The organism is Bradyrhizobium sp. HKCCYLRH2060, assembly GCF_051168135.1.
Classification (GTDB): Bacteria; Pseudomonadota; Alphaproteobacteria; order Rhizobiales; family Xanthobacteraceae; genus Bradyrhizobium.
In genome coordinates this window covers 1-113,143 of record NZ_JBNPUK010000013.1, presented here as the reverse complement: position 1 = coordinate 113,143, position 113,143 = coordinate 1, and the positions used below count along the sequence as shown (strand labels likewise).

The 113,143-nt window shown below is 65.6% G+C and carries 105 protein-coding genes, 1 tRNA gene and 1 riboswitch (1 of these 107 cut by a window edge); of the genes, 49 read left to right on the top strand and 57 right to left on the bottom strand.

From position 1 onward, the window contains the following. The 15 genes from ACQR10_RS24085 to ACQR10_RS24015 all read right to left on the bottom strand — a co-directional run. Positions 1-172, bottom strand: the 5' portion of a protein-coding gene (locus ACQR10_RS24085; RefSeq protein WP_434912096.1) for an MmoB/DmpM family protein. The gene continues 128 nt to the left of window position 1, outside the view; only the first 172 of its 300 coding nucleotides appear in the window; it begins with the start codon at positions 170-172; its stop codon lies off the left edge, out of view. 9 nt (positions 173-181) lie between these two features. Beyond that, positions 182-562, bottom strand: coding sequence for a Rieske 2Fe-2S domain-containing protein (locus ACQR10_RS24080; protein ID WP_316181163.1), 381 nt, complete (start codon positions 560-562; stop codon positions 182-184). Then, the gene (locus tag ACQR10_RS24075; protein ID WP_316181165.1) at positions 555-800 is read right to left on the bottom strand and encodes a toluene-4-monooxygenase system B family protein; all 246 of its coding nucleotides are present in this window, start codon (positions 798-800) and stop codon (positions 555-557) included. Before ACQR10_RS24075 ends, ACQR10_RS24080 begins: the two co-directional genes overlap by 8 nt. Before the next feature lie 100 nt (positions 801-900). Further along, the gene (locus ACQR10_RS24070; protein ID WP_316181166.1) at positions 901-2,385 is read right to left on the bottom strand and encodes an aromatic/alkene/methane monooxygenase hydroxylase/oxygenase subunit alpha; all 1,485 of its coding nucleotides are present in this window, start codon (positions 2,383-2,385) and stop codon (positions 901-903) included. Positions 2,386-2,811: 426 nt separating this feature from the next. Then, positions 2,812-3,135, bottom strand: coding sequence for a 2Fe-2S iron-sulfur cluster-binding protein (locus ACQR10_RS24065; RefSeq protein WP_315804573.1), 324 nt, complete (start codon positions 3,133-3,135; stop codon positions 2,812-2,814). Positions 3,136-3,149: 14 nt separating this feature from the next. Next, entirely contained in the window at positions 3,150-3,911 is a 762-nt protein-coding gene (locus ACQR10_RS24060; RefSeq protein WP_316218018.1) for an SDR family NAD(P)-dependent oxidoreductase, read from the bottom strand. Continuing rightward, positions 3,908-4,522 (bottom strand): HD domain-containing protein, encoded by a 615-nt coding sequence (locus tag ACQR10_RS24055; RefSeq protein WP_315804571.1) that lies wholly within the window; start codon positions 4,520-4,522, stop codon positions 3,908-3,910. Before ACQR10_RS24055 ends, ACQR10_RS24060 begins: the two co-directional genes overlap by 4 nt. Next, positions 4,522-5,967, bottom strand: a complete 1,446-nt coding sequence (locus ACQR10_RS24050; protein WP_316218017.1) for an aldehyde dehydrogenase family protein — start codon at positions 5,965-5,967, stop codon at positions 4,522-4,524. Before ACQR10_RS24050 ends, ACQR10_RS24055 begins: the two co-directional genes overlap by 1 nt. A gap of 15 nt (positions 5,968-5,982) precedes the next feature. Continuing rightward, complete coding sequence (locus ACQR10_RS24045; protein WP_316218016.1) at positions 5,983-6,585, bottom strand: HD domain-containing protein; 603 nt, start codon at positions 6,583-6,585, stop codon at positions 5,983-5,985. Positions 6,586-6,639: 54 nt separating this feature from the next. Continuing rightward, positions 6,640-8,448 carry a PEP-utilizing enzyme gene (locus ACQR10_RS24040; protein WP_316218015.1) on the bottom strand — a complete coding sequence of 603 codons (1,809 nt, stop codon included), beginning with the start codon at positions 8,446-8,448 and terminating at the stop codon, positions 6,640-6,642. 42 nt (positions 8,449-8,490) lie between these two features. Continuing rightward, on the bottom strand, positions 8,491-9,570 hold the full coding sequence (locus ACQR10_RS24035; protein WP_316218014.1) for a PEP/pyruvate-binding domain-containing protein: 1,080 nt from the start codon (positions 9,568-9,570) through the stop codon (positions 8,491-8,493). Between the two features lie 82 nt (positions 9,571-9,652). Continuing rightward, entirely contained in the window at positions 9,653-10,909 is a 1,257-nt protein-coding gene (locus ACQR10_RS24030; RefSeq protein ID WP_316218013.1) for a cytochrome P450, read from the bottom strand. Positions 10,910-11,105: 196 nt separating this feature from the next. Next, complete coding sequence (locus tag ACQR10_RS24025; RefSeq protein WP_315804565.1) at positions 11,106-12,605, bottom strand: AfsR/SARP family transcriptional regulator; 1,500 nt, start codon at positions 12,603-12,605, stop codon at positions 11,106-11,108. 299 nt (positions 12,606-12,904) lie between these two features. Further along, the gene (locus ACQR10_RS24020; RefSeq protein WP_315804564.1) at positions 12,905-13,348 is read right to left on the bottom strand and encodes a hypothetical protein; all 444 of its coding nucleotides are present in this window, start codon (positions 13,346-13,348) and stop codon (positions 12,905-12,907) included. 611 nt (positions 13,349-13,959) lie between these two features. Further along, positions 13,960-15,627, bottom strand: a complete 1,668-nt coding sequence (locus ACQR10_RS24015; RefSeq protein ID WP_316218012.1) for a hypothetical protein — start codon at positions 15,625-15,627, stop codon at positions 13,960-13,962. Between the two features lie 228 nt (positions 15,628-15,855). Here ACQR10_RS24015 and ACQR10_RS24010 point away from each other — a divergent pair, with 228 nt between their 5' ends. From ACQR10_RS24010 to ACQR10_RS24000, 3 genes are all read left to right on the top strand, one after another. Then, the gene (locus tag ACQR10_RS24010) at positions 15,856-16,986 is read left to right on the top strand and encodes a phosphatase PAP2 family protein (protein WP_316218011.1); all 1,131 of its coding nucleotides are present in this window, start codon (positions 15,856-15,858) and stop codon (positions 16,984-16,986) included. Then, positions 16,983-19,085, top strand: coding sequence for a S8 family serine peptidase (locus tag ACQR10_RS24005; protein WP_316218010.1), 2,103 nt, complete (start codon positions 16,983-16,985; stop codon positions 19,083-19,085). The genes ACQR10_RS24010 and ACQR10_RS24005 overlap by 4 nt, the downstream gene beginning before the upstream one ends. Before the next feature lie 272 nt (positions 19,086-19,357). Then, positions 19,358-21,367: a PatA/PatG family cyanobactin maturation protease gene (locus tag ACQR10_RS24000; protein ID WP_316218009.1), complete on the top strand. Its 2,010-nt coding sequence runs from the start codon at positions 19,358-19,360 to the stop codon at positions 21,365-21,367. A 1,091-nt stretch (positions 21,368-22,458) separates the two neighbouring features. Here the strand turns inward: ACQR10_RS24000 and ACQR10_RS23995 are convergent. Then, positions 22,459-22,543 (bottom strand) — tRNA-Leu (locus tag ACQR10_RS23995). A gap of 173 nt (positions 22,544-22,716) precedes the next feature. On the opposite strand from ACQR10_RS23995, the gene ACQR10_RS23990 reads away from it, so the two are divergent. Further along, positions 22,717-23,250: a disulfide bond formation protein B gene (locus ACQR10_RS23990; protein WP_315804559.1), complete on the top strand. Its 534-nt coding sequence runs from the start codon at positions 22,717-22,719 to the stop codon at positions 23,248-23,250. On the opposite strand, the gene ACQR10_RS23985 is transcribed toward ACQR10_RS23990, so the two are convergent. Next, positions 23,247-24,332, bottom strand: a complete 1,086-nt coding sequence (locus tag ACQR10_RS23985; RefSeq protein WP_316218008.1) for an AbrB family transcriptional regulator — start codon at positions 24,330-24,332, stop codon at positions 23,247-23,249. The genes ACQR10_RS23990 and ACQR10_RS23985 overlap by 4 nt on opposite strands. Positions 24,333-24,415: 83 nt before the next feature. Beyond that, on the bottom strand, positions 24,416-24,727 hold the full coding sequence (locus ACQR10_RS23980) for a PsiF family protein (RefSeq protein WP_316218007.1): 312 nt from the start codon (positions 24,725-24,727) through the stop codon (positions 24,416-24,418). 190 nt (positions 24,728-24,917) lie between these two features. On the opposite strand from ACQR10_RS23980, the gene ACQR10_RS23975 reads away from it, so the two are divergent. The 3 genes from ACQR10_RS23975 to ACQR10_RS23965 all read left to right on the top strand — a co-directional run bounded on the left by ACQR10_RS23975 (position 24,918) and on the right by ACQR10_RS23965 (position 27,067). After that, entirely contained in the window at positions 24,918-25,412 is a 495-nt protein-coding gene (locus ACQR10_RS23975; protein ID WP_316218005.1) for a hypothetical protein, read from the top strand. A 201-nt stretch (positions 25,413-25,613) separates the two neighbouring features. Further along, positions 25,614-26,399 carry a sulfite exporter TauE/SafE family protein gene (locus ACQR10_RS23970; protein ID WP_316218004.1) on the top strand — a complete coding sequence of 262 codons (786 nt, stop codon included), beginning with the start codon at positions 25,614-25,616 and terminating at the stop codon, positions 26,397-26,399. Between the two features lie 5 nt (positions 26,400-26,404). Further along, entirely contained in the window at positions 26,405-27,067 is a 663-nt protein-coding gene (locus tag ACQR10_RS23965) for a DsbA family protein (protein ID WP_316218003.1), read from the top strand. A gap of 75 nt (positions 27,068-27,142) precedes the next feature. On the opposite strand, the gene ACQR10_RS23960 is transcribed toward ACQR10_RS23965, so the two are convergent. From ACQR10_RS23960 to ACQR10_RS23945, 4 genes are all read right to left on the bottom strand, one after another. Beyond that, positions 27,143-27,349 (bottom strand): hypothetical protein, encoded by a 207-nt coding sequence (locus ACQR10_RS23960; protein ID WP_315804553.1) that lies wholly within the window; start codon positions 27,347-27,349, stop codon positions 27,143-27,145. 91 nt (positions 27,350-27,440) lie between these two features. Further along, positions 27,441-28,262 (bottom strand): hypothetical protein, encoded by an 822-nt coding sequence (locus ACQR10_RS23955; protein WP_316218002.1) that lies wholly within the window; start codon positions 28,260-28,262, stop codon positions 27,441-27,443. Between the two features lie 4 nt (positions 28,263-28,266). Further along, positions 28,267-29,631 carry a hypothetical protein gene (locus ACQR10_RS23950; protein ID WP_410051450.1) on the bottom strand — a complete coding sequence of 455 codons (1,365 nt, stop codon included), beginning with the start codon at positions 29,629-29,631 and terminating at the stop codon, positions 28,267-28,269. A 138-nt stretch (positions 29,632-29,769) separates the two neighbouring features. Next, positions 29,770-30,837: a phospholipase gene (locus tag ACQR10_RS23945; protein ID WP_316181212.1), complete on the bottom strand. Its 1,068-nt coding sequence runs from the start codon at positions 30,835-30,837 to the stop codon at positions 29,770-29,772. A 352-nt stretch (positions 30,838-31,189) separates the two neighbouring features. On the opposite strand from ACQR10_RS23945, the gene ACQR10_RS23940 reads away from it, so the two are divergent. Further along, a complete protein-coding gene (locus ACQR10_RS23940) occupies positions 31,190-33,121 on the top strand; it encodes a calcium-binding protein (protein WP_316181213.1) in 1,932 nt (643 codons plus the stop codon). Between the two features lie 19 nt (positions 33,122-33,140). On the opposite strand, the gene ACQR10_RS23935 is transcribed toward ACQR10_RS23940, so the two are convergent. From ACQR10_RS23935 to ACQR10_RS23910, 6 genes are all read right to left on the bottom strand, one after another. Beyond that, positions 33,141-34,112, bottom strand: a complete 972-nt coding sequence (locus ACQR10_RS23935; protein ID WP_315804549.1) for a S1C family serine protease — start codon at positions 34,110-34,112, stop codon at positions 33,141-33,143. A gap of 158 nt (positions 34,113-34,270) precedes the next feature. After that, a complete protein-coding gene (locus ACQR10_RS23930; protein ID WP_315804548.1) occupies positions 34,271-34,576 on the bottom strand; it encodes a hypothetical protein in 306 nt (101 codons plus the stop codon). Further along, entirely contained in the window at positions 34,560-35,663 is a 1,104-nt protein-coding gene (locus tag ACQR10_RS23925; RefSeq protein ID WP_316181214.1) for a hypothetical protein, read from the bottom strand. The genes ACQR10_RS23930 and ACQR10_RS23925 overlap by 17 nt, the downstream gene beginning before the upstream one ends. Continuing rightward, the gene (locus ACQR10_RS23920) at positions 35,660-36,103 is read right to left on the bottom strand and encodes a DUF4383 domain-containing protein (RefSeq protein ID WP_315804546.1); all 444 of its coding nucleotides are present in this window, start codon (positions 36,101-36,103) and stop codon (positions 35,660-35,662) included. The genes ACQR10_RS23925 and ACQR10_RS23920 overlap by 4 nt, the downstream gene beginning before the upstream one ends. Beyond that, positions 36,100-37,545, bottom strand: a complete 1,446-nt coding sequence (locus ACQR10_RS23915; RefSeq protein ID WP_315804545.1) for an FAD-binding oxidoreductase — start codon at positions 37,543-37,545, stop codon at positions 36,100-36,102. The genes ACQR10_RS23920 and ACQR10_RS23915 overlap by 4 nt, the downstream gene beginning before the upstream one ends. A 69-nt stretch (positions 37,546-37,614) precedes the next feature. Further along, positions 37,615-39,132, bottom strand: coding sequence for an AMP-binding protein (locus ACQR10_RS23910; RefSeq protein ID WP_316181216.1), 1,518 nt, complete (start codon positions 39,130-39,132; stop codon positions 37,615-37,617). Between the two features lie 355 nt (positions 39,133-39,487). Between ACQR10_RS23910 and ACQR10_RS23905 the strand changes: the two genes are divergently transcribed. Further along, the gene (locus tag ACQR10_RS23905; protein WP_315804543.1) at positions 39,488-39,892 is read left to right on the top strand and encodes a four-helix bundle copper-binding protein; all 405 of its coding nucleotides are present in this window, start codon (positions 39,488-39,490) and stop codon (positions 39,890-39,892) included. Positions 39,893-40,030: 138 nt separating this feature from the next. Here the strand turns inward: ACQR10_RS23905 and ACQR10_RS23900 are convergent, their stop codons facing one another. Further along, positions 40,031-40,201 carry a Flp family type IVb pilin gene (locus tag ACQR10_RS23900; RefSeq protein WP_315736183.1) on the bottom strand — a complete coding sequence of 57 codons (171 nt, stop codon included), beginning with the start codon at positions 40,199-40,201 and terminating at the stop codon, positions 40,031-40,033. 160 nt (positions 40,202-40,361) lie between these two features. Further along, a complete protein-coding gene (locus tag ACQR10_RS23895; protein WP_316218000.1) occupies positions 40,362-41,909 on the bottom strand; it encodes a winged helix-turn-helix domain-containing protein in 1,548 nt (515 codons plus the stop codon). Positions 41,910-42,055: 146 nt separating this feature from the next. Between ACQR10_RS23895 and ACQR10_RS23890 the strand changes: the two genes are divergently transcribed. Beyond that, positions 42,056-43,105 carry an alpha/beta fold hydrolase gene (locus ACQR10_RS23890; protein ID WP_316217999.1) on the top strand — a complete coding sequence of 350 codons (1,050 nt, stop codon included), beginning with the start codon at positions 42,056-42,058 and terminating at the stop codon, positions 43,103-43,105. Between the two features lie 11 nt (positions 43,106-43,116). Here the strand turns inward: ACQR10_RS23890 and ACQR10_RS23885 are convergent, their stop codons facing one another. Next, complete coding sequence (locus ACQR10_RS23885) at positions 43,117-43,689, bottom strand: GNAT family N-acetyltransferase (protein ID WP_316217998.1); 573 nt, start codon at positions 43,687-43,689, stop codon at positions 43,117-43,119. Between the two features lie 325 nt (positions 43,690-44,014). Here ACQR10_RS23885 and ACQR10_RS23880 point away from each other — a divergent pair, with 325 nt between their 5' ends. Continuing rightward, on the top strand, positions 44,015-45,529 hold the full coding sequence (locus ACQR10_RS23880) for a hypothetical protein (protein ID WP_316217997.1): 1,515 nt from the start codon (positions 44,015-44,017) through the stop codon (positions 45,527-45,529). Between the two features lie 245 nt (positions 45,530-45,774). Continuing rightward, positions 45,775-47,340: a hypothetical protein gene (locus tag ACQR10_RS23875; protein WP_315804538.1), complete on the top strand. Its 1,566-nt coding sequence runs from the start codon at positions 45,775-45,777 to the stop codon at positions 47,338-47,340. Positions 47,341-47,359: 19 nt separating this feature from the next. On the opposite strand, the gene ACQR10_RS23870 is transcribed toward ACQR10_RS23875, so the two are convergent. The 4 genes from ACQR10_RS23870 to ACQR10_RS23855 form a co-directional block, all read right to left on the bottom strand. Continuing rightward, the gene (locus tag ACQR10_RS23870; protein WP_316217996.1) at positions 47,360-48,619 is read right to left on the bottom strand and encodes an Hsp70 family protein; all 1,260 of its coding nucleotides are present in this window, start codon (positions 48,617-48,619) and stop codon (positions 47,360-47,362) included. A gap of 171 nt (positions 48,620-48,790) precedes the next feature. Next, positions 48,791-49,414: a peptide chain release factor H gene (prfH, locus tag ACQR10_RS23865; RefSeq protein WP_315805668.1), complete on the bottom strand. Its 624-nt coding sequence runs from the start codon at positions 49,412-49,414 to the stop codon at positions 48,791-48,793. Next, positions 49,411-50,550 (bottom strand): RNA ligase RtcB family protein, encoded by a 1,140-nt coding sequence (locus ACQR10_RS23860; RefSeq protein WP_316217995.1) that lies wholly within the window; start codon positions 50,548-50,550, stop codon positions 49,411-49,413. The genes prfH and ACQR10_RS23860 overlap by 4 nt, the downstream gene beginning before the upstream one ends. Before the next feature lie 479 nt (positions 50,551-51,029). Next, positions 51,030-52,013, bottom strand: a complete 984-nt coding sequence (locus ACQR10_RS23855) for a phosphotransferase enzyme family protein (protein WP_316217994.1) — start codon at positions 52,011-52,013, stop codon at positions 51,030-51,032. Between the two features lie 846 nt (positions 52,014-52,859). Between ACQR10_RS23855 and ACQR10_RS23850 the strand changes: the two genes are divergently transcribed. Both ACQR10_RS23850 and ACQR10_RS23845 read left to right on the top strand, forming a co-directional pair. Beyond that, entirely contained in the window at positions 52,860-54,089 is a 1,230-nt protein-coding gene (locus ACQR10_RS23850) for an APC family permease (protein WP_315805671.1), read from the top strand. Between the two features lie 25 nt (positions 54,090-54,114). Next, positions 54,115-55,392 (top strand): MgtC/SapB family protein, encoded by a 1,278-nt coding sequence (locus tag ACQR10_RS23845; RefSeq protein ID WP_410051449.1) that lies wholly within the window; start codon positions 54,115-54,117, stop codon positions 55,390-55,392. An 11-nt stretch (positions 55,393-55,403) separates the two neighbouring features. Here ACQR10_RS23845 and ACQR10_RS23840 read toward each other — a convergent pair whose 3' ends face one another. The 5 genes from ACQR10_RS23840 to ACQR10_RS23820 all read right to left on the bottom strand — a co-directional run bounded on the left by ACQR10_RS23840 (position 55,404) and on the right by ACQR10_RS23820 (position 61,299). Continuing rightward, positions 55,404-57,365 (bottom strand): putative bifunctional diguanylate cyclase/phosphodiesterase, encoded by a 1,962-nt coding sequence (locus ACQR10_RS23840; RefSeq protein WP_316217992.1) that lies wholly within the window; start codon positions 57,363-57,365, stop codon positions 55,404-55,406. A gap of 240 nt (positions 57,366-57,605) precedes the next feature. Beyond that, positions 57,606-58,163, bottom strand: coding sequence for an HNH endonuclease (locus ACQR10_RS23835; protein WP_042340571.1), 558 nt, complete (start codon positions 58,161-58,163; stop codon positions 57,606-57,608). A 232-nt stretch (positions 58,164-58,395) separates the two neighbouring features. After that, entirely contained in the window at positions 58,396-59,370 is a 975-nt protein-coding gene (locus tag ACQR10_RS23830; RefSeq protein ID WP_434912095.1) for a peptidyl-alpha-hydroxyglycine alpha-amidating lyase family protein, read from the bottom strand. Positions 59,371-59,445: 75 nt separating this feature from the next. Continuing rightward, entirely contained in the window at positions 59,446-60,537 is a 1,092-nt protein-coding gene (locus ACQR10_RS23825) for a DUF2855 family protein (RefSeq protein ID WP_434912094.1), read from the bottom strand. Between the two features lie 108 nt (positions 60,538-60,645). Further along, entirely contained in the window at positions 60,646-61,299 is a 654-nt protein-coding gene (locus ACQR10_RS23820; RefSeq protein ID WP_434912093.1) for a DNA-3-methyladenine glycosylase family protein, read from the bottom strand. 121 nt (positions 61,300-61,420) lie between these two features. Here ACQR10_RS23820 and gluQRS point away from each other — a divergent pair, with 121 nt between their 5' ends. Beyond that, positions 61,421-62,290 carry a tRNA glutamyl-Q(34) synthetase GluQRS gene (gene gluQRS / locus ACQR10_RS23815; RefSeq protein ID WP_434912092.1) on the top strand — a complete coding sequence of 290 codons (870 nt, stop codon included), beginning with the start codon at positions 61,421-61,423 and terminating at the stop codon, positions 62,288-62,290. 572 nt (positions 62,291-62,862) lie between these two features. Next, positions 62,863-64,005 (top strand): ATP-binding protein, encoded by a 1,143-nt coding sequence (locus ACQR10_RS23810; RefSeq protein WP_409998000.1) that lies wholly within the window; start codon positions 62,863-62,865, stop codon positions 64,003-64,005. Here the strand turns inward: ACQR10_RS23810 and ACQR10_RS23805 are convergent. After that, complete coding sequence (locus ACQR10_RS23805; protein ID WP_316217986.1) at positions 63,932-64,825, bottom strand: YihY/virulence factor BrkB family protein; 894 nt, start codon at positions 64,823-64,825, stop codon at positions 63,932-63,934. The genes ACQR10_RS23810 and ACQR10_RS23805 overlap by 74 nt on opposite strands. 130 nt (positions 64,826-64,955) lie before the next feature. On the opposite strand from ACQR10_RS23805, the gene ACQR10_RS23800 reads away from it, so the two are divergent. From ACQR10_RS23800 to ACQR10_RS23775, 6 genes are all read left to right on the top strand, one after another. Then, the gene (locus ACQR10_RS23800; protein ID WP_015664263.1) at positions 64,956-65,150 is read left to right on the top strand and encodes a twin transmembrane helix small protein; all 195 of its coding nucleotides are present in this window, start codon (positions 64,956-64,958) and stop codon (positions 65,148-65,150) included. Between the two features lie 45 nt (positions 65,151-65,195). Further along, positions 65,196-65,768, top strand: coding sequence for a cob(I)yrinic acid a,c-diamide adenosyltransferase (locus ACQR10_RS23795; RefSeq protein WP_315805679.1), 573 nt, complete (start codon positions 65,196-65,198; stop codon positions 65,766-65,768). A gap of 117 nt (positions 65,769-65,885) precedes the next feature. After that, positions 65,886-66,635, top strand: coding sequence for an electron transfer flavoprotein subunit beta/FixA family protein (locus tag ACQR10_RS23790; RefSeq protein WP_316237108.1), 750 nt, complete (start codon positions 65,886-65,888; stop codon positions 66,633-66,635). After that, positions 66,635-67,579 carry an electron transfer flavoprotein subunit alpha/FixB family protein gene (locus ACQR10_RS23785; protein WP_434912091.1) on the top strand — a complete coding sequence of 315 codons (945 nt, stop codon included), beginning with the start codon at positions 66,635-66,637 and terminating at the stop codon, positions 67,577-67,579. Before ACQR10_RS23790 ends, ACQR10_RS23785 begins: the two co-directional genes overlap by 1 nt. Before the next feature lie 99 nt (positions 67,580-67,678). After that, positions 67,679-68,557: a 3-hydroxybutyryl-CoA dehydrogenase gene (locus ACQR10_RS23780; protein ID WP_315718147.1), complete on the top strand. Its 879-nt coding sequence runs from the start codon at positions 67,679-67,681 to the stop codon at positions 68,555-68,557. A gap of 79 nt (positions 68,558-68,636) precedes the next feature. Then, complete coding sequence (locus ACQR10_RS23775) at positions 68,637-68,834, top strand: putative motility protein (protein ID WP_315718145.1); 198 nt, start codon at positions 68,637-68,639, stop codon at positions 68,832-68,834. Positions 68,835-69,023: 189 nt separating this feature from the next. On the opposite strand, the gene tlpA is transcribed toward ACQR10_RS23775, so the two are convergent. Then, a complete protein-coding gene (tlpA, locus tag ACQR10_RS23770; RefSeq protein WP_316218836.1) occupies positions 69,024-69,713 on the bottom strand; it encodes a thiol:disulfide interchange protein TlpA in 690 nt (229 codons plus the stop codon). A 98-nt stretch (positions 69,714-69,811) separates the two neighbouring features. Between tlpA and argH the strand changes: the two genes are divergently transcribed. The 10 genes from argH (at position 69,812) to ACQR10_RS23720 (ending at position 78,902) form a co-directional block, all read left to right on the top strand. After that, complete coding sequence (gene argH / locus ACQR10_RS23765) at positions 69,812-71,203, top strand: argininosuccinate lyase (RefSeq protein WP_316218838.1); 1,392 nt, start codon at positions 69,812-69,814, stop codon at positions 71,201-71,203. A gap of 96 nt (positions 71,204-71,299) precedes the next feature. Next, positions 71,300-71,593, top strand: a complete 294-nt coding sequence (gene lptM / locus ACQR10_RS23760; RefSeq protein WP_316181243.1) for an LPS translocon maturation chaperone LptM — start codon at positions 71,300-71,302, stop codon at positions 71,591-71,593. Between the two features lie 302 nt (positions 71,594-71,895). Then, a complete protein-coding gene (gene lysA, locus ACQR10_RS23755) occupies positions 71,896-73,161 on the top strand; it encodes a diaminopimelate decarboxylase (RefSeq protein ID WP_316218839.1) in 1,266 nt (421 codons plus the stop codon). Positions 73,162-73,436: 275 nt separating this feature from the next. Continuing rightward, positions 73,437-73,733, top strand: a complete 297-nt coding sequence (locus ACQR10_RS23750) for a type II toxin-antitoxin system RelE/ParE family toxin (RefSeq protein WP_316218840.1) — start codon at positions 73,437-73,439, stop codon at positions 73,731-73,733. Positions 73,734-73,735: 2 nt separating this feature from the next. Continuing rightward, a complete protein-coding gene (locus ACQR10_RS23745) occupies positions 73,736-74,059 on the top strand; it encodes an addiction module antidote protein (protein ID WP_316218841.1) in 324 nt (107 codons plus the stop codon). Between the two features lie 135 nt (positions 74,060-74,194). Next, entirely contained in the window at positions 74,195-74,488 is a 294-nt protein-coding gene (locus ACQR10_RS23740; RefSeq protein WP_315805689.1) for a hypothetical protein, read from the top strand. Positions 74,489-74,538: 50 nt separating this feature from the next. Continuing rightward, on the top strand, positions 74,539-75,513 hold the full coding sequence (argC, locus tag ACQR10_RS23735) for an N-acetyl-gamma-glutamyl-phosphate reductase (RefSeq protein WP_316218843.1): 975 nt from the start codon (positions 74,539-74,541) through the stop codon (positions 75,511-75,513). 81 nt (positions 75,514-75,594) lie between these two features. Next, positions 75,595-75,996, top strand: coding sequence for a hypothetical protein (locus ACQR10_RS23730; RefSeq protein WP_316218844.1), 402 nt, complete (start codon positions 75,595-75,597; stop codon positions 75,994-75,996). A gap of 248 nt (positions 75,997-76,244) precedes the next feature. Then, on the top strand, positions 76,245-76,598 hold the full coding sequence (locus ACQR10_RS23725; protein ID WP_316218845.1) for a hypothetical protein: 354 nt from the start codon (positions 76,245-76,247) through the stop codon (positions 76,596-76,598). Between the two features lie 81 nt (positions 76,599-76,679). Further along, entirely contained in the window at positions 76,680-78,902 is a 2,223-nt protein-coding gene (locus ACQR10_RS23720; RefSeq protein ID WP_316218846.1) for an SEC-C metal-binding domain-containing protein, read from the top strand. On the opposite strand, the gene ACQR10_RS23715 is transcribed toward ACQR10_RS23720, so the two are convergent. Beyond that, positions 78,880-79,338, bottom strand: coding sequence for a DUF1902 domain-containing protein (locus ACQR10_RS23715; protein ID WP_316218847.1), 459 nt, complete (start codon positions 79,336-79,338; stop codon positions 78,880-78,882). The two genes, ACQR10_RS23720 and ACQR10_RS23715, sit on opposite strands and share 23 nt — an antisense overlap. Positions 79,339-80,170: 832 nt before the next feature. On the opposite strand from ACQR10_RS23715, the gene ACQR10_RS23710 reads away from it, so the two are divergent. Beyond that, entirely contained in the window at positions 80,171-82,786 is a 2,616-nt protein-coding gene (locus tag ACQR10_RS23710; protein ID WP_316218848.1) for a TIGR02302 family protein, read from the top strand. Between the two features lie 19 nt (positions 82,787-82,805). Here ACQR10_RS23710 and ACQR10_RS23705 read toward each other — a convergent pair whose 3' ends face one another. Next, complete coding sequence (locus tag ACQR10_RS23705; RefSeq protein WP_316218849.1) at positions 82,806-83,648, bottom strand: MurR/RpiR family transcriptional regulator; 843 nt, start codon at positions 83,646-83,648, stop codon at positions 82,806-82,808. A 199-nt stretch (positions 83,649-83,847) separates the two neighbouring features. Here ACQR10_RS23705 and ACQR10_RS23700 point away from each other — a divergent pair, with 199 nt between their 5' ends. Continuing rightward, complete coding sequence (locus ACQR10_RS23700; RefSeq protein ID WP_315805695.1) at positions 83,848-86,196, top strand: phosphocholine-specific phospholipase C; 2,349 nt, start codon at positions 83,848-83,850, stop codon at positions 86,194-86,196. Between the two features lie 57 nt (positions 86,197-86,253). Here ACQR10_RS23700 and ACQR10_RS23695 read toward each other — a convergent pair whose 3' ends face one another. Both ACQR10_RS23695 and greA read right to left on the bottom strand, forming a co-directional pair. Further along, complete coding sequence (locus tag ACQR10_RS23695; protein WP_316218851.1) at positions 86,254-86,718, bottom strand: metallophosphoesterase family protein; 465 nt, start codon at positions 86,716-86,718, stop codon at positions 86,254-86,256. Positions 86,719-86,747: 29 nt separating this feature from the next. Next, the gene (gene greA / locus ACQR10_RS23690; RefSeq protein ID WP_316218852.1) at positions 86,748-87,230 is read right to left on the bottom strand and encodes a transcription elongation factor GreA; all 483 of its coding nucleotides are present in this window, start codon (positions 87,228-87,230) and stop codon (positions 86,748-86,750) included. 219 nt (positions 87,231-87,449) lie between these two features. Between greA and ACQR10_RS23685 the strand changes: the two genes are divergently transcribed. The 7 genes from ACQR10_RS23685 (at position 87,450) to ACQR10_RS23655 (ending at position 93,966) form a co-directional block, all read left to right on the top strand. After that, positions 87,450-88,265 (top strand): IclR family transcriptional regulator, encoded by an 816-nt coding sequence (locus ACQR10_RS23685; protein WP_315805698.1) that lies wholly within the window; start codon positions 87,450-87,452, stop codon positions 88,263-88,265. A gap of 25 nt (positions 88,266-88,290) precedes the next feature. Continuing rightward, on the top strand, positions 88,291-89,235 hold the full coding sequence (locus ACQR10_RS23680; protein ID WP_315805699.1) for a dihydrodipicolinate synthase family protein: 945 nt from the start codon (positions 88,291-88,293) through the stop codon (positions 89,233-89,235). Positions 89,236-89,306: 71 nt separating this feature from the next. Further along, positions 89,307-90,134, top strand: coding sequence for an ABC transporter ATP-binding protein (locus tag ACQR10_RS23675; RefSeq protein WP_316218853.1), 828 nt, complete (start codon positions 89,307-89,309; stop codon positions 90,132-90,134). Beyond that, on the top strand, positions 90,127-90,966 hold the full coding sequence (locus tag ACQR10_RS23670) for an ABC transporter permease (RefSeq protein WP_316218854.1): 840 nt from the start codon (positions 90,127-90,129) through the stop codon (positions 90,964-90,966). The genes ACQR10_RS23675 and ACQR10_RS23670 overlap by 8 nt, the downstream gene beginning before the upstream one ends. Positions 90,967-90,987: 21 nt before the next feature. Then, positions 90,988-92,058 carry an ABC transporter substrate-binding protein gene (locus ACQR10_RS23665; protein ID WP_316218855.1) on the top strand — a complete coding sequence of 357 codons (1,071 nt, stop codon included), beginning with the start codon at positions 90,988-90,990 and terminating at the stop codon, positions 92,056-92,058. After that, positions 92,055-92,762 (top strand): SDR family NAD(P)-dependent oxidoreductase, encoded by a 708-nt coding sequence (locus ACQR10_RS23660; RefSeq protein WP_316218856.1) that lies wholly within the window; start codon positions 92,055-92,057, stop codon positions 92,760-92,762. The genes ACQR10_RS23665 and ACQR10_RS23660 overlap by 4 nt, the downstream gene beginning before the upstream one ends. Positions 92,763-92,796: 34 nt before the next feature. Beyond that, positions 92,797-93,966, top strand: a complete 1,170-nt coding sequence (locus ACQR10_RS23655) for a mandelate racemase/muconate lactonizing enzyme family protein (RefSeq protein ID WP_434881701.1) — start codon at positions 92,797-92,799, stop codon at positions 93,964-93,966. 108 nt (positions 93,967-94,074) lie between these two features. Here ACQR10_RS23655 and ACQR10_RS23650 read toward each other — a convergent pair whose 3' ends face one another. The 5 genes from ACQR10_RS23650 to ACQR10_RS23630 all read right to left on the bottom strand — a co-directional run bounded on the left by ACQR10_RS23650 (position 94,075) and on the right by ACQR10_RS23630 (position 98,910). Continuing rightward, a complete protein-coding gene (locus ACQR10_RS23650; protein WP_316218858.1) occupies positions 94,075-95,403 on the bottom strand; it encodes an LLM class flavin-dependent oxidoreductase in 1,329 nt (442 codons plus the stop codon). A gap of 61 nt (positions 95,404-95,464) precedes the next feature. Then, positions 95,465-95,755, bottom strand: a complete 291-nt coding sequence (locus tag ACQR10_RS23645) for a hypothetical protein (protein WP_315805706.1) — start codon at positions 95,753-95,755, stop codon at positions 95,465-95,467. 61 nt (positions 95,756-95,816) lie between these two features. Then, complete coding sequence (locus tag ACQR10_RS23640) at positions 95,817-97,307, bottom strand: sodium:solute symporter family transporter (RefSeq protein WP_316218859.1); 1,491 nt, start codon at positions 97,305-97,307, stop codon at positions 95,817-95,819. A 17-nt stretch (positions 97,308-97,324) separates the two neighbouring features. Next, entirely contained in the window at positions 97,325-97,837 is a 513-nt protein-coding gene (locus ACQR10_RS23635) for a flavin reductase family protein (RefSeq protein ID WP_316218860.1), read from the bottom strand. Then, on the bottom strand, positions 97,834-98,910 hold the full coding sequence (locus tag ACQR10_RS23630; RefSeq protein WP_316218861.1) for an LLM class flavin-dependent oxidoreductase: 1,077 nt from the start codon (positions 98,908-98,910) through the stop codon (positions 97,834-97,836). The genes ACQR10_RS23635 and ACQR10_RS23630 overlap by 4 nt, the downstream gene beginning before the upstream one ends. Positions 98,911-99,366: 456 nt before the next feature. On the opposite strand from ACQR10_RS23630, the gene ACQR10_RS23625 reads away from it, so the two are divergent. Beyond that, a complete protein-coding gene (locus ACQR10_RS23625) occupies positions 99,367-100,236 on the top strand; it encodes a LysR family transcriptional regulator (RefSeq protein WP_315805710.1) in 870 nt (289 codons plus the stop codon). An 835-nt stretch (positions 100,237-101,071) separates the two neighbouring features. Here the strand turns inward: ACQR10_RS23625 and ACQR10_RS23620 are convergent. Then, positions 101,072-101,452, bottom strand: a complete 381-nt coding sequence (locus ACQR10_RS23620; RefSeq protein WP_315805711.1) for a response regulator — start codon at positions 101,450-101,452, stop codon at positions 101,072-101,074. Between the two features lie 54 nt (positions 101,453-101,506). Beyond that, positions 101,507-102,364, bottom strand: a complete 858-nt coding sequence (locus ACQR10_RS23615; RefSeq protein WP_316218862.1) for an MJ0042-type zinc finger domain-containing protein — start codon at positions 102,362-102,364, stop codon at positions 101,507-101,509. Between the two features lie 214 nt (positions 102,365-102,578). On the opposite strand from ACQR10_RS23615, the gene ftsE reads away from it, so the two are divergent. From ftsE to ACQR10_RS23595, 4 genes are all read left to right on the top strand, one after another. Beyond that, positions 102,579-103,238 carry a cell division ATP-binding protein FtsE gene (gene ftsE, locus ACQR10_RS23610; protein ID WP_315805713.1) on the top strand — a complete coding sequence of 220 codons (660 nt, stop codon included), beginning with the start codon at positions 102,579-102,581 and terminating at the stop codon, positions 103,236-103,238. Next, positions 103,231-104,199 carry a cell division protein FtsX gene (locus ACQR10_RS23605; protein ID WP_315805714.1) on the top strand — a complete coding sequence of 323 codons (969 nt, stop codon included), beginning with the start codon at positions 103,231-103,233 and terminating at the stop codon, positions 104,197-104,199. Before ftsE ends, ACQR10_RS23605 begins: the two co-directional genes overlap by 8 nt. Positions 104,200-104,453: 254 nt before the next feature. After that, entirely contained in the window at positions 104,454-105,167 is a 714-nt protein-coding gene (locus ACQR10_RS23600) for a YdcF family protein (RefSeq protein WP_315805715.1), read from the top strand. Between the two features lie 12 nt (positions 105,168-105,179). Next, positions 105,180-105,947, top strand: coding sequence for a lysophospholipid acyltransferase family protein (locus ACQR10_RS23595; protein WP_315805716.1), 768 nt, complete (start codon positions 105,180-105,182; stop codon positions 105,945-105,947). Positions 105,948-105,950: 3 nt separating this feature from the next. Here the strand turns inward: ACQR10_RS23595 and ACQR10_RS23590 are convergent, their stop codons facing one another. Next, the gene (locus tag ACQR10_RS23590; RefSeq protein ID WP_410051479.1) at positions 105,951-106,547 is read right to left on the bottom strand and encodes a gamma-glutamylcyclotransferase; all 597 of its coding nucleotides are present in this window, start codon (positions 106,545-106,547) and stop codon (positions 105,951-105,953) included. Between the two features lie 99 nt (positions 106,548-106,646). Here ACQR10_RS23590 and ACQR10_RS23585 point away from each other — a divergent pair, with 99 nt between their 5' ends. Further along, entirely contained in the window at positions 106,647-107,831 is a 1,185-nt protein-coding gene (locus tag ACQR10_RS23585; protein ID WP_316218864.1) for a DUF2125 domain-containing protein, read from the top strand. Between the two features lie 2 nt (positions 107,832-107,833). On the opposite strand, the gene ACQR10_RS23580 is transcribed toward ACQR10_RS23585, so the two are convergent. From ACQR10_RS23580 to ACQR10_RS23570, 3 genes are read right to left on the bottom strand one after another with little or no spacing between them, the layout of a single operon-like run. Continuing rightward, positions 107,834-108,769 (bottom strand): prephenate/arogenate dehydrogenase family protein, encoded by a 936-nt coding sequence (locus ACQR10_RS23580; protein ID WP_315805719.1) that lies wholly within the window; start codon positions 108,767-108,769, stop codon positions 107,834-107,836. Continuing rightward, complete coding sequence (gene hisC / locus ACQR10_RS23575; protein WP_315805720.1) at positions 108,766-109,863, bottom strand: histidinol-phosphate transaminase; 1,098 nt, start codon at positions 109,861-109,863, stop codon at positions 108,766-108,768. The genes ACQR10_RS23580 and hisC overlap by 4 nt, the downstream gene beginning before the upstream one ends. Before the next feature lie 37 nt (positions 109,864-109,900). Next, a complete protein-coding gene (locus ACQR10_RS23570) occupies positions 109,901-110,734 on the bottom strand; it encodes a chorismate mutase (protein WP_315805721.1) in 834 nt (277 codons plus the stop codon). Positions 110,735-110,929: 195 nt separating this feature from the next. Further along, a riboswitch (SAM riboswitch) is annotated at positions 110,930-111,009 on the top strand. Between the two features lie 82 nt (positions 111,010-111,091). On the opposite strand from ACQR10_RS23570, the gene metX reads away from it, so the two are divergent. Then, the gene (gene metX / locus ACQR10_RS23565; protein ID WP_316218865.1) at positions 111,092-112,345 is read left to right on the top strand and encodes a homoserine O-acetyltransferase MetX; all 1,254 of its coding nucleotides are present in this window, start codon (positions 111,092-111,094) and stop codon (positions 112,343-112,345) included. Between the two features lie 3 nt (positions 112,346-112,348). Next, positions 112,349-113,011, top strand: a complete 663-nt coding sequence (gene metW / locus ACQR10_RS23560; RefSeq protein ID WP_315805723.1) for a methionine biosynthesis protein MetW — start codon at positions 112,349-112,351, stop codon at positions 113,009-113,011. The last annotated feature ends 132 nt before the right edge of the window (positions 113,012-113,143 follow it).

Genomic DNA, 113,143 nt, shown 5'->3' with positions numbered 1-113,143 from the left:
TCAGGCGGAAGTTGCGGTCGGCCTGGACGCGGACGTAGCCGCCGCGGTCCTCGATGACGATCTCGACGTCCGGATTGTCCTGCTCGCTCGCCGCGATCACGGCGTCGATGATGTCCTCGTCGGCGCCCCTGATGACGGGGCCGACCAGTTTCGGAGCTGCTGTCGTGGTCATGGGCTTGTCCTATGCGTCCTGCTCGGTCTTGTGACGGAGGCGGCGCAGCCGGCCGTCATTCGGCACGCCAACCAGAATGGCTTCACCGTCTTTCTTCACGGCGTAGCGAAAGAGGCGGCAGTCGCGCGGGTTGAGGCCGCGGCCGTCATCCATGCTGAATTCCCATTCATGGGCCGAACATGTGATGGTGCCGGATTCGAAATCGACCTTGCCGTCCGCCAGCAGGATCTCCTGGTGCGGGCACATGCCCTGGAAGCAGCGCAAGTCGCCGCCGGGCAGATGCATCACGATCACTTCCTCGCCGTCGACCTCGACGCCGATGAAATCGCCTTCCCAAAGATCGTCCAGCGTTGCGACCTGCGTCCATGTCACGTCGGCATCGTCAGACATAGGCCACCTCGATCCAATCCATCGGCGCGATGCCGGATTGCGCCACCGTCATCGCCGACGGCAGCTCGCGACCGTTGTAGTAGACGCATTTTGGTGCCTTCTGCTCGGCGACGCGAAGTCCGACCGCGTGCTGTGCGACCTTGTCTGCCACGATGCTCATGTCGTCGCCGTCGTCGACAGGGATCAGCAGGACGACGAAGTCGCCGCGGAAATTGGCTTGGAGCGGAAACAGGGCCATGTGTGCCTCCCGGATTGTTGTTATGTCGGTGGTCTTTTCGATTGGAGACGTCGCTCGCGAGCGGCGCCCCTTTCCGTGCTGGCCGTCCGTCGCGGCCGGGTCACTCCGCCGCGAGCCGCGACGCGCCATCCCAGGCATAGGCTTGGGCATCGTTGCCGGCGACATCGGGGGTGATGCCCATATATTGCAGGGCGCCTTCCAGGGTCGGTGGCTGGATATGGCCGGCCAGGAAGCGGTCAACGACGGAGAGATGGGTGTCGTAACGTTCGGGCTGGCTCTTCCACACCCATTCGCAGACTTCGCAGCAGAAGTTCAGCTTGCGTCCATTATGCGTGGTGATCCGCGGCGCCTGGCCGATGCTCGGGCTGCAGATCGGGATGTGGCAGCAGTTGCAGACGATCGGCAGCGTCGCCGGATAGGTCTTCTCGATCCGGCCGGTGCGGACATTGTCGCCGATTACATCCCACAGCTTGCCGAATCGATCGTTCCAGCCGGGATACTTCTGCTCGAGCCAGTCGCGCTCGGCGGCGGACACGCCGGCGTCGGGATTCCACCACACCGTCGGCCGCCAGAACCAGACGCCCATGTGATAGGCGTGATGGACCCAGTCCAGCTCCGGCAGGAAGTGCTCTTCCCAGTACCATGGCACGTTCATGCCGAGGTCTTTGAACTGGTCCATGAACTGCCGGCAGATCCAGTCCTGCATGAACTCCTTGAACGACATCGTCCGGCTTTCCAGCGGCGTGTAGTAATCCATGGAGATGCCGGTCAGCAGCGCGAACAGCTTCCACGACCGCCAGAACATCTGGTCGACCATTTTCTGCGCCTCGGCCTTCTTGCCGTTCTGGATCATGATCTTCAGCGTCGGCTCACCCTGCTGCGAATGCCGCGCCTCGTCGGTCTGGATCGAGGAGATCAGCGCACCGAACTCGATGTCGCCGACATGCAGCGCGTCGGAGGCCATGCCGAGGAACTGCAGATTGGTGAAGCCGGTCTCGAACGTAAATGTGAGCTGGATGGCCGTCGACACCGCATCATTGGCGGTGAACATGTCATCGAACAGGCTGCGCGCCGCGATCACGCCCCATTCGTTGGTGTGCATCGCCTTGTGAGCCCAGTCGAATTGCGGGTCCTTTCCGAGCAGGCAATAGGGGAAGTAGATCTGCGCCTGGCCGTGGCGGCATTCGTCGAGCGTCCCGAACGCGGCCATGTTGCGCCAGGCTGCGGCGCGGCCGAACCGTGCCATGCGCGCCTCGCCGATCGAGGCGAAATATTCCGGAACCGGGATCGCGCCGTAATGCGCCTTGATCGCCGACTTCCAGCCGGCGTCGAGATTGTCGTACAGATTGGAGCGCGCGATCGTCGAGCGGATCGAGTAGATGCCGTCGTCCTTGCCGGCCTGGTTGTGGACGTATTCGCGATAGGTCAGCTTGTACGGCTCGTCCCAGACCCACCATTCCTCGCCGTGGATGCCGAAGCTCTTGGATAGCTCCTCTGGAAAGACCTCGTCCTCGCTGACGTAGGAGAAAGCCCAGTTCATGTCGCGGGCCGTGTCGTAATAGTCCCGCCGCTGCAGCTTCGGCATGCGTTGCTCCTCCCGAGCTATGTGATCGCGTTCGTTGCTCTTCGTTGCGGTCCGCTGCCGCCCTTGATGGGCGAACGTTGTGCGGCGCGTGGCGATGGCGTACGAGTCAGGCGGTTGGACCTGATAGATCGTCGCGCGATGTTGTACGATCCAGTGTAGGACGCATTCTTTGGTTTTTCTTTAGGTCGCGGATGCGCACGAACATCGAGCGCATTCGGGCGCGATCGGGAGCGCAGGCGACCGCATTCCTGCTGCTACGCAGGTGACGAGATGATGCAATGCGAAGGGAAGGCGGCGGCGAGGATCGGCGCGGCCGTATCGACCAAGCGGGCCGATCTGTTCAAGCGAGCAGCTCGATGCCCGTCATTGTCCCGCTGCCGATGATGCGTGCGGCGGGATCAAAGACCGGTGCAACTCTCCGGCCGTTCAACGGCCGAGGCCGACGACTTGAAGCACCAGACCGTCGAGCTTATCGGTGATCGAAATCTGGCACGCCAGGCGGCTCTCCGGGCGCACGTCGGCGGCCTCGAATTCGAGCAGGTCGGCCTCGATGTCACCGGCGGGGCCGACACGGTCGAGCCAGGCCTTGTCGACGTGACAATGGCAGGTGGCACAGATGCAGGAGCCGCCGCATTCGCCGATGATGCCGTCGACGCCGTTGCGTTTCGCCGCCTGCATGGCGCTTTCGGTGAGCTCTGCATCGACTGTCCGTACGGTGCCGTCGGGCTCGATGAAGGTGATCCTGGGCATGAATCTTCGGGTCCCTAGATGAACTGCCGGCCGCCGTCGACGATCAGGGTCTGGCCGGTGATGAAGGCCGCGGCGTGTGACGCGAAGAACAGCGCGCCGCCGACCATGTCGTCGACATCGGCCGCGCGCTTCAAGGCGCCGCGGGACACGCCATATTCGGCGGCGTTCTCGATCAGGCCGAGGCTGGCCTCGGTGAGCGTGAAGCCCGGCGCGATGACGTTGACAGTGATCTTGTCGTCGCCGAGCTCGCGCGCCAGCGCACGGGTCATCGCGATGACGGCGCCTTTCGATGAGACGTAGTGAAGCCACATCGGTGATCCGCTCATGACGGTCGCCGACGACACGTTGACGATCGCGCCGCCGCCGGCGCGCCGCATGAGCGGCGCGGCCGCCTTGCTCATCATCCACACGCCCTTGACGTTGACGCGCATGACCTGGTCCCACTCGGCTTCGGGGATCGCCTCGAAGCCGCGACGCGCGAGCCCGGCATAGATCGCGGCATTGTTGACCAGCACGTCGAGGCCGCCCATGCGCGCAAGCGCGAATTGCGCCAGCGCCGCGGTGGACGTCTCGTTGGCAACGTCGACCTCGGCGGCGTGCGCCTTGTGGCCGCGGTCGCGGATCAGCCGCGCGGTGTCCTCGGCGCCGCCGAGACGGATGTCGGCGGCCACGACCTCGGCGCCGGCCGCAGCGAAGGCGAGCGCGAAGCCGCGGCCCAGCCCACCGGCGGCGCCGGTGACGACCACACGTTTCCCATGCAGCTGGAACGCACTCATGCTGAAGCCTCGATGTGCAGCAGATCCGTCATGAAGGCAGACGCTGTGCCCTCGGCGATCAGTGCCTGGGCCATGGTGGTGCCGGCCTCGGTCAGCATCGACGGCAGCACGAAGCTTTCCAGCATCGCGAGCGTCTCCTTCGGCGGCGTATCGAACCAGCCGCCGATCGTCGCGACCCCATGGCCGGTGAAGCGCCACAGCTTGTCGGCGTCCTTCATCAGCGCATCCTCGTGCGAGATCGCCTTCTTGCGGGTGTCGTGGCCGTCGATGATCGCCAGGATGGTCTCCACCTGCAGCCCTGGAATCGCCAGCCGTGCGAACGATTCGGCCGCGATCTTCACGCCCTCGATCTCGTGGGCGCGCTGCAGCTCGGGATATCTGGGATTGGGACCGACGGCGGCGGCGAGCTGCTCGGGCGGGAATTTCTTCCAGCCGACGTCGTGCATGAGGATCGCCGGCAGCACCACGGAGGCGTCCGCTTCGGGATGGATCCGCAACAGCGCCTGGCCGAGACGATAGGAGATCAGCGTATGCTCGTCGTTGGAGCGCACGTCCAGCCACGGCCGCGCCGCAAGCCAGACCGGCCAATCCTGGTCGCGCAGAAAATGCATCACCGCAGCTCCGCGTCGTAGGTGAGATAGATGGTCTTGTATTCGAGATAGTCCTCGATGCCGTAGCGGCCCTTCTCGCGGCCGATCCCGCTCTGCTTCATGCCGCCGAACGGCGCGCGCTGGTTCGAGCGCTGGATGTCGTTGACCCACACGGAGCCGGCTTCGAGGCGCTCGGCCAAGGTCAGTCCTGTCGCCAGGTTGCGCGAGAACACGAAGGCGGCCAGTCCATAGACTGTCGCATTTGCGAGCCGCAGCGCCTCGCTGCGTTCGTCGAATGGGGCGACACCAAGCACAGGACCGAACGTTTCCTCGGTCATGACGAGCGCGGAGGGGGGCGCATCGGCGATCACGGTCGGCGGCAGGAACCAGCCCTTGTCGTAGAGTCCGCCCGTCAACCGGGCACCGCCGGTCAGCACGGTTGCGCCATTGGCACGGGCATCGGCGATCTGCCGCTCGCTGTTGCGGTAGATCTTCTCGTTGACAACAGGTCCGAGTGCGCAATTCGAGGTCAGCCCGTTGCCGACGTCGAGCTGCGCGACCTTGTCGGCGAGCGCAGCGAGAAAGGCCGCGTAGATGGGGCGCTCGACATAGACGCGATTGACGCGGTAGCAGAACTGGCCGGAATTGGCGAACGCGTGACGGGCGATCGCAGCGGCCGCTGCGCCGATATCGGCGTCGGCGCAGACGATGGCCGGGCACTGGCCACCGAGCTCGAGCGTGATCCGCTTCATCGTTCCTGCGGCTGCAGCGGCAATCGCCTTGCCAGCCCGGGTGCCGCCGGTGAACGCAATCTTGCGCGGTGTCGGATGCGCGATCATCTGCATGCCGAGGTCGGGGCCGCGGCCGGTGACGACATTGAAGCAGCCCTCGGCAAAGCCGGCGGCATGGAAGATCTCGGCGAGCCGCAGTGTCGACAGCGGCGTGTCCTCGGCAGGCTTGGCGACGACGGTGCAGCCGGCCATCAGTGCGGCGCCGAGCTTGAAGCAGAGCAGCGTCACCGGATAGTTGAAGGGCGTGATCGCGACGACGACGCCGACCGGCTCGCGGGTGATGACGATCTTTTCGCCGGCCACACCCGTCAGCGGCATCTCGGCGTGCAGGCGCAGGCCTTCCTCGGCGTAGACGTCGAGCAGTTCGGCCGAGCGCTGAATTTCGCTGATGGCTCCCGCCAGCGGACGGCCAAGCTCCCTGGTCAGCAGGCGGCCGACCTCACCGGCACTCTCGCGCATCAGCCGCGCCGCGTTCTTCTGCAGGCGGGCGCGCTCTGCCACGGGCGTCGTTTTCCACGATTGGAATGCGATCTCGGCTGCGTGGATCGCGGCATCGACATCCGCGGGCCCGGCCTCCGGAACGCTGTCGATCGTCTCGCCCGTTGCCGGATCGACGACGTCGAAGGTCGCGCCGCCTTGGGCTGCAACCCTGCGGCCGCCGATGAACATGTCCATGTCCGCGCCCCTCGCTCAGATCAGGTCGAGCATCAGCGCGGCCCGGGTCTCGCCCAACGCCGCCTCGGCCATCAGCCGTCCGGCTTCGGTCTCGAGCACGGCGAGCTGGGTCGTCAGGCGCGACGCATATTGACGTGGCGTCATCTTGAACCAGTCGCAGGCCACCGCGACGCCGGTGGTCGTGTAGCGCCACAGCTTGTCGGCGTCGCGCACGATCCGGTCGTTCAGCGAGCGCGGGTAGGGGCGGGTGTCGTGGCCGTCGATGATCTCGCCGACCGCGACGATGATGTCCTCCGGCCAATCGGCCTGTTCGAGGACTTCGCGCGACATGCGGACGCCTTCGCTTTCGTGGAGAAAGCGCACATCGGACTGCATCATGTTGGGGCCGAAGCCCTTCTCGATGATGTCCTTCATGTCGATCGCGTACCAGCCGATGTCGTGCAGGATGATCGCGAGCGAAACGATGTCCTCGTCCGCGTCCGGATAGTGCACGAGCAGCTTGCGCGCGTAGGCATAGGACAGGGGAATGTGGACGTCGTTCTTGCGCGCGCGCATGTACGGCTCGCTGATGCGCCAGACCTCGTCATAGCGGTTGCCGACATCGGACCTATCGAGCATTGCAATGTTCCATATGCGGAGAGAGGCCGGCGCTGCCGGCCTCTCTCGATTGGGTCAGGACAGGATGGTCACTTCGCCGGTCGAGCCGTTGACGCGCAGCATCTGTCCGTTCTTGATCGAGGAGCTGGCGCGTCCCGTGCCGGTGACGGCGGGCAGGCCGTATTCGCGGCACACGATCGCGGCGTGGGACATCATGCCGCCGATGTCGGTGACGATCGCGTTGATCTTGCCGAAGATCGGCGCCCAGCTCGGCGCGGTGACCGGCGCGACCAGGATCTCGCCCTGCTGGATCTGGCCGAGCTCGTCAGCGGAGCGCACCACGCGGGCGCGGCCCTCGACGAGGCCGGGGGAGGCGGCCATGCCGGACAGCTTGGTGGTGTTGGCAGCGCCATCGAGCCATCGGCCGATGCTCTCCGTGGTGATGCCCCACAGCATGATCGTGAACGGCTCGGTGATGACGTCGGGCGGATTGTTGAGCGCGGGCTGCGGCGGTGTCGTCGCGAGCGCAGCCAGGATTTTCTTCCGCCGCTCGATCTCCGGCGGCCAATAGGTCGGACCGATCGCCGGTGCGCCGACGGCCCAGCCATTGCCGTAGTCGAACAGCGCGTCGCGGACCTCCTGACGATTCAGATAGAACAGGTCGTCGGCGTCCTTCCAGAAGCCGGCATCGCGGAAGATGGCGCCGAGCTCGCGCATCTTGCGCCAGAATACGCTCATCGACCAATGCTCGATGTAGAAATTGTGGTTCTCGACATAGGGAAACACGGTCCGGGCCAGGCCCAGCTTGCCCTCGAAGGCGGCGCGTGCATCGGCGTCCAGCATCTCGGCATATTCGGACGTGATGCGGTCGCGCTCCTTGGCGATGGCCTCCGTCGGCCGGTCGATCTCCTCGCCCCGCTGCACGCGGACGACGTAGTCCCTGACATAGCCGAGCGGGATGTCGAGATGCTCGATCCAGTACTTGTCGGTTGAGTAGAAGCCGTTGCCGGAGGTGAAGTTGAACCAGGGATCCTGCGCCTCGCTCCAGGCCTTCAGCCATTCGCCGCCGTTCGGCGCACGGCCGACCGCGGCCAGCGCCTCGTCGACCGATCCGCTCTTCAGGGCATCGGCGACACCGAGCGTCACGGCGAGCTTGGCGAGCTTCTTCAACTCGTCGTCCGGACGAAACAGGTCGACTTCCACGCCCTGTACCATCTTGGCGATCGCCTGGTCGGGAATGGTGGGGAATTGCCCCTTCATGAAGCTGAAGAAGTCGAGATAGGCCGCGTAGCCGAGATTCAGGAACTCGAAATGATACTGCCAAGTCTTGTAGAGCAGCTGGATCGCCCGGTCATAGGTCTCCATCAGCGCGTAGGTGTTGTCGAGGCCGACTCCCGCCGTGATCCACTCCAGCGGCACGGCTTCGGGCAGCGGCTCGAAGTTGAGCGCCTCGAGATCGGCGATGTTGGCTCGGACCTTCTTGTCCCAGTTCGCCAGCAGGCGATCCCAGTTCTGGAAGTAGTAGCCGGCGCGCTCCATGAAATGCGGCACGCGGCCTGCGATCAGCTCGGGCGCCACCGCCACCGGGCTCATGTAGCAATAGCCATTGTGGATGCGGTATTCGACGCCGTTTGCCGGCGGGATCAGATAGTGCCGCGTATTGTACTGGCCGAGGCACTTGACCGCGAATTCGACCGTGACGGCGTCGAACGGCTTGAACGGGCTCGGCCAGTGCTGCGAGTCGCAGAACCAGAACTTGCCGTCCTCCTTGTCGCGCAGGCTGTTCTGGAACTGGAGATAATAGGGGTAGAGCTTCTCCCAGCCCTCGGCGCCGACCGGCGTCTTCAGGTCATAGGGACTTGGGAATTTCGCATGCGCCGTCATTGTCGTTTCCCCTCGGTTATCTGTTGTTTGTTGTCGTGATGCTCACCGCTTGGCCTGGACCGGGGCCAGCAGCGTTCCAAGTACACCCGCAATCCCGGTCTCGTAGATCGCGGTCGACTGCTTCTTCCTCTGGCTCCAGACGGTCTCCGGCCGGCTCTGCAGCGCGACGAGGTTCTCGTCCTCAGGGAGATCGGCGTCGATCGCCCATTCGACGTCCTGCGGACAGCCCATGCTGCGCTCGAGCGACTTGGCGAGCCTGGCGACGGCGAGCACCTGGGTATTGGACAGGGAAGGCAGGGTGCGACGTTCCGGCGCGATCACGCGCTCGACGGTCCGGCGCTCGGCGCGATCGGCGACGAGCTCGAAATCCTTTTCGGCGATGCGCTGCTTGATGACCTGCAGAAGCACCTTCTCGACGACGAAATTGTCGGGCGTGATTTCGCCGGAGACCACGGGCTCGCCGAGCCCGAAGGCGGAATCGATCACGATCTTGGTACGGTCGCCGTTGATCGGATCCAGCGTCATCGCCACGCCCGCGGCGGCGGCGTTGACCATCTTCTGGACGCCGACCGACATCAGCACGTCGATCTGGCCGAGCCCGTTCTCGGCACGGTAGGAGATCGCGCGCGCGTTGAAGAGACTGGCCCAGCACGCCTTGACCTTCTCGACCACGGCGTCCTCGCCGACCACCCAGAGATAGGTATCCTGCTGGCCGGCGAAGCTGGCGTCGGGCAGGTCCTCGGCGGTCGCCGACGAGCGAACCGCCACCGGCAACTGACCGTCGGGCGACATCCGGCGATACGCCTCGCGGATCGCCTGCTCGACCGCGCCCGGCATCGGCTGCGCCATGATTGCGTCGCGGATCTCGTGCGACAACTTCTCTTCGTCATCGACATCGTCGAGCACGATCCGCGACAGGCGCTCGCTGATCGTCGCCTCGAGTCCGTTGCTTCGAAGATGAAGGGCGTAGGCGTCGGTCGCGACCGCAAATCCCGCGGGAACGCGCACGCCCTGTGCGATCATGCGCGCCAGGCTCGCGCATTTGCCGCCGATGCGCGGGAAGTCGTCCTCGCGTGCGGCTTCGAACGGCACGATGAAGGATGCGGCTGCGTTGGCGCCCATACGTCTGTTCCCCACCTTATGGCCCGGATCGGCTCCGGACTTGTTGTTGCTTGTGAAACGCGGCCAAGTGACGATCGTCGCGTCAGGTCACGTCCCATTCGATCCGAAGCGCCGTCGGCACGCGGAACGAGATGTTGTGAACGAAGTCGATGGTCTGGTCGGCAGCGAGCCGGAGACCAGGAAGCCTGCGGGTGAGCTCGCCGAGCGCGATGGCGAACTCGATGCGGGCCAGCTGCTGGCCGACGCAGGTGTGAATACCGTAGCCGAAGGCCAGATGGCTTCTCGCGTCGGTGCGCCGGACGTCGAAACGGGTCGGCGCGGAGAACACCGCCTCGTCGCGATTGGCGGAGCCGATGAGCAGGAGGATATTGGAATCCTTCGGCACCGGCACGCCGCCGATCTGGGTGTCATTCAGGGCGCGCCGGCGCCAAGCCACGATGGACGGGCTGAAGCGCAAGCATTCCTCGACCGCCTTCGGAATGAGCTGCGGCTCGGCGATGATGGCTTCCCAGTTGTCGCGCCGCTGCAGCAGCTCGCGCATACCGTTGGCCATCAGGGTCGTCGTGGTCTCGTGGCCGGCGAACAGTACGCTGTAGAGAACGCCGGCGATCTCCTCGTCGCTGATCTCGGCGCCGTCCTTCTGCAGTCGGACCAGATCGCCCGGCAGATCGTCGGTCGGATCGTCGTGGCGCTGACGCACCAGCGCGCGGCAGTAGGTCCAGTATTCGACCATCTTGCGCGCATGCACGATCTGCTCGTCGTCGCTGAGGTCGCCCCACGTCAGCAGCGCGCGGCTCACCGCCCAGGACTTCACGCGCGGCACGTCCATATTGGGAATGCCGACCAGCTTGAACAGCACCAGCGCCGGCACATCATAGGCGAACTCGCGGAAGAAGTCGGCATGTCCGCGATCGGCGAAGGCATCGATCGCCTGGTTGACGATCGCCTTGATCTCCGGCTCGATCGCCCTGAACCGGCGCGGCCCGAAGCAGCCCTGGACCAGCTTGCGGATGCGGGTGTGATCGGGCGGTACCCGCGCCGACAGGCCGGAATAGGCGGTGAAGCTGCCCTCGCGCATGATGCGCTTGCCTTCCTCGCACATCGGGCGAAGCGGGGCCTGGGCGTTCTCCGAGGAGAATGTGCGCCAGTCGTCGAACACAGCCTTGATGTCGGCGTGGCGCGCCACCACGAAATATTTCAGCTCGTCGGAGAAGAAGACAGGCGCCTCGGCGCGGGCCCATTCATAGAACGGGAACGGATCGCGCATCTCGAAGGGATCGAAGTCTTTGGCGGCGTCGCTGTAGGGACACCGCGCCAGCTGAGCTGCCGAACCTGGCATGTCGTCCTCCCATTCGCCGCCCTTGGTGGCGACGTTGTCATGGGCTCACTCTAAGCGGCGGCCTTTGGGTTTTCTTTAGCCCTTAACTCTATGACAATTTGAGACAAATCGTCAATTATGCGGGCGGCGGCAGCCCCATGGCGCATGGCCTGGCCGGCAAAGGTCGTGTTGCCGAGCTGGTCGCGAACGAGCGGCCTTACGCCGTGAGCTTGCGGTGCAGCTCCTGAAGCGAGGCGCTCTTCGGCCGGTTGTCGAAATGCTTGAGCGAGTCGAGGTACAGCTTGAACTGGCGGTCGATCGCTTCGCGTCGTCCTTGCGCCTTGAACACCTGCATTGCCTCGGCATGCGCCATCTCGCACAAGGGATCGATCGCCAGCGCCTTCTGGCAATGCGCGAGCGCGGCCGAGTGGTCGTTGCGTTCGAGATAGATCCGTGCCGCGTCGCGTTGCACCTTGAAGAACATGTCGCGCAGCCAATAGCGCTTGCTCCAGCACCAGTCGCGCTCGCCATCGTCGGCGTACTCGACCGGAATGTCCTCGAACAGGTCTCCGGTGTACAGACGGTCCGCCGCCTGCAGACAGATCAGCGCCTCGTCGCTGGCGCCCGCCTTGATGTGACCCTGGGACTGACGGCAGAGCTGTTCGAAGGTTGAGATGTCGAGCCAGCTGCGCTCCGGGGGCACCAGCACGTAGCGCGATCCCTCGCGTCGGACATAGTTGCGCGTCTCGTCGCGTCCGTTGGGCTGGCCGAGCGCCAGCCGCAGATAGCGCACGGTGTGATAGAGGCGGTTACGCGCGGCCTCGATGTCCTCGGCGTTGGGCCAGAGCAGATCCGCAAGCTCGTCGGTGGCTGCGCCATGGCCGCCCTTCTGCAGCAGATAGGCGAACAGGGTCTTGGTCTTGCGGGTCGCTCCGCCGGGCGGGTCCCAGTTCACCTGGCTGCCGTCGTTGCGATAGATCCGCAACCGTCCGAAGCAGCGGATCTTCCAGCGGTCGCGGCTGTCGAGATGAACTGTACTGGGCTCTTCTGCCGATCGCCGCAACAGCCACATGGGGTCGGCGCCTTCGGCTGCGTGCAGCGCGGCCGCCGATGTCCCGATCCGCAACTCCGGCGCGATCGCGCCGAGCCAGAAATCGACCTGCTCACGCAACGCGCCGCGCGTCTGCAGCCGCGACGGCAGCCAATGCGGATTGTCCACCAGTCCGGCGCTGGTGAGGATCTGCGGATGGCCGCGCAGCGCGACGAGCAACTGCTCGTCGATCAGCACCCGGCGGTTATAGAGAGAGGCGATCGAGACCTCGGACTGCTGGGTGAGCGTTTCAGCAAGTGCGGGCCAACCCTCGAAATTGGCCGTCGCCGAGTTGGTCTCGAGGCCCCAGCTCATGTCGACGACGAGCAGGGCGGGGCCGTGTCTGCGGGTCGGCGCCACCCACCTCTCGATTCGGCCTGCGACATCTCGAAACGAGATCGGCACCCGCAGCAACGCCATCTCGACAAAGCTCTTGCCCTCGACGAATCCGCTCTTGTTGATGCGCTTTGCGAGCTTCTCGACCCGCGCGACCGCGTTGACGTCCGCCGCGATCACGAAGATCCGGCACGGCTGTGCGACAGTCTGGTAAAGCTTGAAGAAGTCCGCAAAAAGAAGCTTTTGCTGCGTCGCGAATAGGGCGAGGTTGACAGAACTATTCTTGGTCATGGGTCCTCACCCGCGACAACCCCATTGCCGTCAGCAGACTGGAGGTAGTCTAAGAGCGGCCGCCGGAAGGTTGCAAGGCCCTGTTTCGCGAGCATTCCAGCAAGCTGGCGAGATCCAAAGGCCGTGAAATGCGGCAGCGAAATGAATAGCCTTCAGCGACGATGCATGTTCGGGTTCGAGGGAGGGGGATGCGGATCGAGCAAGCCAGCGGAGCTGATTGTCTCAACGCGAGGCTCCTCTAGACCGGCAGGCGCTCGTGGATTGCCGCTCCATGACCTCTCGGATGAAGGGGGACGCCGCTAGAACTGTCGGGCTGGCAGCGAGTTGATGATTGATGTTCGATGGAGGCCAGCCGCGGGATAGGCTTTATCCCTCAGCTTGTCATATGAGAAGTCTGGCTCCGTTGTCTGCAGCTTGCGAACCATCTCGAAAGAAAGCTCACGGTGTCCATTATGGGCATAGAGAGCTGACAAATATCGCAAGGGTGGAGCAAAGGTCGGAGCAAGAGCATGGCTGGCTTCTGCAAGATGGACGGCCTTGTCCAGTTCTCCCGCCATGGTCCCCGCAATGCAGCTCAGGGCATCGAGCTGAAAACGGAAAGGCGCCGCACCAGCGATCGTACGGGCAAGCAATGTGTGCTGAAAGCCGTCCTCTGGTTTGCCGAGATAGCTCTTTGCGATTCCCAGACAGGCCCAGGCGATCGGGTTGGCGTGGTTCAGTTCGCGCAGCCACCCACGTTCCATCTGCCACCTTCATTCGATGGGACCGAGGGGGCGAACGAAGACCGTGAGTGGTGCGCTCAGTGTTATCGCAGCCGAGTCTGCAGAGCGCAGCATTGAGCGTATTGTCGCCAATCCGGCGACGATAGGCGAAGCGCCAAAGTCGCGGTGGCGAGCATGAAAAACCCGCCTTCATCTCAGCGTTTGTAATCCTTGTCTGCCTGCTTCAGGTGCCGGAAATACGGGGCGGACTCGGCCGGTTCGATTCCACCCACGACTCGCGATACCATGACCTCCGCGAACTTCCATCAAGAATACCGGCAGAGGGGGCGGACGCCAGCGAAGGGCAAATGCGGCTTGTCTTTGATGTTGAGGGGCAAACGGCCGACGGCGGATGCGGGCGAACGGTCCAAATGGTGCCCTGGCCGGAATCGAAGCACCGCGAAGAATGCTGTAACCAAGGCTTCCTGGAAGCACCCGAAGTCGGTACTCACAGCCTTACTCACATGATTTATGAGTCCATAGGCCATTCGGCTCTCTTGATGGAGCCGTCCACGGCGGCTCATCTTCATCAACGTTGTGCAATGAGGATCAATGAGATGCTGTGGTCAGCATACCGGTGGACTTCAACGTCATCAAAGTTGTCTCGCCGGCAACGAATCGATGATCGATGACCGATGCAGGCCGGCCGCAGGATAGGCCTTGTCGCGCAGCTTGTCGTATGAGAAGTCCGGTTCGCTGGCCTGCAATCTCCTCACCATCTCGGAAGAGAGATCGTGCTTGCCTTCGTGCGCATAGAGCGCTGAAAGGTAACGCAAGGGTGGTGCGAAGGTCGGCGCCAGCGCATGACTGGCCTCCGCCAGATGGACGGCCTTATCGAGTTCGCCCGCCATCGTCCCCGCGATACAGCTCAACGCATCCATCTGGTATCTGAATGGTGCAGTTCCGGCGATGGTGCGCGCAAGCAGCGTATGTTGGAAGCCCTCGTCGGGCTTGCCGAGATAGCTCTTGGCGATTCCCAGACACGCCCAGCCGATCGGATTGGCGTGGTTCAATTGGATGCTGCGTTCGGCTAGTTCGTATGCGGCGACGTAGGACCGCCGCATCATGGTCTGAACGTGCGCGCTCAGGCCCGCAACATAAGAATTGTGAGGTTCGAGTTCGAGGGCGCGGTACATGAAGTCGAGGGCCTCGGCTTGCAGTGTCTGACGGCAACTGAATTGTCGTTCCGCAAGTAGAAAGGTTCGCAGATACGCCCGCCAAGCCAGATAGATCCCGCGTGATTCAATATCGAATGCGGCCGCGAAGAGCTTATCGGCCGTCGCAAAGTTGATCTTGCCGAGCCTGAAAAGATGCAGAATCCCCGAATAGCAGAGATCGGAGGCTACCTCGGCATCCGGCCCGCCCGAATGGACCGTGATGAACTGATCGATGGCGACGTTGACGACGAGATTGACGCACCGCATGACATCCGCATCGTTCAAGTCCAGCGCCTGAATGCCGGGTAGCTGCAGCGTGGACGACCACTTCAGGGTATGTTCCGGTCGCTGCGACAATGCGAGGCGGACGATTTGCCTCGTGTGGCCTCCGAACACGTCCGAATGTAGCGAAAGCGTCTTGCGCGGCGCTGCGTCCTTGTCGTCGCAAGCCGGGTCCATCGTATCCCTACAATCGATGACCTCGGCGACGCCGAGTTCCTGTATGGTTTTTGCTACCGAGTCGATCAGGCTGTCCGCGAGCAACGATGCGTCGGACTCTCCAGACTTGGAGTTGCGAACCAGCACGATCCGATTCCGTGGAATCGAACGTCCGCGCACCGGTTCTTCGAGGGCAATGTCCGCAGGGCGATCGGTCCTTGCTTGGCGCGTAGTGCGGCGATCGCTGAAGTTCTGACGTTGCGATCGAAGCCAGTCCTCGAAACCATCTTCGCCAATATCGATGCCTTCCAGGAGTTCGCCGGAGTCGTCCGCTTTTGTGGCAAGATCGAAATCCGTATCAAATAAGGTCGGATCGAGCGCCAGCACATAGCTGTCCGCAAAAAGCACTCCGTGATCGTTTCCAAATGCCTTTCGAATTTCTGACAGGCTTTGGCGAAGGCTTGCCGCGCCCTGCTCCTTGCCTCGACTGCCCCACAGCTTATCCTGGATCCAGACGCGCGATCTCTTGTTTTCAGGCGATAGCGCCAGCATTGCCAGCAGTGCGCATGCCTTCCGTCCCCGCGGCGTGCAATCTTCACCGTTCGAATTGATGATCTTGGGCGGACCAAATAACCGAAGATGCACCTTGGCTGTCGAACTTCGCATGGATCGCTCTTGAGGGTCCTGCCCTGTCTTTCGTAGCCCGCTACCCTCAAAGGTAGCGGAAGACGTTTCTCAACCATGGAGTGAAATCCTGCGGCAAACACCTGTCAACGTGAAATATGCGTGAAATTGCGTTAATTCCGACTGCGGACGACTTGACCGTTCAGGGCTTCGAACTGAGCATCGTGACGTACCTGAGGTTGTTCGTCGGGTTTTTCCGGGGAGGCGCAAATGGCGCGGATAAGCGGCGAGAGCGGTGAAAGTGGCGAGAGCGGCGAGAGCGGTGAAAGTGGCGAAAGCGCGCGCTCCCGGTCGTTCACGGCAGCACGGGCGCTCATCTCGGGTCGCGAGGGCGTGGTGGGGATGTGGCGGGATGTTGGTACCCCTCCGGCAAACTACGAAGCCAAACCGTACGCGCTGGACCGCTGGTCGACGCCGGTGCGATTGCGAACCCTGACCGCCGAACTGTTGTCCGGAATCTACTACGATGTCGGAGATTGCAACGAAACAAGCGAGTCCGTTTGCGTCGAATATCGGGGGCGCGGCGAAGACGGTACATGTGCGTTGATTCACATGATCAGGCCAAGTCCATCCGATTTCGCCAAACAACTGATCTTTGTGCATAACTATGCGGCACTTCGGATGGAGCGCAGCGGCGAGATCATGACGGAGATGACGGACATCCTGTCGTTCCTCGGCTCGGTGGGCTTCCTGCACCCGGATCGAACTCGGCGGACGTTCGAGCTGCTGACGCTGGTCCTGAACGTGACCGGCCTAATCGAGATGCGGGTCAAGCATGCGCTGACCTGCCGGCGACCGGTCGAGTACTCGCCCCAGATCCAGCCGATGATTCCAACGCCCGGTCACGGCTCACTGCCAAGCGGGCACGCGACGGAATCCTTTGCCGCCGCTTTCGTGTTCTATGCGTTGCTGTCGCAAGCCAGAAGCGCACGCATCAAATTCGATAGCGACGATCCGACTTTCGAGCAACTGATGCGGATTGCCGAACGGATCGCCATAAACCGGACGGTTGCCGGCGTTCACTTCCCAGTCGACAGTGTAGCCGGCATGAAGCTCGGTCTCGCCTTGGCGGAGTTCTATATTGCGCGTTTCTGCGGCGGCCGTTTTCTGAAGACGCATGCTTTCGATGGGCGAGGATTCGACGGCGACTTCTGCTACGAAGATTGGATCTCTGAATTCGTCGACGACCCCCAGGAGCGAAAGGCCAAGTCCGACAGCGGACGCAAAATATCTGGAAATACGCGCGCCGAAGTGCCGAAATCCTGTGATCTGAACCATCTCTGGGACCAGGCGGTCGCGGAGTGTCAGTTGATGATCGGAGTGGTAGGCAAGTCGCGATGAAGCTTCATTGGAAAAAGACCGCTTGCGACCGTCCCGATCCCTATCTGGACTGGGAATTCCGGACCCGGCGCAAGCCCAACCCGGATCCCTGGTGCTCTGTGCAAATCCAGATCAGGCCGTTGCGCAGCGCTCTTGCGAGCCTTTACGAGCTACAACGCGCCGTCGATGAGGGGTACGTGCCTGACCACGACGTCCCGGCCAAGAAATTCACCATTCGAATGAGCGATGACGAGCGGACTCTCCTGAGTTGGTGGATCAAGGCCCTGGAAGGGCCAAAGCCGCCAAAGATCGATGAAGTCGACATGCAGTTCTTCATCTATCGCAAGGAAACGTTCATCTATCGTGGCGGCAGATTCCGCGATCCCGGATTTTATCGCTCTCTTTTCGTGGGGCCGCCGATCATCGGTTTGCAGTTCAACGACTTCAACCCCCAGCCCGATCCGACCAGCTTCGAACCTTCCTTCCTGGCGGCTACCAAGGTTGCTATCGGCATCATCGACGACGGGATTGCCTTTGCGCACGAAAGATTTCGAGATCGCCGTATGGTCTCGAAGATCGCGGCCATGTGGCTACAGGAGACGGAGAAGCGGAGTCCGGCAGACAACGCCGTCGTATTCGGCCGCCGCCTTATGCATGACGAGATCAAGCAGTTGTTGCAGGAATCCAAAAGCGAAGACCGCATTTACCGGAAGGTTGGTGCGACCGATTTCGGCAAGACCCGCGCCTACAATCCACTGGCCGCACGCGTCAGCCATGGGACGCATTTGCTCGATCTGGCTGCAGGCGGAGGTCGGGGCAGCGAAGGAGTGTCGATCCTCGCTGTCCAATTGCCGTCGGTGGCGACGGTCGACACGTCGGGGCTGACGATGGGAAGCTATGTGCTGCAGGCGGTCAGGATGATCATGACGTGGGCCGATGCATTGAGCGAAGCCGGGAAGCCAATTCCGCTGGTCATGAACTTCAGCTATGGCCTTTTGGCGGGTCCTAAGGATGGCACTCAGTATCTCGAAAAAGCGCTCGCCGGCATGGTCCGCCACCGCAACAAGCGCCATCAAAACCCCAATCTGACCCGCTTGGTCATGCCGGCGGGCAACAGCTATCGCACCCGCGCCGCCGCAAAACTGGAGCTCAAAAAGGAGGTCGAAACCCTGGATTGGGTCATCCACCCCGATAGTGCAGCAACGAACTACGTCGAGATTTGGCTCGATACCGGCGCCGAAGGCAAGCCGGGACAGGCACCGGTGGAGATCTGGCTGACCGCACAGGACGCGAGGACGAGCCCACCCATTCGGCCTAGCGAGGGTTACATTCACCAGGCGACGATCGGTGGCGGTCCGATCGCTGGGATTTATTTCGACCGCATTCAGCACGGAAAATCCGTACGCGAGCGGATCCTGCTCGCTGTCAATCCGACCGTGCGCAACGACGACTGCCGCGAGATCGCACCTTCCGGTCGCTGGAAGCTGTCTCTTCGGAATTTGACCGGGACGGCGATCACGGCACATGTCTACGTTCAGCGCGACGATACGCCGTTCGGCTACCCGCGGCGCGGCCGCCAATCTTACCTCGATCACGCCGGTGCTTATGACCGAGATCCGCGGACCGGCGACTATCGGCTGCAGAGGGACGGTTGTCCAATTAGGTATGCGGACACCCTATCGTCGATCGCAACCGGCTCGATGATTGAGAGCGACCATGTCATCGTCGTCGGCGCCGCCGAGGCATCGGAGGGGCATCCCCCTTCCGACTATACGTCGAGCGGGCCCACGTTGGTTCGGTCCGGGCCGGACTGCTCGGCGTTCGCTGACGAAGGCAATGCGCTCTGGGGCGTCCTCGCCGCGGGCACGTTCAGTGGCTCGGCTGTCAAGCTCAACGGCACCAGCGTCGCCGCGCCTCAGATCGTGCGGAAGGTGGCAGACGAACTACGGGCAATCGCTCATCCAGCTTCTGACAGCACGGCCGCGCCGGTTTGCATCAATCCGGCCGCGACTAGTCCGGTCACGATTCCCATCGATCCACCCGATCCGCGGCTTGGCAAATGCATCTTTCGGCCTGCCTCCGACGGGCATATTCCGAGGCGCCGATATCCGGCGGTTTAATGGTTCAACCGGTAGGTGTGGCGCTACGTCACTACGGCTAGGGCTCCTTCCCAGGCCGCGTTGCCGGAGCGCCCGCTATTCTACGGCACTCAATTTTGACCGCCCTTGGGTCAGTCCAATAAGCCCCCAATGAAAAAATGGCGAGTTTGTCCGCCGCTCTTTAGCGGCCTGCCACATCTTACGCCGTACGCATTCATCGGAAAATATTCCACGCGTTAGCTATTTAACGGAAGATTTGCGGTGCGCTGACGCGCGCCTCACGCGCCCGGCGCATGCTGCTTCCACGCTACTCAAAATGGTGGCGAAGAGGCCAGAACATGTTTGGTTCAATTTCAGCAGGGCCAGGTTGCCCGGGCGCCATCATTGCAATCCTTGACGGTCCAATCGATCTCGATCATCCGTGCTTTTCCGACGCAAATATTGAAGTACCGTACGACTCGGGCTTAGCGCCTCAAGAAAACTGTGCAGCCGCCGCTCATGGAACGCATGTTGCAAGCATCATTTTTGGTCAACCCGGCAGCCCCGTCGTCGGAATTGCCCCGCGGTGTAAGGGCATATCGCTACCGATTTTTGCGTCAGGCACGGATGAGAGGCTTTCCTGTTCGCAGATTGATCTTGCCCGGGCGATCATGCTCGCCCTCGAACATTCTGCCCAGATCATCAATATCAGCGGCGGACAGCTCGATTTTTCGGAAGAACCTGAACAGTTTCTAAAGGACGCGCTCGATCGATGCGAAAGAGATGGCGTGCTCGTCGTGGCTGCTGGAGGCAATGACGGCTGCGAATGTCCGCATACGCCGGCAAGCTACCCAACTGTGCTTGCGGTTGGCGCCGCGGATGAGAGTGGACGTCCACTCCAACTTAGCAACTGGAGTACTGCGTACATCAGTAGCGGGCTGCTCGCACCGGGTAAGGACATTCTAGGTGCGGTCGCGGGCGGAGGTATCGCGAAGCGAACGGGCACGAGTTTTGCGACGCCCATCGTTTCTGCTCACGCTGCTCTTTTGCTGTGCGAGCAAATTTATCGCGGTGAAAAGCCCGCTCCGTTGGCGGTCAGGACGGCGTTGCTGTTGAGTGCAACTAATTCGTCGACCTCGCAGTGGACCGACGGTAGGCGAGTAGCCGGTAATCTCAATTTTCTCGCCGCGTCACATCTTTTACAAAGCAGGAGGAATGAAATGAGCTATGGCACGCACGACCATCTGAATGGAATGGAAGATCAGATTGACTCAATTACCAAACAGGCGACCGCTGGGGCTTCCATCCTTGCAGCTGCAAAATCTACCGATGACAATCAAAGCCTGAGCCTCAATCCGCTGGCGCCCTGTTCGGATGTTGGAGGTGTTCAGGCATCGTGCGGCTGCAACGGGGGCGGCGGCGGATGTAGCTGCGGTTCGAAGCAAACGGTCGAATCGACGCCCGCGAAGCAAATTGTTTATGCGCTAGGCACCATTGGAATCGATTTCGGAACTGAAAGCAGGCGAGACTCAATCTCCCAGTACCTGCAACCCAAAGAGCCATTCTCTTTGGATAAACTCATCAACTACCTTTCCAGTCCGGCGGGAACTCCCGAACTTGAGCGGTTGATCTGGACGCTCAACATGGACGGAGCGCCAGTCTACGCCATTCAACCATTCGGCGCCTTTGCTTACGCCGGATATGCCAACCTTCTGGAGTTGTTCGCTCGCCAGGAGAAAAAGAAAAAGGAAGAGAAGCCAAAAGAGGAGAAGGGTTTTCTTGTCGCGATACCTGGCTTGGCTTTCGGAAGAACACGATTGATGTCGGGCGAAACCGTGCCGACGCTCCATCCAAGCGCTCGAGGGATGTCTCCCTGGGATGTTAAGGCCGTCGTTCAGGGACTTACCAAAGCCGATTCGTCTGAGAAGCCAAAGCGAAAAACCGGAGACAAGCCGGAGGACATAGATCCGTCGAAGATGGAACTGTTCCTGAACGATTACACTCAGATGCTCACGAGAAAATATCGCAATCTTGGCGTAGCGGGCCGCGAACGGGCGTTGAATTTTGCTTCGATGAGTGCCGGTCTGATTGCAGAGGTTGCGCATAAGTTTGGCGGGCTTGATCTTGTTCTAGATGAAATCGAGGTCATTCGCAGTGTGGCCTGCCGATCGGGCTCCGAATGTTACGATGTGCGCGTCAAGATGTTCATTCCATCCGACGGGAAGGCGGCGATTAAGGTCTTTCAATTTACCATCGACGTCAGCGACATTATCCCCGTCGCCCTCGGAGATATTTCCAGTTGGAGCGAACGCCCCAAATCCTGATTTTCGATCTGGATTTAGAGCGTCGGCGGGTGCGTTCTATTCTGTAGTTCAATTCTTCCCGCGATCAATAGGAGACAATCAATGTATCCATCTATGAAGGCCTCCATCTCAAGCGCTGCAGACATGACCCCGATTATCCGAGATCGGACATACCGGTCATCCGAAGCGAGCGTGCACGCTTCTCACGAACCGGAATGCTCTTTGTGCCACCTCGCGTGCGATCAGTTAGATGGCTGGCAACGAGATCTCTGCAATATCGCCTGCAATTCGACAGTGTGCCGGTAACGGCAGCTAGACGTTGCCATCGGTGCGTCTTCAACCGACGCACCGGTGGAGTAACCGGGGAATGGTCACGCTGCATCGTTCTTTTTGCTCGTTAGCAAAGCCAAGCGATCGTGTTCGGGCTGCAGAGCAAGCCAACATCAACCGGCGCAGCTTTTTATTCTGAATACCAGAAAGTTCATTGACGGCGCCCCCAAATCAGTGGTTTTATCTCGCCATCCCGCCCGCACTGAGAGGGGCGTATCGCGATCGTCACGGGACGTTGCGGCGGGGAGTGGTGGCCGCGGGGCGACGCAGCATCTCATGGAGGTGCGGACGAACGTCGTTTTGCGGACGGTCAAGCCGTGTGGTCCCGACACCCCGACGCTGGTGTCTTGGTCGGCGACGATGTCGATGACGGGGGCAAGCAAGCCGGTCCCCTGGGAGAGCACGGAGCAGCCGGAAGCCCATCGCGCAGGGAAGGCCGGGTTGATCCGGCTGAGCCTGTGGTTCCTGCCCCGTGCACTTTTTCCGCACGGGGCCACGGGTGCCAGTCGGCACTCGGCCTTCCCTGCGCCCTCTCAATTCAAGAGGACGCCAGACTGCAGCAGAGCTCGGGCCTGACAGGTCGCGAGATCGCGGTGGCATGGGCGTCAGTAGCTGCGACGAGCGCAGGCTGTTTGACAGGGTTGATGGGAAATCAGAGAGCGCGGCTCAAGCGAGACTTGGGGGGCTCAAACGTCCGGCTTCGCCAAGAGGCTTCGCCGGACACGCTTCGCCCTGCGGGCTACTCGCGCAGCTGCGCCACGCGTAGCCCGCAGGGCGAAGCGTGGTGCCCCTGGCCGGAATCGAACCAGCACTCCTTGCGGAACTCGATTTTGAGTCGAGCGCGTCTACCAGTTCCGCCACAGGGGCATTCGCCGGGCCTGTGCAGGAACCATAGCGAAGCGGGCGGACTATAGCGGGCGGTCGGGCCGGGTCAACCCGCACGGACGTGATGGGCGCGCATCTCGACAGCTTTCGCGGGCCGGAGTAGGAGCCGGAACGGCCCGGCATGGGACCGGAGGCAGCCCCGTTCGGGAGGACCGATGACCAATACTTCTGTGATGGCGCGCCCTGCGGCGGGGAGCATGAGCCCGGCGGTGGCGGCGGCGCTGCTCGCGGCCGGCATCGCGGCGGCGGCCTTGGCCGGCGCCTGGTACATGCAGCTGGTCTGGGGCCTGCAGCCCTGCGAGCTCTGCCTGAAGCAGCGCTGGGCCTATTATGCGATCGTACCGCTCGGGCTGCTGATCGCGCTCGCCGCCAAAGGCGGCGCACCGCGCGCGCTGGTGCTCGCGGGGCTCGGCGTGGTCGCGCTGGCCGCGCTCGGCAATGCCGGGCTCGGCGTCTATCATTCCGGGGTCGAATGGGGCTTCTGGCCGGGCCCGACCGAATGCACCGGGCCGATCGGCAATCTCGGCAGCGCCGGCAGTCTCCTGGAGCGGCTCGACAGCGTCAAGGTCGTACGCTGCGACGAGGTGCAATTCCGCTTCCTCGGCCTGTCGCTTGCCGGCTACAGCGTGCTGATTTCGCTCGCCATCGCCGCCATCGCCGGCTGGGGCATCACCCGGAAGCGCGCCTAGTCGTCGACATCCTCCTGCGGCCGTCCGAACAGATGGACGATGCCGGGGGTGGCGATGGTGACGAACACGAAGCGCGACAGGTGATGCGCGCCGACGAAGATCGGGTCGATGTGCAACGTCAGCGCCAGCGCCATCATCGCGTCCATGGCGCCGGGCGCGAACGCGACGATGGTGTCGGAGAAGCGCACATGCGTCAACAGCACGATCACGGTGACGAACAGCGCCGAGATCGCCACCGCGATCGCGAACGAGCCGAGCGCGGCCCTGATATGGCCGACCAGGGTCTTCACCCGCATCCGGGCGAAGCGGCTGCCGATCAGGGCGCCGATGCCGACCAGCGCCACGCCGCGCATCCATTCCGGCAGGCCGCCCTCGACGAGGCCGGTGCCGTGCAGGAGGCCGCTGGCGACCATCGCGCCGAACAGCCAGCTCGCCGGAAATTTGATCAGCTGCATCAGCATCGCCGCGACCAGCGAGGCCACCAGCAATGCAAGCAGGCCGAGCGGCGAGGCGACGCTCTGGCCGAGCGAGATCGGCGCGGCCGGTGCGACGCCGGCCACGGCCAGCACCAGCGGCAGCGCCGCCGTCAGGATGATCACCCGCAGCGTCTGCACCACGGCGATCGCCGGCAGGTCGGCGCCGCGCTCGACCGCGAGCATCGTGATCTGCGACAGCGCGCCGGGACTGCCGGCGAGCAGCGCCGAGGTGCGGTCCCAGCCATGGACGCGCTGCAGATAGAGGCTGGAGCCGAAGGTCGAGCAGAACGTCGCGAGCGCCAGCAGGCCGATGGTCACCGGATAGGCGCTGACATGGTTGATCAGCTCGCGCGAGACGACGGCGCCGATCGAGATGCCGAGCAGCAGCAGAACGGTTTGGGTCAGGATCGGCGGCATCGCCAGCGGGCGGCCGGCGATCGCGGCGATCGCGGTCGCGATCATCGCGCCGGAGATCAGCCCGCCGGGCAGATGGGCGACGAGGAAGATCAGGCCGCCGGCGGTGCCGAGCACGAGGGTCTCGATCGCGCTCAGGGTCTTGGCGCGGCTTGGCAGGTCGAAGGGGAGGGAGGAGATGATCTGGCGCACGGCGCCTTATGCCAAAAGCTGCCTGCGCGTACAATTCCCGCCGTTGCGCAGGCGCCATGCGCGCTTGCGTCCGCGGGCGCTGGTCATTTCGGCTTGTCCGGCGTCGGCAAGGGAGCGGGCGCGGGTGTGGTCGCGGCGGCGGCCGCCGCCTTGTCGCGCTTGCAGGCCGAGCGGAATTTGCCGCGTGCCTTGCCCTTCAGCCCCTGCTCGTCGGCCTCCTTGGAGCAGGCGATGGAAATCGTCCGGCGCGCAGCCTTGTCCAGGGTGGCGAACTTGTCGGTGGCGGCATCGGGCCGCGCCGGCAGCGTCAATCCGGGTTGCGAACGGGCGGGGCCCGCGGCCGACAGGGTGGCCATTGCGATGGCCGCAATCGCCGCCCGGGCAGTGAATCTCATGTTGAAGTCCTCGAACGAAAGGCATAGTGCGATGTCTGGCGATGCTGAACCCGCAGTGAATGGAATGAGCCGGATCGCCGCGCGAGGCAAATTATATTTTCGCGCGGCCACGCTCCCGCCTGCTTTGTCGGTCGCAGGCGTCTCGCTAGAATTACCGTCCCATTCAACATGCTCCACAGGGAGATCTGGGATGAGTTTTCACGCAAGATCATTGGTTGCTTCATCACTCGCCACGCTGGCCGTGATCGGCCTCGCGACGTTCGCCGCGGCGCCGGCGCAGGCGCTCACCGCGCAGGAATGCAGCGCCAAGTACAAGCAGGCGAAGGAGGCCGGCACGCTGGGCGGCCAGAAGTGGAACGACTTCCGCAAGGCCCAGTGCGGCAGCGATGCCACCGCGGCCGCGGCACCGGCGGCTCCGGCCGCACCCGCGGCCGAGGCCAAGCCGGCCAAGGAGGCGAAATCCGACGCCAAGGAGGCCGCTCCCGCGCCGACCGGTCCCGCCGTGTTCCCCAACGCGGTGGACCCGAAATACGCCAAGGAGAAGCCCGGCAAGGCGCGGCTGCAGACCTGCGTCGATCAGTACAATGCCAACAAGGCGACCAACGCCAATGGCGGCCTGAAGTGGATCCAGAAGGGCGGCGGCTACTACAGCGAATGCACCAAGAAGCTGAAGGGCGCTGCCTGATCCGGATTGACGTGACGTTGCCGGCGGGCCGGGGGCATCATGCGGCCGGCCGCCGCTCTCGACGCCATGCATCGCCGCGAGACCGCCGGCCGGACCGGGCTCAACGCCGGTCGCGCGGCGGTCCTCGCCGGTGGCGGGGCATTACTGCTCCGGTGATTTTGGGGCTTGCCTTCCGGTGCGGGAAATGACCCTGCTCTCGCCATGATCTCTGCTGTCCAAGGTATGCTCGGCCTGGTTTGCGGCGCGATGGTCGGGTTCTCGCTCGGCCTCGTCGGCGGCGGCGGCTCGGTGCTGGCGGTGCCGCTGATGGTCTATGTCGTCGGCGTGCCCGAGCCGCACATCGCGATCGGCTCGAGCGCGATCGCGGTCGCCACCAACGCTGCCATCAATCTCGCCAATCATGCGCGCGGCGGCACCGTGATCTGGCCGATCGCGGCGCTGTTCGCAACGGCGGGCATCGTCGGCGCCTTCACCGGCTCGCTGCTCGGCAAGATGGTCGACGGCCAGAAGCTGCTGGCGCTGTTCGCGCTGGTGATGATGGTTATCGCCATGCTTATGCTGAAGACGCGCGCCCGCATCGGCACCCCCGATGTGAAGATGAGCATGGCCAACATCCCGGCGATCGTCGGCTTCGGTCTCGCCACTGGCACGCTGTCCGGTTTCTTCGGCATCGGCGGCGGCTTCCTGATCGTGCCGGCGCTGATGGCTGCGACGGGCATGCCGATCATGAACGCGGTGAGCTCGTCGCTGGTCGCGGTGACGACCTTCGGGCTTACCACCGCGGCGAGCTATGCGTGGTCAGGGCTCGTCGCCTGGGATCTCGCCGGACTGTTCATCGCCGGCGGGATCGCCGGAGGTCTTGCCGGCACGCGCCTGGCGCGCCATCTCTCCGAACGGCGCGGCGCATTGAACGTGGTGTTTTCGGTCGTGATCGCGGTGGTGGCGCTGTACATGCTGACGCGCAGCCTGCTGCATATCTGGAGCTGACCTCAATGAAGCGCGTCCCCTCGACTGCGATCATCTCCGCCAGCAGCCGGCGTGACGTGTTGACGCTTCTTGGCGCAACCGCGGCGCTGTCCTTGTGGCCCCGCGACAGTCGCGCCGAGGATGCCGATGAGCCCGACGAGGGCGCGGTGCTGCGCGATCCCGATGCGCCGGTGCTCGGCAATGCCGCGGGCGACATCACGATCGTCGAATGGTTCGACTACAATTGCCCGTATTGCCGCAAGCTCGATCCCGAGCTGCAGCAGGTCATCCATGATGATGGCAAGGTGCGCTGGGTTCTCAAGGAGTGGCCGATCCTCGGGCCAACTTCGGTGGTTGCGGCGCGGATGGCGCTGGCCTGCAAATATCAGGACAAATACGCCAAGGCCCATGACGCGCTGATCGGCGTCAGTTCGAAGCTCACCGAGCCGCGCATCGACGAGCTGCTCGCTGAAGCCGGCGTTGATATCGACCGCGCCAAGCGCGACCTCGCAGCCAACGCGAAGGCCATCGACGCCATGCTGGCGCGCAACGACAAGCAGGCGCGGGGATTGCGTTTCCGCGGCACGCCGTCCTTCATCGTCGGCAAGTTCAGGGTGCCCGGCGTGCTGACCATGGCGCAGTTCGAGCAGGTCATCGCCGACGCGCGCAAGGCCAAGGCGGCCAAATAAGGCGGCCAACTAGCTGGCAAAGCAAAGGCGCCTCGACCGAAGCCGAGGCGCCCTGAAAACGAAGCGTCTTGCGCGTTACTTCGACGAGATGCGAACCCAGTCGTCATGCGCGCGGGTCTTGAGCGAATTCCAGCTGTCCGCCGCGACGTCCCAGTTCACGATGGTCCGGCGCGACTGCGCGCTCGGTCCGTTGGCGACCTCCGAGGTCTGCATCGAATCATGGATGTAGACGCCCAAACCCAGGATGAGGGCCCCCAGGATCATTCCCACGAATGTCCGCATGTCATGTTCTCCAGTGTGACGGCCAACAACGCCGCGGTCGAAACTTGGTTCCGCGCTCGCCGCGGTCCCGGTCCACCGCGATCAGAACATCCTAACTGCGCGATTTTTCAGGCCGCGATTCCGGCAGCGAGGTGACGAGATTGAGTGCTTTCATCTCGTCGGGCTTGAACGTGAACAGCTGGTCATGCGGCGTCTCCATCGCGTGCACCCAGACCTTCAGATCGATGCCCATCGCGGCGAGGTGGCGCTGGCATCGCGCCGAGATGTTCTGCGCAAGGCTCATGTCGTCGCCGGACCTCACGGTGGTCCCGGACGTGGGGACTGCGGCGATCTGATGCACGCCGATGATTGCCCGTTCGCCGGCCCGGCGCTCGACACCGCCGGCGAACACCAGCGGGCACGACGACGCGCAATATTTTCCCGCCTCCACTTCGGTTGTGAATTTCCGCGCGCGGATCAGTCTCCCCATCGCCAGCGCGTCGGCGACGGAGCCGCCGGGCGAGTTCAACACGATCGTCCGGATATATTCGCCATGACGTTCGACTGCGTCCGCGAAGCTGCGCGCGCTGCCGGGCGTGATCGTGCCGGTCGCGAACAGCCGGCCGCCGCCGCGCAGCTCGAACTGAACAGGCTGCTGCAAAGCACGATCGCCCTGGGGCAGCGGCATCAGCCGCTTCATCAGGGGCGCCAGAACGGATGGTGATTCGGCCGGCATGTCTGGCGCGTCGCGCCGAATGTCGAGCTGAGTCGGGGCTGCATCCGATGGCACCTGCGGAGCATTCAGCTCGAGCAGGTCCGCCGCGAGAACTGCGGCGGTGACGACGAGGATGCTGCGGAAGACCCAACGCAGAATGCTCTCATCGGGATTGTCCGCGAGCCAGGCATGGACGCGTCGGTTCAGCGCCGAAGCCACGGGACTACTTTCCAAGCCGAGCCGACGACAGCGACGTCACGTTCTCATCCGCCGCGGCCGGCGCCGGCTCGATGGCTGGCGCGGAAGGCTGCTCAGCAGGCGTTTCGGCAGGCCGTCGCTCGGCCGCCCGCCTGGCATCCTCGACCTCGCGCGCGATCTGCAATGCGGTGACGAGATCGGCGGCCGTCAGGCTGGAGGCGCTCACGGCGGGCAGGCCCTCACGGCGGATGGCGGCATGGACGACGCAGAGGATCAGCACCAGCACCGCCGGCATCAGGTCGATCGAGATCGCGCCCGCCCAGCTCGGGATGAAGTCGCCGGCGTAGCGCAGCACGGCTTCGGCGGGCGACAGCGTCTGGAACCGGGTCGGCTCGATCCGCGGCAGCGCCAGGATCTTGTCGGCGGCGTCGGCGAGCGAGGCGGCCTGCGTGGCGATCGCGCCCTCCACCTTGCCGACGACGGCGGTCTGGCGCTCGGCCAGGTCGCCGCTGCGTCCGCCCGGGGCAGGCGCGATGAATCCGGCCGACAGCGACGTCGCGGCGCGCTTCACCGCAGGGGCCACCGAGGTCTGCTGCAGATTGGCGATCACGCCCATCAGGTTGAGCGACTCCGTGGCGAAGGCATCGCTGCGCGTTGCGATCGGGCCGCGGTCGGAGATCAGCTCGCGCATCCTGGCGAGGCTCTTGCCGCCCTGCTCATAGAGAGCGGAGACGCGCTTGCCCGACTCCTGGACCTGCTGGCCCAGTCCGTCGAGCTGCGTCGACATCTGCGCGAGCAGCTGGACCACGGTGCCCGACCCGGAGGTGCCGGTGAGCGAGCCCGCGCGTTCGGCGTCCGCCAGCTTGGCGAAGCGGGAGGAGGCGAGCTGGATGTCCGGCAGCAGGCTTTGCGCAGCGATCGCCTGGCTGTTGGCCCGGTCGAGGTCGCGCGTGTAGTTCTGCACGGTGATCGCAAGATGCTGCTGGATCGCGGCGGCGCCGGCCAGCGCCGAGGCATTCAGCCAGGACGACATCGCGACGATCATCAGCGAGCCCAGCAACATGCAGCCGGCCATCATCAAGCGCCCGATCGTGCTGGTGACGTGCGGCATGAACTGCATCATGAACACCCAGAAGGCGTAGATGCCGACCGAGACCGCGACCGAGTAGATGACCGCCGCAAAGAACACCGTGGTCGGACTGCCGTTGAGCAATTCGCGGACGCCGAGATAGGTGTAGACGCCGGCGGCTAGCGCCAGAATCGCGGTCGTGAGCTTCAGCGTCACTTCGAGACGGCTGACGCCATTGGCGAGCACGACGGAGGTGGAGGAGCGGGCGGAGGAGACTTGCGCGACGGACGCAGGAGACGAGGGCATCAGCGGCGAGGGCATGAGCGGACCTTCGGCGGCCTCATGGCCGCCCGTATGCAGCGCCCCCGCTGTATGGCCGAGCAGAACCAGTGCGGACAAAATCCGCCGACATTGTGTCGGCGGCATTACCGATCAGCCATGTCGTCGGGAGACGCTGGCTCAGCGCATCAGCCAGCGCAGCAGCTCGACATTGGCCTCGCGCGGATAGCAATGGCTGAGATCATCGATCTCGCGATAGGCGACATCGGCGCCCGCCTTGGCCAGGGCGTCGGCGGTATGCCGCGCGATTTCGACCGGGAACATCCAGTCGAGCCGGCCGTGCACGATCTGGATCGGCAGCCCGCGCAGACGGTCGCGGTCGGCGATCTCAGCCATCAGCGGATGGAACGTCGCGGCCACCGGCGCAAGGTGCGTGAACGGCGAGCCTGCGGCCAGTCCGCTGACGTAGCAGAACGTGCCGCCGTCGCTCATCCCGGTCAGCAGCATGCGGGTGGGATCGATCGCGACGCGGCTGCGGACGAGGTCGAGAATGCGCAGCAGGTTCGGCGTATCAGCGTCGTCGCCCATCAGCGCCCAGGTCGGTCCGGCCGCGGTGGGGGCAACCAGGATGGCGCCGAGGCTGCGCGCGGCCCGCAGCCAGCTCCAGAGGAAGTCGCGGCCGTTGCCGCTGCCGCCATGCAGCGCCATGACCAGCGGCCAGGCCCGGTCCGCCGTGTAGTATTCCGGCACATACAGCGAAAAGCCGCCGCGATTGCCGATCTCGTTATGGTCGTGAAATACGGCGTCCTTGCCTGCAGAGGACGTGGCCAGCAACCGGCGCAGCCCGTCGTCGCCGTCGACGGCGGGATCGAGGAAGAATTCGCTCAGCGGCGGCAGCGTCGCGGCGAGCGGAAACAGCGCCTCGAGCGCGCGCGGCAATTGACGCAGGGCCCTGAACACGTCGACCAGGTCGCCCTCGCCGCGCTGAACGGCGCGCAGGCCGGCAAACGACATCAGCGCGGCGTCCGCTGCGGTGTCGAAGGCGATACGGATATGGGCGAAGTCCGCCGGCCACGACGTGAGATGAATCCGCGCCGTGTGCAGCGCCTGCTCCGGATCGCCGACATCAGCCATCACGCGATCGAAATCCGGCGGATTCAGGTAGCGCGCGACGTAGGACAGGGCTTCGAGCGTCTGCAGCAGTGGCGGCAACACGATGAGAATGTCATCCACCACGGCATCCGTCATGCAGGTCTCCTTGATACGCGAACCGCGGGTCTGGCCGTCTCGTCTGTTTGCCGGCGAGCGCTGTCATGCAACGCAAAATCGGCCGTCCGGGCAATGACCATTTTCCGAACGCGTGTTCGCTCCGCGAAGCCGCAATCTCGCGATGCGGCTCCCGCAAGTCAACATGGTGCGGACGTTGCCGTCGCGCGTGGCAGGTGAGTCGCGCGCGAATACACGCGCAGACGATAGTTGATTGACAAAATTCGGGCGCGATGTCGCACTTGGTGAGAGCCGACGGCGCAGCGGAGGGTTCCTCATGGATCACCGCCCTGGGTCAAAACTGCCGATCGGTTGCCGAGGGGGGATTCGCATCATGACCAAGTCGCCGTCGGCCGCGTTGATCAACGCGGTGCTCGCCATGGACGTCTACAACAGAGGCGTCAACCCGACGCTCGTGGTCAATTTCAACCGTATCGGGAGCTATGAGCTGGTGGCGGCGAGCGTGACGTCGACCGCCGACAATTTCGAGGCCGCGACCTATCAGCTCGCGGGCGATCCATCGACACGGATCATTTCGTTTCGCGGCACCGACAGTCTCGCCGACGTGCCGTCGTGGCTCGGCGGCGCCGGTCTGGCTGGCTGGCCGACGCAGTTCCCGGATGCGGAGTCCTACTACAAGACATGGGCGACATCGAACGTCTCATTGACCGGACATTCGCTCGGTGGCGGACTTGCCGGCTACATCGCGGCGCTCAACGACAAGGTGGCCTATGCGTATGACGCGATGCCGTTCGAATTCGCGGCGGAAGTCCGCTACGACCAGTTGCACGGCTTCTGGGGCGCGCTGACGTCGCACCCGGTCGACCGCTATTCCGACATTCACATGGTCTCCCTTTCCGGCGAGATCCTGCAATATGTGCGGGCAGCGGCGCCGGTGCTGGAAGCGCCGCTGGCGCTGCTGCAGCTCGGACCGGTCGCCGGCGCGCTCGCCATCGCCGATGCTGCGATCGGCATCTCGTCCGAGCAGAAGACCGTGCTCGGCGCGGGCACAGATCTCGGTCTGGATCCGGTCAGCCTGCACTCGATCGCGCTGCTGACGATGATGCAGTGGGCGAGCGACAACGGTGCCCAGGATTGGAAGAAGGCGGCGGCTGTGCTGCTGGCGCCGCTGGAGAATGACGCGATTGCTTCGGCGGTCGGCATTCCCGCGGCCGGTGTGAGCGGCGAAGGCGCGCCGTCCGACAAGATGAAGGACATGATCGCCTATTCGACCGTCACCGATGCGAGCGGCTACGGCAACAGCGCCGTTCAGGCCCTGTTCAATGGCGGCGGCGTGCTCGGCAACAGCGTCAGCGCCGACACCGCGGCGACCTACCTGAAGAACGGCGGGGTCGAGAAGGCGCTGGCCGAGATCGTGGTGGAATATTCGGCGCTGCTGGCGCAGAACCACGACGAGGTCACGGCGACGCCCGGCGTGATCGGCCATGAGCACGGCATTTTCTATCAGGATACGGCCAACAACCTGCTGGTTGCGGATCTGTCGTCCGACCTGTGGTCGCACACCGACACCGGATCTACGGTGGACATCCTCGGCAAGCTCGCGCTGATCGATGCGGTTGCGAGCTTCGAGGGCGATGACGCCAACCTTCTCGACATGGCGATCGGCGTGCTGTGGGGCGGCAAGACCGACAATCTCGACTGGCTCAGCGCGGCGCTGAGCGATGCCGCGACCTCGGTCGCGGTCGATCCGGTGCCCGGCGCGATCATTGCCGCCTCCGACGGTGCGCTGCTGATCGCCGGCGGCGGCAACGACACGCTGGCGGGTACCGCCAATGACGACCTGCTGATCGGCGGCGGCGGCAGCGACGTGCTCAAGGGCGGGGCCGGCGACAACATCCTGGTCGGCGGCGTCGGCGCCACCTACGTCTATGCGCCCGGCGACGGCAACGACGTCATCATCAACGGCGTCGCCTCGCTGCCGAAGCCGACCGGCACGCTCGATTTCGGAACGGCCTACACGGCCGACAATTTCTGGTTCGTCAAATCGGGCAACGATCTCGAGATCGACATTCTCGGCACCCATCAGCAGGTCACCGTCGCCGACTGGTTCCTGGGCGGCTCCTATCAGCTGCAGGAGATCAAGGCCGGCGGTCTCGAGATCGATACCCAGGTGTCGCAGCTCGTGCAGGCGATGGCGACCTACGCCCAGGCGCATCCGGCCTTCGATCCCACGGTAGCATCACAGTTGCCGACGGATGCGCAACTGCACGACCAGATCGCCGCGGCCTGGCACGTCAACGCGTGAACGCAGGCCCGCGGCCGCCTCAGTGCAGCCGCGGCGCCTTGAGCAGCTTGGCGCGGTCGGTCGAGGCGATGGTGACGTCGAAGGTGACGCCCTCATGGTGCACCGTTAGCGGCACGTCGACGCCGGCTGCGCCGAGCGCCCAGAGCTTGCGATAGAACTCGCTCTGGCTCGTCACCTTGTCGCCGTTGATGCCGAGGATCACGTCGCCCGCCTTCAGCTCGGCGCGGGCGGCCGGGCCATTGTCGGAGACGCCGATCACGACGACGCGATCGTCGACCTCGGTCGCGTACATGCCGAGCCAGGGGCGTGCCGGCTTGTTGACGCGACCGAAGCGCCTGAGATCATCGATGATCGGCTTCAGCAGATCGATCGGCACGACCATGTTGACGTGCTCGTCCTTGCTGTCGCGCTCGCGCTCCAGCTGGAGCGACCCGATGCCGATCAGCTCGCCCTTGGCCGAGAGCAGGCCGGTGCCGCCCCAATTCGGGTGGGCGGGGTGGGTGAAGATCGCCTCGTCCAGCAGATATTCCCAATAGCCGGCGAATTCCTGCTTGGCGATGATCTGGCTCGCGACCGATCGCGTCCGTCCGCCGGCGCCGCCGAGCACGACGTGATCGCCGACCTTGGTTGCCGCCGACGAGCCGAGCGGCAGCGCGGGCAGGTCGAGCGACCCGAGCGCCTGCACCAGCCCGAAGCCGGTGGTGAAGTCGAAGCCGAGCACATGGCCCTCGACCACGCGTCCGTCATTGGGGTGCAGCCAGACGGATTCGGCCTCGGTGATCAGGTAGCCGATGGTCAGCACCAGCCCGTCGTCGATGACGACGGCATTGCCGGCACGCTCGGTCCCGAGCGTTTCCGCGCTGAAGGCGTCGGACGGAATGATGGCATGCAGGCCCACGATCGAGGACAGGGCTTGATCAAGATCGTATTGATAGTCTTCGGCGCGAGGCTGGAAGGCGGAGGGCACTTTCCATTCGGTCAAAGAAGGCATTTCGTTCTCCTGCTCTGTCGATACGCCCGGATGTATCGACCAAGCTTCTGCTTCGTGTCGCGTGACGGCCACAGCGTGAACGCGAGCTTAACATCTTTGGGCGGCTGCGCCAGTTCCGCGGGCCCCGCGCCGGCGCTGGGAGGAACTGCCCGTGCCGACTACCCGCGGCCGCAGCCCCTGCCGATCAGGGGCCAGACCAGCCACGCGCCGGCAGCATACAGGCTGCCGACAGTCGAGGCTCCGGTTCTGGCCGCGATGTGGAAACGTCCGGCATCGAGCAAGGCTCCATCGGAGGCGACGATCGCCGAGATCATACGGTCGGACGGGCCGAACACGACCACCGCATCCGGCTTGATCACCAGGGCCATGGCAGCCATGCCCGCAAACCAGGCGAGGGCAACGGCCAGCACGCCCTTCAAGGGAAGGGCGCGGGACGGGGGAGGCCGGTCAATAGTCGTAGGCATGCTCGAACGTATATCCCGCGGCTTCGAAACGGCCGATGTCCTGAACCAATGACCGCACCGGTACGTCGACGCCGATGCGGCGGGCACCGGGACGCGACTGGATCGGGACGCTGAATATAGGCAGCCCATCGAAAGCTGCCAGCCGTCCGTCGCCCGGCGGCACCATGATCGTGACCAGGATGCGATGGTTGCCCGCGACCTCGCCGAGCCCGGCACCGTCATGACGGCCGAGCTCCTTGGCGAAAGCATCGAACTTGGCGTAGCGCTCGGTCTCCACCAGCACGCCCTTCATGCCTTTGGCGTCCGTGACCTCACGGATCACCTTCACGCCCGGCATGACTGCAAGCTCGGCGGCAGGCAGGCCGGTGACGACGCTCTGGATGGCCAGCACGGCCGGATCGTAGCCCGCCGCATAGCCGATGACGGCCGCATAGGCGGCGCGCCCGGCATATTGCAGGCTGAGCGAGACGCGCCGCTCCACGGCGCGGAACGACGGCACGAAGGGCGTCTCGCGCCAGAACTGATCGAGCTTGGCGACGAAGGGATAGCGATACCAGGGGGTCTGATACAGGAATGCCGCGTAATCCTTCAGCAGAGCGAGGTTGAAGACGTCCTCTGCCGTCTTGACGCCGTCCGTGGTCTCCCAGCTGATCGCCCCGATGCTCTTCTCGTAAGCGCCCTGCAACGCCATCTCGGCGGTGAAGCTGAAGCCGATGATGTAGTTCGTCAGCTTCTGCTCCGAGGTGGCGGGACCGGAGCCGGCCGCCTGGCGCGTGGCCCGGCACAGGCTGCGCCAGAAGCCGGAGACGCTCGATAGATAGTGGAAGTCGGACTCCGAGGCCTGCCCGGTCACCGCAGCGAGGTCGGCATAGGCGTGGACGATGTACCATTCAGGAAAGGTCAGGAAGCTGTCACCCTGCGACCTCGCATAGGCGGGATCGGTGATGCCGAAGTCGGAGTTCACCACCGGGGTCGGGACGTCGGCCACGCAGACCGTCTCGACGCTGATCACGGTGGTGGCAATGCCTATCGCCGTGGCTGCCAAGACGACGCCGAGAAGATACAGCGCTTTGCGACGCAGGCTCATGCGACGGCAGCCTGTCTACGCCACGGCGACCAGCCGACCGCGATGCCGATCGCGCCGAGCGCGAGATGCGGCAGGCTGGAGAGGACCTTCACCAGCCACGAGGTGTCGCGGATGCCGTCGATGACGATCGAGAGGTCGAGATAGCCCGAGCCGGTGAAGACGCCCATCACGCCGTCCAGGAAATACAGCGAGCCGAACACGCGCAGGAAGAACACCGCGCTGCGGCGGGTCAGCATCGCCGCCAGCGCCCACAGGCCGGAGACGACATGCAGCGCATCCTTGTAGATGTCGAGCTGGAACAGGCCGAACACGCGGCCCTGCGCATCGATGAAGGCAGGGATGTAGTCGGTCGCGGCCGCGAATAGCAGCGCCACGGCGAGCGCGAGCGCGGCGATGCGATAGCGGTCCAATGCGAAGCCGTCTGCTGCTGATGTATTCATGCGAAATAGGCGTCCCACATCGCGTTGCGGAACAGGAGGTTCGGATCATACTGCCGCTTGGCGGCGACGAAACGCGCGGCCGCCGGATAGGCCTTCTCGACCTGGTCGCGGCGGGCATGCAGACGATAGGGCAGATAGAACGCGCCGCCAATCGCGGTGATGCGGTCGATCAGCGCTTCGGTCGTCCGCAGCATGTCGATCTCGCCTTCGGGCGAGGTCGCCTGCGAGAACGACATGACGGCTGCGATCCGGCGCACCGGCGCGATCGTGAGCGCGGGTGTCTTGTCCTCGGCGACGTAGCGCAGGGTGACGTTGAGGAATTCGGCGCGCGCTTTGGGAATGATCTCGCGGCAGGCGGTGAGGAACTCGCCGAACCGCTCCGGCGCCACGAAATATTCGTGCAGGATGTCGGTGCGGTGCATGTCCTTCTGCGCCAGATTGGCGACCGGCTCGGCCATCAGCGAGTTGCGGGTGTAGCGGCTGTCGGAGATGGCGGGGCCGAGCCGGGTCTCCATGAACCAGCGCAGGCCCTTGGCGACCTCCCATCCGGTCTGGGCGCGATAGATCGTGTTGGCGACGCCGGTGAGCTTGCCGGAGCTCACGGCCGCGGGCAGGGTCGCCGGAGCATCGGGGGCGGGGCGGAAGGTGACGAGCAGGGCGTCGTCGAAGAACGCCTTGCGCGACACTGACATCCGTCCATAGGCCATCTTCACATTGGCGTCGCCATCGATGTTGCGTGTGAACTGCTCGGCGAATTTCTCCGGCGCCATGCGCTCGAAGCGCGGCTCGAGCAGCAGGTTCGGCACCATCTCGACCTCGAGATCGACGATGAGGCCGAACAGGCCATAGCCGCCCATCGCGAGCCCGAACAACTCGGCATTCTCCGTGCGCGAGCACTGCACCAAGGTGCCGTCGGCGAGCAGCATGCGGATCGATTTCACCGTCGAGCCGAACGGGCCGTACGGCACCGGCCAGCCATGGGCATTGACGCAGAACGTGCTGCCGACGCCGAAATCGCTGTTCGACTGCATCACGGCCGGCGAGAAGCCCTTGGGATCGAGCGCGGCGATCACGTCCCACCAGCGGTTGCCGGCCGCGGTCCGATAGGTCTTTGCCGCCGTGTCGAGCTCGATCGCGCCGCCGTCGAGCGTGATTGCCGTGCCGTCGCGCGGCAGGCTCTGGCCGCCCATCGAATGCCGGGCCACGGCCGCGGTCACCGGACGTTTCGCGGCCGCAGCCTCCTTCAGCTCGGCGCGCAGCCGCGCGATCAGATCGTCGGTGGCGGGCTTGCGGATCACCACATGCTTCGCAACCGGCGTCGGGTTGAGCCGGCTGGCGTCGTTGAGGATGGTGCGCAGCTCGGCCCGCGCCCGCGGCATCCGCGCCAGGGGCAGCGCCGCGGCCGTGGCTGCGGCGCCCAGAAACCGTCGTCTCGACATCATGGCGCGGACTCTCCTTCCCCTGACGGAGTCTACGCCGGCATCGTAAACGTTCGAAAAATTTCCGTGCGGTCAGTCTGCGGCCGGTCGTGCCCGGGTGGGTGCGAGACGGAAGTCGCGGCCATCCTTGATCCATTCCGCGCGCTCGTCGCGCAGCAGGGTGCGGCGCACCTTGCCGGAATCGTCGCGCAGCATGGTGTCGACCAGCTCGTAGCTCTCCGGGTGCTTGTAGCGGCTCAGCCGGTCGGCGAGGAACGCGCTCATGCCGTCGACAATAGCCTGTGCGTTCCTGGCCCGGTCGATCTCGACGATCGCATGCACGCGCTGGCCGAGTTCCGGGTCGGGCAGGCCGACCACGACGCAGGAGCGGATGTCGGGATGCGCCATCAGCGCCGCCTCGACCTCGGCCGGATAGATGTTGGCGCCGCCGCGCAGGATCATGTCGGCGAGGCGGTCGCCGAGATAGAGGTAGCCGTCGGCATCGAGCCGGCCGATGTCGCCGAGCGACTCCCAGCCGTCGGCGCGCCGCTTCGGCTCGGCGCCGAGGTAGTGATAGGTGCTGCCGGCGCCATCGGCCGGCAGGAAGTAGATCTCGCCGCTCTCGCCCGGCGGCACGTCGTTGCCTTGGGGATCGAGGATGCGCAGTTTGCAGGACTCGTCGATCTTGCCGACCGAGCCCTTGTGCTCAAGCCATTCGGTGCCGGAGATGACGGTGCGACCCTGGCGCTCGGTGCCGCCATAGAGCTCGTAGACGCGCTCGGGCCCGAGCCACTCGATCCATTTTTCCTTGAGCCATGGCGGCATCGGCGCGGCCATGTGGAACACCATCTTCAGGCTCGACACATCGTAGCTGTTGCGGACCGCCTCCGGCAGCGCCCAGATCCGGTGCATCATCGTCGGAACGAAGTTGACCCACTGGATGCGCTGCGCCTGGATCAGCCGCAGCGTCTCCTCGGCATCGAACTTCACCATCCCGCTCAGGCTGCCGCCGGCGAACAGCGCGTAGTGCGACACGATGAACGGCGCGTTGTGATAGAGCGGTCCGGGATTGAGCAGCGATGCGCCCCTGGGGATTCCGAGCGGCGGCTCGGCGGCGGTGTCGGTTACCGCCGGCTGGTGATCGAGGATCACCTTCGGCCGTCCGGTCGAGCCGCCCGAGGTCATCGCTTTCCAATAGCGCGACACCGGCGCGGTGAGCGGCGCGTCGGAAAAGCCGTCGGGCATGAAATCGGCCGGCAGCGCGTTCGGTGCATTCCAGTCGGCCTCGCCCCCGACGACCAGCGACGGATTGAGGATCTCGAGCACCGCGGCGGCCTCGCCGCGCGGCAGCCGCCACGACAGCGACGTCGGCGTCGCGCCGCATTTCCACACCGCGAAGCTGGTCTCGAACAGCGCATTGCCGTTGGGCAGGCCGATCGCGACGAAGTCGCCGGGCTTCACGCCCTTGGCCGCGAAGGCGCGCGCACGCGCATTGGCGCGGCGCTCGAGCTGCTCCCAGGTCAGCGTATCGGTGCCGTGCCGGACCGCGACGCTATCCCTGGGTTTGCGCTCCGCATACCAGCGCGGCACGTCGGCCATCGGAATCAGCATCCATTCCTCCACATCGTCGGCCGCCTCGCTCGGGCGCCCGTTCTTGGTCTGCGGCTCGGGCCGCCGACGTCAGTGACGAGAGGTGTTGTGCCTCAACCGAACCGGGTCGTCCATACGCGCGCGGCGCCAGGTTTCGGATGGCAGTTCTGCGAAATGGCGCTGATACCCATGAGGCAGGAGTGAAAGGCTGGAAGCCGTGACGCAGGTGGACTGATAATTCCGTCACGCGGATCGTAAGGCGGTCGAGGTCGCGCCACGGGGAACAGGTCAGGCATCGCACCGAACGGCGCGGCGATAAGAACCTTTGCAGCCGATCTTCATTGTCGCTCGCGGGGTCCAACGGACAGGAGCTCCCATGCACGCTCAACAGATGATCGAAACCCACCCGCACGTCCGCGGCCGAGTCGACGATGCACTCGTCCGCTGCATCGAGGAGTGCTACTCCTGCGCACAGATCTGCACCTCCTGCGCCGACGCCTGTCTCGGCGAGGACAGCGTCGCCAGGCTGACGCAATGCATCCGGCTCAATCTCGATTGCGCCGACGTCTGCAACGTCACCGGCCGGCTTGCCACGCGGCGTACGGGCTCCGACCAGGAGATGATCAGTCGCATGCTCGAGGCCTGCGCGGCGGCTTGCCGGCGATGTGCCGAGGAGTGCGAGAAGCACGCCAAGATGCATGCCCATTGCCGGATCTGCGCCGAGTCCTGCCGTCGCTGCATGAACGCCTGCGAGGAGGCGGGACGCAGCACGACGCACTGAGAGGCCGGTTGCGGCGCTGCTCCATCGAAGAATGGAGGCCCATTAAAAAGACAAAGGCCGGGCGCGAGGCCCGGCCAGTCCGACCATGGCGACCGGATTGCTCCAGTCCTGAGAACGCCATCGCAGACAATCGATCGGTCAGCCGCCGTTCAGCTTCGTGGTCAGGGTCGTGAAGATGCCTTCCAGGGTGAGTCCGAGCTTGTTGAGTATGGTGATGATCGCAAGGGCGATGCCGGCCGCAATCAGGCCGTACTCGATCGCGGTTGCGCCCGATTCATCCTCGTAAAATTTGAGAAGCAATTTCCTCATTAATTCCCTCCGCCGTCCAACGACAGGACCGCCGGACGATGTCCGCGAAACTACGGAATGGAACCTAAGGTAGTATGAACGAGGTCGAGCCAAGTTTCGCAGCTGTGCCGTTCATGTCGAAAATTCCAGTTGCAACATGGTCCACTACACGCGAACGGGATCATGGCGGCACACCGGCTGCGCGCAGCGCCTCCGCATAGGTTGTGGCGAGCGTCCCGGCCGGAAATGGGATCCGTTCGAGGAACTCGGACACCGTGAGATGCGTTTCGAGGCTCAGAAGCTGACGGGCGACGTCGCCGGCGCGCGCCATCTCTCCGTTCCTGACCAGGGCGACGATCAGGACGCGAAGCGCGACGGCGAAACGCCGGTTCTGCGCCAGCGCGATCTCCGCCCATTGAATGGCGGCAGCGCGATCGTCCTCCGCCACCGCGCAGATCGCCAGCGCTCCGGCTGCGAACCATCCCCGCGGATCGCGCGGGTTCAGCCGCCGCGCCCGTTCGATCATCGCGCGTCCCGCAGCCGTGTGTCCGGCCATGATCTCGATCCAACCGCTCAAGGTCAGCGCCATCGCCGAGTTCGGGTTGATCACAAGCGAGCGGCGGAACAGCTCTCGTGCCGGGGCGATGTCCTCGGCCATGTTCCAGATCGCGAAGGCCGCCATCCACAGCACCTGCGCGTCACTGGGCGCATGCTCGCACGCCTGCCACGCCCGCGCCACGGCAGCCGTGCGATAGTTCTCGTCCGGCGCGCTCCAGCCCTGGAAGTGGCGCAGCGCCTGGCAATAGGCCCAAGCCGCCATCGCGGGTGCGCAGGCGGGATCGATCGCCAACGCCTGGTCCAGACAGACGATCGCCGCAGCGAGGCTGTCGGGCGTGAAGGCGTCACGCAGGCTGGCGGCGCGCAGCAGCAGGTCGTAGGCGTCGGGATGCAGCGGCGGCGTCGCCCGCCGCCGCTCGCCTTCCGCCAGTTCGAGCGTCGGTTCGATCGCGGCCACGATGCTTTCGGTGATGCGGTCCTGCAGCGCGAACACGTCGTCCAGCTGACCGTCGAAGCGCTCCGCCCATAGATGCGCGCCGGACGCCGCATCGATCAGCTGCCCGTTGATGCGCAGGCGGGACCCTGCGCGGCGCACGCTGCCTTCGAGAACGTAGCCGACGCCGAGCTCGCGTCCGACCGCCCGAATATCGACGGCCTTGCCCTTGTATATGAAGGAGGAGTTGCGGGCGATCACGGCGAGGCCGCTGCAGCGGGACAGCGCGGTGATGATGTCCTCGGCCATGCCATCGGCGAAATAGTCCTGCTCCGGATCGCCGCTCATGTTGGTGAACGGCAGCACGGCGATGGCGGGGCCGTCGAACGCGGGCGGGGCCGACACCGCCGGCGTCTGCACCGCTTCGGCCTGCTCACGGACCTCGCCGACGAAGCGGACACCCTTGCGAGGAATGGTGCGGATGAGGCGCTGCGCCTCGCCGCTGTCGCCGATCGCGCTCCGCGCCGCGCTGATGCGGCTCGCCAGCGTCGCCTCGGAGACGATGCGGCCGCCCCACACCTCGGCGAGGATGTCGTCTCGGCTGACAACGCGGTCCCGCGTCTTGATCAGGAACGCGAGCAGGTCGAACACCTGCGGTTCCATCGCGACCAGGCCGCCGCCGCGGCGCAGCTCGCGGCGGTCGGGATCGAGCACGAAATCGTCGAAGCAATATACCACATGCACCGTCCTGGCCGCCGGCTTCACCTTCGCGTCACGCGATCAGCAAAATCAAGCCGGCCTCAAGGAAAAATCAATGCCTCCTCCAAGCGCCGCGCGGGCGCAAGGCGCACAACAACGGCACATCGGAACCAGGAGCCTCCGCCATGCCGACCGTTCTTCGCCCCAGCCGCCGCTGCTTCCTCACCCTTGCCGGAACCGCCGTTGCGGCCCTTCAACTCGGCTCCAGCGCTGGGCAGGCGCAGGGCTTCAAGTCGGCGTCGAAGCTGCCGGAGATCCGCCCGGGGGCGGGGACGTCGCTCGGACCGATCAAGCAGGTCACGGCCGGCCAGGTCAGCATCGGCTATGTCGAGACAGGTCCAGCCGATGGGCCCGTAATCATCCTGCTGCACGGCTGGCCGTACGACATCCACAGCTTCGCCGACGTCGCGCCGGCGCTGGCCGCGTTCGGCCATCGCGTGATCATTCCGCATCTGCGCGGCTACGGCACGACGCGGCTGCTGTCGCCGTCCGCGTTGCGCAGCGGCCAGCCGGTCGCCGTCGCCGCCGACATCGTCGCGCTGATGGACGCGCTTGCGATCAGGATCGCAACCCTCGCCGGCTACGACTGGGGCGCGCGCACCGCCAACATCATCGCGGCGCTGTGGCCGGAGCGGTGCAAGGCGATGGTCTCGGTCAGCGGCTATCTGATCGGCAGCCAGCAGGCCGGCCGCATGCCGCTGCCGCCGGCCGCCGAGCTGCAATGGTGGTATCAGTTCTACTTCGCGACCGAGCGCGGCCGCGAGGGCTACGACAAGAACCGGCGCGACTTCGCCAGGCTGATCTGGCAGACGGCCTCGCCGAAATGGACGTTCGACGACGCCACGTTCGCGCGCAGCGCCGCCGCCTTCGATAATCCCGATCACGTCGACATCGTCGTGCACAATTATCGCTGGCGGCTCGGCCTCGCGCAGGGCGAGGCGAAATACGATGCGTTGGAGGCGAAGCTCGCGACCTTTCCTGACATCGGCGTCCCCACCATCACGATGGAGGGCGATGCCAACGGCGCGCCGCATCCGGCGCCAGAAGCCTATGCCAGGAAGTTCACCGGCCGCTACGAACACCGGCTGATCACTGGCGGCATCGGCCACAACCTGCCGCAGGAGGCGCCGCAGGCGTTTGCGCAGGCGGTGCTTGACGTGACGGCGAGCGCGTAGCGCCGACGATCTCAGGCGGGAGCGCGTTGCTTTTCTTGGCGTTGCAGCCACGTCTCGCGCCGCACGATCCATTGCTCGGAGCGGGTCTCGCCATTGTGGTGCGCGACCTCGATGAAGTCGACGAACTCGGCGCCCGTCTTCTGCTTGACCCGCCGTGACGCGATGTTGCTCGCGACGTTGCAGACGGTGAACTGATCGAGGCCGAGCGGACCGAAGGCGAAGTCGTTCACGGCGGCGACCGCCTCGCTCATCAGCCCGCGATTCCAATAGGGCTCGGCGAGCCAGAAGCCGCGATGGCCCTTCGTCGATTCCATGCGCGGCCGGAAGTGAATGTTGCCGATGGCCTCGCCGTCACCGTCGCGCAGCGCCAGCACCCATTGATACAGCTCCTCGCCGGCCGCGATCCTGTCGAGCTGCAGCCTCACGAAGGTCTCGGCGCCGTCGGGAGGATAGGGCCACGGAACGACGGCTGCGAGGTTGCGGATGACGTTCCAGTTGTCGAACCCACGCTGGATCGCCGGCGCATCGGCGAGCGACAGCGGCCGCAGGATCAGACGGGCGGTCTGCAACGTGGGCGTGAGCATGACGCCATGTTGTCGTTTACCAAGCTCGTCCGCAAGCCGGGGTTGCTCCGCCGCCCGACCCGCATGTCACTGATAATGCGCATCGGGCGTCGCCATTAAGGTTGCCAGGAACTTTCACGCCCGTGCTGGAGCCCGATACTTCCACAACGTTGCATTGCAGTGCATGAATTCGGGCACACGCAACCTGCGCGACTGCAGCGTGCGTACAACCGTCGCAGGAAACTGTGCCGGCTCGGGCTCAGGGTTGCGCCCGAACGTCAACCATTCGTCTGCCGCGAGATCATCACGCAGATCTTGGGCGGGCGCGATTCGGGGTGTCGTGGACATGAAGCGCAAAGCGGCGGATCGTCAGTTACGTCGTCTGCAGGCGGAGCAGAGCTTCGATCCACGCACATGGCGCGATCGGCAGCTCGGCCGTGCCGTTCCGTTCTACGGCTCGGAGCTGTTCCAGCTCGGCTGCCCGCCGCTGGCGTCGTTCATCGCCGCGTTCCTCGGCTGTCTGATGACCCTGCATCTGAGTGCAACCGGGCTGTCGCCGCTGATTGCCTCGGCGGCGGCGGCTTTGCTGCTGTGCGCCTCGCTGATCCTGACACGGACCGCGGATCTGGTGCCGAGCACGTTCTTCTCGTCGGCCTATGGCGGCAGCTTCGTCGGCATGACTCCGGTGGCGCTGTTGAACGCAAGCGTCATTCGCGCCGGCCTGCCGCTCGACGCCGCCTTCGTGCTGCTCTCGCTGTTCTGTGGACTGGCGTTCTGTCTGGGCTGTGCGCTCGACATGTGGCTGCGTGGCGGGCTCGCGCGCGGCTATGGCGGACGACTGGGCGCGCTGGCGGCGGTCGCTTCGTTCCTGTTCGTCGGTCTCGCGCCGCTGCTCGGCACCGAGGGCGAGCTGTTTCCGATCGCGCGCCGCGGCGTGCTGGAGCAGGGGCTCGGCAGCACCGCGCTCACCTTCGCGTTGTGCGCGGTCGGCATGCTGGCGACGATGGCCGCGCTGCGCTGGGCGCCCGTGGCAGGGTCGCGCCGCGCGGTACGCATCTTCGTTGCGGCGTCGGTGGCCTTTGCCGGCCTCGTGGCGCTGCAGCTTCTGCCCAGCGGGGCCCCTGATCTCGACGCCTATTCTGCCGGTTGCTTCGTCGGCATGTCGTCGTCGCGGCGGCTGCGCAGCCTGCCGCAGGCGATGGCTGCGGCGGTGCTGCTGACGGGCCTGTTGATCCTCACCGGTCCCATCCTGCCGAGCGTCGGCGGCAGCCTCGGATACATCGCCTTCGTCTCGGTCATCTTCGTGGATGCTGCGGTTCGTCTGTTCGTCGAGGCAGGGGAATCGCCGTGGCAGACCGTCCTCGCCTGGACGCGGGGACTCGTCGCCACACTCGCCATTTTCGCGGTGCTGCTCGCCAGCGAGCTGATGTTTCAGCCGCCGGTGGCGGAGCCCAACGGTCCGTTCGTGAACGCGGACAAAGCCGCCGCGCCGGTGCGGACCACGATGCCCTTACACGACGAGGATCGGCGCGATGGCGCGGCGTTCGGCGAGCCGGCCTCGGCCGCTGACACAGCGCCGGATCTGCCGCTTCAGATCCTGAATCCGGAGGGCGCCAATCCGCTCGCCCTGCGGCCCTCGCGTGAGCCGGCCCAGGAGTCCGCGTCGCCCGCGTCTGCAGAGCCGTCCCGGCGGATCGGTCGCGATGGTCGGCCGGCGGGCGTCCTGGCTGCGCGGCTGAAGCGCCAACAGACACGGGTGGTGCCGCACGCGACGACCCGACAGCACCTCATGGCCCGCCATGAGGTGCAGCAGCCCGTGCCGGAGTGGCGACCTGATCCGTCGACGTTGGCGGGCCCCTGACGGGCCGCGAGCATTTTTGCGGCCATAACCCGACTCGGCCATACCTCCGCACGCGTTTTGCCATGTTTTCACTGCATCGTGCACACAGCGGTGCTTAGCGGATGATGCAGGCCCGTCCGGCTCTTGTCTTCTGCTCGTACGTCAGGACGCAAACGACGTGGGGTCTTTCGCCCGCATCGCGGCTGTCGTTCGGCGTCAGGAGGAGGTGAGGGCCGAGCCGATCCACATTTGGGGGCGGTTCGCAGATGCAGCAGGCCTTTGATGGTGCGCCATACCGGACGGGCCTGCCGGTCCTGTTCCAGCCGCGTCCTCAGCCGCGGCGTTCTGATCTCCCTGTTGCGCTTGTCGTGGCCTTCGCCGGCGCCTTTCTCGGTTGTCTTGCCACGCTGCATCTGAATGCGCTGGGCCTGTCGCCCGCGCTCGCCTCGGCGGCGGTGACGGTCGTGCTGTGCGCAGGCCTGGTCGTCGCGTCTCCGGACAACCTCGCCGCGACCACGTTTTCGTCCTCGGTCTATGGCGGCAGCTTCAGCGGCATGACTCCGATCGGACAGCTCAGCGAAAGCGTCGCTCGTACCGGATTGCCACAGGAGGCATCGCTCTATCTGCTGTCGATATCCTGCGGCCTGCTGTTCTGCATCTTCACTGCGATCGAAACCCGGCGGCGCGTCGTGCTGTTGCAGGGCTATGGTGGTCGGCTCGGCGTGTTGGCTGCGATCGGATCGCTGCTGTTCGTCACGCTCGGGCCGTGGCTCGCCGGACAAGGCGGATCGCTCCGTCTGGGGCATCTGAATCAATTCGACCAGGAGCTCGGTGGCTCGCTCGCGATCCTTGCGGCCTGTCTCGCCGGGACGTTCCTGACCATGGTCATGCAACGGCTTCCGCACGTCGCAGAGTCGGGGCGGGCAGCCCGCACCTTCGTCTCGGCCACGCTGGCGTTTGCCGGAATGGCGGTCATGCGAGGGCTCTGGTCCGACGAACGCTGTCTCGTCGATGCCTATTATGCCGGATGTTTTCTCGGGATGTCTTCGCCGCAGCGGCTGTCAGGCCGGTTGCAGCCGATCGTGGCCGCGCTGACGCTCACCGTGGTTCTGGTCCAGGCTTCGACGGTTCTGCCTCTGGTCGGCGGCAGTCTCGGTCTTGCAGCCTTCATTGCGGTGGCCGGCGTCGACCTGGCTTGGCGGACGGGTGGCGCGATGTCCGTTCCCCCATCCACGAAGCTCGCGCTTGGCCGAAGCCTGGCCGTCGCCGTGACGGCGGCGGGGTTTCTGCTGCCGAGCCATGTTTTTCACGGGCTGGCCGACGAGACGGCCGGCGTGGTCCTGTACGAGCCGGATCCGGCCGACACTCCTTCTGCTGCGGTCCAACCTGAAAGGCAGATCGTGGACGCCGTTCCGGACGCAGGCTCGCCGGCGCCGGTCGGGCCTGCCGTGGACCTCGATCCGGCCCCCGCCGCCGTCACCAAGGCCGAGGTCATTGCGATTGACGCCGCGCCCCTCGCAGTCGCAGCTCCCGCGGTCGGCGAGGCCCCGGCACCGCCGGTGCGCGCAGAACAGACTCGGACCCGGCGGACGAGTCGCACCGTGCCAGGCTATTCGCTGCCGCCTCGGGCGGATTCGGGACCCTGGGGCATCATCCGCAGCGGCGATCCCGGGCGGACCGGCGCGGCTGATGCCCGTCCGGTGCGCGCGAAGCCCGCCGCTGTCCGTGCCGTCGTCCCGACATCGGCGGCGCCGCGCCCGGCGCCGCGCGCCCAGCTTCAGAACGCACCGAAGAAGCCGGCGCGGGCGGCCGCGACGGTCTCCCCCGAATGAGCCATTCCTGAAATTGGCGTCAGCCGAACTTGCGCCGCGCGTCGAGCGCGAGCCCGATGCCGACGCTGCCGAGCAAGTCGGTCTCGGCGATGCGCGCCGCCGGAAACAGCGCCAGGATCGCCTGACGCAGCGCCGGCACCATGCTCGAGCCGCCGGTGAGGAAGATGGTGTTGATGGCAGCGGCCTCGACGCCGGCATCGTCGAGCAGCTTCGTCACCGTGCCGACGACGCGCTCGACGGAATCGGCGATGGCGCGGTCGAAATCCTTGCGCGTGAACTTGATGCGCGCCCAGTCGTCCTTCTCCGACAGCACCGAGGTCAGCGACTTCGCCGCGGTTAGCGCGATCTTGGCCTGCTCGACACCGATCGCGAGCGTATGGCCGCGATGCTCCTCCACCACCTTGATGAAGCGGTCGACCAGATCGCGCCGCTCGGCCTCGTAGCGGATCTGGCGCAGCTCGCCGATCACGCCTCTCTTGTAGAGCTGGTTGATGCGGTGCCAAGTGGCGAGCTCGTGGTAGTACAGCGTCGGCAAATTGCGCTTGCCGTCGGCGGTCAGGCTGCCATAGCCGAGATGCGGCATCACGCTCTTCAGACTGAGCAGCCGGTCGAAATCGGTGCCGCCGATATGGATGCCGCCATTGGCGAGGATGTCGTCCTCGCGATGCGCCTTGCTGCGCCGCTCAGGCGAGACGCGCACGATCGAGAAATCCGAGGTGCCGCCGCCGATGTCGACGATCAGCACCAGCTCTTCGTGCGCGACCTGCTGCTCGTAGTCGAGCGCGGCGGCGATCGGCTCATATTGGAACGCGATGTGTTTGAAACCCTGGTCGCGCGCGATTCCCTCCAGCGCGCTCTGCGCTTCCGCGTCGGCCGCATCATCCTTGTCGACGAAGCGGACGGGACGGCCGAGCACGACCTGGTTGATCTCCCTGCCGAGCCTCTTCTCGATCTGCGTCTTCAGATGCGCGAAGAAGAAGCCGAGGATGCCGGCAAACGGCACCGCCTTCTGCCGGATATAGGTCTTCTCGTGAATCAGCGCGGTGCCGAGGATGCTCTTCAGCGCGCGCATGAAGCGGCCGTCGTGGCCGGTCAGATAGCGCTCGATCGCGTTGCGCCCGAACTGGATGCCGTGATCCTCGAAATCGAAGAACATCGCGCTCGGCAAGGTCCGCTGCTCGCCCTCCAGGGGGATGAGCTGGGCTGAGGCATGATCGCTGAGGCCGACGGTGGTGTTCGAAGTGCCGAAGTCGATGCCACAATGGGCCGCTGCCGCCATGCTCGTCTCGTTTCCGTCCGGGGGGCGGTCCGCTTAGCCGTTCGGCGGCGCGATGTCATCCGCCAATATGCGGAGCGGCGCGCATGGCGGTCGTCTGGCGGAGAGATGACTGTGCATCCCTGCCTGTCGAAGGTGCAGTCGGGGGCTCTCACGCCCCCGGCTGTCCGGTGATCATCCCGCCGGCCTGAACGCCGGTCCCTCGAAGCGCAGCCCGGCTGCGCCACGTTCGACGCTGTCATGCGCCGCGTGGATGAGGCGCGCCTCGCCGGCGTCCGCCAGGCGCGCGCGGCCGTCCAGCAGTGCAGCGAGACGCGCGAGCGCCAGCGCCTTATTGCGATGCTGCGAGCGGCCGTCGCGCGCGATCGCGACCAGCCCCGTCGGCACGTGAACCGCGCGCACCGCGCTCTCGGTCTTGTTCTGGTGCTGGCCGCCGGGCCCGCCGGCACGAAAGCTTTCGAACCGGACGTCGGTGGCCGCCAACGCCGCCAGCCGCTCCGACAGGGGCAGATCGACGATGCCGACGAACCAGTTCTTGCGGCCGTGATGCGGCCGCAGCGGACTGCGGCACACCCAGAGCAGCGAGCCCTGCGTCCAGCGCCGCGCGAGGTCAGACGCCGCCGGCCCGTCCAGCACGACAATCGCGCTGGCCGGCCCATGCCGGTCGGTCTGCTCTCGCGCGATCGCGCATGCGCAGTCCGCCGCCTCGGCCTCGTCGGCGAGCCGCTGAAGCGCATGCGCCACCGCGAGCCGGCATTCTGCGGGACCGCGCCCCGCCGTGAGGAGCAGCCGTCTCATCGCCGGTCCTCCTTGCGCGGCCGCTCGACGGCGATCTTCTTCACCGTCACCAGCGGGCGGAAGCTGGCGACGACGCGCGCGAGCCCGAATGCTTCGAGATCGGCGATCACGCCGGCGATCGGCTTGTAGGCCTCCGGCGCCTCCTCGGCGAGCAGCGCGCGGTCCTCGCAGATCACGCGGCCGCCGAACGGATTGCGCGCGAGACGCTCGCGATCCGATCGCGTGGCGCCGACACGGCCGATCATCGATGACCGGTCGAACTTGCGACCGGCGCCATGGGCGATCGACCACAACGCCTCGTTTGGCGCTGACGCGAGCGGCGCGACCAGATAGGATAGCGCGCCGCGCGAGCCCGGCACGACGACGAGCCCCTGGTCGGACGGCGCCGCGCCTTTCCGGTGCAGCACGCCGTCTGCGCGGTGCTCGATGCAATTGTGCGAGCACGCGCAGACCGGATCGGCCTCACAGCGCAAGGCCGCTGCCGCCCGGCGAGCGATCACCTGGCGGTTCAACGACGCCCAGCGCAGCGCGTGGTCATGCGCGGCCAGATAGGCCTGACCGGCTTCGCTGTCGGGGGCGAGCGGCTTCAGCCCGTCCGCGACGTGCCGTTCGAGCAGCGCGTGGCCGAGGCCGCGCGAGCCCGAATGCACCAGCAGTTGCGCGCGGTCGCGATCGATGCCGCAGCACGGATCGAACACCTCCTCGACCGCCTGCAGCTCGCAGAAATGATTGCCGCCGCCGATCGTGCCGAGCGAGGCATCGAAGTCGGACGGTGCCAGCTCACATCTCGCGAGCTCGCTTGCGATGTCGCCGTCATAGGGTGTGGCGACGTCGCGCAGCCGGTCGGCCGCCTTGTCGACGCGGATGCGGCGCGACGCGAGGTCGAGCGCGAACAGCGCCATGCCGCAGCCCGCGTCGGAGCCGACGAAGGCCGGGTGGATATGGTCGGCGAGAATGGCGCAGCCGACCGGGCCGAACTTGCCGGGATGCAGGTCCGGCATGCCGGCGACGGCACGCACGCCGGAGATGGCAGCCACCGTTTCGAGCTGGCGCACGGCGGCGCCCTCGATCCAGGAGCTGGACGAGTAGTAACCGTGAATCGGCGCACGGCCGTCCACGCGATGGGAAATGCCCATGGGAGTACCTTGGAGACAGACAGGGAGATATGGTCAGGGATGATCAGCGCGCGCGAAGGCGCACGCAGGCCGCGCCACACCTCGCCTCACGCGAGGATCAGGCCCGGCGGCTCCTGGCGGAGCAACGGATGATCGCAGTCATCGTCTTTCTCCAATCGGCGGAGCGGAATGCTCGACGCCGGTGGCGTACTAATCACATCGTTCGTGGTTTGACAATGCGTCTGATGAGTTGATCTGCTGGCTGTGGCGGACGCGACACGGCAACCGCCGCAGCGATCAGAACAACGTCAGGAAATCGATGCGTCGATGATGACCTTGTCGAAGGACGGTGGCGGATCGATTACCGGGAGCACCCCATGCGACGGAAGCGCTGCGACCTAAGCGACATGTCCGCCACGCAGCCGATGATGCCGAGCCGGCGTACCCGAACGATCGTATCAGTCATGGTTCAAAGTCTCCCATGCTGCCGTCGGTCAAGCTCATATAAGGCGTGCCCCCAGCTGCTGCGCCTCCCAGCCTTCAAGGAATTCACGCTGCTGCGTGATCCAGCGGACCGGCTCGCTGCCCCACTCGCGCGAGCGGCTGGCCTGTTCGCCCATCAGCCAGATGTGCCTGACGATCACGAAGGCATGCGCGGCCTCGAAATCCGCCGCCGAGATCGGGCGGACCGATCGATAGCCGTCGACGAAAGCATGCCACGCCGCGTGAAAGCGCCGACCGAACGACAGCTTGGCCCACAGGAACACAGCCAGGTCATAGGCCAGATAGCCGCGGCCGCTATCGTCGAAATCGAAGAAGACGGCCTCGCCAGCGGCGCCGATACGCGCATTGAAGCCATGGCAGTCGCCGTGACAATGCGTCCACGCCAGGCCTTGCATCGCCTCGATTCCGGCGGCTGTTCGCGCACAGACCTCCTGAAGAAAGCCGCCGTCGTCGGATCCGATGGTGCGACAGAGATTCTCAACGCGCGCGAGCGGCCGGTGCAACAGATGGTCGAGGTCCAGCCGGTAGAGCGGCGCTTCCGGCTGATAAGACATCGCCGCATCGTGGACTCTCGCAAGCGTGACGCCGTTGGCGTGAGCATCGGATTGCGAGGCGACGTCCGGCATTCGTCCATCGATTGCGGGAAACAGCACGCCTTCCCGTCGGCCTTCCGCCGCCTCGCCGCGCACGAACAGGTTGCCGTCGCGCGCCGGAACGGCCGCGGCTACGGGCACGCCGCAGCGCGCCAGATGCGCGAGAAAGTCGGTTTCGGTGCGGACATCGGCCGCGCCTCGGGCGCGGTGATGCGACAGCCGAAAGACGTAGCGGTCGCCGCTCGCGGTCGTGACAAGATAGACGTCGTTGAAACCGCGATTCACCATTCGGCACGCGAGCGGCTCTGATAGCACGTAGTGATGGGCCACGAAGCGTCCGATGCTCTCGGCGCTGGTTGTCGTGTAGAGCGGCTCGAATTCGGGCACAGTGCCTGTTCCGGAATGATGCGATGTTGTGGCATCCTAAGCCGCTGCGGCTCGCGGTGGAAGGCGGCGAACGCGCGTGTGATGGAGTCGCTCAGGCGTATTCAGGTCGTGCGGGGCTGCCCGCCGGCCAAATCAGTCAATGTTTCGCGCGCAATCGGCCGACATTGTCCAGAGCCTCGACGAATAAGATTCTTGTTTCTTGTTTTCGGAATTTGTGGTCATCTATCGCCATCCCGCCTCATGCAGAGGGGCGTACGCGTCGTCACGATACGCTGGGGTGGGGAGTGGTGGCCGTTGCGATGTCGGGCGCGTTCGCGCGCAGACGACTGACGCCGTGACGGACGGTCAAGCCGTGTGGTCCTGGCGCCCCGACGCTGGCGTCAAGTCTGCTGCGACATGACGTGTCGTGCGGATGACGGGGGCAAACAAGCCGGTCCCCGGGGAGAGCGCGGAGCAGCCGTGAAAACCATCGCGCGGGGAAGGCCGGGTCGATCCGGCTGTACCTGTGGTTCCTGCCCCGTGCATTTTCTCCGCACGGGGGCCACGGGCCTCAGCCGAGGCTCGGTCTTCCCTGCACCCTCTCGATTGCAGAGAGGGAGTTCTATCAGCACGGCTCGGGCGGATTGCGCCGCGAGAGCGCAGACGCGTGTCTCGGCAGACGCATGTAGCACGAACGCGACTGGGCGCCGGTGCGTCGGCGACCCGCGTTGCGCTGACAGGCGGTCGAATGCCGCAGCCGAGCGGATCTTGCGCAGGTCCCGGTTGACCGAGATCAACAGGGCTCGCGCCTGCTCCCCTAAGCCCCTACAACTCTGTTGTTCGTCGTGATCAGGAATGGAATTCGTGGTGCCGCAAGATCCAATCGTGCCTGCGTCCGGCTTGCGGCGTCGCCTCGGACTGCCGTTGCTCGTGCTCTACGGCACGGGCGTGACCGTCGGAGCCGGCATCTACGTCCTGATCGGCGCGGTCGCCGGCCATGCCGGCATCCATTCCTCCTGGGCGTTTGCGCTGGCGGCGTTCGTGATGACGTTCACCGCCGCCTCCTATGCCGAGCTTGCGACCCGCTATCCCGTGAGCGCCGGCGAGGCCGCCTATGTCCGCGCGGCCTTCAAGTCGCGGCTGTTGTCGACCGCGGTCGGCACGCTGCGGCTCGCCACCGGCATCATTGCGGCGGCGGCGGTGACGCTCGGCGGCGCCGGCTACATCCGGCAGCTCATCGACCTGCCGACGCCGTTGATCGCGATGGCGATCGTGGTCGTGCTCGGCATGGTGGCGTCCTGGGGCATTCTCGAATCGGTGATGCTCGCCGGACTGCTGACCCTGATCGAGACCGGCGGCCTGCTGTGGATCATCGTCTCGGCCGTCCACTCCGGCGTCGCGTTCGGCCCGGCCTTGCTGATCCCGCCGCCGCTCGAGCTCGGCGTTCTCTCCGGCATTACCTTCGCCGGCCTGCTGGCGTTCTTCGCCTTCGTCGGCTTCGAGGACCTCGCCAACGTCGTGGAAGAGGCCAAGCGCCCGCAGCGCAACATTCCCTGGGCGATGGCGCTGACGCTGCTGATCACCTCGGCGCTGTATGTGCTGATTGCCGCGATCGCGGTGACCGCGGTGCCGCCGGCCGTGCTGTCGGCCTCGCCGGCGCCGCTCAGCCTGGTGTTCAATGCCGTCGCCGGCATCAGTCCGGCCACCTTCAATGCGATCGCGATCGTGTCCACGCTCAACACCATTCTCGCCCAGATGACGATGACGGCCCGCGTCGTCTACGGCATGGCGGGGCAGGGCGACCTGCCGCGCATCGCCGGCCGGGTCGATCCCCGCACCGGAACGCCGCTGATCGCAACCGGCCTCGTCATGCTGGCGGTCGCGATCCTGGCGCTGGCCTTCCCGCTGGAGCGGCTGGCGGAAGGCACCTCGCTCGCGACGCTGACGATCTTTGCCATCGTCAATCTGTGCCTGCTCCGGATTCGCATCCGGCGCATCGGGTCGGATGCTCCCCATGTCAGGGTGCCGCTATGGATTCCCGCACTCGGTCTCATCACATGTCTGCTGATGATCGTCAGCGCATTCGTCGCGCCGTGAACAGGTGTGATTCAGGACGATGGCGATGCCGGATGTCATGAGCCTCAGCCCCGAGATCATCGCGATCGTCGTCGCACTCGGCATCGGATTGCTGATCGGTCTCGAGCGCGAGCGGCGCAAGGGCGAGGGACCCGGTCGCTCGTCCGCGGGGTTGCGGACCTTTGCCGTGGCGTCGCTGGCCGGCGCGATCGGCATGCTGATCGGCGGCAAGCTGCTGCTGGCCGTCGTCACCGCTGGAATCATGGTCCTGACGGCGATCGCCTATTGGCGCTCGCGCAGCGACGATCCGGGACTGACCTCGGAGGCGGCGCTGATCCTGACCGTCCTGCTCGGCGGCCTCGCCACCGAGCGTCCCGCGCTGGCGGCCGGCGTCGCCGTCGTGCTGGCGGTGCTGCTCGCGGCGCGGCCGATGCTGCACGATTTCGTCCGTTCGGTGCTCAGCGAGAGCGAGCTCAAGGACGGCCTGATCTTTGCCGCGGCGACGCTGGTCGTGCTGCCCCTGCTTCCGGATCAGCCGATCGGTCCGTTCGGGGCGCTCAACCTGCGCGGCATCTGGACGCTCGTGGTGCTGATGATGGCCATCGGCGCCGCCGGGCATATCTCGATGCGTCTGCTCGGCGCCCGCGGCGGGCTCGCGGTGTCCGGCTTCGCCTCGGGCTTCGTCTCCAGCACCGCCACGATCGGCGCGATGGGCGCGCGGGCGCGCAAGGCTCCGGAACTTGGCGGTGCCGCCGCCGCGGGCGCGGCATTGTCGACGGTCGCGACCATCGCCCAGCTCGCCGCGGTGCTGGCCGTCACCAGCCTGCCGGCGTTGCACGCGCTGCTGATTCCGCTGCTCTGTGCCGGCGCGGCGGCGGCGGTCTATGGTGCGATCTTCACGATCGCCGGGCTGCGGCAGAGCGGCGCCGCCGACCTGCCGACGGGGCGCGCCTTCAGCCTGCCGGGCGCGCTGCTGCTGGCGCTGACGATCTCGGCGGTGCTGGTGCTCTCGGCCGCGTTGCGCGAGGCGTTCGGCGAAGCCGGCCTGGTGGCGAGCGCCGCCGTCGCCGGCTTGGTCGACACCCATGCGCCGGCGGTGGCTGCGGCCACGCTTGCCGCGTCGGGCAAGATCGGCGCCGCCGATGCCGTGGCGCCGGTGCTGGCGGCGCTGTCGGCGAACACGATCAGCAAGATCGTGGTGGCGTGGACCAGCGGCGGGTCGTCCTTCGCCCTGCGCCTCGTTCCCGGACTCATCCTCGTGATTGCCGCCGCATGGGCCGGCGCCTTCGGTCCGGGCCTTGCGCAGATGCTGGTCCTTCCGTGAGCGCGCCGCGCCTACGCGCTGCGCGGCAAGGGCTCGACCGCGGCAGCAGCACCGCTGCGATGCTGGACGAGCCACGCGATCGCGTCGTCCTCCTTCATCGGCTTGCCGTACAGCCAGCCCTGTCCGTAGGAACAGCCGAGCATGCGAAGGCACTCGGCATCCTGTTCGCTCTCGACGCCCTCGGCGATCATGCGGTGGCCGAGCGGCAGCGCCACCGCGGTGATGGCGGCGACGAGCTGCTGATCCCGTCGGTTGGCGGCGATGCCGTGGATGAAGGAGCGGTCGATCTTGATGGTGTCGATCTCGACCGCCATCAGGTTGGCGATCGAGGAATGGCCGACGCCGAAATCGTCGATCGCAAGACCGAAGCCATATTGGTCGATCAGCTTCAATTCGTCGGCGCAGCGCCTGGGATCGAACATCGCCTCTTCGGTCACCTCGATCTCGATCCGGTGCGGATCGACGCCGTAGCGCTCGGAGACGGTCTTCAGGGTCTGCGCCGGCGAGTGAAGCGGGAATTCGCGCGGCGAGACGTTGATCGACACCCGGATGCCGTGCGCCTTCTTGCGGTCGAGCGCGCGCAGGAACGCGCAGACGCGCTCGCCCACGAACTCCGTGAGCTGGCCGGACAGGCGCAACCGGATCGCCGCGGACACGATGTCCGGCGGCGGGATCAATCCGGCGCTCGGATGCTTCCAGCGCAGCAGCGCCTCGAAGCCGATGACCTCCTGGGTCGCCATCGCCACCTGAGGCTGGAATTCGACGTGGAGCTCGCGGCGGGCCAGCGCCGCCGGCAGCTCGGCGTCGAGCCGGCGCTGCAGTGTCAGCTCGGACTGCATCTTGGCGTCGAACACGCGCATGCAGGCGCGGCCGTCGTCCTTGGCGCGGTAGAGCGCGACGTCGGCGCGGGCGGAGAGCTCTTCCAGATCGATCGGGCCTTCCGCTTGCGTCGCGATGCCGATCGAGCAGCTGACGGGCAGCAACTGGCCCGCGATCGCGAGCGGCTGCGCGAGGGCGGCCATCAGCCATTCGGCGAGTGCGACGGATCGGCTCGCCACATCGTCGCCCTGCATGACGACGACGAACTCGTCGCCGCCCAGGCGGACCGGCAGATCCTCACCGCGGCAGGCGGATTGCAGCAGCGCGGCGATGGCCTGAATGACCCGGTCGCCGGCATCGTGGCCGCGCGCGTCGTTGATGGTCTTGAAGTTGTCGACGTCGATCAGGAGGAATGCGACCCCGCGTCCGGAACGGCACGCCGCGGCGGCCACACTGCGGAAGTGACTGCGATTGGCGAGCCCGGTGAGCGAGTCCGTGCGAACCAGACGCTCCAGGGCGTGATTGGCCTCGGCCACCGACTCCGCGAGCACCGTCGCCTCGATGGCGGTATTCTGGCTCGCGATGAAGTTGCGCTCGCCGAGCCGCGAGGCGCGGAACAGCATGAAGGTCAGGAACGCGACGTCGGCCGCGACGACGTAGTCGACGTCGCTGCCCGAGATCAGCATCCGCAGCACGGTCGCGCCCATGAGTGGCGCGCCGAAGGCGATCGCCATCGGCGAATAAGCGAGACTCTGGATGATGGCGCCGGTGGTGGTGCCGGCCATGATGAAGACGACGTCGTTGACGTTGTGCGCGCGGGAGAAGGCCGGCAGCGCGATCGGGACGATCGCCCACAGCACGCCGCTGGCGAAGGCCATGATGGTGAGATTGCGCAGCACGCGCTGTGCATCGCGCTCGATCCGTCCGGATGCCTTCAGGTACGACACCCATCCGGCGCGGAATGCGGCGAAAACGATGGCGGCGCCCAGCCAGCCGAAGATGAGGGTGCCGCCCTCCCTGAGATACAGCAGCAGCGCCAGCGAGGTTGCGATCGCCACGTTGGCAAACAGGGTCAGGGAAATGTTCTGCAGCGAGCTCGCCGCCTGGGCTTTCGCGAGCGCCGCCGCCTTGCACTCGGGGATTGCGGTCTGCATGCGCGGAACGGACAGCCTGCTCGAACAATGACGGAAGCGGGCAGCCATGATGGGGCCCACGCGGCAACGCGCGATCATGCTGAACAGGGGCCTAAGGCGGGGTTAATCCAGTCCATTATACCGCCGGACGGCCGCGCCATTCGGCCAGCGGATCGGGCGGCGGGGCATGCGCGGGCAACAGCCAAAGCGTCGCTGCGCCCAGGGCGACGTCCGCACCAGCTCCGACGACGTGCCGATCTGCTACGGATCGAGCTCGGTGTCCCAATAGAGATAGTCGAGCCAGCTATCATGCAGGTAGTTCGGCGGGAACAGCCGGCCGTTGCGATGGAGCTGGTGGACGGTCGGCGCATAGGGCGCCTGCTTGGGGAACATCTTGGCCTGCTGCGGCGTCAGATTGCCCTTGCGCAGATTGCAGGGCGAGCAGGCGGCGACGACGTTCTCCCAGGTGGTCTGGCCGCCCTTGCTGCGGGGAATGACGTGATCGAAGGTCAGGTCGTCGCCGGAGTGGCAGTACTGGCAGGCGAAACGGTCGCGGAGGAAGACGTTGAAGCGGGTGAAGGCCGGATGCGTCGACGGCTTCACGAAGGATTTCAGCGAAACCACGCTGGGCAGCTGGATCTCGAAGGATGGACTTCGGATCGCGCGGTCGTAGTACTCGACGATATTGACGCGATCGAGGAACACCGCCTTGATCGCGTCCTGCCACGACCAGAGAGACAGCGGGTAATAACTCAGCGGCCGGAAGTCCGCGTTCAGCACCAACACCGGCCAACCGCCTTGCGAGACATGTGCGTTCAAGTAACGCTCCTGGCCTCCATAACGGCTGCGAAGCAGCATGCCCTGACATACTACATGCAGCGTGACGGGATTGTGAAGCCCCAAGAATGGCTTGACACATGGTTTGACCTGGCTTCTCCCGCCTTTCGAGCTGCGGTCAAAGCGCGTCAGAACCGTGGCAGAGCGCTCAGCCGCTGCACTGCAAATCAGTTGCATGTCCTCGGCCGGGGCCAGCATCCGCTGGTGGCCAAGGTCAGCCAGGGACGCGCTCCAGCTTCTGCAGACAGCGATGGATCCTGACCTCGTCCGGCATCGGCCGGTCCGGAAAGCTCGTGCTCCAATTGGTGACGCCGACCTCGCCGACATAGATGTCGCCGCGGCTGTCGATCGCGAGGCCGTGCGGCGCCAGGAAACGCCCGGTTTCCAGGCCCGGGCCATGCTCGCCGCCGAGCCGGGCGATGCGCCGGCCGGTGGCGTCGGTGATGGTCAGCCGCGGTCCGAGGTTGGGAACGTTGAGGTTGACCGGCATGCCCGGACCGAGCTCGCCGATGATGAAGGTCTTGCGCCCGGCGCCGCAGGCGCACAGCGCGCAGGGCCGATGCAGATTGTTCCACTGCGTCTCGTAGCGCCCGTCGCCGTCGAAGATCTGGATGCGGTGGTTCTCGCGGTCCGCGACATAGACGAAGCCGTCGGCATCGGTCGCAATGTTGTGAACGATGTTGAACTGGCCGGGATCGGAGCCGGGCTCGCCCCAACTCCTGATGAGCTTGCCGTCCGGCGTGTATTTGTGGACCCGCGCATTGCCGTAGCCGTCGGAGACGTAGATCTCGCCGGATGGCGACAGCGCGGTGTGGGTGCAGCGGTTGAATGGTTCGCCGCTCATGAAGGGCGTCGGACGCTCCGGCAGGCCGATGGTCAGCAGCACCTTGCCCTCGGGCGTACATTTGCGCACGGTGTGATCACCATCGTCGGTGCAGTAGAGATTGTCGTCGGCGTCGATCGACAGGCCGTGGGCGCGGCTGAACAGCCCCTCGCCAAAACTCCTGATGAAATTGCCGTCGCGGTCGAACACGATCATCGGATGGGCTCCGCGATTGAAGGCGTAGACGCGGTCCTTGCTGTCGACGGCAACCGAGGCGACGTCGGTCAGCGCCCAGCCGTCGGGCAGCTTGGCCCAGCCCTTGACGACGCGATAGCTGTGCTCGCCGGAGCCGAGAGTGATGGACATGAAGCAGCCTCCGGGAATTCGCCTGATCTGAGCTGCCGCAAGGCTACACGCGACCGGCACCCGGCGGAAAGCGCCTCATGCCGTCATTGTCAGCATGTGCCCCTGATCCGGCGGAATGCGTCCTTGCAGCGTGTCGAGATAGATCCGCTGCACCGCGTCGGGACCGCGTCCATCCACGATCGTCAGCCAGCCGTCGAGCCGCGGGGAAAAGTCCTGCCACGCCGCGCCGAGCCGCTTTTCGATGCCGCCGGGTCCCCATTCCCTGGCGCGCTTCCTGATCTGGTCGGGCGCGAAGAACCAGGTGGGCCGGGCACCGGGAAGCGCGTCTGCGTCGTCGATGACGTCCTGATGCGTCAGCCCGACGCGGCCGGAATAGACCAGGTTGTCGCCGTAGCGTCGATGCAGCGCGGCGCGCAGACTGGCATTGCCGGCCATGTCGACGAAGGCCGCGCTCGTCCCCGCGTCGAACCTGTCGACCGCATCGTAGGTCACCACCTCGTCATAGCAGCCGAGCGAGCGGACGAAGGCCGCATGCGACGGCGAGGTCAGCCCGATCACGCGGATGCCCTGGCGCCGCGTATGCAAGAGGTGCGCGAGGCCGAACGCGGTCTTGCTCGAGGCCGAGGACAGGATGACGGTCGTGGCGCCGAAATGCGCCTGTTCGGCGAGGAAGTCGTCGACCAGGAACGAGAGCATGAACAGCGGGCGCAGCAAAGCCTGATAGTCGCCTTGCCGTCCGGCGAACGCCGGATCGTCGCCGACCCGCGCATAGGCGTTGTAGACCGGCGCGACGCCCTGGCGGTGTGCGGCCGCGTCGCGCAGGCCGCGCTTGCTCACATCGGCGGCCTCGATGACGAGATGCGTCGCTATCGGGAAGTAGCCGAACAGGCGCTCGCCTTCCGCCACGGCAGGATGGCGAGAGGCGATCACGTCGCCGAAGCCCCACACGGGGATGATGCCGAAGCCGCCGGGCGCAGGAAACAGTTGCCAATATTTCAACTGCTCGCCGAGCAGGGCATAGGTGATGTTGTTGGCGGTGAAGGCGAAGCGGTCTACCTTGACCAGCAGCGCCTCGGCCGGAAGCGCGTCGCTGCCGGGAAGCTCGGTGACGATCGTCTGGCACTGCTGCAGATCGCTGCGTGCGACGATGAAATCGGACGATTGCATGATGAAGACCCCGGCCATGCGATGATGTGCGTCGTGGTGCGATCCTGGCCGACATCGATGACCGTTTTGCAACCTCAACTTTGTTTGAAACGGCGTTCACCGAAGTTGTTAGTTCGCCTGCGTGATGACGCCCTCGCGTTTCTTGAGCACGCGGTAATAGCTCCACCACAGATGCGCGGCCGCGCCGCGCAGCGGCCGCCAGCCTTCTGCAAGCGGCATCATCTGCTTCGCCGTCGGCCGCGTCGCAAGGCCGAGCCCGACCTTGACGGCCTCCTGCACGGCGAGGTCGCCGGCCGGCCAGGCATCGCCATGGCCAAGGCAGAACAGCAGGTAGACGTCGGCTGTCCACGGCCCGATGCCGGGCAGCGCGGTGAGGGTGGCATGCGCGGCGTCGGCGTCCTCATTGGCCAGCACATCGAGGTTGAGCCGTTCCGCGGCAAGCTCGCCCGCAATGTGCTTCAGCGTCTTGATCTTGGCGGCCGAGAGCCCAAGCCGGCCGAGCCGGTCGGCACGGGCGCGGCGGATCGCGTCGGCATCGAACGGATCGAACGCCGCCTGCAGCCGGCCCCAGATCGCCGCCGCGCTCGCGGTCGACAATTGCTGCCCGCAGACGATGTGCGCGATCCCGGCAAAGCCCGGCTCCCGCCGCCGCAACGCCGGCATGCCGGTGGCGGCGAGGATCGGAGCGAGGCGGTTGTCCTGCTTCACCAGCTCGCGGACCGCGTCCTCGAGAATGTCCTGGCTGTCGAGATGGAGGGTCATGTGTCTAAAGCTTTCTGCGTCGTCATGCGCGGGCTTGACCCGCGCATCCATCTCGGATCGAACGTAATTGAAGGATGATTGTCGGATCGCGCCAGCTCAAGTCCGGCAATGACAAGATGTCATGCCACCCGTTTTCCGATTTGCCCCCAGTCCGAATGGCTATCTGCATCTCGGCCACGCCTATTCGGCGCTGTTGAACGTCCAATGCGCGCAGCAGAGCGGCGGCCGCTTGCTGCTGCGCATCGAGGACATTGACCCCACCCGGTGCCGGCCGGAGTTCGAGCAGGCGATCTATGAAGACCTCGCCTGGCTCGGCATCACCTGGGAGCAGCCGGTGCGGCGGCAATCGGAGCACCTTGCCGAGTACCGCGCTGCGCTGGAGCGGCTGCAGGGCATGGGGCTCGTCTATCCGAGCTTCGAGAGCCGGGCCGAGATCGCGCGGCTGGTCGCGCGGCGGGATGCGGACGGGGCCTGGCCGGGCGACCCCGACGGGGCGCCGCTCTATCCGGGGACGGCGACCTCGCTTTCCGAAGCGCGACGTGCGGAGCTGATGGCCGGCGGCGTGCCCTGTGCCTTGCGGCTGGACATGGCCGCGGCGATCGCGCGCGTGGGCCGGCTGGCCTGGGACGAGCACGGCGCCGGGCCTTCGGGCGAGAGCGGCAGGGTCGAAGCAAGGCCGGAGGCGTGGGGGGATGTGGTTCTGGCGCGCAAGGAGACACCGACCAGCTATCACCTGTCCGTCGTGATCGACGACGCCCTGCAAGGGGTGACCGAGGTGGTGCGCGGCCAGGACCTGTTTCATGCCACCAGCGTCCACCGGCTGCTGCAGGTCCTGCTCGGCCTGCCGGCGCCGGCCTATCGGCATCACCAACTGATTCGCGACGCACAGGGCCACAAGCTGTCCAAGTCCACCCAGGCGACGGGATTGCGCGCCTTGCGCGCGGAAGGCGTCTCGCCGGCGGAAATCCGACACAGGATCGGCATGGTCTAGCCGCGTCCTGCCGCAAGCCCGATGTCTTCCCACGTTTCCGGCGGGGACAACCTCCGGGGCATCGTGACACCCGGAAACGACCGTGCCATGCTGCTCGATGGCGCGGGTAATCGGGAGCTTCAATCGAAAGCGGCACGACGAGACATGACAGTAGAAGTGCCCCTTCGTTTTTCGGAGTTCATGTCACAGGGGCCATGATGAAGCGCGTTCGGAACATGAGTACGGGGCGCCGGGCCCGACCGGCCAAGCCGGCTGCGCCCAGGCCCGCCGCGGCGTCGAGGCCGGCCGGTGGAAAGACGCCCTCTGGAATGGCGCCGTCGAAGGTCTCGTCCAAAGCAGGGAAGCCGAAGACGCCCGCCGCGAAGGCGCCGCCGGTCAAGGAGCGCGCCAAGGCGCGACCGCTCAAGAAGCACGTTCCTCAGGTCACGGCGATGGCGGGGAGCCGGCGCAGCACGGCCAAAGCCGGATCAGCAAAACCTGGATCAGCCAAACCTGGATCAGCCAAGCCCGTCTCGGCGAAAGGCGCGGCGTTCGGGCCTGGCGGACCAGGTGCGGGAGTCGTCGAAGCCGCCTTGGCGGTGTTCGCCCACGAGGTCCGCACGCCGCTGACAGGCATTCTCGCCATCAGCGACCTGCTCGCCACATCCGAACTCGGCGAGCGCGAGCGGCGCTGGGTCGACACCATCAAGGCCGGCGCGGAGCATCTGTCGAGCCTGGCGACCCTGTTCGTCGATGCCGCCAAGCAGGAGACCGCGGGGACGCTGCTGCGCGAGGATCTGTTCGACCTGCGCGTGCTGGCGCGCGCCGCCGGGGACTCGCTGTCCGGCCGCGCCGCCGCCAAGGGGCTGGAGGCCAAGGTCCGTGTCTCCGACGATTTGCCGGGGCTCGTCGTCGGTGACCCCGTGCGGCTACGCGCCGCACTCGAAAATCTGATCGATAATGCGGTGAAGTTCACCGAGCAGGGGGGCGTGGCGCTGGACATCGCGCTGGCCGGCAAGGCCGGGCGCGGCAGGCCGATCAGGCGCGCCGCCAAGGGCAAGGTCGCGGTCGCCTTCCGTGTTTCCGATTCCGGCATCGGCCTGACCCTGCAGGAGATCAAGCGGCTGTTCCGCCCGTTCAGCCAGGCCAATGTCTCGATCGCCTCGCGCTTCGGGGGCGCCGGCCTCGGCCTGTCCTCGGTTCGGCAAATCGCGCGCGCCATGGGCGGCGACGTCGCGGTGGCGCCGCATGAAGGCGGCGGCACGACCTTCACGCTGACCGTGGCGCTGACCGTGGCGGCCGCGCCGCACACCACGGCGGGCGGCTCGGAAGATGGCGTCACCCTGGGGCCGACGCGGCCCTTGCGCATCCTCGGCGTCGAGGACAATCCGTTCGGCCGCGTGGTGCTCAACACGATCCTCAACGAGCTCGGCCACCAGGCGGAGTTCATCGGCCGCGGCGAGGCCGCACCGGAGCGGATCATGGCCGGCAGCTACGATGCGGTGCTGATGGACATGGTGCTGCCCGGCATCAATGGTGTCGAGGCGATTGCCCGTATCCGCAAGCTGGATGCGCCCCACGGCACGATCCCGATCATCGGCGTCTCCGGACGCGGCGAGGACGAGGCGGCCTCGCGCGCCGCCGGCGCCGACGCGTTCCTGCTCAAGCCCGTTTCGCCGCGGGCACTAGCGACTGCGCTTCTTGGAGCGACACGCCGCGCGGCAGCCGCGACTTGATGATCGAGGCGTTCAACTCGCCGCCATACACGAAGATCGCGGCGATGAAATACAGGAACACCAGCGCGATGATCACCGATGCGAGCCCCGCATACATCGTGACGTAGTTGTTGGCGAACCGCGCCAGATACTGGCCGAACACGATGCCCGACACCAGCGAGGCGACGAAGGTGAAGACGATGCCGGGCATGATCTGCATGAAGCTGCGCCGGCCCGCCGGCAGCCAGGCATGCAGGATGAACAGCGCCACGATCAGCGCGCTGATGGTGATGCCGTAGCGCGACAGGTTGACGAAGCGCTCGTTGGCTTCGACCGCAAGCGGCAGGTAGCGCCGGGCGGTGGCCAGCATCAGCGGCCCGAGCACGATCAGGAACGACATCGCCAGCGCCGTGATCGCGGCGACCAGGGTGTAGCCGATCGATTCCAGCCGCAGCCAGTACCAGCGGCGCTGCTCGATCACGCCATAGGCGCGGTTGAGCGCGACCCGCAGCGCCTCGACGCCGTTCGAGGCGAAATAGACCGCGAGCACGGCGCCGATGGTCAGCGCGTCGGTCCGGGTCGTGGTCAGCACGTCGTGGATCTCGCCGGTCAGCGCATCCGCGACCTGGGCCGGCCAGGTCTGCAGCATCAGGGTGGCAGCCTGGTCGGCCAGATCCTTGGAGCCGAGAAAGCCGGCGAGCGAGGTCAGGACGATCAGAAACGGAAACAGCGCCATCAGGGTTGACAGCGCGATATGGCTGGCGATCGCCCAGCCGTCGTCGGCGAGGAAGGTGTAGAACGCGTCCATGACGACGTGGAAGATGTAGCGAAGCGCCTTCACCTGTTCCTGCACTCCGCGAAACGATGTGATTTGTACAATCCGATATTACGGGCCCAAAAGCCAGAAGTTGCGGCCTCTGGCGGTCCGATCCGGCATGGCGCTCCTGCGTCTGCGGTGTTATCTAGCCCGAATGGCTTCACTTCTCGGTAAATTCATCCTTCCCATCGCCGTCGGCGCGGTCGCGCTGGTGCTGTTTCTCGGCCTCGTCAACATGACGCGGGGCGGCTCGCCCAACCTGTCGCAGAAGCTGATGCGCTGGCGGGTGATCCTGCAGTTCGTCGCGGTCGTCATTGCCATGGCGGCGATCTGGGCGATGGGGCGCTGAGACCGAGACGCCGAGGCGTCGAGAAACGGACGTTGAGAACGCAGCATGGTGGTCCTGAATCGCATCTACACGCGGACCGGTGACGACGGCACGACCGCGCTCGGCAATGGCGAGCGGCGTCCCAAATACGATCTGCGCGTCTCCGCCTATGGAACCGTGGACGAGACCAACGCCGCGATCGGCGTGGTCCGGCTGCATCTGGCTGATGCGCCCGAAATCGATGCGATGCTCGGCCTGATCCAGAACGATCTGTTCGACCTCGGCGCCGATCTCGCGGTGCCGCAGCGCGAGGGCAAGGCGGAGCGGCTGCGCGTCGTCGCCAGCCAGGTCGACCGTCTGGAGCGCGACATCGACACACTGAACGAGCGGCTCGCGCCGTTGACCTCGTTCGTGCTGCCCGGAGGGACCGCGGCGGCGGCGCATCTGCATGTGGCGCGTACCATTTGCCGCAGGGCGGAACGGATCATGACGGAACTCGCCGGCAAGCCGGACGAGCCGGTCAGCGAGGCCGCCATTCGTTATATGAACCGGCTGTCGGATTTCCTGTTCGTCGCCAGCAGGGCGGCGAACCGGAACGGCGCCGGCGACGTGTTGTGGGTGCCGGGGCAAAACCGTTAACCCGGGGGCGTGCGGGCCTGCTTTTTTCGCCCGTCGCGCGTTGACCGGGGGGGATGGGCGCTTTAGGTTCCGCGCCCGAAAGGTCAACCCCGGACAATTTAGAGCGAAAGAGGATCGATGAAGGTTCTGGTGCCGGTCAAGCGGGTGGTCGATTACAACGTCAAGGTCCGCGTCAAGAGCGATGGATCGGGCGTTGAACTCGCCAACGTCAAGATGTCGATGAATCCGTTCGACGAGATCGCCGTCGAGGAAGCGCTGCGGCTGAAGGAAGCCGGCAAGGCGACCGAGGTGGTGGTGGTCTCGATCGGGCCCGCGCAGGCCTCGGAGACGATCCGCACCGCGCTCGCGATGGGCGCCGACCGCGGCATCCTGGTCAAGGCCGAAGGCAATGTCGAGCCGCTCGCAGTCGCCAAGATCCTCAAGGCGGTCGCCCAGGAAGAGCAGCCTGGCCTGATCATCCTCGGCAAGCAGGCGATCGACGACGATAGCAACCAGACTGGCCAGATGCTGGCGGCGCTGCTCGGCTGGGCGCAGGCGACCTTCGCCTCCAAGCTCGAGGTCGAAGGGTCCGACTTCAAGGTTACCCGCGAGGTCGATGGCGGCCTGCAGACCGTGAAGCTGAAGGGACCGGCGATCGTCACCACCGATCTCCGCCTCAACGAGCCGCGCTACGCGTCGCTGCCGAACATCATGAAGGCGAAGAAGAAGCCGATCGCCGAGAAGACCGCCGCCGACACCGGCGTCGATCTCACGCCGCGGCTCGAGGTGATCAAGACCGCTGAGCCCGCGGGCCGCAAGGCCGGCGTCAAGGTCAAGGACGTCGCCGAGCTCGTCAACAAACTCAAGACCGAGGCGGGGGTGCTCTGATGGCCACGCTGCTGATTGCCGAACACGACAATGCCGCGATCAAGGACGCGACCAACAAGGCGCTGACGGCGGCTGCAGCCCTCGGCGCCGATGTCGACGTGCTGGTCGCGGGTCAGGGCGCCAAGGGCGCGGCCGACGCCGCCGCCAAGCTCGCCGGCGTCAAGAAGGTGCTGCTCGCCGACGATGCTGCCTATGCGCATGATCTCGCCGAGCCGCTCGCGGATCTCGTGGTCAAGCTCGCCGCGAACTACGACGCGATCGTCGCGCCGGCGACCTCGCGCTTCAAGAACGTGATGCCGCGCATCGCCGCTTTGCTCGACGTGATGCAGGTGTCGGAGATCATCAAGGTCGTGGCGCCCGACACGTTCGAGCGGCCGATCTATGCCGGCAACGCGATCCAGACCGTGAAGTCGAAGGACGCCAAGAAGGTCATCACCGTGCGCACCTCCACGTTCGCAGCCGCGGGCGAAGGTGGCAGCGCGTCGGTGGAGAGCGTGGCGGCGGCCGGTGATCCGGCGCTGTCGAGCTTCGTCGGCGAGGAGGTCGCCAAGAGCGATCGTCCCGAGCTGACCTCGGCCAAGATCATCGTCTCCGGCGGCCGCGCGATGCAGAGCCGCGAGAACTTCGCCAAGTACATCGAGCCGCTCGCCGACAAGCTCGGCGCCGGCGTCGGCGCCTCGCGCGCCGCGGTCGATGCCGGCTATGCGCCGAACGACTGGCAGGTCGGCCAGACCGGCAAGGTCGTCGCGCCGGAACTGTATGTGGCGGTCGGCATTTCAGGCGCCATTCAGCATCTGGCCGGCATGAAGGACTCCAAGGTGATCGTCGCGATCAACAAGGACGAGGACGCGCCGATCTTCCAGGTGGCCGACTACGGCCTGGTGGCGGATCTCTACCAGGCGGTTCCCGAGCTGACCGACGCGCTCGCCAAGCTCGGCAAGTAACGCTCAAGACACCGGCCGCATGGGACCGCGGCGGCCGGTGTTCTCACTTCCAAGGGCATGGACGGGCGCAGCAGGCGTGCCGTTCGGGTGGATGACAACATGGCTCAGATCAACAAGCTCGGAGTGATCGGCGCAGGACAGATGGGCAACGGCATCGCGCACGTTGCCGCGCTGGCCGGGCTCGACGTGGTGCTCAACGACGTCACCGCCGATCGGTTGAAATCGGGCATGGCGACCATCAACGGCAATCTGACCCGCCAGGTCGCGAAGAAGGTGATCTCCGAGGACGCCCGCAATCAGGCGCTCGGCCATATCTCGATCAGCGAAACTCTCGATGGCCTCGCCGATTGCGATCTCGTCATCGAGACCGCGATCGAGAAGGAGGACGTCAAGCGCAAGATCTTCCACGATCTCTGCGCGGTGCTGAAGCCGGAGGCGATCATCGCCTCCAACACCTCGTCGATCTCCATCACCCGGCTCGCCGCCTGCACCGACCGCCCTGAGCGCTTCATCGGCATTCATTTCATGAACCCGGTTCCGCTGATGGAGCTGGTCGAGCTGATCCGCGGCATCGCCACCGACGACGCCACCTTCGAGGCGGCCAAGGAGTTCGTCGGCCGGCTCGGCAAGCAGGTCGCCGTCTCCGAGGATTTTCCGGCCTTCATCGTCAACCGCGTGCTGCTGCCGATGATCAACGAGGCGATCTACACGCTGTATGAGGGCGTCGGGAACGTCGAGGCGATCGACGCGGCGATGAAGCTCGGCGCGCACCATCCGATGGGCCCGCTGGAGCTGGCCGATTTCATCGGCCTGGATACCTGTCTCTCCATCATGCAGGTGCTGCACGAGGGGCTGGCGGATTCCAAATACCGGCCGTGCCCGCTGCTGGTGAAATATGTCGAGGCCGGCTGGCTCGGCCGCAAGACGCAGCGCGGCTTCTACGATTATCGCGGCCCCAAGCCGGTGCCGACCCGCTGATTTTACCGCCGCGGGCGCCATCGATACGCTTCGTTAAGGGACACGGCTTAACCTCGCCGTAACGAGAGGTTGTACGCGTATGGACATGAGCTTGGTGGCTGCGGTCATGGCGCAGCAGGCGAGTGCGACACAGCAGCAGGTCGCGACGTCGGTGCTGAAGCAGAACCTGAATGCCCAGAAGGACGCGGTGCTGACGCTGCTCGGCGGCGCTCAGCAGACATTGTCGCTCGCCAATGCCGGCCCCGGCGTCGGCGGCAACCTCAACATCGCCGCCTGAGCGGGACGGGCCGTCGGTCTGGTCCCCACCGGCCGGAAATGAAGGGCCCGCCTCCCGCCAATCGATCACTCGTCATGCCCGGGCTTGTCCCGGGCATCCACGCGGTTCTGCGCATGCCGGCCGACGTGGATGGCCGGGACAAGCCCGGCCATGACGGCCTGGAAATAGCTTCCTGCAAAACGCTGAGTGTCAGAGCCCCGCCGCTGTCTTCGTCGTCGCCGCCTGGATCAGCTTGACCGCGTCGGAGCTGTCCCACTCGGCAGGTCCCGCGATGGTCGCGATCTCGCAGCCCTGGGCATCGACCAGCACCGAGGTCGGCATGCCGAGCGCGCGGCCGACCGCCTTCAGATCCTGGAACACCTTGGCCTTCGGGTCGCTGAAATAGGCCAGCCGGGTCAGCTTGGCGTCGCTCAGGAACGCCTTGGGCTTCTCCGGATCGCGGGTGTCGATGTTGACCGCGACCACCTGGAAGGCGTCGCCGCCGAGCTTGGCCTGCAGCCCGTCCAGCGCCGGCATCTCCTTGCGGCAGGGCACGCACCAGGTCGCCCACAGGTTCAATAGCACCGTCTTGCCGCGGAAATCCGACAGCTTCCTCGCTGCCCCCGTGCCGTCCTCGAAGGCGAGGTCCGGCAGTCGCAGCGGCACGGTGGCCGCCGTCAGCGCCGCCACCTCGCCCTTGATCAGCGGCGAGATCCGCTTGGCGGTGGCGACCGCCGCCTGACAGGCCTGGTCGCCCGCTGGCCGTCCCCTGAGCAATCCGCCAAAGGTCGCCGCGGCGATGCCGGCCACGGCGACCACCGCCACGGCACCGGCCGCGAGCAGCGTTCGCCGCGAGGAAGCGGGGCGGGCAGGGGACGTATCCGGCTTATCGTTTGTCATCTCGGGTCGGTTGCGGCTATCAGAGGCGCGAATGTCGGGAGTCCGGACGGTTTGTCCCATCCCGTGGCGGTCAGCAAGGTCTTGGAAGCGGTTCAGGCATGAGCAACACGATGTGGGGCGGACGGTTCTCGGAGCGTCCCGACGAGATCATGGAGGACATCAACGTCTCGATCGACGTCGATCGCCACCTTTACGCGCAGGATATCGCCGCTTCCAAGGCGCACGCCGCCATGCTCGCCGCCCAGGGCATCATCACCGCGGGTGATGCGAAAAATATCGGGAAGGGTCTAGACACGATTTTGTCAGAGATCACCAAGGGTTCGTTCGAGTTCAAGCGGGCGCTCGAAGACATTCACATGAATGTCGAGAGCCGGCTGTCCGAGCTGATCGGCCCCGCCGCCGGCCGCCTGCACACCGCGCGCTCGCGCAACGACCAGGTCGCGACCGACTTCCGCCTGTTCGTCCGCGACACCATCGACGACATCGACGCGGCGCTCGCCGCCTACCAGCACGCGCTCGCCTCCCGCGCGCTCGACCATGCCGGCACGGTGATGCCCGGCTTCACCCATCTGCAGACCGCCCAGCCGGTCACCTTCGGCCACCATCTGCTCGCCTATGTCGAGATGGCCGGGCGCGACCGCGGCCGCTTCCTCGACGCCCGCAAGCGCCTCAACGAATCCCCGCTGGGCGCTGCCGCGCTCGCCGGCACCTCGTTTCCGATCGACCGCCACGCCACGGCGGAAGCGCTCGGCTTCGACCGCCCGATGGCCAATTCGCTCGACGCCGTGTCCGACCGCGACTTCGTGCTGGAGACCTTGTCGGCCGCCTCGATCTGCGCCGTGCACCTGTCGCGCTTCGCCGAGGAGATCGTGATCTGGACCTCGCCGCTGGTCGGCCTGATCAAGCTGTCGGACAAGTTCACGACCGGCTCCTCGATCATGCCGCAGAAGCGCAATCCGGACGCCGCCGAGCTCGTCCGCGCCAAGACCGGCCGCGTCATCGGCGCGCTGAACGCGCTGCTGATCGTCATGAAGGGCCTGCCGCTCGCCTATCAGAAGGACATGCAGGAGGATAAGCAGGGCGCGATGGAGGCGTTCGCGGCGCTGTCGCTTGCGATCCGGGCCATGACCGGCATGGCGCTCGACCTGGTGCCGGACGAGGCCCGCATGAAGGCCGCCGCCGGCGAGGGCTATGCCACCGCCACGGACCTGGCCGACTGGCTGGTGCGCACCCTGAAGATGCCGTTCCGCGAGGCCCATCACGTCACGGGGCGCATCGTCGCGCTCGCCGCCAGGCAGGGCGTGGCGCTGCACGAGCTGCCGCTGACGGCGATGCAGGAGGTCGAGCCCAAGATCACGGCCGACGTGCTCGGCGTGCTCTCGGTCGAGTCCTCGGCGAAGAGCCGCACCAGCTTCGGCGGCACCGCCCCGAAGAACGTGGCCTCCCAGGCCAAGGCCTGGCTGAAGCGGCTGGAAAAACAGCGGAAGTAGGGCTCGGTCCGAAATTTGATCGCCGCAATTTGATCGTCCTGGCGTGGCACTCCCGCACTCGTCAGGCCGGTTCAATCTCTGTATGGTGCCGCCCGCATGGGGATTTCACACGTGAATCGCGCTCGCCGTCCAACCTCCGCCGCCCGGGTCGTCCTCGTCCTGGGCGCCACAGCCCTTCTGCTGGCCGCCTGCGGCCGCAAGGGCCCGTTGGACCTGCCGGCCAACTCCCCGCCGGCGCCGCAGATGTCCGCCGCGCCCACCGACACCGCGACGGACGCCGCCAACAAGCCCGGCCTGTTCAACTCCGGCTACGGCGCTGATGCCGCCCCCGCCGCCACCCGCGGCCAGAAGAAGCCCTTCATTCTCGACCCGCTGCTCGACAGCAAATAGCGGCTGCGGCCTTCCTCAACTGACCAGCTGGGCATCCGAGATCGAGCCCGCCTAATTCCACCGTCATGGCCGGGCTTGACCCGGCCATCCACGTGGTGTGGCATCCTGGGACGGACGTGGATGCCCGGGTCAAGCCCGGGCATGACGCCGGAGAGATAGCCGGCCACAAGCGAACTCCGCGGGCGATCGCCCCTCCCCCTCCTCGAGGGGAGGGTGGCACCTCAATTGACAATCCCACCCATTTCCCGGCAATTCGCCGCCACAATCACTCAATCTCGCAGCCCCGCGCGCGGACCCGACCCATGAACCATTTCGACTACCGCGACGGCGTGCTGCACGCCGAGGACGTCAATCTCTCTGACCTCGCCGACCGCGTCGGCACCCCGTTCTACTGCTACTCCACCGCCACCCTGGAGCGGCACTACCGCGTGTTCGCCGACGCCTTTGCCGGCCAGGACGTGCTGATCTGCTACGCGATGAAGGCCAACTCCAACCAGTCGGTGCTGCGCACCTTGGCCAAGCTCGGCGCCGGCGCCGACGTCGTCTCCGGCGGCGAGCTGAAGCGCGCGCTGGCCGCCGGCATCCCGTCGCGCAAAATCGTGTTCTCCGGCGTCGGCAAGACCGAGGCCGAGCTGCGCGCCGCGCTCGCGGCCGACATCCACTGCCTCAACATCGAGTCCGAGCCCGAGCTCGATCTGCTGGCGCGCCTCGCCGTCGAGACCGGCCACACCGCCCGCATCTCCGTGCGCGTCAATCCCGACGTCGATGCCGGCACGCATGCCAAGATCTCGACCGGCAAGTCGGAGAACAAGTTCGGCATTCCGCTGGAGCACGCCCGCAAGGTCTACGCCCGCGCGGCGAAGATGAAGGGCATCAAGGTCACCGGCGTCGACGTCCATATCGGCAGCCAGATCACCGATCTCGGCCCGATGGAGACCGCGTTCCGCATCCTCACCGAGTTCGTGCAGACCCTGCGCGCCGACGGCCACGACATCTCCCATGTCGATTTCGGCGGCGGCCTCGGCATCCCCTATCACATGGACCGCGCCGTGCCGCCGGAGCCCGCCGCCTATGCCGCGATGGTCAAGCGCGTCAGCCACAATCTCGGCTGCACGCTGATGTTCGAGCCGGGCCGCATGATCGTCGGCAATGCCGGCATCCTGGTCGCCAAGGTGATCTATGTGAAGCACGGCGAGGCCAAGAACTTCGTCATCATCGACGCCGCGATGAACGACCTGATCCGCCCGACTTTGTACGAGGCCCATCACGACATCCTGCCCGTGAAGCAGGCCGCGCCGAACGCGCCCGCCTTCGTGGCCGACGTCGTCGGCCCGGTCTGCGAGAGCGGCGACTACCTCGCGCTCGACCGCGCGCTGCCCGAGCCCAAGCCCGGCGACCTCCTCGCCATCATGACCGCGGGCGCCTACGGCGCCGTGCAGGCCTGCACCTACAACACCCGCGCGCTCGTCCCCGAGGTGCTGGTCAAGGGCGACCAGTCCGCCGTGATCCGCCCGCGCATCGAGGTCGAGCAGCTGATCGCGATGGACACGCCCGCGCCGTGGCTGTGAGGGCAGGCTGAGGCGCACGCAGCTCGCGCGGTCACGCTCATCCGTCTCCACCATCGTCATGGCCGGGCCTGTCCCGGCCATCCACGTCGTACGGCATCCTGGGAACGACGTGGATGCCCGGGCCTTCGCCGCGCCGAAGCGGCTACGGCCGCGCAGGCGGGACAAGCCCGGGCATGACGGAGTAACTCATTAGCAGCCGTTCTGCCGCGATTGCCTAGTCCAGCCTCGCACATCGTGTACTTGCGTCTTTGTAATCCATAGATTACACTCCCCGCATGGTCGACGTTCGCGAAACGCCCGGCTTCTCGCGTTGGCTGGCTGCGTTGAGCGATCAGCGCGCCCGTTTGCACATCGTCCGGCGGATCAGCCGGGTGGCCGCGGGAAACTTCGGCGACGCCAAGTCGGTCGGCGGTGCGGTCAGCGAGCTACGCGTCGACTACGGCCCCGGCTATCGCGTCTATTTCACGAGGCGCGGCAAGACCGTCGTGATCCTGCTCTGCGGCGGCGACAAGCGGACCCAGGACAAGGACATCAAGAAGGCCCACGACCTCGCGGCGACATTGGAGGACTGAGGATGAAAATCAGCAAGCTCAAGACATTCGACGCCGCTGAGCACCTCCGCACCCCGGCCGCCCGCGCCGAGTATCTCAACCTCGTGCTCGCCGACGGCGATCCCGCCGAGGTCCGGGACGCGCTCAACCTCGTCGCCCGCGCGCAGGGCATGAGCCAGGTCGCCAAGGCCGCCGGCGTGACCAGGGAAGGGCTCTACAAGACGCTCGGCGAGAACGGCAACCCGGAGTTCGCGACCGTCCTGCGGATCATCACCGCAATGGGAATCCGGTTGACGGCCGAGCCGGCCCGCGCCAAGCCGAAGACGAAAGCCGCGGCGTCGCGGTGACCCCAGTGACTGCAAGAAATTTTCGCTGCCGCTCGGACTGATGGAGACGAACGGCAGCAGGCAGTCGTGAGTTTCACACAGGGGCCCAGCAACTCCCTTAGGTTTCGTGCGCGTCCAAAAACCGGAAACAACAGGATGAACCTCGATCCGACCCTGGTTCGAGCGCTGCGCAACGCAGCCGAGGTCGGCGCTCCCGCATCGCAGCTCGTGATGATGATCGGTCGCCACCTGGATGCCCTCGATACCAACTTTCGCCTCTACGCGATTGCCTATATGCGTGAGGCGTTCTTCTTGCCGCTGCCCGAGGCCAGCACCGTCGGCGCGCTTGAAGTCTTCCCGGACGGACATTCATCTGCGGCTGATATCAATGATGAAATGAGGCCCATTCTCAATTCAACACGATCGAAATGGGCGTCGCATTCAGAGTAAGCGTCGCGCTCCCGAAATTCTCCCTTGAGCAAGCATCAGGACCCCCACCCATGAGCATTCGCGTCGGCATCGTCGGTATCTCCGGTTTTGGCGGCGGCGAGGCGATGCGCCTGGTCGCGGGGCATCCGGCGTTCGAGCTGGTCTACGCCGCGGGCGAGGGCAGCGCCGGCCAGCTTCTGGCGGAGCGCTTCCCCGGCGTGCCCGCAAAGCTCGCCGATCTCGTGATCGAGAAGTGGGACCCCGCGCGCCTGCCGCCGCTCGACGTGCTCATGGCCTCGCTCCCCACCGGCGCCTCGCGCGAGGCGCTGGCGCGCGTGCCGGGCCACGTGAAGATCGTCGACATCGGCGGCGACCACCGCTACGCCGACGGCTGGACCTACGGCCTCGCCGACGTCTGGCCGAGCGAGGTCGCGGGCCAGACCCGCATCGCCAATCCCGGCTGCTTCCCGGCTGCGGCGCTGACCCCGCTGGCGCCGCTGCTGGCCGAGAAGCTGATCTCGCCCGAGAACATCGTGATCGACGCCAAGACCGGCATCTCCGGCGCCGGCCGCGGCGGCGACAGCAAATTCGGCTACGCCGAGAGCAACGAGAACCTGATCCCCTACGGCCTGCTCAAGCACGTCCACATGCCCGAGATCGAGAGCAGCATCGCGCGCCTCAGCGGCGGCAGCGCCACAGGCCTCGTGTTCACGCCGCATCTGGTGCCGATGACCCGCGGCATCCTCGCCACCATCTACGCCCGCGGCCGCGCCACCACGGCGCAGTGCCTCGACGCCGCCCGCCGCTTCTATCGTGACAGCGCCTTCGTCCGCGTCACCGACACGCCGCCGCAGACCAAATGGGCCACCGGCTCCAACCTCGCCTTCGTCAGCTACGCCGCCGACCCCGACCGCAATCTGGTGATGGCGCTCGGCGTCGTCGACAATCTCGGCAAGGGCGCCGCCGGGCAGGCGGTGCAGAATGCGAATTTGATGTGCGGGCTGCCGGAGACGGCGGGACTGGAGGGGGCGCCGGTTTGGCCGTGAAGTCGAGGGCGACGAGGGTTGCAATCGAAACAGAGGTTAATTCAATTGCGAGGCTGACGATGGACGGGAGCAGGGAGCAAGATGAAAGCTATTCACATAATCTGCCGTCGTGAAGGCATCTCGCTGCGCAATCTAACTCACTCAAAGATCGAAAAAGACGTCTACACCTCTAAGTGTTGGGCGCTTCACAAGCGCGACGACCCACAAGAACTCGTCGGCGGCCGGATATATCTCCACCCGGCAAATAAGAATTCTCCCTCTGAAGTCGGCGGACTCGTTATCGCGGTGGAACCCTGCAGTAGAGAAGACGCGGCTACGGAAGGTGGATTTTCCTTTACCTTTCTGCTTCGAGCGGAGGGAAGAGGGCAGCACTGGCGCGGAGCCCACCACGGAATGGCGTGGACGGGCGGCATCGTTGAAGCCAGTTTGCCGCACGAAATTGCCGTATCCGCAAAATCGCCAGGGAATGCATCGCCCGGATGATCAAGGTCCTCGCATGCCAACAACCATGACGTTGCCCGTGATTTCGGTCAAGGTTGCGGAAGTTGAGTGCGCTGCCATTGTGAATCTAGACGCCGGCGGCGAGATTGGATCTAGAATGATGTCGAGGGTCCGCAGGATGCATTGAGCCTCGCGAAGCAGCGTTGGCAGCTGAGTAGAGTGATGGTCGGTGAAGCTCCCTCCCCTTTGCGCGAGACCGGATGAATCCCTTGTACACGATAGTACAACTGATGGCGGTGATTGAAGGTTTGTCGGCCCGAACGCCACTCTCCGATGGACTGCCGCGGCCGAATGGTCAGGTCAGCTTCCGTAAACAGTGGCTTGCGTGGTTGAGCGAGTATCTTACGCCCGGCTACTATGACCGAAAGAGTGCTGTTGATGACGCGCAATGGGCCTACAACCATCTCAGTAACGGCAGGATGATCGTGTGGCTCAACGAGGCTGCCGGTGAGGACTCGCGTATCATCCATGCGGCGATCGTCGCGATGGAAGATCGCGGGCTGCCGCAGACCGAAGCAAGGTATGCGCGGCGCATCCTTCGTTGGGAGAGGGCTGCAGGTCTGCTCTTTCAGCCGAAGGCTTGATAGGTAAGGATCAGTGATGACACTGCATGCTGTTGGTTCGATCTGCCTGACGCTTTGACTCGGCCCGCTAGCAAATTAAAGATGAAAGCCTCGATACCTATGTTTGCGCAAGGCGCACCAAAGGATACGCACATGGGTCTATGCACTCCTCGTGCCGAACTAGACATTTTCCAAGATCTCGCGGAGCTTTGCATCCGGCCTGGTTTCGTTCATGCGCTCGCCTGGATGTCCCTAAGAGATAACTATGTAGCATTCGAGAACGAGCTGGACGGTAATGCTCTAGCATCTTCCTATGCTCCTGGGCGGACGGTTCGAACTGAGTTTTCGACGTTGCTAGGGCTATTGATTCGTCAACCGATTGATACGAGCGAGCCTGGTGCCTTGGAGGTCCAGGCCTTGTTCGACCGCACGGCCGAGCTTCTGGCCGAACTCCACAAAAGGCTCGGACAACCGATGTGGGAGGCGGTCATCAATTCGGCAAAGACCCGCAGGGAAGGCCCATCTTCTTCTCCTTTTACGCGTGCCGATGTTCTTAGAGAACCTATATTCTATGGCGGCGATTCCGCTTACAGCTTTCAATATCGCGAGATGGCGATCGACCGCTACGCTGCAGATGAAGCGTGGTTGCTTGCGCACAAACGCTTTGCCATGAAGGATGCGCAATTCGTTGCTAAAGGTATTTCGGACTTACAAAGTAAAAAGATCCGTGGTGCGCTGTCAGGATTAGATCCGAATAGCCCGTCGTTCACGGCGTTGCTATCCGCTTTTATGTTTACAGCGGAGGAGATAGCTTCTCAGGTCGATCTGCCAGCCGATACGGTCAGGGCGGTGCTTGCCGCCCTTAGTGTCTATGCTCCGGCTAATGCTGATTTCACGTCGCTTAGTGCGTTCAATTTGGCTGCAGCATGTCCAATTATCGCCCAGCCGGAGGGAGCTTATATCGCATTGAACGTCTATGCGATTCTGGAGTCGCTCTACGACTCTCCGTTCTATTGGATGGTTGCAGATAAAGCCTACCGCGCGAAGGCGTCTGCCCATCGTGGATCCTTTACCGAGCGTTTCGTCGCAAAGCGGCTTCGAGCATCTTTCGGCTCAGACAACGTCCACTGTAATGTGAATATCGATGGACGACGCGATCGGTTGTCTGAAATTGACGTGCTCGTCCTGTTTGGCGACAGAGCTGTCATTGTCCAATGCAAATCCAAGAAGATGACCTTGGAGTCTCGCAAGGGCAACGATCAAGCTTTGCGCGACGACTTTCGAAAGGCAGTGCAGGATGCCTATGACCAGGGCTTGTTATGCGCGAAGTCGCTCGTCAGGTCAGACCTGGAGTTTGTGAATGAGAATAGGACGAGACTGTCAATTCCAGATTTGACAGAGATCTACATCATATGTGCGGTATCCGATCATTACCCCGTTCTTACCGTCCAGGCTCGTAGTTTTCTCAATTATGAGCAGGATAATATTATCCAAGCTCCACTTGTCGCCGACGTCTTTCTGATCGACGTTCTAACCGAGATGCTGGCAAGTCCCCTGCGTTTTTTGAGTTACATCAACCGGCGTACGCGTTATGCCGAGCGTGTCCATGGAACCAATGAGCTCGCAATTTTGGGCTACCATCTTAGCCAGAATCTCTGGTTTGATGATCGTACTAACTTGGCGATGATCGCGGACGAGTGTTCAATGCACTTGGATACTGCCATGACCGTCCGTCGAGAAGGAGTTCCGGGTTCTGCCACGCCCGATGGTGTCCTGACAAAACTAAACGGCACGATTGTTGGCCGGATAGTTGAGAAAATTGAGCACGAGGCCGATCCCGATCTCATAGATCTTGGCTTCCTGCTGCTCGATCTCGATGGAGCGACAATAGATCAATTGGAGCATGGGCTGAAGGATGTAGCTCGCCGTACACGACTCGATGGTCAACGTCATGATTTCACCCTCGTATTCGAAACTGGCAGTAGCGGACTTACAGTTCATTGCAGTAACGCTCCGCCTCGCGACGCGGTTGAGGTCCTCGCTGACCATTGCCGACGTCGCAAGTATTTGCACGAAGCTGGACAATGGTTCGGTTTTGTTATCCGTGAAGCGGATAGTTTGCCGAAGTTTAGTATCGCGTTGCGGTTCCCTTGGAGGCAGGATGCTGAGCTTGATGTTCTGACGCAGGGAATGGCACTTAGAGATGGTCGAGGCCCCAGTAAGCCGATGTCTTCTCGACGCGCGCCGGATGGCACTAAAATCGGTCGAAACGAGCCCTGCTACTGCGGCAGCGGTAGGAAATTCAAGAAGTGCTGCTTAGTATAGCGGTAAGTCGACTGTCGCTGTCATGTTTGGCTGTTCTAGAACAGCTAGAATGGCGGGGCTCAAGTATCGAGAGCGCAACGACAGGACACAAATGAAGTTCAATACAGAGCATACATTGGGTGGCTACGGCCAGTTGGGCGCCTCGCCGCGGCCTCAACAAATTCGCAGCCGCTTCGCGCAGTGATAGGAAGCTCTTCATGCTTCGGTAGCCGCGAACCTTTGTCGTGATGGAGGCGATGATCTCAATGGGGATTTCGGTCTCGGCGAGATCGGAGTTGTCGGGGCTTTCGAGCAGGTCCTGGATGATGCCGGGAAGCTTGGCGGCCAGTTCTTTGAGCGTCGCCGCGCCGGTGGCGAGGCCCAGCACGTCCAGGCTTTCGGCGACCCGATAGCTGGCTTCCCGGTCCCAGGTCGCGCGAACGACGATCGTCGACATCTCGGCGTGTTCCTCTGTTCGATGCATGTTGTGGCGCGCCGCTTGGAAAAATCATCCCCGCAGCGAAGATTGTTGTTGCGCTTTATCCGAAATCATGCTCTACTCTCGGCATCCCGTCCCGCTGAGGGGGCGCTTCGCGATCGTCACGGACGTCGGGTGCGGGATGCGGTGGGCGCATGGGGACGCAGCGCGGGCTTGCTCGCGCGGACGAACGATCCCGGTGCGACGAGGAAGTCGCGTGGTTCTGGCATCCCGGTGCTGATGCCAAGTGGGCGATGACGTGTCGTCCGCGACGGGGGCAACAAGCCGATCCCCGGGGAGATCGCGTATAATTCGTAACACCATCGCGCAGGGAAGGCCGGGTGATCTCGGCTGAGCCTGTGGTTCTGCCGCGTGCTTTTTGTTGCACGCGGACCATGGGCGCCGGCCGGCGCCCGGTCTTCCCTGCGCCCTCTGTTCGAGGAGGGTGAGATGTCGGGCATCACTCGGGCGCGGATGGCGTCGCGGGAGCGATGGGGCGCGTCTTGCTGATGATTTCTCCGCGGAGTGTTTGATGCTGCGTGGCGGGATGTTCGCCACAGGCGTCATTGCGAGCGCAGCGACCTGTCCGCCGAAGCCCATCGGGCGAAGGCGGTCGCTGCGCTCGCAATGACCGAGTTTGAGGCAGGCGCCTGCGCCACACATTCGGCCGCCGCACCCGTAACTCCCCGGGAACCCGCCCCGGTAACACTCCCGTGTGAACCGCCTGCGCAGGCGGGAAAGTCTTGGCACGGCGCGTGCCTCATGGATGCCTTTGTGATAGGGTGAACATCCGGGCAACCTGGAGAAATCGTTGAGCGGCCTCAGCAACGAGCCGGCCCCGCCGGCAAGCAGCACTCCCGACGGCCTTGCGCGGCTCAAGCTGACGCAGGCGCTCAAGCGGGCGCAATACGCCATCGCCTGGGAGCGCGGCTGGCCGCATCTGGCGCGGCTGTTGATGGTCGTCGGCCTGTTCCTGATCGTGTCCTGGGCCGGGCTGTGGCTCGGCCTGCCGTTCGCGGCGCGCATGATCGGCGTGTCGCTGTTTCTGCTGCTTTTGCTCGGCGCCGCTGTGCCGATGCTCAGATATCGCTGGCCGAGCCGCGAGGAGGGGCTGTCGCGGCTCGATCGCGGCTCCGGCATCGCGCATCGCCCGGCCACGGCGCTGACCGACACGCTCACCACCAAGGATCCGATCGCGCAGGCGCTGTGGCAGGCGCAGCGCGAGCGCACGCTCGCTTCCGTCAAGCGCATCCGCGCCGGCACGCCGCGGCCGCGGCTGTTGCTGCACGATCCCTGGGCGGTGCGTGCGCTGGTCGTCGTGCTGCTGGTCGCGACCTATTTTGCGGCCGGCGACGAGCGGCCGATGCGCATTGCCTCCGCGTTCGACTGGAACGGCGTGCTGACGCCGGTCACGGTCCGCGTCGATGCCTGGATCAAGCCGCCGCTCTACACCGCGAAGCCGCCGATCATCCTGTCCGCCGCCAACAAGGAAGGCGCGGTGCCGGCGAACGGCCCGATCGTGGTGCCCGCGGGCTCGACCCTGATCATCCGCTCCAGCGGCGGCACTCTCGATGTCATCACCTCAGGCGGTGTCACCGAGGCCGCGGCGAGCGAGGTCGCCGCCGGCGACGCGGCGCCGAAGGGCACCACCGAGAAGCACTACACCATCAAGGCCGACGGCACCGTGCACGTGCGCGCGCCGTCGGGCCAGCCGCAATGGGTGTTTTCGGCGACGCCGGACAAGCCGCCGGTCATCAGCATGGCCAAGGACCCGGAGCGCCAGGCGCGCGGCTCGCTGAAACTGTCCTACAAGATCGAGGACGACTACGGCGTCACCGAAGCCCGCGCCAAGGTCGCCGCGCGTGCCGCCGAGGCCAAGCCGGACGCCAAGACGACTGATACGCCGGCCGCGCGGCCGCTGTTCCAGCCGCCGGAGTTTCCGCTGGTGCTGCCGAACGCGCGCACCCGCAACGGTGTCGGCCAGACCGTGAAGGATCTCAGCGAAGACCCCTATGCCGGCGCCGACGTCACGCTCACCTTGACCGCCAAGGACGAGGCCGGCAACGAGGGCACCAGCGAGCCGTTCGAGACCAGGCTGCCGGAGCGGCTGTTCACCAAGCCGCTCGCGCGGGCGCTGATCGAGCAGCGGCGCCTGCTGGCGCTCGACGGCAACCGCAATGGCGAGGTGTTCACCGCGCTCGACGCGCTGGCGATCGCGCCGGAGCTGTTCTCGCCGGAGCTCGGCCAGTATCTCGGCCTGCGCGCGGTGACGCGCCAGCTCGAGGCTGCGCGCACCGACGATGCGCTGCGCGAGGTGGTGGCGAGCCTGTGGGCGCTCGCCGTCACCATCGAGGACGGCAACATCAGCGACGTCGACAAGGCGCTGCGCGCGGCGCAGGACGCGCTGAAGCAGGCGCTGGAGCGTGGCGCCAGCGACGAGGAGATCAAGAAGCTCGCCGAGGATCTGCGCCGGGCGATGGACAACTACATGCGCCAGCTCGCCGAGCAGCTGCGCAACAACCCGCAGATGGCGCAGCGGCCGCTCGACCAGAACACCAAGGTGCTGCGCCAGCAGGACCTGCAGAACATGATCGACCGCATGGAGCGGCTGTCGCGCCAGGGCGACAAGGAGGGCGCGCGCGAGCTGCTCGAGCAGCTTCAGCAGATGCTGGAGAATTTGCAGATGGCGCAGCCCAACCAGGGCGGCGACAACGACATGGAGCAGGCGCTCAACGAGCTCGGCGACATGATCCGCAAGCAGCAGCAGCTCCGCGACAAGACCTTCAAACAGGGCCAGGACTCGCGGCGCAACCGCAACAAGCAGCAGGGCGACCAGGACCAGAGCATGGGCGACCTGCAGCAGGACCAGCAGGCGCTGCGCGACCGGCTGAAGCAGTTGCAGGAGCAGCTCGCCAAGCGCGGCATGGGCCAGCAGGGCGAAAAGGGACAGAAGGGTCAGAAAGGCCAGAAGGGGCAGCCGGGCCAGCAAGGCGAGCCCGGTGATCAAGGCGACCAGGGCGATTCCGGCGACGGGCTCGACGATGCCGACAGCGCGATGGGCGATGCCGGCAGCCAGCTCGGCGACAACAATGCCGACGGCGCGGTGGAGTCGCAGGGCAAGGCGCTCGATGCGCTGAAGAAGGGCGCGCAGAGCTTGGCCGACGCGATGCAGCAGGGCGACGGCGACCAGCAGGGCGACGGCCCGGGCCAGCGCGCCGGCCGCCAGCAGGGCGCGCAGCAGACCGATCCGCTCGGACGTCCGATGCATCCCGGCCGCGACATCGACGATTTCTCGCAGAAGATTCCCGGCGAGATCGACGTGCAGCGCGTCCGCCGCATCCTTGAGGAGCTGCGCCGCCGGCTCGGCGATCAGTCGCGGCCGCAGCTCGAGCTCGACTACATCGAGCGGCTGCTGAAGGACTATTAGTTCGCGCGCGGCGCGGATGTCAGTAGCGCTTCTCGGACAGGATGCGCGCCGCGTGCTGCAGCCTGTCGACGGAGCGCTCGGTGTCGGTCAGCGCGCAGCAGCTGACCAGCGTGTCGATGATCGCGAGCTGCGCGACGCGGCTGCTCATCGCCTCCGGGCGGTAGCGCGTCTCGTTGGCGACGGTGTAGAGCAGCACCTCGCAATGCGCCGCCAGCGGCGACTTGCCGAGCCGGGTGATGCCGATGGTCCGCGCGCCCGCCGCCTGCGCCAGCCGCGTCGCCAGCACGGTCTCGACCGTGCTGCCCGAATGCGACACGGTGACGGTCGCGACCTCGGGCCCGGTCATCCCCGCGCTGACCGCCTGGACATGGGAGTCGACGATCGCATTGGCCGCCAGCCCGAGCTGCAGCAGCCGATACGACAGGTCCTGCGCGATCGGCGCCGAGCTGCCGATGCCGTAGATCTCGACCCGCCGCGCCTCGCGCAGCAGCCTCGCCGCCTGCGCCAGCGCGTCCATCGACAACAGCCGCCGCGTCTCCTGCAGCGAGGCGGCATGCGCGGCGAAGATGTGGTCCGTGACCGTCGCCGGATCGTCGCCGCGATGCAGGTCTTCCTGGATCAGCCTGACAGGCTCGATCAGGTCCCGCGCCAGCATGATCTTGAGCTCCTGGAAGCCCCGCACCCCGACCCGCCGGCAGAACGACACGATCGTGCCCTCGCTGACGCCGCAGGCCTCCGCCACCTCGGTGATCGACATGTGGATGAACGGCTCCGGCCGGGCGATCACCAGCTCCGCGATCTGCCGAGCCTTGGGTGGCAGCTCGTTCTGCAGCTCGCGCACGCGGGCCAGGATGCCGTTCACGCCCGGTCCAGAACGAAAGGTCGATTCCGTCACGCTGCGCCCCGATACTGAGGAAATCTCATTCAGACTCATTTCGTAAATAAAAATTTCACAGCGCTGTCAAGCCGCGCTGGTACGCCAGGGACGTTCGCAGGAGCTGGCCGGGCTCGCCCCGCCAATCCTGACGATGGTCTTCAGGATTTCAAAAGGTCGTATCAGCATGACAACACGTCGCGATTTCTTGGCAGGCGCCACGGCGGCGGCTGCCTTCGCCAGCATCCGCCAGGCGCTCGCCATTCCGGCACGGCGCCGGACCGGCACCATTCAGGACGTCAAGCACATCGTCATCCTGATGCAGGAGAACCGCTCGTTCGACCATTACTTCGGCACGCTGCGCGGCGTGCGCGGCTTCGGCGACCGCTTCCCGATCCCGCTCGAGAGCGGCAAGCCGGTCTGGTTCCAGTCCGACGGCAGCCGCGAGATCCCGCCCTATCACCGCGACTCCACGACCTCCAACGCGCTGGTCGGCTATGGCACGCCGCACTCCTTCGGCGACAGCCAGGCGGCGTGGAATCAGGGCAAGATGGGCTATTGGGCGAAGTACAAGACGCCCTATGCGATGGGCTATTTCGGCCGCGACGACATCCCGTTCCAGTTCGCCCTCGCCGAAGCGTTCACGATCTGCGACGCCTACCACGCTTCCATCACCACCGGCACCGATCCGAACCGCATCGTGTTCTGGTCGGGCTCCAACTTCAACCCGGCGCTGCGCGCGCAGGGCATCAACTCCACCACCAACGATTCCGAGCCCAACAACCTGCGCTGCTGGCCGAACCCGCACAATTGGGTCGCCGGTCAGCCGCAGCCGCAGGCCAACTACAAATACGTCGGCAGCGACTTCGCCTGGGATACGCTGCCCGATCTGCTCAACAAGGCCGGTGTGAGCTGGCACATCTATCAGGACATGAACGACAACTGGACCGGCGCAATGCACGGCTGTCTGGCGTTCTCCAGCTTCCGTCACGCCCAGCCGGACGATCCGAACTACGTGCACGGCCTGACCGGCGGTCCGGACTATCTCGACCGGCTGAAGGCCGACGTCATGGCCGGCACCCTGCCGCAGGTGTCGTGGATCCTGCCGACGCAGGCCAATTCCGAGCATCCCGGCGGCGGCAGCCCGACCCGTGCCGGGAATTTTACCGACCAGGTGCTGGAAGCGCTGACGGCCAATCCCGACGTCTGGAGCCAGACCGTCTTCTTCCTGACCTTCGACGAGAATGACGGCTTCTTCGATCATCTGCCGGCCCCCGCGGTGCCGTCCTACGACATCAACGGCAAGCTGATGGGCAAGGCGACCCTGCCGCTCGACGGCGAGTATTTCTCCAACACCGTCGGCAACGTGCTGACCGCGACCGACACGGTCAGCGGCAACATCCGCCCCTGGGGCCTTTCCGCGCGGGTGCCGATGTATGTGGTGTCGCCGTGGAGCAAGGGCGGCTGGGTCAACTCGCAGGTGTTCGACCACACCTCGGTCGGCCGCTTCCTGGAGAAGCGCTTCGGCATCAAGGTCGAGGCGATCAGCCCGTGGCACCGCGCCGTCTCCGGCGATCTCACCTCGGCGTTCGATTTCGCCAGCCCCAACGATCCGCGCTTCCCGGAGCTGCCCGACCAGAGCAACTGGCAGGCGTCGGACGCGCATCAGAAGACCTTGCCGGCGCCGGTTGCGCCCGCGACGCCGCAGCCGCTGTTCCAGGAGAGCGGCGCGCGCTATTCGCGCCCGCTGCCCTACATCCTGCACGCCACCGCGAAGGTCGACGCCGCCGCGGGCAAGGTGAAGCTCTTGTTCGCCAACACCGGCTTTGCCGGCGCCGTGTTCCACGTCTACGACAAGCAGCGTCTCGATCTCATTCCGCGCCGCTACACCGTCGAGGCCGGCAAGATGATCGACGACGAATGGAGCGTCGGCAGCGATGGCCTGTATGATCTCTGGGTGCTCGGCCCGAACGGCTTCCACCGTCACTTCAAGGGTGACCTCGACAAGGTCAGGCCGTCGAATGCCGCCAACCCCGAGATCTTCGTCGGTTACAACGTCTTCGAGGGCGGCCTGCACATGCAGCTGCGCAATGACGGCCATGCCCGCGTGAGCTTCACGGTGAAGTCGAACGAGATCTACGGGCCGTTGCAGGCCGTCACCGCCTCGGTCTCGGCCGCGCTGGAGCCGCAATGTCCTGGCTTCGGTCCGCTGCCCGGCTTCCATCCGGTGGGCTTCGGCGCGGTGCCCGGCTTCCGCTCGGCGCCCGACTTCGATGCTCCGGGCTTCGGCTTTGGCGCGCCGACGTTCTTCCCGGGGCCGAGCCATGGCGGTCCGTCGACCTCGTGGACCGTCAAGGTGTCGGCACCCGGACGCCACGGCGAGCTGTACTGGCACCTGCGCAAGTCCGGCCTGTGGTACGACTTCGTCGTCACCAGCGACACCGACGACAGCTTCTATCGCCGCGTCGCTGGCCACGTCGAGACCGGCCGTCCCTCGTTCAGCGATCCCGGCATGGCGCTGGCCGATCGCTTCTGATCGATGGATCTCATCTGAGTTCGGGGAGGGCGCCCATGGGCGCCCTTTCGCTTTGCGTCAGCCGCTGCCGAGGTCGTGGATCACGGGCGACAGGCTGGCTGAGGAGATATCCAGCGTCGCCAGCGTGATCGGCAGCCTGAAGCGGCGCGGCCCTGCGCTGCCCGGATTCAGGTAGAGCACGCCGTCGCGTGTCTCGACGCCCGCGCGATGCGAATGGCCGGACACGATGATGTCGATACACGCCGTTGCAGGATCGATCGCGAGATCGTGGACGTCATGCACGACATGGACGGCACGTGTGCCGAGCCTGATGGTCTCGGTCGCAGGATAGGCATTCGCCCAGTCTGCCGTGTCGATGTTGCCGCGGATCGCAGTCACCGGCGCGATCGAGCGAAGCTGCTCGACGATGTCGGGGCGGCCGATATCGCCGGCGTGGATGATGTGGTCGACGCCGGCCAGACGTCGCACGGCCTCCGGTCGTAGCAGCCCATGAGTGTCGGAGATGATTCCAACCTTGAGCATCGTTTCCCGCCGGGGTGATGGGCATCGCCTCAGGCGATCGTGAGAATCTCCAGCTCTTGTCCGGTCACCTCGACGACGTCGCCGACCGATTTGCCCATCAGCAGCCGCGCCACCGGTGAGACGTAGGAGATCATGCCGCGCTTCGGATCGGCCTCGTCCTCGCCGACGATAGTGTAGGTCTGCACGCGGCCGTCGCCGCGCTTGAACGTCACGGTGCTGCCGAACGCGATCTGATCGGTTGAGGCCGGTGCCGGCATCACCTGCGCGGTCCGCACACGCGCTGCAAAGTAGCGTGCGTCGCGCAGCGGCAGCGCCGACTCCCGCCGCCGTTCATTCACGTCCTCGATTTTCTGCGCCGCTTCATAGGCCGTCTGCGCCTGAAGCAGCTGCGCCTCCAGCGCCTTGAGGCCGGCGTTGGTGACGAGGTTCGGATGCGGCGAGACCGGCCGGTCGGGCAGCTGCGTCTCGGCCGCCGTCTCGGCGCTCTCTTCCTTGGTGAATGCGACGCTCACGCGGGACTCCTGAAAAAGGCCGCGAGATATCGCGGCCCTCAGGAGAGATCATGCCGGCTGTGCGGATTTCAAGCCGTGCGCATACGGCGTGCGAGCGCGCTTGACAGATGCGGCTGGGCGCGTTCTAATATTCGAACTATAGTTCGCAATCCGAACCATAGCAAGACAAGATGCGGGTCGTCAAGGCCCGGCGCCAAGCAGGAAACGCGGAGCTCCCCCGTGGACGAGGACAGCAAGGCTGGCAAAAGCGTCGTGCAGTCGCTGGCCAAGGGTTTTCAGGTGCTGAACGCCTTCACGAGCGACGCGCCCGAATTGGTGCTCGCCGACGTCGCGCGCCGCGCCACGCTCGACAAGGGCACCACCTTCCGCTTGCTCAACACCCTCGTGATGCTCGGCTATGTCGAGAAGGTCGGCGACACCAGGCGCTTCCGCCTGACGTTGAAATGCCTCGACCTCGGCTTCAACGCGATCGCTCGCTCGGAGTTGCGCGACCAGGCCCGCCCGATCCTGCGCAGCCTGGTCGGCGAGATGAACGAGGCCGCCTCGCTCGCGGTGCTCGACGGCAGCGACATCGTCTATGTCGAGCGCATCCAGGCGGGCCTCGTCCGGCTCGGCGTCGACGTCCGGATCGGCAGCCGCGCGCCGGTCTATTCCACCGCTGTCGGCCAGGCGATCCTGTCGCTGCTGCCGGTGCAGACGCAGATCGAGGTGCTCGAAGCGCAGCCGCGCATCAAGCGCACCGAAACCACGATCACGGATCTCGACGCGCTGCTGCAGCGCCTGCGCCAGGTGAAGGCCGCCGGCTACGCGCTCTCGAATCAGGAGAATGCACCGGGACTGTGCGTGCTCGCCGCACCGGTCGTCGATCGCGACGGCGTGCCGCTCGCAGCGATCAGCGTCGCCGCCCCGACCATGCGCGTGTCAGCCGATGAGTTCGAGCGCACCGGCGTCGCGCCGCTGCTGCGCGCCGCGGCGCAATTGTCGCGCGCGCTCGAAGCCATGGGCGGCGCCACCGCCACCGTTTCCAGCCGATGACACCAGAACTCATCAGGAGCCTGACATGAACGTCATGACCAACTTCAAGGGGATCATCCCGGCGATCGCCGTCCCCTTCAACGCCGATCACTCGATCGACGAGGCCGAGCTGACGCGCTATGCGGCGTGGCTCGGCAGGCGCCGCGGCATTGTCGGCATCATGACCAACGGCCACACCGGCGAGGTGTTCAGCCTCACCGCAAGAGAGCGCGCGGAGGTGACGCGCATCGTCGCCAGGGCGCTGACCGGCATCTGCCCGACGATCTCCTCCGTCGTCTGCGAAGGCATCAAGGACGGCATCGAGCATGCGCTGATGGCCAAGGAGGCCGGCGCCACCGCGCTCGACATCATGCCGCCGCATCACTGGCTGCGCTTCGGCTTCAAGCGCGAGCACTGCCTGGACTATTTCAACGCCATCGGCGATGCGACCAGGCTGCCGCTGATCGTGCACGTCTATCCGGCCTGGACCCGCGCCTCGTTCTCCTCCGAGCTGCTCGCCGAGCTCGCCCGGCTCGACCACGTCCAGGCGTTCAAGATCGGCACCCGCGAGATGAACAAATATGCCCGCGACCTCAAGGCAATCCGCGCGGCGGCCCCGGACAAGGCGCTCTTGACCTGCCACGACGAATACCTGCTGGCGTCGATGGTGCAGGGCGTCGACGGCGCGTTGGTCGGCTTCGCGTCGCTGATTCCGGATCTCATCTACGATCTGTTCGCTGCGGTGACGGCCGGTGATCTCAAGCTGGCGATGAAGTTGCAGGCCATGATCGATCCGTTGAAGGACGCGGTGTATGGCGGCGGCGAGCCGACCGGAGAGGCGCATGGCCGCATGAAGGCGGCGATGCAGGTCGCCGGCGTGATCCGCGATGCCACCGTGCGGCCGCCGACGCATGCGCCGAGCGCCGAGGAGATGGCCGCGATCCGCGCCGCAGTGGCCGCGGCCGGGCTGACGGTGCAGGCTGCAGCCTGAGCTTACGAGAGGCGACGGCCGGTGACGGCCGCTGCCTGTGATCATAAAAACAAGAGACCGGGTGGACGCTCATGCTGATGATGGATGTCGACGATGCGCAACGGCGCGCTGCTGACACGCCCGACGATGTGCTGATCGCGATCGACCAGGTCTCGAAGAGCTATGTCTCGGCCTCCGGTGCGGCGGTGCATGCGTTGAGCCGGATATCGCTGGACATCAAGCCGGGCGAGTTCGTCTGTGTCGTCGGTCCCTCCGGCTGCGGCAAGAGCACCTTGCTGCGTCTGCTCGCAGGGCTTGATAGTTACGGCGATGGCCGGCTGCTGCTCGATGGCGAGCCCGTCGCCGGTCCCTCGCGCAAGGTCGGCGTCGTGTTCCAGGCCGCCAACCTGCTGCCGTGGATGACGGTGCGCGACAATGTCGCGCTGCCCTTGCGCGTCGGCGGCAGACATGCGCCGGCCGGCGATCGCATCGAACGTCTGCTCGCCGTCACCGGTCTCGGCGATTTCGGCGACAAATATCCCTATGAGCTGTCCGGCGGCATGCAGCAGCGCGCCGGGATCTGCCGCGCACTGGCGCGCGATCCCGAGATCCTGCTAATGGACGAGCCGTTCGGCGCGCTCGATGCGCTGACCCGCGAGCGTCTGAACCTCGAGCTGCAGCGCATCTGGCAGGAGAACCGCAAGACCATCCTGCTGATCACCCACTCGATCTCGGAAGCCATCTTCCTCGCCGACCGCGTCATCGTGATGTCGGCGCGTCCCGGCCGCATCCTGGCCGATCTCGCCGTTCCCATTCCGCGGCCGCGGTCGTTCGACGACATCGTGCTGCATCCGGACTATGCGCGGCTCGCCAGGGAGGTCCGCGGGCTGCTCAATGCGCAGGAGCATGGCCATGACTGATCTTGCCAACGTCGCCGTGTCAGCCATGTCGCAGAAGCCAGCGAGTCCACGCCGCGGCATCAGCCTGGGATCGCCGATCGCCTGGACCGGTCTCGCGGTGCTGATCCTGAGCTGGATCGCCGCGGTCAACCTGCTGAACATCCCGTCCTACATCCTGCCGAAGCCCGAAGCGGTGGTCCGCGCGCTTTGGTCGGGGCTCGCGGTCAGCCCGGCCAGTCCGCTCGGCTACTACCTGCCGCTGTGGAGCACGCTCAGCAACGCCGCTGTCGGCTGCGCCATCGGCGTCGGGCTCGGCCTCGTCATCGGCTCGCTGATGGCCGAGGTCGAGGCCATCGAACGGCTGGTGATGCCCTATGCGTTCGCGCTGCAGAGCCTGCCGAAGGTGGCGATCGCACCGCTGATCGTGATCTGGTTCGGTTTCGGCGACGGCTCCAAGATCGCGATCTCGGCGCTGCTGTCGTTCTTCCCGGTGCTGATCAACAGCTTCACCGGGCTGCGCGCCGTAGAGCCGGAGCGCGTCGACCTGATGCGCTCGCTGTCGGCGTCGCGGCTCGAGACCTATCGCATCGTCAAGCTGCCCAACGCCGCGCCCTTCATCTTCGCTGGCCTCGACATGGCGGTGGTGTACGCGCTGCTCGGCGCGATCGTCGCCGAGTTCTTGGGCGCTCAGCGCGGCATGGGGGTGGTCATCACCCAGGCGCAAGCCGTCTCCGATGTCGCCGGCGTGTTCGCCGCGCTGATCATTCTCGGCGTGCTCGGCATCGTGCTGCACGGGATCGTGCGCTGGTGCGAGGCCAAGGTCGTGCACTGGGGCGCCAATCGGAAAAAATAGGACAGCAGGGAGGAACGTAGGATGGTTTCGCGCAGGTCATTCCTGAAGAGCAGCGCCAGCGCGGCGCTGCTGGTGAGCGGCGCCCCGGCCGGCCTGATGGCGGCGGACGCCAAGAAGATTCGCTTCGGTGTCGGGCTCAAGGCGCTCAACGCCACCATCATCAATTGCGTGATCGGCGAGGCGCTCGGCTACAACGCGCAGGAAGGGTTCTCGCTCGATGTCCAGGCGCTCGGCACCAATGCCAACGTCCAGGTCGCGACCGACCGCGGCTCCGTCACCATCGGCGTCGGCGTGCCGTCGACGGCGCTGCCGCTGCTCGCCAAGGGCGAATGGGGTGGCGCGAAACTGTTCTATCAATATACCTATCCGTACAAATGGGACATCGCCGTCCCGCCCGGCTCCGCGCTCAAGAGCTACACGGACCTCAAGGGCAAGAAGATCGGCGTGTCCGACTTCGGCGCCACCGAATATCCGGTGACCAAGAACGTGCTGAAGGCGCTCGGCCTCGATCCGGACAAGGATGTGAGCTGGGTCGCGGTCGGCAACGGCACGCCGGCGGGCGTCGCCCTGCAGCGCGGCGTGATCGATGCGCTCGCCTATTTCGATACGGGCTTCGGCCAGATCGAGGCGGCTGGCATAGAGCTGGCCTATCTGCCGCGTCCGACCACGATCCCGATGGTCGGCGGTCAGTTCCTGATGGCGATGCCGCAGATGTTCGAGAAGGACAGGGATCTCCTGGTTGGCTTTGGCCGCTCGGTGTGCAAGGCGTCGCAATTCCTGCTCGCCAATCCGACCGCCGGCGCCAGGGCCTTTCTCAAGATGTACCCGGAGACGGCGCCGCGCGGTGCCAGCGAGGACGCGGCGGTCAAGGCCGTGCTGCAGTCGATCAGCCGCCGCATCAAGCTCTACGCGCCGCCCTATGCCGATACGAAGATGGGCGCGATCAACGAGCAGGAGTTCCGCACCGAGGCCGCGATGAACGGGCTGGACATCAAGGACTACAATGCGCTCTACACCAACGAGCTGATCGACAAGATCAACAATTTCGACGCCGTGAAGGTGAAGGCCGAGGCGGCTGCGTACAAGGGATGACGGTGGAGAGCCACGACAGCAGCACCGATCGCGGCCATGCCGTGGTGACCGGAGCCAGCTCCGGCATCGGCCGCGCGGTTGCCGAGCGCCTGCTTGCCGGCGGCTGGCGCGTAACCGGCATCGACCGTGCAGCCTCGGCGCTGTCGCATCCGCGTTTTGCGAGCTTGCAGGCTGATCTGTCGGACCCGCCTGTGCTCATCGAGGTCCTGGCTGAGGTTGGTACGGTCACCGCGCTCGTCCATGCCGCAGGCTACATGCGGGTCGGCCGGCTTGGCGAGCTCGCACCTGACGACAGTGAGGGCATGTGGCGCGTCCATGTTGGCGCGGCTGAAGCGTTGGCCAACGCGCTGGCGCCTGATATGCGCGAGGGCGGGCGGATCGTGCTGATCGGCAGCCGCACCGCCAACGGCGCGGCCGGCCGCAGCCAGTACGCCGCGACCAAGGCGGCACTCACCGGTCTCGCGCGCTCCTGGGCGATCGAGCTGGCGCCGCGCCAAGTCACCGTCAACGTCATCGCGCCAGCCGCCACGGACACGCCGTTCCTGCGCGACCCCAGCCGCGCCGGCACCGCGCCGGTGCTGCCGCCGATGGGCCGCTACGTCGATCCAGGCGAAGTGGCCGCGCTCACCGCCTTCCTGCTGTCGCCGGAAGCGGCTGCCATCACCGGACAGACCATCACCATCTGCGCCGGCGCCTCGCTCTGACGCGGCGCTCGCGACCACGATCAGGAGATTGACCATGACCGTTCGTATCGTCGACGTCCGCGAGGTGACGAAGCCGATCTCATCGCCGATCCGCAATGCCTATATCGATTTCACCAAGATGACGTCGAGCCTCGTTGCGGTCATCACCAATGTCGAGCGCAACGGGCATCCCGTGGTCGGCTACGGCTTCAACTCCAACGGCCGCTACGGCCAGGGCGGCCTGATTCGCGAGCGGTTTCGCGCGCGACTCCTCGAGGCGGATCCCGCCTCGCTGCTCGATGCCACCAAGGACAACATCGATCCGGACAGGGCCTGGACGGCGATGATGATGAACGAGAAGCCCGGCGGTCACGGCGAGCGCTCGGTCGCGGTCGGCACGTTGGACATGGCGATCTGGGACGCGGTTGCCAAGATCGCCGACAAGCCGCTGTTCCGTCTGCTCGCGGAGCGCCACAACCGCAAGGCCGATCCGCGCGTGTTCGTCTACGCCGCCGGCGGCTATTACTATCCCGGCAAGGATCTCTCGGCGCTGCGCCGGGAGATGCGCGGCTATCTCGAGCGCGGCTACAACGTCGTCAAGATGAAGATCGGCGGCGCGCCGATCGAGGAGGATCGCCAGCGCATCGAGGCCGTGCTCGACGAGATCGGTCCGAGCAACCAGCTCGCCGTCGACGCCAACGGCCGCTTCGACCTGGAGACAGCGATCGCCTACGCCAAGATGCTGCGCGACTATCCGCTGTTCTGGTACGAGGAGGCGGGCGATCCGCTCGACTATCATCTGCAGGCGACGCTCGCCGATTTCTATCCCGGCCCGATGGCGACCGGCGAGAACCTGTTCAGCCACCAGGACGCCCGCAACCTGATCCGCTATGGCGGCATGCGTCCGGACCGCGACTGGCTGCAGTTCGACTGCGCGCTGTCCTACGGCCTGTGCGAATATCTGCGCACGCTCGACGTGCTCAGGACCTATGGCTGGTCGCCGTCGCGTTGCATCCCGCATGGCGGCCACCAGATGTCGCTCAACATCGCCGCCGGCCTCGGCCTCGGCGGCAATGAGAGCTACCCCGACCTGTTCCAGCCCTATGGCGGCTTCCCCGACGGCGTTGACGTCATCGACGGCCACATCACCATGCCCGAACTCCCCGGCATCGGCTTCGAGGGCAAGTCGGATCTGCATGCGGAGATGCGCGCGCTGAGCGCTTGAGCCGCGCGCCGTTGAGCAGGGGCCTTCGAGACGCGCCGCAAGCCGCACTCTTCAGCATGACGGAAGCTGGCATCTCGAAGGGCGGCCCGGCGGCGGGGCTCACCAGACTCAATCTTCCAGCAGATTCTCCCGCAAGGTCGTGCCCGTATATCGCGTCCTGAACCGGCCGCGCCGCTGCAACTCGGGAACGACGAGATCGGCGAACTCCTCGAAGCAGCCGGGCGTGTAGGTCGCCGCCAGCATGAAGCCGTCGGCGCCGCCGTCATCCATGTAGTGCTCGATCTGGTCGGCGATGTCCTTGGCGGTGCCGACCGCGACCGGCATGCCCATGCCCTGCGCGTAGATCATCGCCGCCTCCTTCACCGTCACCGGCGCGCCGCCCTTGGCGTAGATGATCGACTCGAACAGACCCTGAATGCCCGGCACCTCGATGTTCTGCACGATGGCATTGCCGTCGAACTTGGAGAAATCCAGCCCGAAATGGCCGGACATCCAGGCCAGCGCGCCCTCCGGCGGAATGCACTCCTTGATTCGCGCGTACTTCTCCTGCGCCTCCGAGCGTGTTTCCGCGACCACGGTCTGCAGGCCGTAGATCAGCTTCACCGAACCCGGCTTGCGATCGAACTTGCCGGCGAGCCGCTCGTTCAGATCGCCGGCATATTGCCTCATGCGGTCGACGTTCGGATGCACGGCGAAGATCGCCTCGGCATGCTTGGCGGCGAAGTCGCGGCCCTGGTTGGATGAGCCGGCCTGCCATAGCACCGGCCGTCCCTGCGGGGAGGGCGCGCAAAAATGCCGGCCATGGCACTTGTAGTACTTGCCCTCGTGGTTCACGACCTTGATCTTGGCGGGATCAGCATAGATGCCGGACACCTTGTCGGCGATGATCGCATCCGGCTCCCAGGAATCCCACAGCTGGTAGCAGACCTCCATGTATTCCTCGAGCCGGTCGTAGCGGCCGCTGCGCTCGGTCATGGTGTGACCATAGGCATCCCATTCGCTCTTGGAGTAGGACGACACGATGTTCCAGGCAACGCGGCCGCCCGAGAGGTGATCGAGGCTCGAGAGCCTGCGGCACATCGAATAGGGATGCTCGAACGCCGTCGACAGGGTGACGCCGACGCCGAGATGCTTGGTCGCGGTGGTGATGATCGGCACGATCGTCGACGGCTCGTGGGTCGGGCACTGCACAGCCCATTTCACGATCGCGTCGGAGCTGTCCTCGTGTGTGTTGTAGGGCGCGAGCTCATCGGCGATGAACATGGCATCGAACATCCCGCGTTCCATCGTGCGGGCCATGTGCTGCCAGTAGTCCGGCCGGGCGAAATCCCAGCCGATCTTGTCCTTGACGTGGCGCCACATTCCGGTGGCGTGACTGTTCACGCCGTGCTGGATGAATCCCAGAAGATGAGCCTTCTTCCTCGTGGTCGTCGTCATGCAATGCTCTCCTTGCGTCCGAAACTCGTCCAGTCCGTCATGAACTTCGGGTGGTCGGTGATCAGGCGCTCTTCTGCTCGACGAAGAAGGCGAGCCCGCATCCAGCCGCCGTCACCAGCGCAAGCAGCGGGCCGGCATAGATCATCGCGGGGGTGAAGCCGACGCCGGCAATGATGACGGCGGACGCGATCACCGAGATCGCTGCCAGCCCGCCATAGCCATAGTCGGGCACGTCGGTCGGCTCGGCGGCGCCGCTGCGATATTCGGCGATGGCGTTCTGCAGGCCGCGCCAGAATCCAGCGAGGAAGAACAGGGTGACGAGAATGCCGACGATCGTGATCAGGACGTACATGGTTGGCTCCTTTGGGATGTCAGAGGGACGGGCGCGCCGAGGACCGGCGCGCCTCGCGCAGCTATTCGGCCGGGGCAGAGACCTCATCGCCGATACGCCGCAGGCCGGTGAAGTCGAAGTTCTCGCCGCCGATCAGACCCGCGATGACGACGGTCAGCCCGCTGATCGCGACGATCGACAGCGTTCCGATCAGCTCGCCGGCCGTGGCGTAGATCGGCATGCCCACGCCGATCGCCAGCGCGATGCCGCCGACGAAGCCGATCATGTTGGTCTTCGGCCACAGGATGGACAGCACCAGCGGCAGCAGGATCGAGGTCTTCAGCGCATAGGTCGTCAGCACCAATGTCGTGAAGTCGAGGCCGGAGAGCACGATCAGGGTCGCGATGATGCCGCCGAGCAGGACCGAAAGCTTGGTGATCACGAACAGGCTGCTCTCGGAGGTTTGCGGGAAGTAGCGCTTGACGATGTCGACGGCGACGACCGAGGACAGCGCGGCACTGGCGCCGTCGATGGTCGAGTAGCAGGCGGCGAGGATGACGAGCACGTAAAGCAGGACCAGGGTCAGACCGAGGCCGATATGGGAGACGATGTAGGGGCCGACCGCGACGATGTCGCCGCCGAAATCGGCCGGCTTGAGGCCATAGGCGATGCCGACCAGGCCGAGCATGCCCAGGCAGATCGGGATCGGATAGAACAGCGCGCCCGACCAGAGGAACACGCGGCCGACGTCGCGGCTCTTGATGGCCCAGACCTTCTGCCAGAATGTCTGGTCCGAGACCGTTGCGGCGAGGAGGCCGAACGCAAGCGTGATGCCGAAGCCCGCGGCGGCATCGGGACGCAGCACCGACAGGTTGCGGGCATCGGCCGCGCCGGCGGCGTTGAAGACCGCTTCCGATCCGCCCGGGATCGCGGCATACACCGCGGCCACGACAATCGCCGCCGGCACGGTGATCATCAGCGTGTTGAGCGTTCCGGTCATCACGCTCGTCCACAAGCCTCCGAAGTATGAATAGGCGAGCACGCAGATGATGCCGACGACGGTCGCCACCTTCCAGTCGATCCCGAACACCGTCGAGACGACGACGGAGGTGCCCTTGAGATTGATCAGGATCTCCAGGATGATTCCGAAGATCATCGTCACGGTGACGATTGCGGTCGCGGCTTTCGACCTGCCGAACCGGTACTCGATGAACTCGGAGATCGTGTAGCCCTCCGGCATGTTCTTGCGCAGGATGCGGGCGAACGGGATCATCGCCATGACCGCGAAGCCGTTGGGCACCACGAACCAGAACAGGCCGGAGAGGCCCCATTGATACGTCATCGCCGAGCTCATCATCACCGCCATGGCCCAGGTCCAGACGGCGATCACCGAACCGACGCCGAAACCGAAGCCGACTCGGCGGTCGGCGATGATGAAGTCGTGAGTGTTTCGAACGAGCAAGCTCTTCACGGCATAGGACAGGGCGAGCGAGAACAGGCCTAGTCCGATCATCGACGCATACCCGAGGGTCGGCGTCAGGCTCGGCATCGCGGCAAAGATCGATTTGTCCATTGCGATTTCTCCGGGGTTCAGGAACTCTGGTGAAGCGTGTGATAGTTGCGGGCGTGGTAGAGCAGCGGCGCGCCGCCGCCCGCATGGGCGGAGGTCACGTCGCAGAGCACGATGGCGTGGTCACCGGACGGGATCAGATCGACGATGGCAGTGCCCAGCTGTCCGAGAGCGCCCGCGATCAGCGGCGCCTGGCCGGCGCCTTCGATCGTCGCCACGTCATCATAGGAGCCGGGTGCGAGCTTGCTCGCGAAGCGATCGGACAAGGCCCGTTGGCCGGCGCTGAGGACGGAAATCCCAACGCTCAGGCCGACGCCGAGGCAGGCGTAACTCTGGCTGCTCTGCGCGACGCAGAACAGCACCCGTGGCGGCTGCAACGAGACCGACGTGACCGAGGTGGCCGTGAAGCCATGGAGCTGTCCGCCGCGCCGGAACGTCACGATGCAGACGCCGGATGCGAGCTGGCTGAACACGTCCTTGAAGCCCTGTCGTATGTCGCCGGCGGAAGTGATCGTGGCTTCGAGCGCGCTCATGACATCTGACCTTCGAAAGCGAGTGTGCGATTGTCCCTGAGCGGGCGGATCACCTGCTTCATGAACGGGCCGGCGTCGCGCATCGGGTCGTCGAACTGACAGACGATGCGGTCGAGGCCCAAGGCCTGCAGCTGGGGGATGCGGTTGCGGATGTCCTCGAAGGAACCGATCAGGCCGAGCTCGAAGCCGGCGTTGGAATCGACCATCTGTTCCTCGCCGAGCGCGGCCCAGGCGGCGGCGCCGGAGCTGCCGATCACCTTGCGGAAGAAGTCGATCGTCTGTGAATTGCGGCGACCTACGACCGTCTTCCAGCGCTGCCTTGCCTGCTCGGTCGTCTCGGTCGCGATGACGTAGGCATTCGCTGCGATCAGGATGGTCCGGCCCCAGCTGTTGGCCTCCTGACGCACCGCCTCGATGCGCCGCTTCAGCTCCTCGTCGCCCATGCCATTGAGGAACAGGCAATGGCCCCATTCCGCGGCCATCTGCATGGCGCGGCCGGAGTGGCCGGCGATCCACACCTCCGGCAGGGCGTTCTGGTCCAGGCCATAGGTCGGTGGCTGCTTGAGCTCGATCGGCTGCGCCTCTCCAGGCGGAGCGTCCGTCCCGGCAATTTCGGCAGGCGGCTGAAACAGGCCATAGAGCGTGCGCAGGAACTCGCCGGCGCGGTCGTAACGTCCGTCATGATCCAGCCAGTCGACGCCGGACAGGTCGAACTCCTCCTTCCACCAGCCGCAGACGATATTCATGCCGAGCCTGCGCTCCGCGATCTTCGACAGCGTGTCGAGCATCCGGGCGACGAGGAACGGCGAGCGGAAGCCGGGCTTGATGGCGCCGCAAAGCCCGACCTTGCTGGTGACGGCGGCGATCGCCGCCAGAATGCTCCAGGCGTCGGCGACGCTCTCGCTCGGGCCATGGATGCAGTTGAGCAGGTTCTCCGAGGCGTAAAGGAAGTCGAACCCGAGCGCTTCGGCCTGCTGGGCGATCGCGAGACAGGCGGCAACGTCAGGGCCGGTCGGTGCGTCCAGCGAACGCAGCCAGCCGCCATAGACGGGAAGCCAGATGCCGAACTCCATCACGCGACCCCGCATGCTGCGAAGGAGGCGCGCGGAGCACGATCATGGATCGGTGCCTCGTCGGTGGGTGTCGCAGAAGGTGCAGGCGGCATATCCTCGCTGTCCTCGCTCGAAAGCCTTCGTGCGAAGTAATTAGCAAGCGTCTTGCCAAACCGGGTCGCGCGCAGGCGTATGCGGTCGGTGCTGAAAATAGCGGCGTGATTGATCGATAAAACGTCCTGAAGTGCCTGCGACGAAAGCAGATCGGAACTACTTATTCATTCAGTTCATGCGCACTGAAGTGTATGAATGATGCGGCGCCGCTTTTGATGCTGGTCCCTGCGAGGATGAAACGAATTCATCGAAAGCGATGGGAGTGACTGGTTTGACGGCAGGCCGGCTCGGGAACTGGTTCGAATTTGTCCGTGGGAGCGCATTCGGCGGCGAGCCGGACGTCGCCGAGGCCCAGGAGAGTCCATGACCTTCGAGCAAATGAGGATCTTCCTCGAAGCCGCTCATTTTGGCAGCTTCACCCATGCTGCCGAGCGGCTGGGCCTCACGCAATCGGCGGTCAGCGTCTCGATCAAGAAGCTGGAGGAGAAGCTCGACGTCCCGCTGTTCGACCGCTCCGGGCGCCGGCTGATGCTGACCGAGGCCGGACAGGTGCTGTTGAACGAGGCCGAGCGGATCCTGCGTGACATCGAGCTGACGATGCGCCGTGTCGAAGGCCGGCGTCCCGCCTCACCGTCCGCGCTGGTGGCATGCACCGCCAGTGCCTACGACTTCTGGATGCCGCATCTTCTGGCGCGGGACAATGGTCCCGGCGCGTTCGGTGTCGATCTCGTCCGTGGCAGCGTCAACGAGGTAGCGGCTTATGTGATGCGGGGAACGGCGGATGCGGGGGTGACCAGCGCCATGCCGAGCCACCCGCAGTTCCGCCAGGTCGCCGTGTTCGCCGACCGACTGGTGCTATGCGCTCATCCCGAGCGGGCGCAGCACGTGCCGGCCGATCTGAGCTGGAAGTCGCTGGCCGAGCAGGCGCCCTTGTTGTGGGAGCACGGCGAGCTGACGCAGACGCTGACCGCGGCGCTCGTCTCTCACCGGGTCGAGCCCGAGCGTGTGGCGCATCCCGTCCTCAAGCTGTCGTCGAGCACGGCGGTGATCTCGGCGCTGCTTGGCGGCCGCCATATCGGCTTCGTGTCGGATCGCGCCGCGCAGCCGTGGCTGGCGTCGGGGCGGCTCGTGCGGATCGGAACGCCGGAGATTCCCGTGCGCTATTGGCTGTTCGGCCTGCGTGAGCACGACATCGACAGGTTCGTGGCGCTGTTCGGTGCGCGCGTGGAATAGCTCCGGCCGCGCGCCTGCGCGGTGAGGGGCGATGACTGCCCGACGGGCAATCTGCTCATGACAGCTCTGCGTGAACTGCCCGTCGAGCCAGTTTGCCGCACCGTTGCGGCCTTGTGTCGTCGGGCAAATCAGGACGATGTTCCCACGCATCCCGCCTCACTCGGAGGGGCGTTGCGCGCGATCGTCACGACACGCGAGGCGGGGAGGCGATGGCCGCGAGGTGCCGCAGCGTAGCTTGCTACGCGGACGAACGGCAGCTTGCGGACGTGAAGTCGTGTGGTCCTGACCTCCCGGTGCCGAGGTCAAGTCGACGCCAGCGCTTGACGCGCTGCGTTGATGACGGGGGCAATCAAGCCGGTCCCCGGGGAGAGCGCGAAGTAAGCGTAAGCCCGTCGCGCAGGGAATGCCGGATGTTCGGCTGAACCTGTGGTACCTGCCGCCTGCATTTTTTTCGCAGGCGGGCCATGGGTGAGGCCTTCACCCGGCATTCCCTGCGCCCTCCGACCTGATGAGGGCGACGACGACCGGCAGAGCTCGGGCGAGATACGCCGCGGGAATGCAGGCGTGCGCCAAAATGTAACTGTCGTCCCGGGCAAGCCACGACGGCGCGAAGCGACGGCGTGGTGCTGACCCGGGACCCATAGCCACAGGACGATGTCATTGCACACGATGGGGGACCAGCGTCGTGTTTCAACAGCCGCCGGTGGTTATGGGGCCCTGCGTTCGCAGGGACGGCAGCGAAGGAATGCAGGAAGACCACGGATCGCAGCTAAGAGCAGATCCCAATGCGCGAGCCATCCGGCGTCTGGCAGGCGACGCTTCGCGCAGGCGCCTCCTACGCCTTCGCCGCCTTCGACGCCAGCGCATCGGCCACCGCGGTGCGGATGTCGGCGACCGAGAACGGCTTGGTGATGACGTCGTGAGCGATTGCGCTGAGATTCGACGCCCGCTCGCGCTGATGGGCAAAGCCGGTCATCAGCAGGATGGTGAGGTCGGGAAAATCGCGTGCTGCCGACAGTGCCAGCGCGATGCCGTCCATGATGGGCATCTGGATGTCGGTCAGCAACAGGTCGAAGGCGCCGGCCTCGCGCGTCAGGATGTCGAGCGCCTCGGCACCGTCCTGCGCCGTCACGATCTCATGTCCATCCATGGCAATGGCGCGCGCGACCAAGGTCCGCATCGAATCTTCGTCGTCGGCGATCAGCACGCGCGACATGTCGTTTCGTCTCCGTGTCGTGGGCCCCGCGGGCGACCCACGAGACCGGAACCATCATGCACTGCCGGCGGCGAGATCGCGCCGGTTGAAGAACCGTATATCGATATTGCGGCCTTCGGGAGGGGGCGAGGCGAGCCGCGACTTGAACGTCGTGCGCTCACCGGGCTTGAGCGCGGTCTGCTCGAGCAGGGTGTTCCAGGCGTAGATCTCGGTGCCCTGCGCGTCACGGACGCTGAAGCGCAGCCGCGGCAGGTCGACCGGTTTCTTCGTCAGGCTGACGATCGTCCCCTCGATCACCAGCACCGGCTTGCCGTCGACGGTTTCGGTCGCGACCTTCACGTCCTTGAAGCTCAGGCCGCGCAGGTTCACCTCGAGCCCGACCAGCTTGTAGAACGACGCCGTCTGCGGCAGCAGCCTGACGACGTCGGCGCGCCACACCACCAGCGCAATCGTGAGCGCCGCCATGGCGGCCGTCAGCACCGGCAGGTTCAACAGCCTATGGCCTGGGACATCCGGCAATTTCGGGCGCCTGATGAGCGTGCGGAGACCGGCGAGGCGCGAAGCCCCGCTCTGCACCGGCTGCTCGGCCTCTTCGGTGTCGTCCTCGGGCTCGGCGAGCGCGTCCTCGGGCCAGCCGGCGGCCAGCGGCGGACTTTCCACCTCGGGCTGGCGTCCGTCGTCGTCGTCTTCCTGGCGGGCGAGGGCTTCCCACTCGTCGGCGGCGTCACGCGGCGCGGCGGCCGCGCCGGCCTCCGCCATGGCAGGCATGGGGGCGGGCGCCTCGACCGCATCCTCCGGTCGCGCCAGCCAGACCTCCTTGCAACGGGAACAGCGTACGCTGCGGCCGGCCATACCCAGGGTTGCCAAGTCGATGGCATAAGATGTCGTACAATGAGGGCAAACGATGAACATCGCGCCGGTTCTCCAACGGCCATTGCCGCTTTGTTTCCGACAGTTCGTGCTACAAGGACCGCCATGTCGACGAACTTCGGAACTCAATCGCGCCAATGGTACACGGCGACCGTTAACGAACCGGAAACCATAACGGGCGCTCAATCGGGCCATCGTACCGCTGAGCTTGGAGCGTGCGGGTCTGCCGCGCACGCGGTCGAACGGAGCTGACGCTTTGGTTCGGTTCGAAAATGTTGGGCTGCGCTATGGACTGGGGCCGGAGATCCTCCGCGACCTCAGTTTCCAGGTTCCGGCCCATTCCTTCCAGTTTCTCACTGGCCCGTCGGGCGCCGGCAAGACCTCGCTGCTGAAGCTGCTGTTCCTGTCGCTGCGGCCGACCCGCGGCCTGGTCAATCTGTTCGGCTACGACATCTCGCTGCTCAGCAAGGAGGAGATCGCCGATCTGCGCAAGCGCATCGGCATCGTGCTGCAGGATTTCCGGCTGCTCGACCACATGACGACCTACGAGAACGTGGCGCTGCCGTTTCGGGTCATGGGCCGCGACGAATCGAGCTACCGCAAGGAGGTCATCGACCTCCTGAAATGGGTCGGTCTCGGCGAGCGCATGGATGCGCTGCCGCCGATCCTGTCGGGCGGTGAGAAGCAGCGCGCGGCGATCGCGCGCGCCGTGATCTCGCGGCCGCAGCTGCTGCTCGCGGACGAGCCGACCGGCAACGTCGATCCGACACTGGGTCGCCGCCTTCTGCGGCTATTCATCGAGCTGAACCGCTCGGGCACGGCGGTGATCATCGCAACCCATGACATCACGCTGATGGACCAATACGAGGCCCGCCGGCTGGTGCTGCATCAGGGACGATTGCACATCTATGAGTAGCGTAGACGATCGCGGCCTTCTGGTCGATCTCGGCGACGACCGCCCGCAACTGCCGGCGCAGGCCCGCATCGTGTCGCCGATCGTGCCGCGCGCCTCGATCGCGGGCCGCGCGCTGGTCGCCGTGGTCGCGATCATGACCTTCCTGGCCTCGATCACGACCGGCGGCGTGCTGCTGGTCAGCGAGTCCGCGGCCGAGTGGCAGTCGGAGGTGGCGAGCGAGATCACGGTCCAGGTCCGTCCCAAGACCGGCCGCGACATCGAGCGTGACATTGCCCTGGTGACGGACGCGATGCGGGGGCAGTCGGGCATCGTCGAGGTCCGGCCCTTCACCAAGGAGGAGTCCAGCAAGCTGCTGGAGCCGTGGCTCGGCAGCGGCCTGTCGTTCGACGAGCTTCCGGTGCCGCGCGTGATCATTGCGCGCGTCCAGCCCGGCACCAGCTTCGATCTCAACGCCCTGCGCACCCGCGTGACCCAGGTTGCGCCGACCGCCAGCGTGGACGACCATCGCGCCTGGATCGAGCGGATGCGCTCGATGACCGGCGCGACCCTGTTTGCAGGCTTCGGCATTCTCGTGCTGGTGATCGCGGCCACCATCATCTCGGTGTCGTTCGCGACCCGCGGCGCGATGGCAGCGAACCGGCCGATCGTCGAGGTGCTGCACTTCGTCGGCGCCGGTGACCGCTACATCGCCAATCACTTCCTGCGGCACTTCCTGCAGCTCGGACTGGAGGGGGGCGTGATCGGCGGCGGCCTTGCGATGCTCGGATTCGGGTTCTCGGAGTCGATCGCCAACTGGTTCTCCGGCACCCCCGTCGGCGATCAGTTCGCGGCGTTGCTGGGGACGTTCTCGCTGCGCCCGCTCGGCTATGTCGCGATCGCGCTGCAGGCCGTGGTGATCGCCGCGGTGACCGGCTGGGCCGCACGCCGGACCCTGTTCACGACGCTGGCGAGCATCGACTGATGGCGGCTTCTATCCCCAGCCGTCTCGTTGCGGATTTCACTTGGCCCGAAAACCGCCTAAAATCGTCTGCGCCGGGGTGAGGCAGACGGGGTGAGCTGGGTCACGAACACGGCGGAGATCGCGCGCCAGGATCGGCGGCGAGCGAACGTGATCGGGAGGCCGGCGAAACCTGCCTGCGTTCCCGGACTTGAACGACGGGATCGCGCGACGGCATGGCGCCGCGCGCAGGCAGGCAAGGACAAGCCAGGCGTTGCATGGAGCCGGAGACCGACCATAGCAGGCGAAAGCTGCCGCTCACCGTGGCGGTGTGGCGGACGGTCGCGGGCGCCGTGGCGACGCTCGGGGTCGGTTTTTTCGTCGCGGCGGTCGGTTTCGTCGGCTTCCTTTCGCAATTGCGGGGCGCCGAGATCCAGCCCGAGCGCAAGGCGGACGGAATCGTGGTCCTGACCGGCGGCTCGTCACGCGTATCGGACGCGGTGGAACTCCTGGCGGGAGGCTATGGCCGGCGGCTGCTGATCTCCGGCGTGCATCCGACCAACGAGGCCAGCGACATCACCCGGTCGCTGCCCGAGGCGCGATCATTCATCAACTGCTGCGTCGATCTGGATTATTCGGCGATCAACACCCGCAGCAACGCCGCGCAGACGCGGCGATGGGCCAGCGAGCGCGGCTTCAAGTCGCTGATCGTGGTGACGTCGAACTATCACATGCCCCGGGCCATCGTCGAACTCTCGCATGCGATGCCAAGCATGGATCTCATTCCCTATGCCGTCGTCGGCGAGAAATGGCGCGACGAGCCGTGGTGGACCAGCGCGCCGACGGTGCGACTTCTGCTGTCCGAATACGCCAAATATGTCGCCGCCGAGATGCGGCTGCGGCTGGCCGATCTCGGCCTCGATCTCGTGCCCGAGGTCGATCCGCCAACCGGCTCGGTGTCGCGCCGACCGACGACGGCGCAAGCCAATTGAACTGGGTTTCTGATGGTCTCGATCTTCCTTCGTTCGCTGCTGTTCAACATCCTGTTCTACCCGAACTTCGTGCTCTGGGCGCTGATCGCGTTGCCGACCCTGGCGATGCCCCGCAAGGCGCTGCTGCGCGTCGCCAACTGGTGGGCGCAGAGCAACATCGTGTTGATGCGAGTCGTCTGCAACATCCGCGTCGAATATCGCGGCGTCGAGAAGATCCCGAAGGGGCCGCTGATCGTCGCCGCCAAGCATCAGTCGATGTGGGAGACGATCTCGCTGCTGCATTTCTTCGATGCGCCGTTCTTCGTTCTCAAGCGCGAGCTGCTGCGGATTCCCTTGTTCGGACAGTATCTCGTCAAGGCGGACATGATCGCGATCGACCGCAGCTCCGGCGCCCGCGCGTTGAAGCAGGTGATGCGGCGGGCGGCGGAGGAGGTGAAGCATGGCCGTCAGTTCGTGATCTTCCCGGAAGGCACCCGGCGCCCGGCGGGCGCACCGCCGGACTACAAGGGCGGCGTCGGTTTGATCTACACGGATTGCGGCGTACCCTGCCTGCCGGTGGCCCTGAATTCGGGTTTGTTTTGGCCACGCCGCACATTTCTGCGCTATCCGGGCACGCTCGTCGTGGAGTTTCTCGATCCGCTGCCGCCTGGCCTGCCGCGCGATGAGTTCATGGCGCGGATTCAGGGTGTCATCGAAGAGGCGACCGGCCGGCTCGTCGCCGCGGGGCAAGCGGAACAGGCGCAGTTGTTTGGCGGGGTGCGGGCGCCGGTGAAGGCTTGAGGGCTATGTTTTGCCTGGCGCAGGATGCAGCGAGTGGCCGTCATCGTGCAGCATCGTCGCCAGCCGATGCAACTGCGTATCGCGAAAGCCCTGCGCCTCGATCGCCTTCACGGTCGAGATCACGTAGTCGCGATTGGCGCCGGACTGGCCGTGACCCTGGCGCACATGGCGCAACTGCTCCTGCGGCGACAGCCGGCCGGCATATTGCACATGGCCGCGATCGACCACGTAGACCAGCGCGCTCACCCGCTCGCGCGCCTCGTTCTCGAGCCACACCGAGCGCGTCACTTCGCGATACACCGAGGTCACCTGCTCACGTTCCCGCAAGTAGGCGATGGTCTCGTCGCGCTTGTCTGCTGCGACCCGAAACGCAATGCCGCGACACGCGCCGCCGCGATCGAGACCGAGCACGAGGCCCGGCTTCTCCGGCGTTCCGCGGTGGACGAACGAGTAGACGCACAGCGCGCGATGCTCGCCGATCAGCCGAGCCGGCACCTGCTCGACGAAGTCGAAGCCAGGGCGCCACATCAGCGAGCCATAGCCGAACACCCAGAGGTCGCCATCGGGAAGGTCGGGTTCGGAGAGGGTCATTGCGGACATCAATGCGGAAGCCTAAGTACGGTGCTCGCGAATTGTTAATTTAGATACACAATCCGTGATCGCCGAATTGCCAAAATTGCTGCCCAAAGGGTGTCCTGCATGTCTCGTTCGCCGCAACCGCCGCGCAGGCGCTCTCGCTGGGGGCTTTTCATCGCTCCCGTCCTGCTCCTGATCGCCGCTGTTGCGTGGAGCGCATTCTGGTTCTTCGCCGCTTCGCAAGTGGATGTCCAGGCCGACGCCTGGCGTGCGCGCGAAGCAAAATCGGGACGCGTCTATGACTGCGCGAAGCGCTCGGTCGCCGGCTTCCCGTTCCGGCTCGAGGTCCGCTGCACGGATCCGAGCGTGGCGCTGTTCTCGCAGGCCGCCGGCACGCCCTTGATGAATGCGAAGCTCGACGAGATCCTCGTCGTCGCGCAAGTGTGGGATCCGAAGCGGATCATCGCGGAGTTCAAGGGGCCAGCGATGATTGCCGACGGACGCGGACCGACCTCGTTCTCCGTGAACTGGCGCGTCGGCGAGGCCAGCGTCCGCGGCCTCCCGGGGCCGCCGCAGCGCGCCGACCTCGTGTTCGAACAACCGACCATCGACCGCATCGAGGGCAACACCGCCGTGCCCGCAGCGCGCGCCGATCATGCCGAATTGCACGGCCGTCTCGCCGAGGGCACGCCGTCGGATCATCCGGTGCTGGAGACTGCGCTGCAGATCGAAAACGGCAGCATCCAGGGCGGTCATCCGCTGCTGGCCGAACCGTTCAATGCCGACATCCAGGCCCGCGTCACCGGGCTCAAGGACTTCCGGCCCAAACCCTGGCCGGAGCGGTTTCGCGAGATCCAGGCCGCCGGCGGTCATGTCGAGATCGTCCAATCGCGCATCCAGCAGGGCGAGTTGCTCGCCGTTGCCTCGGGCACGCTCAGCCTGACCGCCAACGGCAACATCGATGGCGAGGTGCAGATGACGGTCGCCGGGATCGAAAAGGTCATCCCGGCGCTCGGCCTCGACAAGATGCTCGAGAACGGCGTGCCGCAGGGAACGCTTGATCGCGTGGCGCCCGGTGTGAAGTCGCAGGACGTCAACAACCTGCTCGGTGCGCTCGACCGCGCCATTCCCGGCCTCGGCAAGGTCGTCAAGCAGAACGCCAATGTCGGCGTCGCACTTGGCATCAATGCGCTCGGCAAGGAGGCCACCCTCGAAGGCCGCAAGGCGCGGACCTTCCCGCTGCGGTTCTCCGACGGCGTCGTCGTGCTCGGTCCGTTCAAGGTCGCCCGCGTCCCTCCGCTGTTCTGACCTCAGTTCTTCTTCAACTGCGGCAGCGGCCGGCCGAAATCCGGCGCCGCCGAATCCTGGCCGATATCGACGATGCCGCGGCGGATCGCGCGCGTGCGGGTGAAGTGATCGAACAGCGCCTCGCCGTCGCCGCGCCGGATCGCCCGCGTCAGCTTCGACAGGTCCTCGGTGAAGGTGCCAAGCATGTCGAGCACGGCATCCTTGTTGCTCAGGAAGATGTCGCGCCACATCGTCGGATCGGAGGCGGCGATGCGGGTGAAGTCGCGGAAGCCGCCGGCGGAGAACTTGATCACCTCGGACTCGGTCACCTGCGCCAGCTCGTCGGCGGTGCCGACGATGGTGTAGGCGATCAGATGCGGCAGGTGGCTGGTGATCGCGAGCACGCGGTCGTGATGGTCCGGCGTCATGATCTCGACCTTGGCGCCGAGCGCCGTCCAGAACGCACGCAGACGATCGATCGCGCCGGCATCGACGCCGTCGGGCGGCGTCAGGATGCACCAGCGGTTGATGAACAGCTCGGCGAAGCCGGAATCGGGCCCGGAATTCTCGGTGCCGGCCACGGGATGGGCCGGCACGAAGTGGACGTTCGCCGGAAGATGCGGCGCCATGTCGCGCACGATCGCGCCTTTCACCGAGCCAACGTCGGAGACGACGGCGCCCGGCTTCAGATGCGGCGCGATCTCGGCCGCAACCGGACCGCAGGCGCCGACGGGAATGCAGAGGATGACGAGATCGGCGTCCTTGACCGCCTCTTCATTGCTCGCGACGACGCGGTCGACGACGCCGAGCTCGGCGACACGCGCGCGCGTCTTCTCCGAGCGCGCCGTGGTGACGATCTCGCCGGCCACGCCCTGCAGCCGCGCCGCGCGCGCGATCGAGCCGCCGATCAGGCCGAAGCCGATCAGCGCGACGCGTTCGAATCGCCCCGCGACGCTCATGTCGCCCTCATGAATTCGCTGAGAGCCTCCACGACCAGACGATTGGCCTCCTCGGTGCCGATCGTCATGCGCAACGCGTTCGGCAGCTTGTAGTTGGCGAGCGCGCGCAGCACGAGGCCGCGCCGGGTCAGGAATTCGTCGGCCTCGACCGCGGTCTTGCCCTTGTCGGTCGGGAAGTGGATCAGGATGAAATTGGTGACACTCGGCGTCACCTTCAGCCCAAGCTTGCCGATCTCCTCGGTCAGCCAGTTGCGCCACGTTTCCGTGTGCGTTTTCGACATCTGCTGATGCGCGGTGTCCTCGATCGCGGCGACCGCCGCGAGCATCGCCGGCGAGGAAACGTTGAACGGTCCGCGGATGCGGTTGATCGCATCGACGATATGCGCCGGGCCGAACATCCAGCCAACGCGGAGCGCCGCGAGCCCGTGGATCTTCGAGAACGTATGGGTGACCACGGTGTTCTCGGTCGTGGCGACCAGCTCGAGCCCGAACTCATAGTCGTTGCGCGAGACGTAATCGGCATAGGCGGCGTCGAGCACCAGCACGACCTGCGACGGCAGGCCGGCGCGCAGCCGCTTGACCTCGTCGAACGGGATGTAGGTGCCGGTCGGGTTGTTCGGGTTGGCGAGCCAGACCAGCTTGGTGCGCGGCGTCACCGCGGCAAGGATGGCGTCGACGTCGGTGCGATACTCCGTCTCCGCGGCAACCACGTTCCTGGCGCCGCAGGCCATGGTCGCAATCGGATAGACCAGGAAGCCGTGCGCGGTCGAGATCGCCTCGTCGCCTTGGCCGAGAAAGGTGTGTGCCAGCAGATTGAGGATCTCGTCGGAGCCGGCGCCGCAGACGATGCGGTCGGGATCGAGGCCGTAGGTGCGGCCGATCGCCTGGCGCAGCACCCGTGAAGTCCCTTCCGGATAATCTTCCAGGTGAGTGGCCGCACTCTTGAACGCCTCGATCGCCCTCGGCGAGGGGCCGAACGGGGTCTCATTGGCCGACAGTTTGAAAACCTTGCGGCCCGGCTCCGGCTGGGGACTCTTGCCCGGTGTATAGGGCGCGATATCGAGGATGCCGGGGTTCGGCACGGGGCGGTTCATCGTCAACTCCGGAAAATCATCACTGGCGCGGGGCGTCTCAGCTCGGAACCGTATAGCGTTTCGCATGGCCGCCGACGAGGGCGGCGGAGCGTACCGAGGCGCCCGCCGCGATCAGGGCAGCCCTGATCTTGTCGAGGTTCGACGGCGACTCGATCGATACCAGCAGTGCGGCGCCGTCGAAGGCGGTATCGGGCACCGCGATGACGTCGGCGAGCGGCGACAGCGCCCGCGACACCTGCGCATTCCAGCCGGAGACGCGGATGCTCCAGGTCTCGACCTCGAGCACCAGCGCATCGTCGGCGACGCGCGACACCGCGAACACCGGCAGCGCGGCGGGATGGTCGGCGCGCTCGATGAACGGCATCCGCGCGATGATCTTTGGTGCGCCCACGGGCTCGAGCGTGATCCACCACGGCGTATGGCCGGAGGTCGTCGACACCAGCGCGAGATCGCCCTTCGAGCGCGCCACAGCCTCGACTGCGGCTTGCGCGCTGAAATGCGGCACGTAGGGCACCACGAATCCGAAATGGAACCTGGCGGAATCGCGCATCGCGGATTCTCCGACCGACACGTCGGCATGAACCGAGAACGGCGCCTGCACATAGGTGAAGGTCGAGACGATCACGCGCCAGATCCCCTCGACGGTGTCGAGCGGCAGGATGCCGCGATGGCGCTGCACCAGGCGGCGCATCATGTCGGCCTCGCGCGCGGGCCTGAACGCCGAGCCAACCTCCTGGGTCTTCTTGACCTTGATCAGCCGGTCGATGATGTCGGCCCTGTTCATCAGCAACTGATGGACCTGCTCATCGATGGCATCGATCTCCTTGCGCAGATCGGCGAGCGAGGGCGGGGCGGGCGGCGGGTTCGACATGGTCCGTGTCACTCTTCGCGAGGCCACGGGAAAACCTGCGGCCAAAGGAACGGATGCCGTTCTCTCCGATGCCGCGGACCTGCGCAACAGCAAGTTTACCTTGCGCCATCCAGGCTTGGCTGACCTGCGGCAGAGCGCCCGACCAACGGTCAACCCCAGCTTGCCTTGACGAATAGCGCCCGCGGGACTAGTTTCTGCCCGTTCCGTGGTCATTTGAGCCGGCCGGCTTGCAGCCACGTTAAAAAACTCGCTAAACAGGCCGGGGACGTTATCGATCCCGGCCGAACCCCAGTTCAGGCCGGGTTTTTCATGGCCTGATGTGTCACGTGGTTCGGGAGCCCTGGCCGGATGGCTGGGGTGAGAGACATGACAGGTCTGACGCCGAAGTCCAAATCTGCGACGTCCAAATCCGCGACGCCTACATCCGCGTTGCGCACGGTCGCGCCCGACGAGCGCTCGCACGAGGTCGATCATCCGAGCTCGCCGGTGGCGCAGTTCGGCGCCGACAAGCCGCTCAGGCTCGATTGCGGCGTCGACCTGTCGCCGTTCCAGATCGCCTACCAGACCTACGGCGAGCTCAATGCCGACCGATCGAACGCGGTGCTGGTCTGCCACGCGCTGACCGGCGACCAGCACGTCGCCAACCGCCATCCCGTCACCGGCAAGCCCGGCTGGTGGGAGACGCTGGTCGGTCCCGGCCGCCCGCTCGATCCCAGTCGCTATTTCATCATCTGCTCCAACGTGATCGGCGGCTGCATGGGCTCGACCGGGCCGGCCTCGCTGAACCCCGCCACCGGCAAGGTGTGGGGGCTCGATTTCCCGATCATCACCATCCCCGACATGGTGCGGGCGCAGGCCATGCTGATCGATCATCTCGGCATCGACACGCTGTTCGCCGTGGTCGGCGGCTCGATGGGCGGCATGCAGGCGCTGCAATGGACGGTGGCCTATCCGCAGCGCGTGTTCGCCAATCTCGCGATCGCCTGCGCGACGCGCCACTCGGCGCAGAACATCGCCTTCCACGAGCTTGGCCGCCAGGCCGTGATGGCCGATCCCGACTGGGATCACGGCCGTTACGCCGACAAGGGCACGCATCCGCATCGCGGCCTGGCTGTGGCGCGCATGGCTGCGCACATCACCTACCTCTCCGACGCCGCCTTGCATCGCAAGTTCGGTCGCCGCATGCAGGACCGCGAGCTGCCGACGTTCTCCTTCGACGCCGATTTCCAAGTCGAGAGCTACCTGCGCTACCAGGGATCGTCCTTCGTCGAGCGCTTCGACGCCAACTCCTATCTCTATCTGACGCGGGCGATGGATTATTTCGACATCGCCGGCGACCATGACGGCGTGCTGGCGGCGGCGTTTCGCGGCATCAAGACCCGTTTTTGCGTGGTGTCGTTCACCAGCGACTGGCTGTTTCCGACTGCGGAGTCGCGCGCGCTGGTGCATGCGCTCAACGCCTCCAGCGCGCGGGTGTCGTTCGCCGAGATCGAGACCGACCGGGGCCACGACGCGTTCCTGCTCGATGTCCCCGAGTTCTTCGAGATCGCCAGCGCCTTTCTCGATTCCGCCGGCAAGGCGCGCGGGCTTGCCCATGCGAAGGGAGACTGAGCCATGAGCATGCAGGGTGTGCTGCCGCTGAACGGCTTCACTGGCGGCGAGGTGCTGGCCTATCGGCCTGATCATCTGCTGGTCGCCGGCATGGTCGAGCGCGGCTCCAAGGTGCTCGACATCGGCTGCGGCGATGGCGATCTGCTGCAACTGCTGGAAAGCCGCGGCATCGACGGCCGCGGCATCGAGCTGTCCCGCGAGGGCGTCAACCATTGCGTCGCCAAGGGGCTCGCGGTGGTGCAGGGCGACGCCGATACGGATCTCGTCGATTATCCGGACGACGCGTTCGACTACGTGATTCTGTCGCAGACCCTGCAGGCGACGCGGCAGCCCAAGGTCGTGCTGGAGAACCTGCTGCGCATCGGCCGCCGCGCCATCGTCACCTTTCCGAATTTCGGCTTCTGGCGGCTGCGGCTGCAGTTGCTGGTCGGTGGCCACATGCCGCGCACCGACAATCTGCCCTTCACCTGGTACGACACGCCGAACATTCATTTCTGCACCATCAAGGACTTCGTGCAGCTCTGCGACGAGATCGACGTCAAGATGGAACGCGCCGTCGCCCTCGATAGTTACGGCCGTCCCCTGCGCGTCGCCATGCCCTGGTGGTTCTGGAACATGTTCGGCGAGCAGGGGGTGTTCCTGCTGAGCAGGGGTGAGCGGCGGTAGGGAACCGAGCGCAGCCCCGGGGTGCTGCCGAAGTTTGGTCCTCGCTCTCTCCCCACGTCATGGCCGGGCTTGACCCACGGCTGTCCGGTTCAGCTTCCGCATATTGCGAGGCTCAACTGTTGTGGGTTTTTG

Excerpts from the sequence above, each read along its gene's own strand:
- ACQR10_RS24080 (WP_316181163.1), bottom strand. The coding sequence starts at position 562 with ATGTCTGACGATGCCGACGTGACATGGACGCAGGTCGCAACGCTGGAC.
- ACQR10_RS24075 (WP_316181165.1), bottom strand. The coding sequence starts at position 800 with ATGGCCCTGTTTCCGCTCCAAGCCAATTTCCGCGGCGACTTCGTCGTC.
- ACQR10_RS24070 (WP_316181166.1), bottom strand. The coding sequence starts at position 2,385 with ATGCCGAAGCTGCAGCGGCGGGACTATTACGACACGGCCCGCGACATG.
- ACQR10_RS24065 (WP_315804573.1), bottom strand. The coding sequence starts at position 3,135 with ATGCCCAGGATCACCTTCATCGAGCCCGACGGCACCGTACGGACAGTC.
- ACQR10_RS24060 (WP_316218018.1), bottom strand. The coding sequence starts at position 3,911 with ATGAGTGCGTTCCAGCTGCATGGGAAACGTGTGGTCGTCACCGGCGCC.
- ACQR10_RS24055 (WP_315804571.1), bottom strand. The coding sequence starts at position 4,522 with ATGCATTTTCTGCGCGACCAGGATTGGCCGGTCTGGCTTGCGGCGCGG.
- ACQR10_RS24050 (WP_316218017.1), bottom strand. The coding sequence starts at position 5,967 with ATGGACATGTTCATCGGCGGCCGCAGGGTTGCAGCCCAAGGCGGCGCG.
- ACQR10_RS24045 (WP_316218016.1), bottom strand. The coding sequence starts at position 6,585 with ATGCTCGATAGGTCCGATGTCGGCAACCGCTATGACGAGGTCTGGCGC.
- ACQR10_RS24040 (WP_316218015.1), bottom strand. The coding sequence starts at position 8,448 with ATGACGGCGCATGCGAAATTCCCAAGTCCCTATGACCTGAAGACGCCG.
- ACQR10_RS24035 (WP_316218014.1), bottom strand. The coding sequence starts at position 9,570 with ATGGGCGCCAACGCAGCCGCATCCTTCATCGTGCCGTTCGAAGCCGCA.
- ACQR10_RS24030 (WP_316218013.1), bottom strand. The coding sequence starts at position 10,909 with ATGCCAGGTTCGGCAGCTCAGCTGGCGCGGTGTCCCTACAGCGACGCC.
- ACQR10_RS24025 (WP_315804565.1), bottom strand. The coding sequence starts at position 12,605 with ATGACCAAGAATAGTTCTGTCAACCTCGCCCTATTCGCGACGCAGCAA.
- ACQR10_RS24020 (WP_315804564.1), bottom strand. The coding sequence starts at position 13,348 with ATGGAACGTGGGTGGCTGCGCGAACTGAACCACGCCAACCCGATCGCC.
- ACQR10_RS24015 (WP_316218012.1), bottom strand. The coding sequence starts at position 15,627 with ATGCGAAGTTCGACAGCCAAGGTGCATCTTCGGTTATTTGGTCCGCCC.
- ACQR10_RS24010 (WP_316218011.1), top strand. The coding sequence starts at position 15,856 with ATGGCGCGGATAAGCGGCGAGAGCGGTGAAAGTGGCGAGAGCGGCGAG.
- ACQR10_RS24005 (WP_316218010.1), top strand. The coding sequence starts at position 16,983 with ATGAAGCTTCATTGGAAAAAGACCGCTTGCGACCGTCCCGATCCCTAT.
- ACQR10_RS24000 (WP_316218009.1), top strand. The coding sequence starts at position 19,358 with ATGCTGCTTCCACGCTACTCAAAATGGTGGCGAAGAGGCCAGAACATG.
- ACQR10_RS23990 (WP_315804559.1), top strand. The coding sequence starts at position 22,717 with ATGACCAATACTTCTGTGATGGCGCGCCCTGCGGCGGGGAGCATGAGC.
- ACQR10_RS23980 (WP_316218007.1), bottom strand. The coding sequence starts at position 24,727 with ATGAGATTCACTGCCCGGGCGGCGATTGCGGCCATCGCAATGGCCACC.
- ACQR10_RS23975 (WP_316218005.1), top strand. The coding sequence starts at position 24,918 with ATGAGTTTTCACGCAAGATCATTGGTTGCTTCATCACTCGCCACGCTG.
- ACQR10_RS23970 (WP_316218004.1), top strand. The coding sequence starts at position 25,614 with ATGATCTCTGCTGTCCAAGGTATGCTCGGCCTGGTTTGCGGCGCGATG.
- ACQR10_RS23965 (WP_316218003.1), top strand. The coding sequence starts at position 26,405 with ATGAAGCGCGTCCCCTCGACTGCGATCATCTCCGCCAGCAGCCGGCGT.
- ACQR10_RS23960 (WP_315804553.1), bottom strand. The coding sequence starts at position 27,349 with ATGCGGACATTCGTGGGAATGATCCTGGGGGCCCTCATCCTGGGTTTG.
- ACQR10_RS23950 (WP_410051450.1), bottom strand. The coding sequence starts at position 29,631 with ATGCCCTCGCCGCTGATGCCCTCGTCTCCTGCGTCCGTCGCGCAAGTC.
- ACQR10_RS23945 (WP_316181212.1), bottom strand. The coding sequence starts at position 30,837 with ATGACGGATGCCGTGGTGGATGACATTCTCATCGTGTTGCCGCCACTG.
- ACQR10_RS23940 (WP_316181213.1), top strand. The coding sequence starts at position 31,190 with ATGACCAAGTCGCCGTCGGCCGCGTTGATCAACGCGGTGCTCGCCATG.
- ACQR10_RS23935 (WP_315804549.1), bottom strand. The coding sequence starts at position 34,112 with ATGCCTTCTTTGACCGAATGGAAAGTGCCCTCCGCCTTCCAGCCTCGC.
- ACQR10_RS23930 (WP_315804548.1), bottom strand. The coding sequence starts at position 34,576 with ATGCCTACGACTATTGACCGGCCTCCCCCGTCCCGCGCCCTTCCCTTG.
- ACQR10_RS23925 (WP_316181214.1), bottom strand. The coding sequence starts at position 35,663 with ATGAGCCTGCGTCGCAAAGCGCTGTATCTTCTCGGCGTCGTCTTGGCA.
- ACQR10_RS23920 (WP_315804546.1), bottom strand. The coding sequence starts at position 36,103 with ATGAATACATCAGCAGCAGACGGCTTCGCATTGGACCGCTATCGCATC.
- ACQR10_RS23915 (WP_315804545.1), bottom strand. The coding sequence starts at position 37,545 with ATGATGTCGAGACGACGGTTTCTGGGCGCCGCAGCCACGGCCGCGGCG.
- ACQR10_RS23910 (WP_316181216.1), bottom strand. The coding sequence starts at position 39,132 with ATGCTGATTCCGATGGCCGACGTGCCGCGCTGGTATGCGGAGCGCAAA.
- ACQR10_RS23905 (WP_315804543.1), top strand. The coding sequence starts at position 39,488 with ATGCACGCTCAACAGATGATCGAAACCCACCCGCACGTCCGCGGCCGA.
- ACQR10_RS23900 (WP_315736183.1), bottom strand. The coding sequence starts at position 40,201 with ATGAGGAAATTGCTTCTCAAATTTTACGAGGATGAATCGGGCGCAACC.
- ACQR10_RS23890 (WP_316217999.1), top strand. The coding sequence starts at position 42,056 with ATGCCGACCGTTCTTCGCCCCAGCCGCCGCTGCTTCCTCACCCTTGCC.
- ACQR10_RS23885 (WP_316217998.1), bottom strand. The coding sequence starts at position 43,689 with ATGCTCACGCCCACGTTGCAGACCGCCCGTCTGATCCTGCGGCCGCTG.
- ACQR10_RS23880 (WP_316217997.1), top strand. The coding sequence starts at position 44,015 with ATGAAGCGCAAAGCGGCGGATCGTCAGTTACGTCGTCTGCAGGCGGAG.
- ACQR10_RS23875 (WP_315804538.1), top strand. The coding sequence starts at position 45,775 with ATGCAGCAGGCCTTTGATGGTGCGCCATACCGGACGGGCCTGCCGGTC.
- ACQR10_RS23870 (WP_316217996.1), bottom strand. The coding sequence starts at position 48,619 with ATGGCGGCAGCGGCCCATTGTGGCATCGACTTCGGCACTTCGAACACC.
- prfH (WP_315805668.1), bottom strand. The coding sequence starts at position 49,414 with ATGAGACGGCTGCTCCTCACGGCGGGGCGCGGTCCCGCAGAATGCCGG.
- ACQR10_RS23860 (WP_316217995.1), bottom strand. The coding sequence starts at position 50,550 with ATGGGCATTTCCCATCGCGTGGACGGCCGTGCGCCGATTCACGGTTAC.
- ACQR10_RS23845 (WP_410051449.1), top strand. The coding sequence starts at position 54,115 with ATGCCGGATGTCATGAGCCTCAGCCCCGAGATCATCGCGATCGTCGTC.
- ACQR10_RS23840 (WP_316217992.1), bottom strand. The coding sequence starts at position 57,365 with ATGCAGACCGCAATCCCCGAGTGCAAGGCGGCGGCGCTCGCGAAAGCC.
- ACQR10_RS23830 (WP_434912095.1), bottom strand. The coding sequence starts at position 59,370 with ATGTCCATCACTCTCGGCTCCGGCGAGCACAGCTATCGCGTCGTCAAG.
- ACQR10_RS23825 (WP_434912094.1), bottom strand. The coding sequence starts at position 60,537 with ATGCAATCGTCCGATTTCATCGTCGCACGCAGCGATCTGCAGCAGTGC.
- ACQR10_RS23820 (WP_434912093.1), bottom strand. The coding sequence starts at position 61,299 with ATGACCCTCCATCTCGACAGCCAGGACATTCTCGAGGACGCGGTCCGC.
- gluQRS (WP_434912092.1), top strand. The coding sequence starts at position 61,421 with ATGCCACCCGTTTTCCGATTTGCCCCCAGTCCGAATGGCTATCTGCAT.
- ACQR10_RS23800 (WP_015664263.1), top strand. The coding sequence starts at position 64,956 with ATGGCTTCACTTCTCGGTAAATTCATCCTTCCCATCGCCGTCGGCGCG.
- ACQR10_RS23795 (WP_315805679.1), top strand. The coding sequence starts at position 65,196 with ATGGTGGTCCTGAATCGCATCTACACGCGGACCGGTGACGACGGCACG.
- ACQR10_RS23790 (WP_316237108.1), top strand. The coding sequence starts at position 65,886 with ATGAAGGTTCTGGTGCCGGTCAAGCGGGTGGTCGATTACAACGTCAAG.
- ACQR10_RS23785 (WP_434912091.1), top strand. The coding sequence starts at position 66,635 with ATGGCCACGCTGCTGATTGCCGAACACGACAATGCCGCGATCAAGGAC.
- ACQR10_RS23780 (WP_315718147.1), top strand. The coding sequence starts at position 67,679 with ATGGCTCAGATCAACAAGCTCGGAGTGATCGGCGCAGGACAGATGGGC.
- ACQR10_RS23775 (WP_315718145.1), top strand. The coding sequence starts at position 68,637 with ATGGACATGAGCTTGGTGGCTGCGGTCATGGCGCAGCAGGCGAGTGCG.
- tlpA (WP_316218836.1), bottom strand. The coding sequence starts at position 69,713 with ATGACAAACGATAAGCCGGATACGTCCCCTGCCCGCCCCGCTTCCTCG.
- argH (WP_316218838.1), top strand. The coding sequence starts at position 69,812 with ATGAGCAACACGATGTGGGGCGGACGGTTCTCGGAGCGTCCCGACGAG.
- lptM (WP_316181243.1), top strand. The coding sequence starts at position 71,300 with ATGGGGATTTCACACGTGAATCGCGCTCGCCGTCCAACCTCCGCCGCC.
- lysA (WP_316218839.1), top strand. The coding sequence starts at position 71,896 with ATGAACCATTTCGACTACCGCGACGGCGTGCTGCACGCCGAGGACGTC.
- ACQR10_RS23750 (WP_316218840.1), top strand. The coding sequence starts at position 73,437 with ATGGTCGACGTTCGCGAAACGCCCGGCTTCTCGCGTTGGCTGGCTGCG.
- ACQR10_RS23745 (WP_316218841.1), top strand. The coding sequence starts at position 73,736 with ATGAAAATCAGCAAGCTCAAGACATTCGACGCCGCTGAGCACCTCCGC.
- ACQR10_RS23740 (WP_315805689.1), top strand. The coding sequence starts at position 74,195 with ATGAACCTCGATCCGACCCTGGTTCGAGCGCTGCGCAACGCAGCCGAG.
- argC (WP_316218843.1), top strand. The coding sequence starts at position 74,539 with ATGAGCATTCGCGTCGGCATCGTCGGTATCTCCGGTTTTGGCGGCGGC.
- ACQR10_RS23730 (WP_316218844.1), top strand. The coding sequence starts at position 75,595 with ATGAAAGCTATTCACATAATCTGCCGTCGTGAAGGCATCTCGCTGCGC.
- ACQR10_RS23725 (WP_316218845.1), top strand. The coding sequence starts at position 76,245 with ATGGCGGTGATTGAAGGTTTGTCGGCCCGAACGCCACTCTCCGATGGA.
- ACQR10_RS23720 (WP_316218846.1), top strand. The coding sequence starts at position 76,680 with ATGAAAGCCTCGATACCTATGTTTGCGCAAGGCGCACCAAAGGATACG.
- ACQR10_RS23715 (WP_316218847.1), bottom strand. The coding sequence starts at position 79,338 with ATGTCGACGATCGTCGTTCGCGCGACCTGGGACCGGGAAGCCAGCTAT.
- ACQR10_RS23700 (WP_315805695.1), top strand. The coding sequence starts at position 83,848 with ATGACAACACGTCGCGATTTCTTGGCAGGCGCCACGGCGGCGGCTGCC.
- ACQR10_RS23695 (WP_316218851.1), bottom strand. The coding sequence starts at position 86,718 with ATGCTCAAGGTTGGAATCATCTCCGACACTCATGGGCTGCTACGACCG.
- ACQR10_RS23680 (WP_315805699.1), top strand. The coding sequence starts at position 88,291 with ATGAACGTCATGACCAACTTCAAGGGGATCATCCCGGCGATCGCCGTC.
- ACQR10_RS23675 (WP_316218853.1), top strand. The coding sequence starts at position 89,307 with ATGCTGATGATGGATGTCGACGATGCGCAACGGCGCGCTGCTGACACG.
- ACQR10_RS23670 (WP_316218854.1), top strand. The coding sequence starts at position 90,127 with ATGACTGATCTTGCCAACGTCGCCGTGTCAGCCATGTCGCAGAAGCCA.
- ACQR10_RS23665 (WP_316218855.1), top strand. The coding sequence starts at position 90,988 with ATGGTTTCGCGCAGGTCATTCCTGAAGAGCAGCGCCAGCGCGGCGCTG.
- ACQR10_RS23660 (WP_316218856.1), top strand. The coding sequence starts at position 92,055 with ATGACGGTGGAGAGCCACGACAGCAGCACCGATCGCGGCCATGCCGTG.
- ACQR10_RS23655 (WP_434881701.1), top strand. The coding sequence starts at position 92,797 with ATGACCGTTCGTATCGTCGACGTCCGCGAGGTGACGAAGCCGATCTCA.
- ACQR10_RS23650 (WP_316218858.1), bottom strand. The coding sequence starts at position 95,403 with ATGACGACGACCACGAGGAAGAAGGCTCATCTTCTGGGATTCATCCAG.
- ACQR10_RS23645 (WP_315805706.1), bottom strand. The coding sequence starts at position 95,755 with ATGTACGTCCTGATCACGATCGTCGGCATTCTCGTCACCCTGTTCTTC.
- ACQR10_RS23640 (WP_316218859.1), bottom strand. The coding sequence starts at position 97,307 with ATGGACAAATCGATCTTTGCCGCGATGCCGAGCCTGACGCCGACCCTC.
- ACQR10_RS23635 (WP_316218860.1), bottom strand. The coding sequence starts at position 97,837 with ATGAGCGCGCTCGAAGCCACGATCACTTCCGCCGGCGACATACGACAG.
- ACQR10_RS23630 (WP_316218861.1), bottom strand. The coding sequence starts at position 98,910 with ATGGAGTTCGGCATCTGGCTTCCCGTCTATGGCGGCTGGCTGCGTTCG.
- ACQR10_RS23625 (WP_315805710.1), top strand. The coding sequence starts at position 99,367 with ATGACCTTCGAGCAAATGAGGATCTTCCTCGAAGCCGCTCATTTTGGC.
- ACQR10_RS23620 (WP_315805711.1), bottom strand. The coding sequence starts at position 101,452 with ATGTCGCGCGTGCTGATCGCCGACGACGAAGATTCGATGCGGACCTTG.
- ACQR10_RS23615 (WP_316218862.1), bottom strand. The coding sequence starts at position 102,364 with ATGTTCATCGTTTGCCCTCATTGTACGACATCTTATGCCATCGACTTG.
- ACQR10_RS23605 (WP_315805714.1), top strand. The coding sequence starts at position 103,231 with ATGAGTAGCGTAGACGATCGCGGCCTTCTGGTCGATCTCGGCGACGAC.
- ACQR10_RS23600 (WP_315805715.1), top strand. The coding sequence starts at position 104,454 with ATGGAGCCGGAGACCGACCATAGCAGGCGAAAGCTGCCGCTCACCGTG.
- ACQR10_RS23595 (WP_315805716.1), top strand. The coding sequence starts at position 105,180 with ATGGTCTCGATCTTCCTTCGTTCGCTGCTGTTCAACATCCTGTTCTAC.
- ACQR10_RS23590 (WP_410051479.1), bottom strand. The coding sequence starts at position 106,547 with ATGTCCGCAATGACCCTCTCCGAACCCGACCTTCCCGATGGCGACCTC.
- ACQR10_RS23585 (WP_316218864.1), top strand. The coding sequence starts at position 106,647 with ATGTCTCGTTCGCCGCAACCGCCGCGCAGGCGCTCTCGCTGGGGGCTT.
- ACQR10_RS23580 (WP_315805719.1), bottom strand. The coding sequence starts at position 108,769 with ATGAGCGTCGCGGGGCGATTCGAACGCGTCGCGCTGATCGGCTTCGGC.
- hisC (WP_315805720.1), bottom strand. The coding sequence starts at position 109,863 with ATGAACCGCCCCGTGCCGAACCCCGGCATCCTCGATATCGCGCCCTAT.
- ACQR10_RS23570 (WP_315805721.1), bottom strand. The coding sequence starts at position 110,734 with ATGTCGAACCCGCCGCCCGCCCCGCCCTCGCTCGCCGATCTGCGCAAG.
- metW (WP_315805723.1), top strand. The coding sequence starts at position 112,349 with ATGAGCATGCAGGGTGTGCTGCCGCTGAACGGCTTCACTGGCGGCGAG.